Source organism: Acinetobacter sp. AHP123 (genome assembly GCF_023757925.1).
GTDB classification, from domain to species: Bacteria; Pseudomonadota; Gammaproteobacteria; order Pseudomonadales; family Moraxellaceae; genus Acinetobacter; species Acinetobacter oleivorans.
This window is the reverse complement of the sequence record NZ_CP092454.1, coordinates 57672-173014: the sequence shown is the minus strand read 5'-3', so window position 1 is coordinate 173014 and position 115343 is coordinate 57672. Positions and strand designations below refer to the sequence as shown.

Sequence of the window (115343 nt, the reverse complement as noted above, 5' to 3'; positions counted from 1 at the left end):
TCATCGGGACAATTTTTGGTATTGCAACGACCTGCGGGATTGGAGTAGTACAGCTGAATTATGGCCTACATGTGTTATTGGGGTTACCAGAAAATATCTGGATGCAATTTATCCTGATTGCTGTCGCAGTCGGTATTAGTGTTATTTCAGTGACATCTGGGGTCAATAAAGGCCTGCGGATTTTATCTGAAATCAATATTTATGTTTCGGTCGGGTTATTGCTGTTTATTTTATTCTTAGGAAATACTGAGTTTTTACTCAATGCCCTTGTTCAAAATATTGGTGACTATTTAACTCGTTTCCCTGCTTTAGCATTACAAAGTTTTGCTTTTGAACAGCCTAAAGAGTGGATGAGTAGTTGGACTTTCTTCTTCTGGGCATGGTGGATTGCGTGGTCTCCATTTGTAGGACTCTTTCTGGCACGTATTTCAAGAGGGCGTACCATTCGTGAGTTTGTATGCGGTACCTTAATTATTCCGCTTCTATTTACACTCACATGGTTATCCATTTTTGGTAATAGTGCACTGCACAGCGTTATTTTTGAAGGCAACCAAACCTTAGCAGCGACTGTGTTAGCAAATCCGGCTCATGGTTTTTATGACCTGTTAGCGCAATATCCGGGCTTTACCTTTATCGCTTCAATTGCCACCGTAACAGGACTTTTGTTCTACGTGACTTCTGCTGATTCGGGAGCGCTGGTTTTAGGTAACTTCACGACTAAACTTACGAATATCGATAATGATGCTCCGCGTTGGTTAAGCGTGTTTTGGGCAATTGCCATTGGGTTATTAACGCTTGCCATGCTCATGACCAACGGAATTACTGCTTTGCAAAACGCGACCATCATTATGGGACTACCTTTTAGTTTTGTAATGTTCCTTGTGATGGCGGGGCTTTATAAGTCGCTGAGGCTTGAAGATTACCGGCAAGCCAGTCGAAGTATGAATGCAGCGCCAGTGGTAGGTAATGTCGATATTCTGAATTGGAAACAGCGTTTAACTCGAGTCATGCATCATCCGGGAACCACTGAAACCCAACGCATGCTAGATGCAGTTTGTCTACCGGCTGTTCAGGCCGTTGCAGGTGAGCTTATTAAGCAGGGCATGAACGTAGATGTGCAGCAAACGCCGCTTGAAGATGAAGAAACGCTTTTCCATCTGGATTTCACTATTCATTTAGAAGAAGAACAAAACTTCGTTTACCAGATCTGGCCTGTACGCTATAGCGCACCAAACTTCAGTCAACGTGTGAAACGAGGTAAACAGTTCTATTACCGTCTTGAAACCTATCTTTATGATGGCTCTCAAGATAACGATCTGGTCGGTTATAGTAAAGAACAGGTTATTAATGACATTTTAGATAAATATGAAAGACATATGACGTTCTTACATATTAATCGTATTAGCCCAGGGAATCGTCCATTGTTCCCCGATCCACAAGCTTAAGAGGAAAATGCATGGCTTCTCCTTATCTACATTCTTTTGCTTTATTTTTCTCGTTGCTCAATCCATTTCTAATGAGCATCTACATGATTGGCCTGATCCGTCATTCAGAAGCCAAAGTGTTTAATAAAGCACTGATTCAGGGAAGTTTGATTGCTTTTGTCGTGTTCATGCTATTTGCATGGGGCGGCGAAACAATTTTTAGTAAATATCTGAATGTACGTTTTGAAGCCTTTCAGATATTTGGAGGCCTTATCTTTTTGGTGATTGGCTATCGCTATGTTTTTCAGGGTGCCGATACGATTGGTGAAATGCGCGGTGCACCAGAGCATCTGGCTGGTACCATTGCCATGCCGTTTATGATTGGTCCGGGCACCATTAGTGCTGCTGTGGTTACAGGTATTGAAATGTCAATTGGTGAGGCAGCCTTAGTGATTGCCTTCACCCTATTTTTAACCTGTAGTATTTTGATTTTGATGAAATTTTCACATGATCATTTACGCTATAAACATGCCAAGCATATTGACCGCTACTTTGATATTGTCGGGCGTTTATCTGCTTTATTAATCGGTACGATCGCCATTGATATGATCATTAATGGTGTGACTGGCGTTATTACTAAAGTATAGCGAGTGGCTTATAACATCCTGCTATGCCATTAAGTGTGGGAATAAAATGGCATAGCATCTTCTAAAAAAACTAAGATAAATAAAAAAAGCTTTAAAAATAACTTTAAAAATAATGCCTTAAAAATTTAAATTTTAAAAAACAATCAAAGATATTAAAAAATACAATGCTATGTTGTGGATTTAAGCATGTTTTTTTTGTGAATTATCAACCATAATGTTTACTGAGCTTGTTTTAAGACACAGAGTTTAGCTATGCCTACATTAGATGAAATAACCACAGCAACTGATGATCAGTCTGAATTGACGATGTCAGTTTTGATGACGCCTGATATGGCAAATTTTTCAGGTAATGTTCATGGTGGTACGATTCTAAAACTACTAGACCAAGTCGCTTACGCTTGCGCAAGTCGTTATTCGGGTGGCTACGTGGTGACTTTATCTGTAGATAAGGTAAATTTTAAAGAACCTATTTATGTGGGTGAGCTGGTAACCTTCTTGGCAAGTGTTAACCATGTAGGCCGTACTTCAATGGAAGTCGGAATACGTGTTGAAGCCCAAAATATTCAGAAGCGTACAGTGCGCCATACCAATAGCTGTTATTTCACTATGGTTGCTGTTGATGAGCAGGGCAAGCCATGTGAAGTGCCTCATTTGAAACTTGATACAGAGTGGAAGCGTTGCCGCTTTGAAGCTGCTGAGCACCGTAAAGTTTTACGTCTACAAGAAAACCATAACCCATCTTGTAGCATGTATAAAAAATCTTCTTAAAAAAAAGGATCGAACCGCAGCATGGTTCGATCCTTTTTCTTCTTTACTAAAATTCAGCGTCCATATTTCATTTCAGTAAAATTATCTCTGAGCTTGGAGGAGAGTGCTGAGAGAATTAACGAGTTGCAGGAGCAGCTTCAGAAGCAGAACCTACAGCATCAGATGCAGCATTTGCAGTGTTTGCTTGTTCTTGAGTTGAAACAACAACTTTTTCTTCACCAGCAGTGGTATGTGCTTGGTCATGCTTAGAAGCAGCGAAAGTTGAAGCAGCAGTTAAAGCAAGTGTAGTAGCGAGTAAAGTTTTAGCTAATTTCATTTTATGGCATCCTTAAATTTCATTTAAAAATAAATTAAACCTAATCTTTCCTACATACATGAAACCTGTATGGCTGAATGACTAAGCTAGGACACATGCTAAGCCGAGGTTTGGATTACATCAATTAACTTAACAATCTATTACGCCTATCTTAACAATATGAAATATACGGGCCGTTTATGTGCGGAATCTGTAAAATTAAAGGGCTTAATTACACCTTAAAATGTGTAAAAATATTTCTTATCGAATGAAAAAAGATCAATCGTGTTACGTAAAACTTACACTCTGGCATGAATTGTGAATGCGCATAAATAGAATATTCCGTTTGAATTTTAATTATCAAAAGTTAATTTAGATTTTGAGTGAGATGTATGTCACATATTAAGTGTTTTGGTCTGATAATTGAAAAGTATATCTTCAAAGTGAAAAATCATTTTCATGTGATTTAAACAGTGATATACCTTTCTTAGTTTTGAAACCTTGTTGATTTGAGTCGCTTGTGAAATTTATTGCCCAAAAAACTGTTCCTACCCATATTATTTCCGGTTTTTTAGGGGCAGGCAAAACCACATTATTACAGCATTTATTAAGTCAAAAGCCTAAAGATGAAGTCTGGGCTGTATTAATGAATGAATTTGGGCAAATTGGAGTAGACCAACAACTCTTACCTCAAGATGAAGGCTATGCAGTCAAAGAATTATTAGGTGGTTGCTTGTGTTGTAGCAGTCAATTGCCTATGCATATTGCTTTAGCTCGTCTATTGAGTGAACAAAAGCCAGATAGACTCTTTATTGAACCGACTGGACTTGGGCATCCTTCACAGTTATTTGACCAACTGACTGAGCCGCATTGGCAAAGTAGTTTAGCCATGCGAGCATTAATTACTGTTGTTGATGGTAGCCGTTTGCACGATACAAACTGGGTTAAACAAAACCTTTATGAAGATCAGTTAAAAGCTGCCCAGATTGTGGTGGTGTCACATACGGATGTGATGACTTTTGAAGATGATCAGGCGCTTGAGTTATTAAAAGGTGAATATCAGCCTTATCACCAAGAGTGGATTAAAACTGAAAATGGTCAGTTAGTGTTAAATAAAATTGATGTAGCTGCTCATTTAACTGAGCGATCTATACAACCTTTACTTAAACTTCAAAAACAAATGACTGAAACCGAGGTTAAGAAGGAAATTCAGCAATTACCTTATCATTATGTCGAGTCGGCACAAGGCTATATTGTGGCAGGTTGGAAATTACCTAAACGCTGGAAATTCGATTTTTATAATTTGCTAGATTTATTATGTGCGCAGCAAGACTGGCTTCGAATTAAGGGAATTTTTAATACAGATCAAGGTTGGAAAGTTTTTAACTTTAATCCTGATCAGTTTAATTATAAGTCTGGTGAAGAGGGGATTGATAACCGTATTGAAATCATTAGTGAACATCATCACGATTGGTTGGCTTTTGAAACGGCGTTACTTGCTTGTCAGCTTGAAGAATAGAGAACATTAAACCAAAGACGATTTAATGTTCTCATAATGGATTTAAGGTTTTGTATCTAATACTGCTTTGGCTTGAGCATGGTCAATATCTTTTTCCCAGTGTGCAATCACTACAGCAGCAACACAGTTACCGATTAAGTTGGTACAGGCACGAATAATGCCAATGAACCAATCGACTGAAAGTAGAAGCACTAGACCAATTGCAGGAAGGCTTGGAATAACTGACAGTGTTGCTGCAAGAATAACTAAAGCTGAGCCAGGAATACCATGGGCACCTTTAGAAGTAATGAGTGAAACCAGCAAAATAGCCAATAGGTCGTGAGTGGATAAATCAATATTGCAGGCTTGTGCAATAAAGATCACCCCTAAAGTTAAGTAAATTGAAAACCCATCTAAGTTAAAAGAGTAACCCGTAGGAATGACCAGACCTACCGTCGAATCTTTAATTCCCAGATTTCTGAGTTTTTTCATAATTTGAGGTAAGACAGAGTCAGAAGATGCTGTACCCAAAACAATTGCTAATTCATCTTTAAAATAAGCCACAAATTTGAAAATGTTGAGACCGGCAAGTTTTAAAATTGAACCTAAGACAACCACAACAAATAAAATGCAGGTTGCATAAAACAGTAGAACCAAATAGCCCAATTGTAGAAGGGAATCTAAACCAAATTTGGCGGTGGTATAGGCCACTGATCCGAATACACCAATCGGCGCTAAACGAATAATCAGACCCATAATTTTAAAGAAGACTTCTGAAAAAGCTTCAAGCGCCTGACGTACTAACTCTGCCAAATGTTTAGGAATTAAAAGTAGTGATACACCAAATAAAATAGCGATGAGTAAAACTTGTAAAATATCACCGTTTGCAAAAGCAGCAGTGAATGTTTTTGGAATAATATTGAGTAGAAATTCCGAACCTGTGTGCATTTCATGAGCGCGTTCGGTATAGGTGCTTAAATCTTTTGCATCTAAATGGCTAATATCGATATTCATACCGACGCCCGGTTTAAATACATAAGCCACAATAATGCCTAAAACTAAAGCAATACTGGTGACCACTTCAAAATAGAGAATCGTTTTTGCACCGACTTTGCCCATTTTTTTGATATCGTTTGCACCATAGATTCCCAGTACAACGACACAAAACACAATGGGTGCAATCAGCATTTTAATCAAAGAAATAAAACCATCGCCCAATGGCTTTAAGGATAGGGAGAAATCATGAAAACCAGCCCCAACTGCAACTCCTAGAAAGAGAGCACAAAGAACCTGTAAAAATAAACTACGTTTAAGCTTTTGCCACATAAGTCATCAATTTTAGCAAGAGGAGAATATTTCTCTTTCAAGCAAAAAGTCGGCCAACTCTAAAGCAAGCTGAGCGTTTTGGAAGAATATGCAAATTTCCAATTACTATGCGGTGGATTGCTTAGTTTTTTTATAATTTTTACCTAAAATCGAGTATCCTTAGCGCCAAATTTTGGAACATATTAATCATGGCGCTTAAAGCAACAATTTATAAGGCAGACTTGAATATTGCCAATATGGATGACCATATTTATGGTGATTATCAACTGACGCTTGCCTTGCATCCTTCGGAAACTTTAGAACGTTTAATGGTTCGTTTGATGGCTTTTGCCCGTTTCGCAAGTGATGAGCTTGAGTTTACTAAAGACCTTTTTGAAACTGACGAGCCAGCGTTATGGCAAAAAGATTTAACGGGTCAACTAGAAACTTGGATTGAAGTCGGTTTGCCGTCTGAAGATAAAGTTAAAAAAGCCAGTGCGCGTTGTAAAACGGTTGCGGTTGTTGTTTATGGCACACAAGTCGAAGACTGGTGGAAGCGAAACAGTAAAATTAAAACCTTAAGTAACGTTCAGGTGTGGCAAATTGCCCCTCAAAGTACAGCCGAGCTTGAACAGCTCTGTGAACGTACCATGCAACTACAATTAAATGTGATGGACAACGAGTGGACACTTTTAGGTGAAAAGGGTCAGGCAAATGTTGTTTGGACACAGTTACAGTAATTTAGAAAAGCGCAACAAATTCTACAGATTCAGTTGGTACACTAAGTACTAATTGCGATTTTAGAAATTCAGTTTAAGGGTTAAACCATGTCAAATGAATTAGAAATTATCGATTTAAAAGTAGGTGAAGGCAAAGAAGCGGTTAAAGGTGCTTTGATTACAACTCACTATACAGGTTGGTTAGAAGACGGTACTAAGTTCGACTCTTCAATTGACCGCGGTAATTATTTTGAATGCGTGATTGGAACAGGTCGTGTAATTAAAGGCTGGGACCAAGGCATTATGGGAATGAAAGTTGGCGGTAAGCGTAAGTTAATCGTGCCTGCTCATTTAGCTTATGGTGAGCGTAAAATGGGTAAAATTATTCCAGCGAATTCTAATTTAATTTTTGAAATTGAATTATTTGATGTCAAAACTCGTGACTAGTGAAAATTGAAAGCCCTTTAGGGGGCTTTCTTGTTTATATGAGCTTTAAATATAAATACATTATTAATTTATATTTTAGCTTTTTGAATATTTAAGATTATTTTCAGATTATTTGATTATAAATGCTGACTGAAAAACTGTTCATTTGTGAGCAGTGTGATATTAAGACCAACTTTCAAAAAGTTTGTGCCCTAACATCAAATTTCACATAAGTAATCTATATTGTTATTGAGACGCTATTTCATGATTATCCGCTTTGCATCTCCTTTGTTGAACATATCACTTGGCTTGGCTTTGGCAGGTTTGTCAGGCATGGCATTAGCCAAACCACCTAAACTGGACGCTTCAACACTCACGGTGATTGGTTATCATGAAATTACCGATACTAAAAATGCGTTAATTCCTCAATATGCAGTGACGACTCAACAATTTACACAGCACGTTGAGTGGCTACAAAAAAACGGGTTCCATTTTATTACGGTTGATCAGTTGATCCGTGCTCATCAGGGTAAATTTCAACTGCCTACAAAACCGGTTTTATTAACTGTAGATGACGGTTATCAATCTTTTTATCAAAACGCTTATCCAGTTCTAAAAGCTAAAAAGATTCCAGTTGTTTTGGCTGTAGTGGGTTCATGGTTAGAGCCAAAAGCTGGTCAAAAAGTGGATTTTTCAGGGGAAGAAATTCCACGTGATAAAATCTTAAGCTGGAATGAACTTAAAGAAATGCAAGATAGTGGTTTTGTAGAAATTGCGAACCATAGCTATCATTTGCATCGTGGTATTACAGGTAACCCGCAAGGTAACTCTGAACCTGCTGCGACCACACGTTTTTATGATGTTAAAACACAAACTTACGAGAACGATAAACAATATGAAGCACGAATCTATGGCGACCTGAAAAAGAATAATGACTTATTAAAAGCGCATGGCTTACGTTCGCCACGTGTTATGGTGTGGCCATACGGTCGCTATAATATGCAAACTGTCCAAATTGCAAAAAAATTGGGTATGCCTGTGACCATTACGCTTGATGATGGGGCAGACCATGCAAAACAATCTCTACAAAATATGAGCCGTATTTTGGTAGAAGGCGGAATGACAACTGATGATTTGGCTCAAGAAATTAAAAACCGTGAATTAAATTTAACGGATAATAATCGTCCGCAAAAAATCATGCATGTCGATCTGGACTATATTTATGATCCAGACCCGAAACAACAAGAGCGCAATTTAGGTCACTTGTTAGATCGAATTAATGGCATGGGTGTAAATACAGTTTATTTACAAGCATTTTCAGATCCAGATGCGAATGGTTCTGCGGATATGGTTTATTTCCCAAACCGCCATATTCCTATGCGTGCAGACTTGTTTAACCGTGTTGCATGGCAAATTCAAACACGCACTTCTGTAAGCCGTATTTATGCGTGGATGCCGTTATTGGCGTGGGAACTACCAAAAACCGATCCTGTTTCTAAGGACTTGGTGGTAACTCAGCAGGAAAAAGCGGGTGAGCACCTTAATATGGGTTATATCCGTTTAAGTCCCTTCTCAGCAGATGCGCGCCAAACTATTCGTGAAATTTATCAGGATTTAGCTAAATCAACGCCGTTTAACGGACTTTTATTCCATGACGACGTCACTTTATCTGATTATGAAGATGCAAGCGCTGATGCTTTAAAGGCTTATGCAAAACAAGGTTTACCAACAGATTTAGCAAAAATCCGTGATAACGATCAAGACTTGCAGAAATGGACTGCATATAAGACAAAATATTTAGATGATTTTGCAATGCAACTCGTTGATGACGTGAGACAATATGAGCCGTTCTTGGTGACTGCACGTAACTTATATGCGCAGGTGGCTTTAAAACCATATGCAGAAAACTGGTATTCACAATCGCTTGAAGAGTCATTAAAGCATTATGATTTTACAGCTATTATGGCAATGCCTTATATGGAGCAGGTCGATAATTCAGATCAGTTCTATAAAGACATGATTGATCGCGTGAAACAATATCCTAATGGCCTCAAGAAAACTGTTTTTGAATTACAGGCAACCGACTGGCGTAAAAATGAAAAGGTACCTTCAACTGAAATGGCAGCAACAATTCATTCACTGTATCAGCAAGGTGTAATGCATGTCGGATATTACCCTGATGACCCAATCAAAGATCACCCGGATGTTGACGTAATGCATAAAGCATTTGCTGAAAAATCATCTCGTCTTGTGCCGTAGTCGAGGCTGAAACATGACAATCTTTGCTGCAATATGGTCGCATGCCTTAAAATTCGTTTTTTACTATCCATTATTCATGTCGTATTTATGGATGATGGGTGCGATCATTTTCTATTGGAGAGAACGTCAGGCTCCGCCTTATGATCAACCCGCTCCATTGGAAAGTTATCCAAAAGTCGCTGTATTAGTTCCTTGTTTTAATGAAGGAGATAATGCAGAAGAAACCATTAGCCATGCATTAAAACTGGACTATCCTCATTTTGAAGTGATTGCGATTAATGATGGTAGCTCGGACAATACAGGTGAGGTACTCGACCGTTTAGCAGCACAACATGAAAAATTGCGTGTTGTTCATTTGGCGCAAAACCAAGGTAAAGCCATGGGGTTGCAAGCCGGAAGCTTAATGACCGATGCCGAGTTTTTAATTGGTATTGATGGTGATGCTTTACTTGATCCACATGCAGCAAAGTGGATGATTCGTCATTTCCTTGAAAATCCAACGGTTGCAGCTGTTACTGGAAACCCGCGTATCCGTACTCGTTCAACTTTGTTAGGGCGTATTCAGGTCGGTGAGTTTTCTTCGATTGTGGGCATGATTAAACGTGCACAGCGTACTTTTGGTCGCTTGTTTACTGTATCGGGTGTAATTACAGCTTTTCGTAAAAGTGCTGTTCACCAAGTCGATTATTGGTCACCAAATATGTTGACTGAAGATATCGATATTACTTGGAAGTTACAGCGTGCAGGTTGGGATATTGAGTTTGAACCGAATGCTTTGGTTTGGATTTTAATGCCTGAAACCCTCAATGGGTTGTGGAAACAACGTTTACGTTGGGCAATGGGTGGTGCACAGGTATTAATTAAAAATATTGATGTGTTCACTAAACCAAAATTGAATTTTTTATGGCCTTTAATGTTTGAGCTTTGCTTAACTTTAGTCTGGTCATATTTAATGCTAGCGATGGCTTTGTTGTGGTTGGTACATTTTATTTTACCAGTCCCTGCATTAGCTGTTGTGAGCTCCCCATTTTTACCGTATGGTACTGGTATTTTATTGGGGGCAACCTGTCTAATTCAGTTTGCTTTAAGCAAATGGATGGATAGTCGTTATGAACCGCATCTAGGAAAAAACTATTTCTGGATGATCTGGTATCCATTGGTCTTTTGGCTAATCACTATTTCAGCAACCATTGTGGCATTTCCAAAAGTCTTACGACGTGGAGATGAGAAACGAGCACGTTGGGTGAGCCCGGATCGGGGCATTCGCTAGAATGAAATGCAAGAGTCATGAGATTTTAAAGATCGTGCTGTATTGATGTCTGGGGAAAACCACAGCACTTCGTTAGGTAAAGAGAGAAATGAAGACAGATTCGTTGATTATTGATTTACGCCGTCAATTACCATGGCATAAACGCTATGCTTCTACAACAAGCACAGCCATGATGTGGGCGGTTTGGTTGTTGTTGTGGCGTCCGTTCGTGTTTGTATGGCTATTGGTTGAACTACAAAAAACTCATTTGGTACACCGTTTATTTAGTGCCTTTGGTGTAGGAATTGAACATGGTCTTACCGCATTAATTGCTTGTGCAATTTGCTTATTGTTATGGAGCCATTTGCTACCAGAGCGCCGTGTCGGTGGCAGTGCACTTAAAGCAAAACAGACTGATGATTATGCGCGCTACTTCGATTTACCTGAACATGAAATTGAGCAGGGACGTAGCCAAAAAATTACAGTCGTTCACCACGATGAATTAGGTAAAATCGTGAGAGTTGAATAACGATTAACCATAAAATAAAGCCCACTTTAAGTGGGCTTTATTTTTTTTAAGAATTAAGAAGTCCAAGAATACGTTGCTTAATTTGATCGATGTAAAACTCATCATGAGTGACACGGTACATCAAGATCGCTCCTTCATAATCAGCAATACTTTGTTTTGCTAAAATCTCAGCTCGATCTTGAGCAATGCAACAAGCAAAAATAGACTGAATAGCCAGTTGCCAGTCCTGAAAAATACTACGTATTTTGGCTAAAATTTCAGGTGAACCATATGCCGCCTCCATTGAAATTACCCCAATTAGACAACCATTCACGCCTTGGGTAAAAAACTGGACAGCACGTTTATGCATTTGCTCAAAACGTTCAATGGCTGAGAGTTCTGAACTTGCAGTCGTTCCAAATAAAGAATGGATTAAATATTGATGAGTACCATTTAACACTTCAAGCAAAAGCGCTTCTTTATTTGGATAATAATAATAAAAAGAAGCTTTGGTGAGGCCGCAAGCCTTTGCCAGCATATCCATGCTCGTTCCTGCATATCCATAAGTTTTGAACTGCAAAGCACAGTGCTTAAGCAGATCTTCTTTAGTCAGTTTTTGCGGTCTCATTTCACATTATCCAAAACATAAAGCAGTTTTATAAAAAAACATCAAAAGTGCTGCGGATTTTATCCCAGATGTGTTTAGCATCTTTTTTAAAATAGCCCATGTGGCCAATGGTTTTCATAGCAACATCTTGAGGTTGAAGACTGACGTAGGAGACTTGAGTTTGTCGATAATGTTGCATAAATGCGCGACAAGAAGCGGGTAAAGCCCAATCATCATCTAGGGCTGAGACTGCATAAATTGGGGTTTTGACAGAAGCATATTGTTCAATTAAGTGTTTTTGTTCTGGATCAGCAAAAAAATATTTAGGGTTTTTACACCATTTACGCCACTGTTTATAAACATTGAGGGGTAAATCAGAACCCATATTAAATTTGCTCCAAGGCAAATAACCTGTCACGGCAACGATAGGTGGAAACACGATGTTCCAGACCACTTGCACTTTAAAACGTTCTTTGAGTGGCATATAGCCGTGCCAACCTGCACCTGTACCAAAGGTGTAACAGGCCAATAATTTATCATGATTAGGTAGTAGACCTAGCGCATGGCCACCATAGGAATGACCAACCATGAAAAGAGGTAATGGTTCTTTTGATAAATATTCAATCGCACCTGCTAAATCGAGTTTCCCCCAATCTAAATAAGACATATCAAATCCTTTTAAAGATTTTGGACTCGATTTTCCAACCCCTCGATAGTCAAATGTGAATATCTGATAGCCAAATTGCGTCATATATTCAGCGAAGCGGCGGTAAAACTCATGTGGCACACCCGTTGCTCCTGCAACGACAATATTTGCTTTAGCTGGTGTCGTTGTAAAGTAACGTGTGCCCTTAAGTTGATAACCATCTAAAGCTGGGAATTGTACAGTTTGGCTAAGCTGTTCATTGATTTGAGTTGCTGATTGCATAGCTTTTCTCTTTATTTTTCTAGCGTGATGGAATTTTATTTACCTTTAAAAACAGGCGGTCTTTTTTGCAACATGGCAAACACACCTTCCTGAACATCTTGTGTGGTGAGTAAAGGCTGAAGATGGCCCTGTAATTGGCTAAAAGCAGTTTTATAACCTTCATTAATGGCTTCACGGGCAGAAGCGAGGGTCGCTTTTACAGCAAGTGGTGCAGCTTGAGCAATATGTTCAGCCAGTTCTATTGCACGGTTGATTTGAGTACCTTCTGGGCATATCTCTGTAATCAGGTTCATATCAAAGGCGGCTTTGGCATCGAAGCTGTCACCAGTGAGTAAATAGCGCATGGCTTTGGCCCAACCTGCGGCTTGAGTAAATCGTGCTGTAGCTCCACCAAAAGGTAAGATGCCGCGTTGAACTTCCATCTGTGCAAATTGAGTATTTTCACTTGCTAAAGCAATGTCTGCATTCAGAAATAGTTCGATACCAGCGGTGTAACAATAACCTTGTACTGCAACAATTAAAGGTTTACTCAGTTTTCGTCCAACTGTACCCCAAGGGTTCACTTCTTCATCACTAAAATCAAAAACACCTGTAGCGAGCTTGGGTTGTAACTCAACTAGATCTAATCCAGCCGTAAAATGGTCACCATGAGCAAAGATAATTGCACAGCGAAGAGCATCATTATTTTCATATTCAGTAAGCGCCCGTGATAAATCTTTAATCAGGTAGCTATCGAAGGCATTACGCTTTGCTGCTCGATCTAGACCAATTAAAAAAATATGTCCGCGAGTTTCACGGCTGACTTTTCCTTCTTGATTTGACATTTTTCGATGTCCTTTGTTTATTTTTAATAAGTTTTTAAACGATCGTTTAAAAAGTGTCAAATACAATTTGTTGACTATTCCGTAAACAAAAATAGAAGGGCGATTAAAAGAAAACTAAGTTCTTATTATTAAGCTTAATGTAAAGATGAGGGGGAAGAATAACCTGATGAGCGCTCTCAATCAGGTTATAAAACATTACGTTGGGCGCCGTGAGTACATCAATAACCCTAGGCATAACAAGGTTAAACCTAAAATAAGATGTGAGCTGAGCTGCTCATGGTTGAACCATGTTCCCCAAAATGTGGCTAACACTGGGGTGATAATGGTAATAAGTAGCACAGTCGTCGGTTGTAGTATCTTGATGAGTTGATAATAAAAAATCATGGCAAGTACAGATGAAAAAACCGCGCTATAGAGCACTGCTAGAGAAATTTTCAGACTTGGAAATTCAGTGGGAATATGCGACCAAAAGAAAGGTAACAAGCATACATAACCGACCCATGAGACAAGGGTAGCACCTGTCATTTGTGTAATGGGTGGAATATGCGCTCCGACAGATTTCACGGCAAACGTCGACAAGACATAAAACAGCATCGCAATCAGCTCAAACATAATACCGATGCGGTTGAGCTGAAAACCTGATGAAGACAGTCCTAAAGTAAAACTCATCCCGACAAGAGCAATACCGAGACCAAGCCATTGCCATACTGAAAATCGTTCGCGTCCTAATAAAAAGGAGCTAATCAGTCCAGATACTAACGGAGAGGTGCCGTAAATAATTGAAATAATGGCAGAGGGGACTTTATCTGCACCCATGTAGCAAAACGCCATAGAGCCAAATAAGCCAATGGCTCCAGCACAATAACTTAAAACAGCTTTTTTACTAAAGATGAGCTTTAAGCGAAAAAATCTTAGACACAGCAAGGCGATTGGAATCGCCAGACTGAACCGAATAAATAATCCCCATGCCCAGTGAATTTCTTGTACTGTCCAGACGGCCGCGAGTGGGGTAAGCGACCAAATAATGACGACAGCAATAAATTGGCCGGCTGTAGCAAGGCGAGTCGGAGATGAAGATAATGCTACAACCGGCTGAATCTGCGGGGTGGATATACTCTGTTGTTCAAATAATGGCTTCATATAAAGCTCCAGAAAGTTTGTTCTTTGGTGTTTAAAAAGGGCATAAAAAAAGCCGCGTTTTATGGCGGCTTGTGATGAAAATCAGAGGATATATTACAAATTAAATATCTCGATTTTCGTATCTAAAGCGCCAAATTGTCCAAAATAAGGACGTCGCCAATTGACCACATAGAACTTAATCTCTGCGGCGTATGATTGACGCGCTAGACAACATTGGGCTTTAGATGAAAACATGATAAGTATATTAAAATATAGATGATATTTTTATAACATATAAATGAAAAAGTACAAATTAGATTCAAGCATGAGACATGGTTTTTTTTGATAACTTTAAATTAGTAGTTTGCTTAGCTTCATATTTTTCTCATAATACCTCGTCAAATTGATCTCAATAAGCAGCTTATGTCACCTCTAGAAATCTTTGCGGTCTTAATTAGTCTCATTGGAGTTGGATTAACCGTCATCCGTAATATGTGGTGTTGGCTGTTTAATTTCTTTGCCTTTGTTTTATATGCCTATTTGTTTTACGAATTTAAGCTATATGGCGAAACAATTTTGCAGTTCTTTTTTATGGTCGTAAATTTTTATGGCTTTTACTATTGGTTTAAAGGAAAGCAGCAAGATCACGACATTCGAATTGAACCTATTGCAGTTCAAACCGCTATCATCCAAATGATTATTGCTGCGGTAGGTGGTTTACTGTTTGGTCTTGTTCTTAAAAACTTTACCGATGCAGCAGTACCGATGCTCGACTCACAGCTTGCAGCCTTTAGTTTACTTGCAACATATTGGACCAGCCGAAAGCATATTGCGACTTGGGTGCTTTGGGTATTTGTCGATATTATTTATGTGGGCATGTTTATCTATAAAGATTTATTTTTAACAGCTGCGTTATATGCCGCATTTGTTCTGATGGCCGCTTATGGTTGGTATCAATGGGAAAAAGTTAAAAAGAAACAGCTTTTAGCCTCTAACCAGCTTTAATTTGGAGAGTGATCATGTTGTTGAGCTTAGATGTCTATAGACAACAACAGTTTGATCTGATTGCTGCAAAAATAATGGCAGAGCCAAAACAGTATTGTGAATTTAGTTCAGTGTCAGATTTTTATAATGCCGCGTGGCTCAAAGATTTCCCACAAGGTAGCCAGATTTCTGCCACTGGCTTAGATGACGGTGCTGAAGAGTTTTATGCGGTTGTTCAATTTAAACAGCAGTATTTAAAACTTGATATTAAAGAAAGCCTTTCGGTACTGATTTTTCAAGATATGAATGGGGACATATCTAAGTGTAATTTTTAATTTAAGAAATAAAATCACAAAAAAAGCGACTTAACGTCGCTTTTTTTTAATAAATAAATTTGGAAATTTTGTTTGCTGTTTCAACGACTAGACTTGCGATATCTTCTTTAAATGTTTTTTCATCGTAAGTGGTAATTGGACAACTCACAGAGATAACAGCAACCATTTTCCCGTTTGATTGTTTAAAAATAGGTGCTGCACAGGCTGCCATATCATGATTGTAATGACCCCAGCTCACCATGGTTTTTTGGGTTTTTACATAGACTAATCTTTGTAATAGGGTTTTTAAATTGGTTGGAGTCAGTTCAGAAAAACTATCCCAATCATCAAAGTTACGATAACGCTGACGTACTTCAGTTTCAGGTAAATCAGATAATAACATTTGACCAATGACGGTTGCATGAGCAGGCCAGCGAGTCCCTAAGCTAATGTTGCTCGTGAAGGTTCCCATCGACTGAATATTATTTACAAAGACAATATGAGTGCCTTCTAAAATTGAAAGGTGTACCGCAAGTTTGGTTTGGTCACGTAGTTCTTTCATTAAAGGCGTCGATAAATCGAGCAATGAAAGTTTAGATAAACTGTTAAACCCAAGCTCCATGACTTTGGAATCGAGAGCATAAGTTTTTTGAGATGCTTTTCTTAAATAGCCACAAGATTCGAGTGTATAGATCAGACGAAATGCACTAGAACGGTTCACTTCTAAAATTTCAGCAATTTCTGTAATGGTCATTTCTTGCGCTTGTTGGTTAAATGCTTGCAAGATAGCTAAACCCCGTACAAGTCCGGGTACTAAATAACGATCATCATTTTTTGTTGTTTCTGATTCTTGCGAATCTTCTTCAATTGCTATGCTCATTCGTGTCATTTTCCTATAAATAAAACATGATTCAATTTGGGGCATGCTGCTTTATTTTATAACTATTGTAATTGTTAAAAATGCATAAAACAATTTTTATATTCAAAACTTTGTTTCTTGTTTGAAACGTAACAAAATATTTAAAATTAATTAAGTAAATGAATTTTATATTTATTTTTACTTTGACAAAAAATGATCAAGGGTATTATGCTTAGCCTGTGTTTTGAAAATCAAATTATGTTTTGTATATAAAACAAAATGAGGACGCAAGGTATGAGTTGGATCTCAGTTTGTCAGCAGGGTGACGTTAGCGAAGATGAGCCGAAAGCCATCGAAATTGAAGGGAAAAAAATAGGCGTATTTTTCGTCGACGAAAATTACTTTGCTATCGAAAATGTTTGCCCTCATGCGTATGCCTTATTAACCGAAGGATTTATCGAAGATCAAACTGTTGAATGTCCATTGCATGAAGCAATTTTTGACATTCAAACAGGTGAGCTAAAAAGTGGACCCGGGTGTAGAAACCTATGTACTTACCCAGTTCGTGTTGAAGGACAGGATATTCAAATTCAACTCTAGTCCTCACATGTACAAGGAAGCAGAACAATGAAGACATTTAATGAAAAGTTGGCAAGCTGGATTCATGCAACGCCGGCAACCGAAGCAGGTATCAACAATATTCAAATTCCTGGTCAATCTGAATTGTTGGTTTGGCAAACACGTTATAAAGAACCAACGCTCTACGAACAAGATTTTGTAAAGAACTTGATTCAGGCATTTTCTGCGGGCGCAACAGAGTTAGATGACGTTGTTTCTGCACTTAATCAACAGGGTTTCCGCTGTGAATCTGGTGATGAATGGACTTCTGCAAGCTTTACAGAAGAAATGCAACGTTTAGGTTATTGATTCAGGGACGAATAAAATGAACGCAATCGTATCAACTTCACAAAGCGCTGAAGAATATTTAGAACTTGGTTTACGTGACCAATGGCATCCTGTTTTAGCAAGTTGGGAAGTCGCTGCTAATCCAGTTGGAATTACTCGTTTAGGCGAAAACATTGTGGTTTGGCGTGATGCCGAAGGTCAGGTTCATGCACTTGAAGACCGCTGTCCACACCGCGGTGCTCGTCTTTCCCTTGGTTGGAACTTAGGCGACCGAGTGGCTTGCTGGTATCACGGTGTTGAAGTTCGTGCTGATGGTGTGGTTGCCGATGTGCCAGCCGTTCATGAATGTCCAATGACTGGAACGAAATGTTTAAAGAACTATCCGGTAATTGAGCAACATGGCGCAATCTTCATCTGGTTTGGTATCGATGCAAATGAACAGCCAAAACCGCTTGAGTTTCCAGAGCAACTTGCAAGCGAAGAGTGGAGTGCATTCCTTTGCCAAGCAGACTGGAAAGTAAACCATCAGTATGCAATTGATAACGTGATGGACCCAATGCATGGTAGTTATTTACATGCGACATCGCACTCGATGGCAGATGGTGATCGTACCGCAGAGATGAAACACCGCACGACCGATAATGGCTTTGTTTTTGAAAAAGAAGGTCAATTAGGCGTGAACTTCGACTGGGTCGAATACGGTTCAACAGGTGCGAGCTGGTTACGTCTTTCAATTCCTTACCGTAAACAATTTGGTCCAGGTGGTGAGTTCTGGATTGTGGGCTATGCAACGCCAATTGATGCCAACAATACCCGTGTATTTTTCTGGCGCTGCCGTAAGGTGAGTGGTTGGCAACGAAATGTATGGCGCTTCTTGTATCGCAATCATTTAGAACAATTGCATTGGGATGTATTGGAACAAGACCGAATTATTTTAGAAAACCTTGCGCCAAATGCGCGTGAAAAAGAGTTCCTATATCAACACGATGTTGGTCTTGCACGTTTACGCCGTTTAATGAAAAAAGAAGCTGAGAAGCAATTAAAGAAAATTGCTGCGCTAAATGCATCAAACCGTATCGAGATGCAGGAAGAAGCTCATGGCTAATGTAGCGTTGTTGCAAGGCAAAAAAGTTTTAGTAACTGGTGCTGCACGTGGTTTAGGCCGAGATTTCGCTCAAGCCATTGCCGAGGCAGGTGCTGAAGTTGTGATGGCAGATATTTTGTCTGACTTGGTGCAACAAGAAGCACAAGCGTTACAAAAACAAGGGCTAAACGTTCATGCTGTCACCGTTGACCTTGCCAATGCAGACTCTATTGAAAATGCGGTTGCAAAAAGCGTTGAAGTATTAAAAGGACTAGATGGCCTTGTGAATTGCGCGGCACTGGCGACCAATGTCGGTGGAAAAAATATGATTGATTACGATCCTGAACTTTGGGATCGGGTCATGAATATTAATGTGAAAGGTACATGGCTAATCAGTAAGGCATGCGTTCCCCATCTAAAGCAATCGGCGGCTGGCAAAATTATTAATGTTGCTTCTGATACAGCACTTTGGGGTGCACCGAACCTAATGGCTTATGTTGCGAGTAAAGGTGCAATTGTTGCCATGACGCGTTCAATGGCAAGAGAGTTGGGACAATCTAATATCTGTGTCAACACATTGTCACCGGGGCTTACTCTGGTTGAAGCAACCGAGTATGTGCCTCAAGAACGTCACGATTTATATGTGAACGGAAGAGCGATTCAACGTCAGCAACTTCCAGAAGATTTAAATGGAACAGCATTGTATCTACTGTCGGATTTGTCCTCTTTTGTGACAGGTCAAAATATTCCGGTCAATGGCGGTTTTGTCTTTAACTAAGGAGTAGTCAAATGATTACAGGGATCGAGATTTTAAAGTTTGGAGTTGAAGATAGAGCCGCTTCAAACAAGTTTTTGGCAGATTTTGGTTTAAGTCAAAGTAGTTCAGATATTGAAGGCACTGATCTTTACCAAACTCAAAATGGTAGCAAGATTTATCTATTTAATTGTGATGATGACCGTTTGCCAGTTGCTATTGAGCAAGGTTCAACTTTACGTGAAGTCACTTGGGGTGTTGATAGTGCTCAAGACCTTGAAGACTTGGCAGCTCGTTTGGCTGATGTAGAAGGTTTTAAACGTTCAGAAAATACAGTTCAGTGTCTTGACCCAAATGGTATGACTATCCGTTTTGAACAAAGTTTTGTGAAAGATGTTCAAGAACTTAAAACGGAAGGAATTAACCAATACGGCAACATTCAACGTGTGAATGCAGCAAGTCCTGTGTATGAAAAAGGTCAGCCTGTTGCGATTGGACACGTGGTGTTCTTTACACCAGATTTGGCAACTACTGAAAATTTCTATATTGAAAAAGTAGGCTTTCATTTGTCTGATGCCTACAAAAATCGTGGTGCATTTTTACGTTGCCGCGGTGAAGGTTATCACCATGATTTATTCTTGCTCAGTGTTCCAAATAAACCTGCTGGCTTAAATCACGTTGCGTTTGTAGTACGTGATATCCATGAGGTGATTGGGGGCGGTTTAAATATGAATCGTTCAGAGTGGTCAACCTTTATTGGACCGGGACGTCATCCAATTTCTTCTGCTTATTTCTGGTACGTCAACTCACCATTAGGTGGTGCGTTTGAATACTACACCAACGATGATTATTTGACCGAAGAATGGCAGCCACGTGTAGAAGAACATCGTCTAGAGCTTTTCACCGAATGGGCGATTGAAGGTGGTCTTGATGACACAACCCGCCGTCAGGTGAAGCCTGTTTAACAGGTATGGTTGAACAAGGAAGATGGCTATGGAAAAGATCGTAATTGTAGGTGCTGGACAGGCAGCGGGTTGGGCAGTAAGTACCTTACGTCAAAACGGTTATGTGGGCGAAATTCACGTGGTTTCAAATGAAGATCAAGTGTTTTATGAGCGTCCCCCACTGTCTAAGCAAGTACTTTCAAAAGAAGCAACTTATGAAAGTTTGAATCTGTTCTCTCCTGAGCAGGTTCAAGAGTTCAAGGTTCAATGGCATAAACCGGAAATTGCGACAAAAGTCGATCGTGAGCAAAAACAGGTTCATTTAGAAAGTGGCCAAGTTTTGCCGTATGACAAATTGTTGATTGCAACCGGAAGCCGTGCACGTGTACCGGTCAATACATGGCAGTTCATTCCAAATGTTGTGACTTTACGCAATGTACAAGACTGTGAACGTTTGGCTGAAATTTTAAAGAATGCAAAAAATGTCGCTGTGATTGGCGGTGGTTGGATTGGTCTTGAAATTGCGGCAACTGCACGTAAGCAAGGTAAAGAAGTTCATATTTTTGAATATGGCGACCGTTTATGTGCAAGAAGCGTGAGTCCTGAAGTCTCTGCATTTTTAAAAAATATGCATGAAACCCAAGGCACAAAAATTCATTTAGACAGCAAAAGCCTTCATTTGGTTGAAGCGCCGAATCAGAAAGTTGAAGTGGTGAACCATCCTCAAAATAGTCAGTTATTTGACTGTGTTGTGGTAGGTGCGGGTGCCGAGATTGCTAAAGAGTTAGGTGTACACGCTGGTCTCGATGTGAAAGATGGCATTGTGGTGAACTGCTTTGGACAAACTTCAGATCAAAACATTTATGCCGCAGGCGATGTCGCAATTCATCCGAGCTTGGGCTACTGCATTCAGTCTTGGGCAAATGCACAAAATCAGGCGATTGCCGCAGCAAAGTCGATGCTTGGAATTGAAACTGAATATAGCGATATTCCATGGCTTTGGTCTGATCAATATCACTTCAATATTCAGATTTTAGGAACCTATCAACCTGAAAAAACTAAAGAAGTGGTCATTCGCCAAGGCGGGGAATATCAGGTGAGCTATTTATATCTGGACCATGAAAATCGTTTGCTCAACATGATTGCCATTAATGACTCGAAGCTAGTCAAACTAGCAAAACGTTGGATGCAAGCCAACACCGTTTTAGATCCAAAACTATTAGCAGATGCTGAATTTAATGTCATGAAGTTAAAACCGTAAACATTAAATCTGGTTCTCATTACCAAATCGAAGGAATGACACATGAGTAATGAAGAAAAAAGTGGATTGAAGCATTGGGTACCTGCTTTTGTCCTTATGGTGTGTGTGGTACTGGCATTTTTCGACAAGATTAGTATTGCGGTTTTATTTTCAGATCCACATTTTCAAAGTGCAATGGGAATTGCTGAAGATAAGGCCAAGCTTGGATGGCTCATGACAAGTTTCTTGCTTGCTTATGGTTTTTCATCAGTCTTTCTAAGCTTTTTGGGTGACATTTTTAACCCAAAGAAAATGCTGTTCTGGAGTGTGACCTCTTGGGGTTTACTCATGTTTTGCATGGGCTTCACCACCAGTTATTCAGGCATGTTGATTTTACGTGTACTGCTCGGTTTGGCAGAAGGTCCGTTATTTGCCTTGGCATATACCATTGTTAAGCAGACTTACACAGATCATCAGCAAGCACGTGCTTCTACCATGTTCTTACTTGGAACGCCGATTGGTGCATTTCTTGGGTTCCCAATTACTGCAAATGTTTTAGCGCACCATGACTGGCACACCACTTTTTTTGTGATGGCCGGTTTAACACTCATTGCCATTTTCAGCATTGTTTTTGGTTTACGTAACTTGCAGCTCAAGAAAACTGTCGAAATTGATGGTGAGAGTAAACGTACCAATTTCAAAGGTCACATTGCCAATACTAAATTGCTCTTAAGTAACAGCGCGTTCTGGTTGGTGTGTCTCTTTAATATTGCATTGATGACGTATTTGTGGGGCTTAAACAGTTGGGTTCCTTCTTACTTAATGCAAGACAAAGGATTCAATCTCAAAGAGTTTGGGATGTATTCAAGCTTTCCATTCATTGCCATGTTAATTGGCGAAATTATCGGTGCGTTTTTATCTGACAAGTTAGGCCGCCGAGCAATTCAAGTATTTAGCGGTTTATTACTCGCGGGCATCTTCATGTATGTGATGGTCATTATGACTGAGCCATTATTGATTATTGCTGCCATGTCTTTAAGTGCTATGGCGTGGGGCTTTGGAGTAGCGGCGGTATTTGCTCTGCTTGCAAGAGTAACGACCTCAAATGTAGGGGCGACTGCGGGTGGAATATTTAACGGTTTAGGTAATTTTGCAAGTGCAATTGCACCTGTTCTTATCGGTTACATCGTGATGCAAACACATAGTTTTAATTTAGGAATTACCTTCTTGGCTGCTGTCGCTGTCATTGGATCGTTGTTCTTAGTTCCTCTTTTAAAACGTTATTAATTCACTGTATAGGAGTTTAAAAAATGACTACACAACAATTCGAATCGTGGGCACAACCAGAAAATGCTTCTTTAGAAGATTGGTTAAACACGCGTATTGCTCGCTTTGAGACACGTAAATATGACTTTGAGGCTTTGAAGTTTCAAGCCGATTACGACCCGAAATATCGCCGCGCACAAATGCGTTACATGGGTACGGGTGCAACAGGTGTTGCAAATGACGGTAACACCGTTCCAGCAGAAAACTTCACGTTTTCAACCATGGTTCTGCCACCACAGTGTGAAGGCCCTTTGCACATTCACCACGATGTTGAAGAAGTGTTCTTTATGCTCCGCGGCGAAATTGATTTGTTCATTGAGCACAACGGCGAAAAATTTGAGACCCGTTTAAAAGAGCGTGACCTGATTTCAATTCCACCGGGTATTTACCGTGGTCTGTTTAACCCAGGTCAAGAAGATGCCTTGATGTGTGTGATGTTGGGAACAGGTAAACCAACCATTCCGAACTATCCACCAGAGCATCCATTGTCTCAAATCAAACGTTAATTGTTTGATGAAGTGAATGAAAGGAAAGAATTGAAAATGATGACACTCATTGAAAAGTTAGCAGAATTTCCGGTGAAAACCGTCACTGTTCAAGGCCAGCAGCAAGCCTATCGGGAAGCCGGGCAGGGTGAGTACCTTGTGCTGTTACATGGCATTAGTTCAGGTTCTGCTTCATGGGTAAACCAACTTGAAGTGTTGTCTCATCATTTTCATGTTATTGCCTGGGATGCACCGGGCTATGGCAAATCAGATGAACTTTTAACTGATCAGCCCAATGCTACTGACTACGCAAAGCGTTTGGCAGCATTGTTCGATGTTTTAAAAATTGAAAAAGCGATTGTGGTCGGACACTCATTAGGTGCCTTACAGGCGAGTGCATTTGCTGCACTTTACCCAGAGCGAGTGGAACACTTGGTTGTTGCTAACTTAGCGCAAGGTTACCAACGCCACGATGAACAAACACAAATTCAGGTTTTTGAAAAAAGACCAAAAATGTTGAAAGAACTTGGTGCTAAAGGCATGGCCGAAAGCCGTGGACCTCATTTGATTTATAAACAAGAGCCACAAGCCTTAGCCTTAGTTTCAGAGGTGATGCAACAGTTGACCCTACAGGGTTTCACACATGCATCGTACTTACTCGCATATGACGAAATACGTAATTATTTAACCGATTTAAAAGTCCCATGCACAGTCATTGCAGGGCAGCAAGATCAAATCACTCCTGCGTTAGGTATACAAGAGCTTGCTCAGGAATTGCAGTTGGAACAGCGCTTCGTCATAGAAGATGCAGGACATTTAAGTTATGTCGACCAACCGCAAGCATTTAACCAAATTATGTTGACGATTCAGGAACAATCGTAAGAGAGATTAAGGATTATGAGCTTCCAAGTTGAAGGAAAAGTTGCAGTTGTTACCGGTGGCTCATCTGGGATTGGGCTGGCTGCTGTTGAAATACTGGTTGCAGAGGGAGCAAAAGTTGCTTGGTGTGGTCGCGATGAAGAACGTTTAAATGCTTCTAAGCGCTATATTTTAGAAAAATTTCCACATGCCAATATTTTTACCAAAGCATGTAATGTTTTGAAAAAAGAAGAAGTTCAGCAATTTGCTAAAGACGTCAAACTCAATTTGGGCAATGTGGACATGCTCATTAACAATGCTGGGCAAGGCCGTGTTTCAAATTTTGAAAACACACAAGATGAAGACTGGATGAAAGAAATCGAGCTGAAATATTTCAGTGTTTTACATCCAGTACGGGCTTTTCTCGACGACTTAAAACAGTCGGCAAATGCCTCAATTACCAATGTGAACTCGTTACTGGCATTGCAACCGGAACCGCACATGATTGCGACGTCATCTGCACGCGCTGCACTGTTGAACTTAACCCATTCTTTGGCACATGAGTTTACTCAATATGGCGTTCGCGTGAACTCGATTTTACTCGGAATGGTCGAATCTGCGCAGTGGAAACGCCGTTATGAAACCCGTTCAGATTTAAATCTGTCATGGGAAGAGTGGACCGGCAATATCGCAAAAAATCGTGGTATTCCTATGCAGCGTTTAGGCCGCCCAGAAGAGCCAGCACGTGCTTTAGTTTTCTTGGCATCACCATTGGCATCTTACACCACAGGTTCGGCAATAGATGTCTCAGGTGGTTTTAATAAACATTTATAAATATTAGGTGCTGTCATGAAAAAGTTGATGATGATTGGTTTTGGCGCAATGGCAGCAGAAGTGTATGCCCATTTGCCTCAAGATCTGCAACTCAAATGGATTGTAGTGCCATCTCGCAGTATTGAAAAAGTGCAGTCACAAGTCTCTTCCGAGATTCAGGTGATTTCCGATATTGAGCAATGTGATGGTGAGCCTGACTATGTTATTGAGGTGGCAGGTCAAGCAGCAGTGAAAGAGCATGCTCAAAAAGTTTTAGCGAAAGGCTGGACCATTGGTCTGATTTCGGTGGGTACTTTGGCTGATAGCGAATTTCTGGTTCAGCTTAAACAAACTGCCGAAAAAAATGATGCACATCTGCATTTACTGGCGGGGGCAATTGCAGGCATTGATGGTATTTCTGCGGCCAAAGAAGGTGGTTTGCAAAAAGTCACTTACAAGGGCTGTAAAAGTCCAAAAAGCTGGAAGGGCAGTTATGCAGAGCAATTGGTCGATCTAGACCATGTTGTTGAAGCTACAGTCTTTTTTACAGGAACTGCCCGTGAAGCTGCGACCAAATTTCCAGCCAATGCCAACGTTGCAGCAACCATTGCACTTGCAGGGCTTGGAATGGATGAAACCATGGTTGAGTTAACTGTTGATCCAACCATCAACAAAAACAAACACACCATTGTGGCAGAAGGTGGCTTTGGGCAAATGACCATTGAACTGGTGGGCGTGCCGTTACCAAGTAACCCGAAAACATCAACTTTGGCTGCGCTTAGCGTGATTCGTGCTTGTCGCAACAGTGTAGAAGCAATACAGATTTAAGAAGGATTTGATCATGGCAAAGGAAATTTATATTGCAGGTGAATGGCGATTAGGTCGTGGTGCAGTCATTCAAAGCCTGTTTCCGGCAGATCAGTCGGTAAACGCTGAGCTTTCAACAGCAACGCTTGAAGATGTAAATGAAGCAATTGAAAAAGCGGATCAGGCTTGGCGTCAACCGAGCTGGAGAAACAGCTTGCCGCATGAGCGCGCCCGTATTCTCTACAAAGTTGCAGACATTATTGAAGCGCGTGTAGACGAATTAGCAAAATTACAAACACGCGATAATGGGAAGCCTTTAACCGAAACTCGCGGTTTGGTGATGAGCGCTGCGGCGACTGCACGTTATGTTGCAGCAGCATGTGAAACAATGAATGACGAGCTCACCACTCAACGTGCTCCAGACTTTATGACCATGAGTGTGCATGAACCTGTCGGCGTTGTGGCAGCCATTACCCCTTGGAACTCTCCAATCGCGAGTGAAGTTCAAAAGCTTGCTCCAGCTTTGGCAGCAGGAAATGCCGTGGTGTTAAAACCAGCAGAAGCAACCTCACTGATTGCTTTAGAGCTTGCCAAAATTTTTGAAGAAGCTGGCTTACCAAAAGGCTTACTCAGCGTGCTAGTTGGTCGTGGTTCTATCATTGGTGATGCGATTGCTCAACATCCATTGGTTCGTAAAATCTCTTTTACGGGTGGAACAACCACGGGTCGTCATTTAGCACACATTGCCGCAGATAAGCTGATTACCACGTCGCTTGAGTTAGGTGGAAAGTCACCAACAATCGTTTTGCCAGATGCAGATGTCGAACTGGCTGCTAAAGGTGTCGCATACGGTATTTTTAGCTCAGCAGGCCAAGCGTGTATCGCAGGTTCTCGCTTGTTTATTCATAGCAGCCTTTACGATCAGTTTTTAACGCGTTTGGTTGAAATTACCAAAGGCTTACGTGTGGGCCATCCAGAACAGGCGGGTGTGCATTTAGGGCCATTGGTCAATGACAAACATTTGCAGTCCGTTGACCGCTATGTGCAGCTTGCTAAAAGCGAAGGTGGTCAAGTTCTGATTGGTGGTGAAGCACTTACAACTGGTGACTATGTCAAAGGAAGTTATTACTTACCTACCATTATCACGGGCTTAAATAACAGTGCTCAAACCTGTCAGGAAGAAATTTTTGGCCCTGTTTTAGTCGTTATGAAATATGACAACGAGCAAGATTTAATTGCCCAAGCCAATGACAGTTGTTTTGGTCTTGCCGCAGGCATCTGGACTGAAAGCTATCGCAAAGCTTGGCGTATTGCACGTGCCTTAGAAGTGGGAACGGTATGGATTAATACCTATAAAAAATTCTCGATTAGTGCACCGTTTGGTGGCTTTAAAGACAGTGGTATCGGGCGCGAAAAAGGCCGTTTAGGCATTTTATCGTACATGCAACAAAAGAGTATTTATATGGGGCTGAATGAACAGCCTAACCCTTGGTGCGATTAATAAATTCAAGGACTGAAAACAAATTTTGAGGAACAGACATGACTGAACGTGTAAATGTAGGCGAAGCAATCGCAAGAGTTTTAGAAGCGCACCAAGTTGATAGTATTTATGGTGTTATTTCCATCCACAATTTACCTATTGCAGATGCAGTAGGGCGCCGTGAAAAAATGCGCTTTGTTGCAGCACGCGGTGAGGCTGGCGCAGTCACCATGGCAGATGCACACTCACGCTTTAAAGGCTTAGGTGTAGCGTTGACCAGTACAGGTGCTGGTGCAGGTAACGCGGTAGGTTCACTGATTGAAGCAATGAATGCAGCAAGTCCTGTATTGCATTTAACAGGTCAAGTTGAGCGTGAATATCTCGACCGTGATGCAAGTTTCATTCATGAAACTAAAGACCAACTTACATTCTTGCGTGCATCAAGCAAAGCGGCGTTCCGTATTACCAGTCCAGACAATGCAGTTGGTGTGATTCGTGAAGCCATCCGTGTTGCAACCACAGTTCCAATGGGACCGGTTAGTGTTGAGCTACCAATTGATGTACAGGCAGCAGAAATTGATTTGCCACTTAATCTTGGGCCAGTCAAAGCGCTTGAGTTACCACAGGCAGAGCAAGCAGAAATTGATCTTCTTGTGAGTGAAATCAAAAAAGCAAAACGTCCAATTTTCTGGATTGGCGGTGGAACTTTAAATAGCGTTGCTGAAGTTAAAGCAATTGCAGATTTAGGTATTCCGGTTGTTTCATCTACACATGGCCGCGGTGTTTTGGCAGATGATCACCCACGTAGTTTAGGTGCTTTCCATAACTCGGCAGGAGTTGAGCAGTTATTAAAAGATGCCGACTTGATGGTTGTGGTGGGTTCTCGTTTACGTAGTAATGAAACAAAAACTTATTCGGTTGAGTTCCCTGAAAACATTATTCAGGTTGATGCAAATCCAGTGGCTCAGCAACGTAATTACAAAATCCGCAACTTCATTTGTGGCGATGCTAAAGATGTATTAACACGTGTGTTAGAACAGCTTCAAGGCACTTCAAAAGTTGATGCCGATTACGATGCTGCTGTAGTAGCTGCTAAGCAGGCTGCAATTGATGCGCTGCGTAAACAAATCGATCAGTACGCATTAATTTGTGACCACTTGCGTGCAGCTTTACCGCAAGACGGTATTTTTGTACGCGACATAACCATGTCGGGTAGTACATGGGGTAGTCGTTTATTCCCTGTACAAGCACCAAATCAAAACATTCACTCACTTGCAGGTGCAATTGGTTTAGGCCTTGCAACAGCAATTGGTGCTTCGGTTGCTAACCCTGACAAAAAAGTGATTGGTTTAGTCGGCGATGGCGGCTTAATGCTTGGTATTGGTGAAATTGCAACTATGGTGCAAGAAAACACCAACATGGTCTTAATGATTATGAATGACGGTGGTTATGGCGTAATGCGTGGCATTCAAAATAACTACTTTGGTGGTCGCCAGTATTTCAATGAATTGCATACACCTGACTACAAACTTCTTGGCGAATCAATGGGTGTGAAAAGCTGGAAAGTGGGTAGTGCAGATGAGTTTAAAACGGTTATTCAAGAGGCTGTTGCTTTTGAAGGACCAACCGTGATCGAGCTCGATATGAACTCGATTGGACCATTAAACTTCGCGGGTCCACCGCAAAAGAAACTGTATTAACCAGTTTGGATGGTTTAGTACATATGCGATGGGAGCTGCTAAGCCATCCTTTTTTTAGATAAATTTTTTTGTCTAAAAAACAATAAAAACGAAGTTTTACAGGTAAAACAAATAAAGTTCCAGCAGGACGCTGGAACTCAATCAAGGATGTAGAGATGAAAAAGACTTCATTGATCATGGCATTCATTGTGCAGCTTACGCTGGGGGTAAGCGTCAATGCATTTGCAAAAGATTCATTGCTTGAATGGAAAAGTGATGATGGCACCGACTCATTAAAGTTAGGTGGGGTGGTTCGGTTAAATCAACGCTATGAAGATTGGGAAGGACCGAACCGTGGTTTTGGTAAGCTCCATTTTGATATTTTCAGGGTTGATCTAAAAGGTAAATTTGATGATGCATACATCAATGCCAGTTATATGGTTCAAGACCAACAGAAAACATCCATTGAAAAAGCATATGTCGGCTATAACTTAGATGCCAATAACAGCATCGAAGCGGGCCTAGTTTATAAGCCTTTCACGATTTATCCATACCCACAAAATGGCTGGACCTATCACATTCCATTCTTTTTAGGTTATGGCAACAATATTGCACCGGGGATTAACTGGAATTATCACGACAAAGATTGGGATGTAAAACTCGGTTATTACCCGCAAATGTTAGAGACGAACTTGCGTTATTCACCTGAGAGTGCAACTTATGATGACTTGGCAGGAAATGCATTTCCATCTCAAAAAGCCTATCAAAATGAAAAGCGCAATCAGGTGAATACCCGCATTGTTCGCAAGTTAGAAACTGATTTCGGTAAGCAAGAGTTCGGTGTATCGGGTGCAATCGCCCAGCTACATAATGATATTACCGATAAAGACGGCAAATATTATGCAGTCGGTTTGCACACCGAAAACAACTACAAACGCTTTAATTTACAAAGCTCGGTCATTCACTATCAGTACGATGCTAAAAATCCGGATGGTGTAAATAGTGATATGACTTTGATGGGAGCGAATGGCCTTACGCCTGCTTATTTCATTGCTTCGGAAGGTACGATTGCCAGTCTAAACCTTGCCTATACATTGCCTGTCACTAATATGGGCAAGCTAAAATCCATTAAGTTTTATAATGACTATAGTTACCTTGATAAAAAACGTGATGATTGGTCAGACTCGCAAATGAATACTACAGGTATGATGTTTATTGCTTCACCATTTATGGTTTGGGCAGACTATACGTGGGGTAAAAACTCCAACATTATTGGTGGCTCTACAAACTCAACGGGTTATACCTCCGCAACCTCGCCAAACAGCGATAAATGGTTATATCGTATTAACTTTAATATCGGCTTTACTTTCTAAAGTAAGCAGCAATAAAAAACCACGCAATCGGCGTGGTTTTTTATTTAATAATTTAAAGCGTTTAATATCTGTTTTTTTCAAACTTATTCCAAAACACAAAGGCAGTCACAAAGGCCAAAATGGTTAGCGCGAAAATATAATACATCGCACCAATATCACTATATTGACTGAGCCAATGCACTAAAGGCAGGGTCATACCACCAACAATTGCATACGATAAATTATAAGAAAATGAAATGCCCGAGAAACGCACAGGCGCGGGGAACATTTTGACCATACTGCTCGACACCATGCCGACAGTACCAGAGCATAGACCCAACAACATATATAAACCAAAAATGGTTGAATGTGCGGTATGACCCAAACTGTTATAAAAAACTGCTGCTGTAAGTGCAACGGCAAGCGCACCGACCATCATGACTTTGCCACAGCCAAAACGGTCAGCAAAATAGCCAGCCAAAATACAGCCGACCATTTGCATGACAATGGCGGCACTTTGCATTTCAAAAGTCTGTGCGCGCTCAAAGCCAAATGAACCAATCAATAAATTTGGCATGGCTAAAATCACTACCACCACACAACCAGTTAAAAACCACGTAAATAACATGCCAATCGCAACGGCTGTTTTATGCGTTTTTAAAACTTGTTTTACAGGCATTTCTTTTGAAATTTCTTTACGTGCCTGCATAGCTTTAAACACGGGGGTTTCTTTTAAATAAGTCCGTAAATAAAGTGCAACCAGACCAAAAATACCACCTGCAATGAAAGGAATACGCCATGCCCAGTCATGGATTTGCCCTTCACTAAAATTCAGTGAAATCCATAGAGACATCAGTGCGCCTAGTAAAATTCCTAAAGACAGACCAGCGGTGAGTAAACCATTTGCCAGTCCAATTTTTCTTTCGGGAACATGTTCTGACACAAAGGTCCAGGCGGCTGGAATTTCACCCCCAATCGCAATCCCTTGCACCACACGCATAAGTAATAAAAGTAAGGGGGCCAAATACCCAATATTTTCAAAGGTAGGCAATATCCCAATAAACAGGGTAGGCAGCGCCATCAGCAAAATAGATAGCGAAAATAGTTTTTTACGCCCGACCAAGTCACCAAAATGGGCCATTACGACCCCGCCTAGAGGCCTAAAAAAGTAACCCGCTGCAAAAATACCGTAAGTATTAAGCATGGCCCAAAACGGACTAAGCGTGCTGGGGAAAAAGAGGTCGGAAATGATTTTGGCGTAAAACACATAAATCACGAAATCGTAAAATTCTAAAGCTCCACCCAATGAAGAAAGGGCAAGGGTTCGTTTATCTTCTTTATTAAGATAGTTCGCATCCTGCAAAGTTAAGTCCTGATCCATTTTTTACTTAATTGTTGTAATTGAAGTTTGGATATTAATGGAAAAGTGAAGTAAAAGTAAATGGATGAAATTTGTTCTATATGGAGGTTTAGATTTTGCAATCACTCAAATAAAAAAGCTTTAAAACAAAAAACGCATTAGATGAAATAAAAACAGATGTAGGAATGACTTTTCTTTTGAGCTGTTCAGCGACACAATAAAACTCGTCATAGCCAGTTTAATGAGAGATTCAAAGGATGAGTGTAGTTTTACCAGTCGCAAAGCGTGGTGAAGATATCTTAAAACTGATTGCGGCCCCTGTCTCGGCAAATGAGTTAAACAGTGATTGGCTTTATCAGTTGGCAGCCGCTATGCAAGCAACCATGCTTGAGCGTAATGGAGTGGGAATTGCCGCACCGCAAGTTTATATCTCTAAACGTGTCATTATTGTGGCATCTCGACCAAACCCACGCTATCCCGATGCACCTGAAATGGATGCTGTGGTGATGGTGAATCCTGAAATGTTAGAGTTCTCAAATGAAACGCTTTTGGGTGAAGAAGGCTGCTTAAGTGTGCCAGATGAGCGTGGACAAGTTGAACGTGCAGAAATGGTTAAGGTGAAATATTTAACACTTCAGGGTGAAGCCGTTGAAACAGTTTTCCATGGTTTTCCGGCTCGAATTGTTCAACATGAAGTCGATCATTTAAATGGAGTTCTATTTGTAGAAAGAATAATCTAATCTTCTATTTAAAGTTTTTAAAAACGTATAATGAGCTTGAAATAAATAAGCCATCGGAATTACAATACTTATATCGTGATTTTTATTTCACTAAAAAATTATAATTTTAATATTATCAGCAGGTTGTGCTGAAAAAATGATCGAAAGTGTAAATCTCCTCATTTAAGGTTACTGACCATGAAAACCCCTCTCCCAGATTATTTGGCAAATGTGATAGAAGCCTGTGAGGTAGATAATAGCGGACATCTAGCTGACTATATTCCAGAGTTAGCAAATGCAAATCCAGATCGATTAGCTTTAGCCATGTCTACGGTAGATGGCGAAATTTATTCGATTGGAGATGATGATGTTGAATTCACCATTCAATCGATTTCTAAACCGTTCGTATATGCCTATGTTTTACAACAGCTTGGCATTGATGCAGTACTTGCGAAAGTAGGGGTAGAGCCTTCGGGGGAAGCCTTCAATGAAATTTCATTGGGTAAAGACGGACGTCCGAAAAACCCGATGATTAACTCTGGCGCAATTACTGTACATTCCTTGATTCAGGTCAAGCATGGTTTACATAGTGCAGAAATTCTACGCCGTTTTATGAGCGAGCTTGCAGGACGTGAATTAAGTTTTGATGAGTCTGTTTACGATTCGGAAGTTAAAACGGCCTACCGTAATCTTTCGATCGGTTATATGTTGCGAACTGTCGGGATTTTGGAAACTGACCCTGTCGATATTGTGAATGGTTATATTCGTCAATGTGCGATCATGGTTACAGTTAAAGACTTGGTACGTATGGGCAGTGTACTTGCCAATGGTGGGGTTGACCCTAAAACTGGAAAGCGTTTGTTAAACCGATCTGTGGTTAGACAAGTGCTCAGTGTCATGATGAGCTGTGGTATGTATGATGCCGCGGGTGACTGGTTGTCGACTGTAGGTATTCCTGCTAAGAGTGGTGTAGCAGGCGGTATTTTAGGTGTACTGCCGGGTCAGGTCAGTATTGCTGCTTTTTCTCCTCGTTTAGATGAGCATGGTCATAGTATTCGAGGCATCGATATTTTAGAACGGTTATCCCGTGACATGGGATTACACCTCATGGAAGGTACACCTTCTGCACAAACGATTGTACAAAGCCATTACCGTACAGGAAAAGATGCTTCATTAAGTGTATATGTGCTTCGCGGTGTATTGAAATTTACCGAAGCTGAAATGTTGTTGCGCATTTTACAAGATGAGACAACTGACCAAAGCACAATCGTCATTGATTTAACCCAGATTTCACTTATCCACGATGTGGGTAAACGTATGTTCTTAGAAGGTGTAGATCGTCTGATTGATGATGGCCATACGCTTGTTTTAGTGGATCCTGAACAACGATTAGATCATGCGAGAACTGGTAAAGATCGTGAGCTTCATGTCTATCACGATTTTGATGATTTGCTCGAAAAGCATGACCTACCTGCAAAAAAAAAGACTTATAGCGACATCGCAGAACTTCTAAACTGCTGAGGTGTTTTTCCTAGATGTCGCTTAAACATCGCACTGAACGCGCTGGGGTTGTTGTACCCCAGTGATTCAGAAATTCGAGCAATAGATTCACCATTCGCAATTTTACTTAAGGCAAGTGCAATATGCATTTGCTGGACCCATGCCCGATAAGACAGTCCAGTTTCTTTTTGGAACATACGCATTAGGGTTCTAGAACTCGTACCAATCTCATCAGCCCAATCTGTTAAATCTTTTGAATGATCAGGAGTATGTAATAACTCTTGGCAAATTTTTAATAGTCGTTTGTCTTTCGGCCAAGGAATCTGGATGGGCAACAAATTGGCCCGATGGATTTCTTCAAAAATCAAAATTTGTAAAGAACGGGAAAGCTCTTGAGACGTCGCCGTATTTGGCGTGTCTTCTCGTTCAATTTCATTTAAACGAATCAAAAGCTCATGCAACAGGTTGCTTACCCGAATAATAAAGCAATGCTGACCCATTAGAGCGGCTGCATTTACTTCAACTAACGCCGTATTTAACTTCACGTGACTCAGTGAAATCACACTGTGCTCAACATGAGCAGGAATCCATAAGGCACACATGGGCGGTACAATCCAGACATTGTTCGGTGTAAACACCTGAATATTTCCTGTGGATGCATACAAAAACTGCGCACGTGTATGTGTATGAGTCGGCGTGATTTCTCGGTAAGAGTGCTCAGAAGATAGCCCAATCACAAGTTCAGACAAATCAGACTGAATAAGAGAATCGGACATAAACTATCCTAAAAATTGTCACTTATACAATGATTATTGGAAGATAACTTTATAAGCGACAATTTACAATAAGCATCTTACTTAGAATATTGGAGTTTTTCAGGTATGACGTCTTCAATACAATTGAAAGATGGTATTGCCAATACCGTTGCACATGATCAGCCTCAAGGAATGATTATTAAAATTGTAGGCGCCGTGGCGGTCGCACATTTACTGAATGATTTGATTCAAGCAGTGCTACCCGCTATTTATCCAATGCTAAAAGCAAACTTTTCGCTGAGTTTTGCTCAAGTTGGCCTGATCTCATTTGTATATCAAATTACAGGTTCACTGCTTCAGCCTTGGATTGGACTTTATACCGATAAACATCCAAAACCGTATCTTCTACCACTCGGAATGATGGTCACATTCTGTGGCATTATCTTGTTGGCATTTTCACCAAGCTTTGCAGTGTTGTTATGTGCATCTGCGCTTATTGGGGTAGGCTCGGCAACTTTTCACCCTGAAGCTTCACGGGTGGCACGAACGGCATCGGGTGGGCGCTTCGGTACGGCACAGTCGACTTTTCAGGTGGGCGGAAATACGGGTACTGCCATTGGTCCATTGTTAGCAGCATTATTGATTGTTCCTTTTGGGCAGCATGCAGTTGCGGGCTTAGTGATATTTGCACTTTTAGCGATTTGGGTTTTATTTGGCGTAAGCCGCTGGACGGTGAGTCATGCTAAAAATCAGGTGGCTGCGCGTGCAAATCAAGCACAAAGTAAATTGCATGGCCGTAAGCTGATCATTGCTTTGAGCACAATTAGTTTATTGATGTTTGCTAAATTTACCTACATTGCCAGCATTAGTAACTACTTTACTTTTTATCTTATTCAAAAGTTCCATATCAGCATCCAGACCGCTCAATTGCATTTGTTTGCATTCTTAGCTGCTGTTGCTTTAGGTACATTTGCTGGTGGCCCAATTGGTGACAAAATTGGTCGTAAAGCTGTTATTTGGGTTTCATTTGTTGGTATGGCGCCGTTTGCATTAATGATGCCGTATGCAAACTTATTTTGGACAACAGTTTTCTCAATCATTGCTGGTTTGGTGTTGTCGTCTGCTTTTGCTGCAATGGTGGTTTACGCACAAGAAGCTGTTCCGGGCCGTGTGGGTATGATTGCGGGCTTAATGTTTGGTCTTATGTTTGGGGTAAGTGGTATTGCCGCAGCTGGGTTAGGGCATTTAGCTGATATTAACGGCATTGAATGGGTATTTGGTTTATGTTCATTCTTGCCATTACTTGGATTTGCCACCGCATTTTTACCAAACACAAAAGTTAAATAAATGAAAAGACTCTCAGTCATATTCAGCTGAGAGTTTTTTTTAGATAAATATAGTTCCAATTAAAAAGACTATTTCTGAATACCAAATTTAAATACGGTGACACTGTTATAAGTTTGATTTGGATTCAAACGTGTAGAAGGGAAAGATGGTTGATTCGGGCTGTCTGGAAAATGTTGTGTTTCTAATGCTAGCGCATCTGCTTGTCGATAGAGTACGCCATTTGCACCAGCAACATTTCCGAGTAAATGATTGGCTGTATACATTTGAACGCTTGGTTCAGTGGTTAAGACTTGCAGTGTCCGTTTAGATTTTGGATCAAAAACATGAGCTGCAAGATTTAACTTTCCTTGAGACTTTTGATTAAGTACCCAAGTTTGGTCATAGCCATATCCATAGGCCAATTGCTGATTATTCGCTCGAATATCTTTCACAATTGCTTTAGGTGTCCGAAAATCAAAAGGTGTAACTGCAACCGAAGCTATTTCACCTGTGGGTAAAGAGTTTTGATCGGTTACCAATATACGGTCTGCATTGAGTTGTACAACATGATCTAGCACGCCATAAGGGTTATTGCCAGCGCCTGATAAGTTGAAATAACTGTGGTTGGTGAGATTGACGACTGTCGGTTGATCAGTTTTGGCTTTATATTCGATCTGGAATTCATTTTGATCTGAAAGACTGTAGATCACTTCTACATCTAATTTTCCGGGAAAACCTTGATCACCATTCGGACTGGTTAACTTAAGAGAAGCTTTAACGGTTTCACCTTTAGAAACGAGGGGCTTAACTTGCCAAACACGTTTATCAAAACCGGGATTACCGCTATGTAATGAATTCGGCCCATTATTTTTTTCAAGATTATACGTTTTTCCATCTAAGTTAAATTTAGCATTACCAATACGGTTCGCATAACGACCAATTAATCCGCCAAAATGAATGCCTTCCTTGGTATCAGTGACTTCATAGCCTTTTAGGTCATCGAAGCCCAAAACGATATTATTTTGTTTACCTTGTGCATCGGGAGTCAAAATTTGTGTAATTACACCACCAAAACTAATAAAAGATACAGAGACTCCTTTGTTATTGCTCATGGTGTATAGATCAACTTTTTGACCGTCTTGAGCCGTACCATAGGGTTTTACATTTAATGTGGCTGCATTTGTAAGTTGTGCAAAGCTATAAATCGCAACACCTAAAATTACTAATTTTTTCATGTTTATACTCTATTTTTTAATCGTAGGGTTGGATGAATATAAGATTGATTTTTCATCTTTTTAAAGAGTTTTTTATTATATATAGTGTTAATGAGGATTAGCGCTGTTAACTCTAAGCATTGAACAAACTGGCACTAATCCTATTAATAAAACTCAACGGTAAGCTATTTTTATGAATCATCCCGACTCGGTTTTAAAATTTTCACTTGGTCTTAATGGCTTATCATTTGACATAGATAATCAAAATATTCAACTCGAACAGGGCTTGGGGTTTGTTGATTCAAAAAGTAATGGCCATGGTGTTATTGATGAACTGGCTATCGAAAAGATGATTTATTTCATTGAAGAAATCATCGAGTCTCAGCTACTCAGAAATCTAAAGATAAGTGGCGTAGCTGTTACGTCTGATGCAGCCATGACGCAACTGAGTCGGTTATTTTTTAATGCTAAAAAGTACATCAGCCGTACTGAGCTTGAGCATGGATTCAATGATTTTATTGAGCGTTTGAGCTACTACACAAGCCAAGTGGCTCCAGATCAGCTTTATATTTTTACCTACTTTGTATTTGTTCGAGAGATGATGCATCACTTAAGAGTTGAGCAAATTCAAATCATTTAAGAAATGACTTCTCAATCTGCCAACTCATCATGAATCCAGTTTAAAAACAGCTCAATTTTAGGAATAAATTGGTGGGTTCGTGGATATACCAAATGATGAGCCGAGATAGGAATCGATAGCTCATCTGCAAAAACTCTAACCAACTTTCCAGATTCCAAATAATTTTGAGTAAGCAAATTACTTTCTAAAACAAAACCTAGCCCGTGTGTGGCCGCCTCAAGTGACATATAAGAGCGGTCAAAACTCAAAGTGTAGGGAAACTCAGGAATGCTTAAACCCTGATGGGCAAACCATTGGGGCCAAGTAACTAAGGTTGAGCGCGATAAAATCAGTTCTTTTTTTAATAAATCTTGAGGTTTATTTACTGGACTGCGTTCAAGTAGTTTGGGGGATGCAAGTACTTCTAGCTTTTCATTACGAATCGTTCTGATTTCTACCCCTGTCCAGTTGGGCAAACCATGACGGATATCAATGTCGATCTTGTCGCGAGTAAAGTGCAAATTTTCATAAGAACATGACAAGTTGACCTGAATCATTGGAAATTTTTCTTTAAATGATTCAAGGCGTGGTAATAACCAAAGCAAACCAAAACTTGGAGATGAATGAATATATAGACTGTCTTTAGGACTTTTATCAGCAGCTTTTTCAGTCGCTAACATCAGGTTATGCAAAATGGTGGTGACATCTTGAAAATAGCGTTCGCCAGAAGGGGTAAGCGTCACACCACGAGCACCACGAATAAATAAACTCTGCCCAATCATTTCTTCAAGCTTAGCAATTTGGTGACTTACTGCGGAAGGCGTGAGATTCAAATGCTCGGCTGCCTTGGCAACATTGCCAAAACGGGCGGTTTGTTCAAAAGCCTGTAATGTTTTAATTGAGGGCATCTGGTTGAAATTGTTTTCAGTGCTATCCATGAAATGATCCGTTTTTATCCCTAAAACTTATTTAAAAATAGCATAGGCATGAATTTTTTTCATGCCTTGTTGAATGCGAGATGATTGCTGGGCTTTGTGAAAAAAGAGATTCTAAGTCAGAACTCAGGAAATAAAGCGTAAAAGAGGATTGAACATGTTACTACAAGGAAAAGTGGCATTAATTACTGGTGCAGCATCAGAACGTGGAATTGGGCGAGCAACCGCAGAAATCTTTGCACAACAAGGTGCTAAGGTCATTATTGTTGATTTAGATCTTGCTCAAAGCCAAAACGCTGCAAAGGCACTTGGTGAAGGACATTTAGGTCTTGCTGCCAATGTTGCAAATGAAGAACAGGTCAAAGCAGCTGTTGAACAAGCACTACAGCACTATGGCAAGGTTGATATTTTAATTAACAATGCTGGCATTACTCAGCCAGTTAAAACACTCGATATTCAGCGCAATGACTATGATCGTATTTTAGACGTCAGCCTGCGTGGAACACTGATTATGTCTCAAGCTGTTATTCCATCCATGAAAGCAAACGGAGGTGGAAGCATTGTGTGCTTATCTTCAGTTTCAGCTCAACGCGGCGGTGGTATTTTTGGCGGGCCACACTATAGCGCTGCCAAAGCAGGGGTGTTAGGTCTAGCAAAAGCGATGGCTCGAGAGTTTGGTCCTGACCAAATTCGTGTAAATTCTCTTACTCCGGGTCTAATCCATACTGATATTACTGGCGGTTTAATGAATGATGATCGTCGTCACGACATTTTGGCAGGTATTCCACTCGGCCGCTTAGGTAAAGCGCAAGATGTTGCAAATGCAGCATTATTTTTGGCAAGTGATCTGTCAGCTTACTTAACTGGCGTAACACTCGATGTAAATGGTGGCATGCTGATTCATTAAGGCTTGTCATTTAAAAACTAAAAATAGAATGATGGTCACAAGAGGATACTGTGACCAAATGTAAAGGGATTCGCATGATGGATACAGTATTTTCATCTGAAGTAGATATGGCGATTCGTAAATCTGCCTATCGAAAAATTGCATTTCGGCTCATGCCATTTTTAATGCTTTGTTATTTTTGTGCCTATTTAGATCGAGTAAATGTGGGTTTTGCCAAACTCCAAATGATGAGCGATTTACAGTTTAGTGAAGCTGTATATGGGCTAGGCGCAGGGATTTTCTTTATTGGTTATTTTCTTTGTGAAGTACCAAGTAACATCGTACTTCACAAAGTAGGCGCAAGACGTTGGATTGCCCGTATCATGATTACATGGGGAATTTTGTCAGGCTGTTTTGCTTTTGTTCAAACTGAATGGCAATTTTACACCTTACGTTTTTTATTGGGTGTCGCCGAAGCTGGACTAGCTCCGGGTTTGTTGCTCTATCTCACTTATTGGTTCCCGTCTTACCGCCGTGCACGCATGACCGTACTTTGGTTTATCGCGATTCCAATTTCGGGAATGATTGGTGGACCACTTTCAGGCTTAATTATGGACCGAATGAGCGGTGTACATGGTTGGTTTGGCTGGCAGTGGATGTTCCTTATTGAAGCCATTCCTACTGTGCTCGTCGGCCTATTGGTACTCGCTGTTTTAAAAGATTCAGTTCAAGATGCCAACTGGTTAACTCAAGACGAAAAAAACTTGGTGAAGCAAGAGCTGGCTCAAGATAACCAGCACAAAGAAGGTCATGCTAGTGTTAAAGATTTCATCGCAGATAAACGCTTATGGTTACTCGCAGGCATCTATTTTTGCGTAGTGATGGGCCAATACGCCATTACCTTTTGGCTACCCACTCTCATTCGCAACTCAGGCATTAGTGATAATTGGCATATCGGTTTGCTCACCAGCCTGCCTTATATGTGCGCGATTGTAGTTATGATTTTGGCAGGACGTAGTGGTGACCATTTCCAAGAACGCCGTTGGCACTTAATTATTCCAATGTGTGCAGGTGCTATAGCACTCACATTTGCGACCTTATTCGCTTCAAATCTAACCCTCTCTTTAATTTGCCTTTGCATCGCAGCCTCAGGTGTGCTGACAGCATCCTCTTTATTTTGGATGTTACCGACCAACTTCTTGGGTGGTGTTTCGGCAGCGGCAGGTATTGCAGCCGTCAATAGCTTCGCCAACCTCGCAGGCTTTTGCTCACCTTATTTAATCGGTTGGGTCACCACCAACACAGGTTCAAATGCAATCGGCATGTTCTTAATCACAACAGTATTAATTTTTGGTGCCAGTCTGGTTCTGCGTGTTCCGGCAAAACTGGTCAATCGTTAATAAGGAATAGTAAATGACAATGTTAAATGTTGATAAAGCAGGCCAAATTGCCGAGTTGCAACAACGTGCCTACCACATTCGCCAACATGCTTTACGCATGGGGCAAGTACAAGGTCAAGGCTATGTTGGACAAGCTTTGGGCGCAGCTGATCTACTGGCAGTATCTTATTTCCATGCGATGAAATATCAGCCAGAAAACCCTGAATGGGAAGGTCGTGACCGTTTTTATCTCTCTATTGGACACTATGCAATTGCCCTCTATGCAGCCTTGATTGAAGCAAAAATTATCCCACTTGAAGAACTTGAAACCTACGGTGCAGATGATAGTCGTCTACCGATGTCGGGCATGGCTTCATATACACCGGGCATGGAAATTACAGGTGGTTCATTGGGGCATGGTCTTGGAATTGCAGTCGGTGCATGTCTAGGGCTGAAACAGAAAAAGTCGGATGCTTTTGTCTATAACTTACTGTCCGATGGTGAGTTAAATGAAGGCTCAACATGGGAAGCCGTGATGTCTGCTTCTCATTGGAAACTAGATAACTTGATTGCCATTATTGATGTGAATAATCAGCAGGCAGATGGGCACTCCAGCGAAATTTTAGCGTTTGAACCCATTGTAGACCGTTGGCAGTCATTTGGTTGGTACACCCAACGCGTAGATGGCAATGACGTGGAAGCTTTGCTTGAGGCATTCGACCAAGCACGAAACCATGAGGGAACATGCCCACGCGTCATTATTTGTGACACCAAAATGGGTAAGGGTGTGTCGTTCTTGGAAAGCCGCGAAAAAACACACTTTATTCGTGTTGATGAACATGAATGGGACGATGCTTTAAATATTTTGACCCACTACGGACAGTAAGGAATACACCATGAGCCAGTTAGCCAATCCTCCTAAGAAAAAACTAACCACTTCGGCAATGATTGCTTCTATTGCTGCCGAGGGCCAACCGACCAAACCAGCCCCATTTGGACATGCACTAAATGTCTTGGCAAAAGAGCGTGATGATATTGTGGGCTTATCAGCAGATTTATCAAAATATACAGACCTGCATATTTTTGCTAAAGAAAATCCAGACAAGTTTTTCCAAATGGGCATGGCAGAACAACTTTTGATGAGCGCAGCAGCAGGACTTGCTCGTGAAGGATTTGTTCCCTTTGCGACCACCTATGCTGTGTTTGCATCACGGCGTGCCTATGACTTTATTTGTATGGCGATTGCGGAAGATAATCTGAATGTCAAAATTGTGGCGGCACTTCCGGGCTTAACCACAGGCTACGGCCCAAGCCATCAGGCGACTGACGATATTGCGATTTTTCGTGCAATGCCAAACCTCATGATCATTGACCCATGTGATGCCTTAGAAATCGAACAAGCGATTCCTCAGATTGCTGCTCATAATGGCCCTGTATATATGCGTTTATTGCGTGGACAGGTTCCATTAGTGCTCGATAAATACAATTACCAGTTTAAATTAGGTAAGGCACAGGTGATTAAACCCGGTAAAGACTTACTCATTATTTCGACTGGTTTATTGACCATGCGTGCGCTTGAGGCAGCCGAAGAACTTGAAAAAGAGGGCATTGAGGTTTCAGTGTTGCATGTGCCTACGATTAAACCTTTAGATGAACAAACCATTCTGGATGAAGTTGCAAAAGGTGGCCGTCCTGTTTTAACTGCCGAAAATCATTCAGTCATTGGTGGACTAGGGGAAGCTGTGGGGTCATTACTTCTAAGAAATGGACAACATCCTCATTTTGACATGATTGGTTTGCCAGATGCATTTTTAGATGCAGGGGCATTACCAACCTTGCATGATCGATATGGTATTTCAACTAAAGCAGTTAAAGACAAAATTAAGTCACATTTGAAGTAAAAAGATTAAATTTTCAAATTGAAAAGGGCGTGATGGAATTTCTTTCACGCCCTATTTTTAATCAGGATGATTCAAAACTTAAACAATCGAATCATCTAAATTCGGCCCTAACCAACGCTTCGCCTCATCAAATGTCCAACCTTTACGTTTTGCATAATCTTCAAGTTGGTCTTGAGAGATTTTGCCTACGTTAAAGTATTCACTTTGTGGATGAGAATAATAGAAACCACTTACTGAAGATGGTGGCATCATTGCAAAGTGTTCAGTCAGTTTAGTACCGATCTTGTCGGTAGAACCTAACCAGTCAAACAACACTGCTTTTTCAGAGTGCTCTGGACAAGCTGGGTAACCCGGTGCAGGGCGAATACCGACATATTTTTCTTTAATCAGCTCTTCATTGCTAAGCTGTTCATCAGCTTTATAACCCCAGAACTCTTTACGAATACGTTCATGTAAATGTTCTGCAAAAGCTTCGGCAAAACGGTCAGCTAGTGATTGAACTAAAATTGCAGAGTAGTCATCACCTTTGGCTTTGTATTCATTTGCCAATTCTTCTGCACCAAAAATCGATACAGTGAATCCGCCTAAGTAATCCTGTTGCTCACGGTCAGCGCGAATGTAATCTGCCAAAGACAAGTTTGGTTTACCTGTTACTTTGTCAGATTGTTGACGTAAGTGCTCAAAAGTATGCGTAACATTTTGACCCGCTTCATCAAATACGCTGACGGTGTCAGCATCGGTGCGCTGAGCGGGGAACATACCAAATACAGCACGTGCATCAAAAAGGTTGTTGTCGATAATATCTTTCAACATTGCTTGAGCTTGGTTGTACAGATCTGTTGCAGCTTCACCAACCACTTCATCTTCTAAAATTTTCGGAAACTTACCTGCCAAGCTCCAAGAAATGAAGAATGGTGTCCAGTCAAAATATTCTACAAGTGTTGTAAGTGGGTAATTGGTTAAGACCTGTGTTCCCAAAAGATTTGGTTTTGCAGGAACATAACTCTCATCAATTTTAAAGCCATTCTCAACCGACTCTGCATAAGTTAGCTTGGCAGCTTTAGGCTGTTTGTTAGCTAAGCGCTCACGAATTTTGACATATTCAGCACGGTGCTCTGCAATAAAGTTTCCACGCATTTCTTTCGAAAGGAGAGTAGTTGCAACACCCACAGCACGTGAAGCATCGGCAACATAAATCACCGCATCGTTTTGGTACTGAGGATCAATTTTTACTGCTGTATGTGCTTTTGAAGTTGTTGCACCACCAATCAATAAAGGAATGTTAAAACCTTTACGTTGCATTTCTTTCGCAACAAATACCATTTCATCTAAAGATGGCGTAATCAGACCTGACAAACCGATGATGTCACATTTTTCATCAATTGCAGTTTGCAAGATTTTCTCGCAAGGCACCATCACGCCAAGGTCAACAATATCGTAACCATTACAGCCCAGTACCACGCCTACAATATTTTTACCAATATCGTGCACGTCGCCTTTAACAGTTGCCATCAGGACTTTACCTTTAGATTGGCTACCTGTTTTTTCAGCTTCAATGTACGGGTTGAGCCAAGCTACAGCTTGCTTCATAACACGTGCAGATTTCACAACCTGTGGTAAGAACATTTTGCCTGAACCGAACAAGTCACCAACAACGTTCATGCCGTCCATCAAAGCGCCTTCAATTACATCTAAAGGACGTTTGGCTTTTAGGCGAGCTTCTTCTGTGTCTTCGTCAATGTAGGTGGTAATACCTTTGACCAACGCATATTCAAGGCGTTTTTCTACAGGTTCGTTACGCCATTCAAGGTTTTCTGCTTCGCGCTGCGCACCACTATGACCACGGAACTTTTCAGCGACTTCAAGCAATTTTTCAGTAGCAAGTTGACCAGATTCACCTTGGTTCTGGTTTAAAACAACATCTTCAACTGCATCTTTGAGTTCTTTAGGAATATCGTCATAAATTGCCATTTGACCGGCATTTACAATACCCATAGTCATGCCTTGTTTAATGGCATGGTACAAGAACACAGAGTGAATCGCTTCACGAACAGGCTCATTTCCACGGAACGAGAATGAAACGTTCGATACACCGCCAGAAATCATGGCATGAGGTAAATTCTGTTTAATCCAACCTGTGGCTTCAATAAAATCGACACCATAGTTATTGTGTTCTTCAATACCTGTTGCTACTGCGAACACGTTCGGGTCAAAAATAATATCTTCAGCAGGGAAGCCCACATCGTTAACTAAAACGTCATAAGAACGTTTACAGATTTCGCGTTTACGCTCAGCAGTGTCTGCCTGACCAGTTTCATCAAAGGCCATCACAATAATTGCAGCACCATATTGGCGACACAGGCGAGCTTTTTCGACAAACTCGTCATAACCTTCTTTTAACGAAATCGAGTTAACAACAGGTTTACCTTGTACGCATTTTAAGCCTGCTTCAATGATTTCCCATTTTGATGAGTCAATCATGATCGGCACACGTGAAATATCTGGCTCCGATGCTACAAGGTTTAGGAAATGCACCATCGCATTTTGCGAATCGAGCATCCCTTCATCCATGTTAATGTCGATAATCTGTGCGCCAGCTTCCACTTGTTGCTGTGCAACTTCTAAAGCTTCGGCAAAGTTTTCTTCACGAATTAAGCGTAAGAATTTTTTTGAACCAGTAACGTTGGTACGTTCACCGACGTTAACGAACAATGAGTCATCATAAATATTAAATGGTTCTAAACCACTTAAGCGACAAGCTGGCTTAGTTTCAGGAATTTGACGTGGTGCAATGTCTTTTACAGCATTGGCAATCGCACGAATATGGTCTGGTGTCGTACCACAGCAACCACCGGTAATATTGATCAAACCGCTTTCTGCAAATTCTTTTAAGAAGGCAGCAGTTTGTTCTGGTGTTTCATCATATTCACCAAAAGCGTTTGGTAAGCCAGCATTTGGATGAGCAGAAATGAAAGTATCAGCAACATCAGACACGGTTTTAACGTGAGGACGCATGGCATCTGCACCAAGGGCACAGTTGAAACCAATTGAAAGTAAGTCACCATGGCGTACAGAGTTCCAGAACGCTTCAGCAGTTTGACCTGTTAAAGTACGGCCTGAGGCATCGGTAATGGTCCCTGAAATCATAAGTGGTAATTCATGACCAAGTTGCTTAAAGACTTCTTTCACCGCAAAAATTGCAGCTTTACAGTTTAATGTATCAAAAACGGTTTCAATCAAAATGATATCTGCACCGCCTTCAATCAGCGCATGAGTTGCCTCAATATAGTTTTCTTTTAGCTCATCAAACGTAATGTTACGAAAGGCAGGGTCATTTACATTAGGTGAAATTGAACAGGTACGCGATGTTGGACCGAGTACACCTGCTACAAAACGCGGTTTATCTGGAGTCGAATATTTTTCACAAGCTGCTTTAGCTAAACGTGCTGCTTCACGGTTAATCTCTGGAACAAGATCTTCCATGTGGTAGTCAGACATTGAAACACGCGTGCCGTTAAAGCTGTTGGTTTCAATAATGTCTGCGCCTGCATCAAGATAAGCTTCATGAATACCTTGAATGATTTCGGGTTGAGTTAGCACAAGAAGGTCATTGTTACCTTTTAGGTCATGTGCCCAATCGGCAAAACGCTCACCACGGTAGTCGGCTTCTTCCAATTTATGGCGCTGGATCATCGTTCCCATTGCACCATCAATAATCAGAATGCGTTTAGCAAGAAGCGCTTTTAGGGTGGCAAGCGTAGACATAGAAAACCCCGATCTTTTATATGAATTTAAAAATGCGGCGCTATTGTAACAGAATAGTTGCGCAATTGATGAGCTATAACGACCCACCATTCACTTGTAATAGATTCATTAGAAAAACGGCTTTTATGACAAATAAAGACTGTTTTTTCATCAAATATTCATAAAATGATCATGATATTGAAATATTTCATCTCCAATATTCCGTTTTATAACAATTATGCTGTTTAAAAAACAAGCATTCGGGTAATTTTTTATATATTTTTGCTTTAAAAATAGTCATAAATAAGGAAGATATAAATTGATTTAAATTATTGTATTTTAATAAAAAAATAAATTTAATAGAGGAAAGGTGCATCAAATGAGGTCAAAATATGAAAAATTGACTTCATCAGGCGCCGCTTTGTCATATAATTGTCATAATTTAATTTAAGAATACAGAGGATTTTTTTATCCTCTTACCGTCTGCATGAATTCTAATCTACCCCCTGTTTCGGATTCAAAACTTGCGGCAAACCTGCAAGTCAAATCGACGAATGTACATGTCCCGACACCTAAGTTTTTTATGCCGGTGTTTCTGACGATTATTGTTGCAACACTTATTTATATTGGATTTCAGGTGAGTGCTGATTTAGCACATGTACCGCCTTTGAGTCTTTATTCGGTTATCCTTTTATCTACTGCACTCTTGATTGCTTTAGGCTTTGAGTTTGTAAATGGCTTCCACGATACTGCAAATGCAGTAGCAACAGTGATTTACACCAATGCTTTACCTGCACCAGTTGCAGTCATGTGGGCAGGTTTTTGTAATTTTCTTGGGGTAATGGTTGCAAGCGGCGCAGTCGCTTACGGCATTATTGCATTGTTGCCTGTTGAACTGATTATGAACATGGGTAGCGGTGCCGGTTTCGCAATGGTTTTTGCGCTTCTAATTGCTGCGATTCTCTGGAACTTAGGTACTTGGTTCTTGGGTATTCCTGCTTCTAGTTCTCATACCTTGATTGGTTCAATCTTGGGTGTGGGCATTATGAACCATCTGTTGAGTGCATCGACTGGCGTAACGACCAGCGGTGTTGATATGGATCAGGTGATTAAAGTCGGTAAGGCATTATTATTTTCGCCTTTAATTGGTTTTGCTTTTGCAGCGATTGTATTCTTGTTGGTTAAAACTGTTTTTAAACGCCAATTAGAATTATTCCAGCCGCCAGAAGGTAATAAACCACCACCAGCAATCATTCGTGCAATTTTAATCTTTACCTGTACAGGTGTAAGTTTTGCACATGGTTCTAATGACGGTCAAAAAGGTATGGGTCTCATCATGCTGATTTTGGTTGGTCTGGTGCCGTTGGCTTATTCATTAAATAAAAACCTTGATACACAACAAGTTCAATCATTCCATCAGCTTTCTTCTCAAACTGCCGTATTTTTGAATCAAAATCAGCCAGAATTAACCGATGAAAAAGCACGTGTTATTTTGACTAAATACATTCAGACTAAACAGCAAACTCCAGAAGTAGTGCCTGCATTGGCAAGCATGACTGACCACTTGGGTGAGCGTGTTTCTAGCTATAGCAACTTAAAAGATATTCCAGAAGCTGCAATTAGCGAAATTCGTAATGACATGTATTTAAGCACCACTTCGTTTAAGCGTTTGGATAAAGCGAATGCATTACCAAAAATGGATCAGTCACAAGAAAAGCTTGTGAAAGAATACCGTAGTAGCTTAGATTCATTCTTACAGTACATTCCAACTTGGGTGAAAGTAGCAGTTGCTTTGGCACTTGGCTTAGGCACCATGGTGGGCTGGAAACGTATTGTTGTGACTGTAGGTGAGCGTATTGGTAAGCATCATATGACTTATGGTCAGGGGATGTCTGCTGAGCTTGTAGCAATGAGTACAATTGCAGCTGCTGACGGTTTAGGTATGCCTGTTTCAACAACACACGTTTTAAACAGTGCTGTTGCAGGTACCATGGTTGCGAATAAATCAGGCTTAAACTTCAATACAGTGAAAACAATTTTATCTGCATGGGTATTTACACTTCCTGCAACAATCTGTTTATCAGGCGGTTTGTACTGGTTATTCTTGCAGTTTGTATAAAAGCATTTAAAACATTAAAGCCACTGTAAACAGTGGCTTTTTTATTTGTTTCTTTTTAAAGTTCAGTCTATTTTCATGTACATTCAATTATAAATTAACAAGTCGTTATAGAGCATCAAGCAGCTTTAAAAGCTGAGCTTAAACTTTTTATATCAGGATAGATTATGGATGCGGTTCAAATAGATCAGCTAAAACAACAATTTCCACTTATTGAGACACTGCAAGCCTATCAAGAGACATTTTGGTTTACACCTCATCGCTATCCTTTAACTGAAGCTTTAGAAAAAGTTGGACTCACAGTAGACGATGTAAGTGACGCGGAAGCAAGGCTAGCGCGTTTCGCACCTTATTTAGCAAAGGTATTTCCTGAAACTCAAGCACAACATGGAAAAATTGAATCAGATATCGTTGAAATTCCGAAAATGCAGCAAGCACTTTCTTCAATAGAACAAGAGCAACTGAGTGGAACATTCTGGCTAAAAAAAGATAGTCATCTCCCTATTTCAGGTTCAATTAAAGCACGTGGTGGTATTTATGAAGTCTTGGCTCACGCTGAAAAATTGGCAATTGAGGCAGGACTTCTCAAGTTGGAAGACGATTACACTAAACTGGACCAAGACGTATTTCGCACGTTTTTTTCTAAGTATCAAATTGCAGTAGGTTCTACAGGCAACCTTGGGCTTTCGATTGGCATTATGAGCGCCAAACTGGGTTTTAGAGTCACAGTGCATATGTCTGCCGATGCGAGACAGTGGAAGAAAGACAAACTGCGTTCACTGGGCGTCAATGTTGTGGAATATGCCAGTGACTATGGTGTAGCGGTTGAAGAGGGACGAAAATCCGCAGAACAAGATCCACACTGCTTTTTTATTGATGATGAAAACTCGAAAACATTATTTTTAGGCTATGCCGTTGCAGGAATACGCTTAAAACAGCAATTTGAGCAAAAACAGATTAAAGTTGATGCTGAACACCCATTATTTGTTTATTTGCCGTGTGGCGTAGGTGGTGGCCCAGGTGGCGTGAGTTTTGGGTTGAAACTGGCTTTTGGTGAGCACGTACATTGTATTTTTGCTGAACCAACCCATTCGCCTTGCATGTTACTTGGTGTGCACACAGGCTTGCATGATCAGATTTCAGTAAATGACATTGGCATCGATAACGTTACAGCCGCAGATGGACTTGCAGTAGGACGTGCTTCAGGTTTTGTTGGGCGTGCTATGCAACAGTTAATTGATGGCTATTACACCATTCACGATGAACGTTTGTATGAACTAATAGCACTTCTAAATAAAACTGAAAATATTCAGCTTGAGCCTTCAGCAGTGGCAGGAATGATGGGTCCATATTATGTTCAGACGAGTCCTGATTATTTGGCTTTACATCAACTATCAGCTGAAAAGTTGCAGCAGGCAAATCATGTGGTATGGGCGACTGGAGGCGGTATGGTGCCACCTGATGAAATGCAAAAATATCTATCACACTTTCAAAATAAATAGAAAAACTCAGAAAAAGCCCAATTCTAGAATTGGGCTTTAATTAAACTATTTTTTAGATGATTTTCCAAAAGGTAGTTTTTCGGTTGCAAATCCATAGATTGCAGCAAAAGGTAGGGCAGTTCTTGCTAAATAAGCAACACGCCATAATCCGCCGTGGTTAGCACCTTCCATCATGAGTTCAAGCGGATGGTCCAGTTCAGTTTCAGGATTTGCCACAGAAGACTCATTTCTTAAGTCATGAATCCAGAGTGCCGCCATAATGGCATTGGTCGTTTCAGGACTAAACGCTTCTACATCAAAAAGCTCTGCACCATTAAAAGCTGCTTTCAATAATGGATTTTTAGTCACAGAGTGGGTAGTGGTAGATGGAGCAATATTAATACTTACGTGTTGTCCCTGATGGCGGGCCAAAATAGCACGCCATTGTTGAATGCGTTTTGCCAAAGCATAATTTGGCCCTTGTTCAACCACTAGACAGTCGGCAATACCATAAGTTTTTCCATTTTCACAATCAATCAGGTCTTGATAAGGCGCTTGGAAAAAACGATTTAATGAAAGTGTAGAAACACCTTTCACCGCCATTTTTTGTAGTTTTGTGCGTGATTTAAATTTTTGTTGAGCAGCTTTTGCTACTTCTTTAGGAACTGCATAAACATCGGTTGGCGTACACATAAACATAAGGCTCGTATCAGACTTATGCTCGCTCACAAATTGCATGATGCTATCCATTGCCATGGACACGCGAACATGCTTTTCACCATCTAAATAGGCGATTGCGGCCAAATCTAACTTTTGTGGAAACTGCACTAGCCACTGTGCAATTTCTGGTAATTGAGTCAATAAATTTGCACCCAATTTATCCTTTAGTTCAGAAGCTTTTGCTGAGGAAGCAATTTGTTCAACGCTTGGAGCAATGAGTGTTGCGTTTCCTTGTTGAATCGTATTTAAAATTTTGCCCCACACACGTGGGTTTGGTAAGTCGACAGCAATAATATTCGCTTTCCATTTGGCTAACCAAGGTAGAGGACCAGCTTCTGAAGCTGCACCAAACAGCACCATGGTACGGTCAGATAAATCAAACCATTCTGGATGAGCAGTAGCTTCACGCAAAGCTTTTGCATGACTTGGTTCAATAATACCAGCCTCTTCCCAACGTTGAATTTGGTCTAGTAAGCTTTGTCCACTAAGCTTTTGCCCTTTGTAAGGAACATACCACTCTGGAGCTGCATCACTTTCACCTTTAAGTTTTACTGTATGAAGGGGTGTAGATGAAGCAATATGAACCGCATCTTTTAAAAGGTAATGCTTACTATCACGATAGTAGTCAAAAAGGTGGTGAGCTTTATGCAAGCCCTGCTTAGCAATAGTAATTGGATTGCTACTATTTGAGATGCCTTGCTTAACAAGCGCTTTAAAATAAATAGGGTAGTTTTTTCGCCAGTTTTTTTCATTCAACACTTGTTGCGCGGTTTTATTATCTACAACAGATAAAGCCTCTGACAAAATCTCTTGGCCGGTAAGAGATGTGCTTTGTTTTTTTGTTGAGGCATGTACTGGAAATTGTAGACCTTCGACTTGACTTGTGCTGGACATAAAATATCTCGTTATAAGACTGGGTTAATATACAGATGTATACATTATCTATGCCAATGAAAGGAAACGAGTGGCAATAACTGACAAAATAATATTGAATATTTATGTGATGAAACTTGAAAGAGCAATTTATTATGATAAATTCATCTCATTTTAGTCTTAATTTTTTTCACATTTTTAGAACATTTTTATAGACTTACGTTACATAAATGATTATTTTGTATGAAGCAAATACATCAGTTTTAACCTGAAGGTAAAATGTTCAAAATGTATCAATAATACAGATGCAGAAATGATTAAAAACTAGACTTTTTTCTTAAAGGATAAGAGAAGTCAGACGGAATAAGAAAGAATTGGGGTGAAACTAGATAGAAGACAACGTAAGATTGTCTTTTAAAAATCTTGGGGATATGGTGATTTTTTTACACCATAATTTTCTAGTTTCATCCCATCTATTTTTGGGTTGGAACCCACTATTTTTGTACTCAGCTTATCATTTAATCAAACTCTATTTCTTTAATGTAACTTCAAAATTACTTTAAGAATGGAGTGGTTCTAACAGCGTCCTTTTTTAGCTTGCCCTGGTGGGCAAAAGTCTCCGGGATGATTGTGATAAGGTGAATCTGGATCAATCACAATACTACCTTCCCGTGTATGAACTGCACAGGCTGATAATGACATTGTGAAAATTGCTGCTACACAAAGAAATAATGCTTTCATCATGTTCTCACTTTTTTATCATTCTCCTTTGTACTATAGAAATATATTGATTATTTTTCGATCTACTTTTCGTTAAAAATATATTTACTAATTCCAATTAAAAGAAACTAATTAGATCTTAAAATTGTTCGAAAGCCAACATGGGTTGCTGCTAAATCAAAGTCTTGCGGATAACGACTACTGTTTCGATAACGCGAACAATAATTTTGAGCACACAGAAAAGATCCACCTTTAATTACATATTGTGTACTCGCAATTTGCTGTTGTCTTAAATCAGAATAATTTCCCATATGTTGGTCATGAGCACCTTGATAAGGAGAGGATGTCCATTCCCATACATTTCCAATCGTATCAAATAGTTTGAAATCGTTTGGTGTAAAACATCCAACGGGTGCTACATCTTTAAAGTGATCTTGATTTAGGTTTTGAAAAGGGAATTCACCTTGCCAGTAATTTGCTTGTGGATGTTGGTGTTCATCGGTAGGAGCTTGATGTAAGGGCGTATCAGTTTTTGAATTGGCTTTAGCTGCATATTCCCATTCTAGTTCCGTTGGTAAGTCATGTCCGAGCCAGACTGCATAATGTTCAGCATCATTTTTACTCACATATCGCACAGGCTCATTAGGATTGGCTATAGCACCATTACTGCCATTTGGCGTTTTCCATGTATAACCTGATTTTAGCTGCCACCATTGCTGTGGATGATGAGGATCTGGTGAAAAAACAGCGGCCTGCTTTTGTTTTTCAGCATCGGTAAGATAGCCCGTTGCTTTTACGAAGCTTGCAAATTGAGCAACGGTAACTTCAGTCTGATCAATCCAGAATCCTTTAACTTCTCTTTGTTTTTTTGCAAAATTAAGTTCATCGGGATAGGCTTTCTCAGAACCAAAATTAAAATGCCCATCGGCAATTAACACCATTCCAGCTGTAGGCTGTTTGAGCCAACCTTGAGGTAGTCCAGAGTAGTTTTTACACTTTTCAATAGAACCTAGGTCAGCTAAAGACGTTGGCTGTTGAGGTGAGGGTGCTGATTCAGAAACTTTTGAAGATTGGCTACAGCCTGTCATAAAAGACAGGCTGATTGCGGTAACTAAAAATAGTTTTAATCTCATTTGGCGTTATATTCCTGCACACCATTTTTCTCAGTATATTTTTGATAAACCGATAATAACTCTTGCACTTTTGCTGGGTAAAGTTGCGCAACATTGTGCTTTTCTCCACGATCAGTGGCAATGTTATACAACTCCCAAGTTCCCGTGCCTAACTCAGGGCGTCCTTGAACTGCAATTTTCCATTCACCTTGTTTGGCATATTTACTACCATGTAATTCATCGGCAAAACTAAAATTAGCAGGGCGAATGGTAGTGGTTTTATTTTCAAGTAAAGGCTTCCATGAAACTCCTGATGGCGTATTAATGGTACGACCATTGTATTGGCCTTGAGGTACTGGAATATGAGCATATTCTAATAGGGTTGGGAAAACATCGAGTACAGATGCAAAGCTATTATTGGTTTCTTCTGCTTTTTTCTGATTTGGTAATTTCACAATAGCAGGGGCAGTGGTTGCACCTTCACCAGCTGTATCTTTCCATAAATGAAATGGTGCCGCGCTGACCTCGGCCCAACGTGGTCCAATATAGTGATATGAAGTTGGTGTTCCCACATTTGCTACAGAGTTATCAAAACCAGATTCACTACCATATCCGCCACGTACAAAACCTTCAGCACCGTTATCGGAAACAAAGAAAATTAAAGTGTTGTCATAAAGATTATTTTGTTTGAGGTATTGAATAATGCGGCCGACGTTAGCATCGAGGTTTTCTACCATGCCTGCATAGATTTCCATTTTACGGGCTTCTAGTGCCTTTTGTTCAGTTGTTAACTCATCCCATTTTCCATATTTTTGTGGGGCATTTTGAGTTGCAATTGGTTCTGCTGCCTCAAAGTTTGCAGGGATAATTCCAAGCTGTTTTTGCTTAGCAATACGTGCGTTACGAATAACATCGTAACCAACATCATAAACACCGCGATATTTTTCACGGTATTCAGCAGGTGCTTGAATTGGCCAGTGAGGCGCCGTATAGGCAGCATAAGCAAAGAACGGTTTGCCACTATTTTTGCCTGAGTCTAAGTAGCTCAGTAATTTATCGGTAAAATAATTTGTCGAGAAAAAGTCATCTGGCAAAGCGGAAACAGGAATAACTTGACCATCTTCTGTATAAGTTGAATTTCGTTTAAATGCACTTGGCGCTTGCTTAAAGTGATGGTCTAGACCTTGTAATAATGTAAATGAATGATCAAAACCTTTTGCATGTGCATTGGTTTCAGGGGTTAACCCTAAATGCCATTTACCACTGATGTACGTGCGGTAACCATTATCTTTAAGTACTTGTGCAATCGATAGAGAACGTTCATTTAAATATCCCTCGTAGCCTGGTTGTCCTTTCAAATGTTCTGGTGTGAGTTCAGCCATTGCCCCAATACCAGCTAAATGGTGATCAGTACCAGAAATGAGTTGAGAGCGTGTTGGAGAACAAGTCGGAGCAGTATGATAATCCGTTAAAAGGCGGCCTTCTTGAGCCAAACTATCAATATTAGGGGTGTGAATTTCACCACCGAAAGCCCCTAAATCGGAATAGCCTAAGTCATCAGCCATAATAAATAAGATATTCGGCTGCTTAGGTGTGGTTGCTACATTTTCTTGATTATCGTTGTCATTACATCCAGCTAAAGATAAGCTAAATAAAGCAATGGAAAGGCTAGATAAAATTGCTTTGTACTTCATTGTATCATCTGAATTATTAAAAGAATTGGCACGAGTTTAATCAGATGGTTTTTGCAATCAAAACAAAGAAAAGATCAAAGATAATCAGAAAAAAGACTGAGAATTTATAGTGATAAATTAATGAGAAAAAAAGAAAAGCCCACAAGGGGCCTTCCTTTAATTTATTTTGTTTAGAAAGGAAGGCGAGTTAGTTGGTCTAAGAAATGCGGAATAACTTTTGGTTCAAGTAGAATTGTTACGATGATTCCGTAAGCCGCACCCCATAAATGAGCACTATGGTTAATATGGGTATTACCACGCTTACCAGCCCAAATACTGTAGGCCACATATAAAATTGCAAAAATAATAGCGGGTACAGGAATGAAAAATACGAAAATTAACTTCCACGGCTGAAATAGAATATAAGCAAATAACACTGCTGAAACAGCACCTGAGGCGCCTAGGCTGGCCCAATTCGCATCATTTTTATGTTGTAGGTAGCTTGGTAAAATCGCGAAGATTAAGCCACCTAAATAGAACAACACAAAACCCATGTCGTAGAAATATTGGCGATAAAAACTTTCAATAATACTGCCAAAGAAGAACAGGGTAATCATGTTGAAAAGTAGATGTGTTCCATCGGCATGGATAAAGCCATGAGTAATGAAGCGATCAATCTGTCCACGTTGCATTGCAGGTGGCCAAAAAATCAGCCGGTTCATCACGTTTTGGTTGCTAAAAGCAATTAAAGAGATAATGACCGTAATAATAATAAGAGTAACTGTATGGTTAAATGGCAAATGCAACATAAGAAATATTTAAAAAATGATCAATACTGGCTCAATAATGCCATTAAAAACTGAAGTTGAAACCCTGTTGTGTATAAATCCGACAAATTTAGTTGATTTTTTTTAAATCCACCTCATCTTCGGTTAATATAAAGGCATCAGCTTGAGGAATATTGTTATGTCGACTGAGAACACCAACACTGCTGTTGCAGAAGAAATTCCAAACCTTTTGATTACACCATCTGCACAAGAGTATTTGCACGATTTATTAACGAAGCAAAATACTCCGGGAATTGGCGTTCGAATTTTTGTTGAGCATCCAGGTACGCCACGTGCCGAATGTTGTATGGCATATAGTGCGCCAGAAGAAGTGATCCCAACAGATTATAAACAAGACTATCCTGATTTTCCTGCGTATATTGATGCACCATCTATTCCATATCTTTTAGATGCTGTAATTGATTACAACAAGGACCGTTTTGGTGGTCAGCTCACTTTCCGTGCACCAAACTCTAAGGTTCCACGTGTTGGTCCAGATGCATCAATTGAGGAACGTATTACTTACATTCTTCAAGCAGAAATTAACCCAGGTCTTGCAGGGCATGGTGGAAATTGTAGCTTGGTAGAAGTACAAGATGATCCAGAGCATGGTTTAACTGCTGTATTGAAATTTGGTGGTGGTTGCCAAGGTTGTTCTGCAATTGACGTTACCTTGAAACAGGGCGTTGAAACTACTTTAAAAGAGCAGATTCCTGAGCTCCAACGTGTGGTTGACCAAACTGACCATACGCAAGCAGAAGGTGCTTATTTCAAATAATTAAATTATTTGAAAAGTGACATAAAAAAGCCTCGCAATGAGGTTTTTTTATTATTCAATATAAATAATGATAATTATTATCAATATCATTTGTAATTTTATTTGGATTTGTTACAATGCCGAACTTAAAATGAGAGATGTTTAATAAATCAATATATTGGGAATACTTATGTCGAAGCGTATTATCCAGTCAGTGCTTTCTGTTTCAGTACTGGCAAGTATGATGTCTATGGCTTATGCTGCACAAAATGAGCAAGAACAAGCTGAACAAGCATTAGAAAAGCCTGCTGAACCTGTGAAATTGGAAACAATTTTCGTAACTGCTGAAGAGCAAGTAAAGCAATCGCTCGGTGTGTCGGTTATTACCAAAGAAGATTTAGAAAAACTACCAGTTCGTAATGATATTTCAGACTATGTACGCCGTATGCCGGGTGTTAATTTAACAGGCAATAGTGCAACGGGGCAGCGTGGTAATAATAGACAAATTGATATTCGTGGAATGGGTCCAGAAAATACGCTCATTTTAGTGGATGGAAAACCAATTAACTCTCGTAATTCAGTTCGTTATGGCTGGAAAGGAGAGCGTGATACACGAGGTGATTCAAACTGGGTTCCAGCAGAAGCAATCGAATCGATTGAGGTTTTACGTGGACCAGCAGCAGCTCGTTATGGTTCGGGTGCAGCAGGTGGTGTGGTTAACATCATTACTAAAAAAGTGACGAATGAAACTCATGGCTCAGTAGAGTTTTATACTTCACAACCTGAAGACTCTAAAGAAGGTGCATCAAATCGTGTTGGCTTTAACGTAAGTGGGCCATTGATTAAAGATGTCTTGTCTTATCGTTTATATGGTAATTACAATAAAACAGAAGCTGATGATGTTGATATTAATAAATCAATAGGCAGTACCGCAGCTGGTCGTGAAGGTGTTAAAAATAAAGATATTTCAGGCCGTTTAGCTTGGCAGGCAACAGATCAACAAACTGTCTTACTTGATGTCTCTTCTAGCAAACAGGGTAATATTTATTCTGGTGACTCTCAGTTAAATGCAAATGCTGAAGCGGATGCGATTCTTTCGGAACTTATTGGTAAAGAAACCAATACCATGTACCGCGATAGTTATGCATTAACGCATGAAGGGGATTGGTCTTGGGGTAAAAGCAAGTTAGTTGCCCAATATGATAAAACTCACAATAAACGTCTTCCTGAAGGTCTGGGCGGCAGCACAGAAGGAAAAATTAATAATCTGGATGACAAAGCCACTTCACGCTTAGAAACTCTTCGGTTAAATGGTGAAGCCAATATTCCTTTTGAATATTATGTACCACATGTATTAACACTTGGTACTGAATGGGTTGAAGACAGATTTAAAGATAATATTTCGACAAATCAGGGAGCAGACAGCAGCGGTTCAGGTTATGGCGATCAATTAGCTAAAGGCAATCGCAGTAAAATGGAATCACGTATTGCTTCTGCATATATCGAAGATAACTTAAAACTTACCGATAGTACCGATGCCGTATTAGGCTTGCGTTTCGATGATCACAGCAAATCTGGTTCTAACTGGAGCCCAAGCTTAAACATTACTCAAAGACTCAATGATTATTTCACTTTAAAAGGTGGGGTAGCAAAAGCGTATAAAGCACCAAACATGTATCAAAATGCCGAAGGATACTTACTCAGTACCAACGGCAATGGTTGCCCGGCCAATATTGAGTCACGGTGCTTGTTGCAAGGTAATGGTGATTTAAAACCAGAAACTTCGGTAAACAAAGAGCTTGGTATCCAGTTCCAAAAAGATATTGTAAATGCGAGCTTAACTTGGTTCCGCAATGACTATAAAGATAAGATTGTGGCCGGTACAAATGTTGTCGGAACAGTTGATGGTTCAAGCACCAATGCAAATACGGGCGCTGTGACCAACACCAAGTGGAATATCTTACGCTGGGAAAATACGCCTAAAGCATTAATTCAAGGTTTTGAAGGAAGTTTGGGGTTAGACTTTGGCGATATTCGTTGGACCAATAACTTTACTTACATGATGGACTCGAAAGATAAGCAAACGGGTAACCCATTATCTTTAGTTCCAAACTATACGATTAACTCAATTTTTGATTACGACATTACAGATCAGTTAGATGTGAATTTTGTATTCACTCAATATGGCCGTCAAAAATCTCGTCAGTTTGCTGAAAATAGACTCGAATCGGGCATTGGTTCAGGTGGAACAAATTCTGCGATTAAGCCAAGTACTGTAAAAAGCTATAGTACTGCTGGAATTAATGTTGGTTATAAAATTTCAGATAATATAAGTACGCGTGTTGGCGTAAGTAACTTGTTTGATAAACAAATTTTAAGAGACAGTAATTCGATCAGCCAAACCTACAATGAGCCAGGTCGAGCTTATTACGCTTCTTTAAAATATTCTTTCTAATTAAGACAGATAACAAAGGCGCTTTAAGCGCCTTTGTTATTGATAATATTTAATGCTTTTTCAGAATAATAAAATTTCTCTAGATACACGCGAGCACGACGTCTTAAATGTCCAGTTGTAACTAATTGCTGTAATACAGGCACAAGCAACTGAGTCAGTTCATGTTGAATTAAACTTTCATTAATATTGAGATCACGCAGTAGCAAGTCAAAATTACGTTCCTGATTTCGAACATACCACGTATAAATACCATCATGGACTTGTTGGTTCAGGTAATCAGTTTGACGAATGTGATCCCAAATCTCATGTCCTAAACCTACAGTCTTTGATAAATCTTGAACTTCTACATAGTTTTTTAAAACAGAAAGTGGCATAGATTTAACTTTATGCCAAACATTTGCCTGAAAATGATAGAGCTTGTCATTGTCAAAATGTTGGTTTAAAACGCGCTCACTCATTTGGCTCAGTTTTAAAATATTCTTTTGCAAATAATGATTAATCGTGTCGTCTAGATTTGAATCAGTCACTGTTTCTAGAACAGATTTCCCCATTTTCATAAAACGGCCTACACCCGGCACACGTTTTGACATTGATTCATCTAAGTAATCATGCATTGTTTGTTGAATCAATTGAGTCAAGAGTGCTGAAAATGCAGGATTATTCACAATCGTTTTAATGATTTTTTTACGATGCTCTTCTTTACTTGCAACGTATTGCGCAATTCCATCAATTGTTAAAACAGGAATAACATCTTCAATTGTTGTATTTTCATTGTCTGGATGAATAAGTGCAAAGCGAATATGTTCTGCAATTTGTTCAAGCAGAAAATCAGAAGTAGGAGTTTCTAAAATCTGCTTTTGAATCAGTTGCTGGATTTGTTCAAAGGTCCAGAGGTGCTGTAGTTGCCGACTACCCAACCAATGATAAAATTGCTCAAATTCTTGTTGAATGATTTGGGGCTGAGCAAATTCCTCATCTAAAAAATCAAGATGAGCTTCAATGAGTTTTTCTATAAGCGGTTGGGTAGACATAAGGTCTCACAAGTCCGAAGTTTTATTTAAGGTGTAGTCGTTTTTAAAGACTGATTTGTTTCTACTTTAAGTAAAAACGGTACATATTGTTGAATAACCAGCTGCTCGGCTTCCAATATTGGCATATGGCCGACATTCTCTAAAATAACCGGAGGTTGGGCATTCTTTAAAAGTCGTTTTAGTTCACTTGCTACTTCTACGTTAATAATCTTATCTTGCTTACCCCATAAAATCAGTGTTGGTGCATCGATTGTCTTGGTGAGCACTGCAAATGAATCTGGCGTGTAGACTTTATTGAGTGCAATAAGCTGATCAACCAGTTTTTGCGTTTGAGGCGCCTGATTAATCATGAGCTTTTCTTGAGCTTGAAGGAACTCTTTAGGAATAAATGGAGGATTAAACATGGTTTGCTTTAACAAATAATTAAAGTCACCTTTTTTAGATACTAAAAGTTGTTTTAAGTAAGCTGGATCTTTTAGGTAAATTGTATTTGCAGAACGGAAAATACCGCCACTATCAACCAAGAATAGACTTTTAGTTTCAAATGGATATTGTCCAGCATAGAGTAGGGCAATCGAACCACCAAGTGAGTGGCCGGCAATATGAATTGGGCCTTTTAAATTGGCAGCTTCAACAAATCGACGTAACTTTTCAGCAAGATTAGGTACTGAGTAATCGAAATCCTGTGCAACTAAGGTTTCACCACTACCCGGTAAGTCTGGAATAATAACGTGGTAATTTGCTGTGAGATAACGCGCAACTCGGTTCCAGTTATCACGACTCCCTCCTAATCCATGAATAAGGAGCAATGTCGGTTTAGCAGTAGAACCACCTTCACTATATGACCATGTCACCTCACCAACTTTTAAACTTTTACTTTGTAAACCTGCCCAACTGCGCTCTTGCTGTAAAATATTCTGAAAGTTTATATCTATGGTATCAGCTGCTTGCGTCTGAAAAACACCTGTTATTGTTGTAAGGCTACAAGCCAAGGCAAGTGCCATAGCTGTTTTCTTTATGGTTGTTTTGGTTGATACAAACAGCGTCGTCATAAGATTTCATCCTTGAGGCATAAGCGAGTTTGAAAATTATTGAAAAACTTTGCCAATGAGTCATTTGCCAAATGATCAAAAGGAGAAAAATTATAGTCAATCCGAGAACCAATGTATGTCTATTTTTTCGCTAAACAGTAAGGAATTTGCGATAAACATTACATTCAAATAGAGATCGTATTTTTAAATTTTTTCATGGAAAAGGATTTAATTTTTTGTCAGTGACATTCAAATTTTGACACATTAAAATGATTTCCAACCTTGAAAAAACAATGGAAATATAAAATGCCTACCGCGCAAGAAGTTTTAGATCGTCTGAAAGCTGGTAATCAACGATTTGTAAATGGAAATAGTTCCCTTGCAAAAACCTTATCGCATCATGAACGCGCTGAAATGGCAAAGGATCAAAATCCGTTTGCGATTGTATTAGGTTGTTCAGATTCACGTGTTCCAGCAGAAATGGTATTTGATCAAGGTCTTGGTGACTTATTCGTAATCCGTGTTGCTGGTAATGTGGTTGCTCCTTCACAAGTCGGTAGTGTTGAGTTCGCGGCAGAACGCTATGACTGTCCAGTTGTTGTTGTATTAGGACATAGTCATTGTGGCGCTATTCAGGCGACAATTGATACGTTAATGAATCCTGATCACCCGCCATCATCTAACTTAATGTCGATTGTGAACCGTGTTCGTCCATCAGTTGAAATTTTAATGCAGACTGATTTAAAAAATGATTTGAAAAAACTTTCATGTCATGCGGTACGTTCAAACGTTTTTGCTTCGGTAAATCAATTACGTCATGGTTCGGCTGTGTTAGAGAGCCTGATTGCGAAAGGTGAGTTGATTGTTGTTGGTGCAGAATATTCGCTAGAAACTGGTGAAGTAACCTTCTTTGATTTCTGATTATATTAATAATAATGCTTAAAACTAAAAGGTGCCTATAGGGCACCTTTTATATATGGATAAGCTAAATTAAGTAATTTTGACTGTGCTTGAGCATTTGGATGAATCAAGTCATTTTGCATAAGCTGTTTTTGACCTGCGACTCCATCAAGAAAAAACGGTAGTAATTTCACCTGATATTTTTGGCTGACAACTTTATAGTTATTTTCAAAAGCTTTGCTATATGCAGCCCCATAATTTGGCGGAATTTTCATGCCAAAAAGAATAACTTGGGCTTTTTGTTTTTGGCTTAATTGAATGAGTTGATCCAGATTTTTTTGAATCATTTGAGGTGGTTGACCACGTAAGCCATCATTTCCGCCTAATTCAATCACGACCACATTTGGTTTATAAGTCTGTAATAGCTTAGGTAATCGGGCTAAAGCGCCGCTGGTTGTTTCTCCACTAACACTTGCATTGACCACTTTGTGTTGTTTGGGATACTGTTGGTCTAAGCGTTTTTGCAGTAATTGCACCCAACCTTGTTTGGGATCAATTCCGTAACCGGCACTAATACTATCTCCTAAAATTAAAATAGTTTTCGCCGATACAAGCATAGGCAACATACTTAATGAGATGAGCATGATGCTTTTAGAACCAATCAAAAAAGATTTAGACATTTGTACTTCGACCCTGATTCTGAATACATAGGACTTTTTACATCATGCCACAACCCATCATTGCTGCCCATCAAGTTACACAAACTATTCAGATTAACCAAAATCAGTTTACGATTTTAAAAGATATCGATTTAGAGATTTTTGAAGGGGAACAGGTGGCAATTACTGGGCGTTCTGGTTCAGGTAAATCAACATTATTGGGAATTTTGGCAACTTTAGATCAACCCTCTGAAGGTGAAGTTTGGCTGTGTGGGCAAGCTGTTCATCAGCTAACAGAGGAACAACGTGCTCAAATTAGAATGCAGCACATTGGTTTCGTATTTCAGTCTTTTCAACTTTTACCTCAGTTGAGTGCACTTGAAAATGTGATGTTGCCCTTACGATTACGTAAAGATTTTGATTATAAAACCGCCGAGAAAAAAGCTTTAGATTGGTTGCATCGAGTAGGTCTTAGTCGTCAGGTTGAACAAACGCCTAAAGTCTTATCTGGAGGGGAGCAACAACGTGTGGCGATTGCACGAGCTCTTATTGCAGAACCACAGATTATTTTTGCGGATGAACCGACAGGAAACTTAGATGGTCAGACAGCACAAGAAATTGAAAGCTTGCTCTTTGATTTAAATCGAGAGTTAGGTACGACTCTGATCTTAGTGACTCATGATCGTAATTTAGCAGCCCTTTGTCAGCGTCATGTTGAGTTAGATGACGGCCGACTAAAGACAGTACAGGGTGGTTAAATTATGCGTAATCTTCTCAAACCACTTTTGCTACAAAGTTTTCGTACGGGTGGATTATATCTACTCATTATTGCTTTATCGCTTGCGATTAGTGCAACCACAGCCCTGAAATTTAGTAATGACCAAGTTAAAAATGCAGTCAGTCTGCAAGCTTCGCAAATGCTGGGTGCAGATTTAGTTCTGTCGAATAACGAGCCTATCGAACAGCCATGGAAACAAAGAGCAGAGCAGCTTGGTTTAAAGCAAACCAATGTCACTCTATTTAGTTCTATGGCTCATACACAAGATCAGTTTGTCATGGTCAATGTAAAAGCGATAGAACCTGCGTTTCCACTCAGAGGACAGCTTGAAATTGCGCCAAAAACTCAAGCGATTCAATCTGGTGAAGTCTGGCTAAGCCAAAGAGCAGCGGATTTATTAAAAGTAAAAAGAGGAGATATTGTTTCTATTGCTGACGGTACCTTCCGTTTTAGCGGCGTGATTGTGCGTGATTCAAATCAGGAACTGGGTTTTTCAGGTTTTTCTCCAACAGTTATTATTCATCGAGCCGATATTGCTAAAACACATGCAATTCAAACTGGCAGTAGAATCGATTATCGCCTGTTAATGTCTGGTAACCTTGAACAAGTTCAGGCATTTTCAAAGCAATTTAAGCAACAGCATCAACCTTCTAAAGAAGCAGATGAAGCGGCGGGTCTACGTTTACGTGATGCGAGTGAATCAAATAGTCGGTTATTACGCCCGCTTGAAAACCTAGATACCTTTTTGCAATTAGCCAATATTTTAACGATTTTGTTGTGTGGAATTGCCATCGCTTTAACGAGTCAAAGATATGTTCAGCAAAACCAAGATCATATTGGACTTCTTAGATGCTTAGGCGCTAGTAAGCTCCAAATTTTATGGGCCTATATTGGATTGCTTTGCATTGTCAGTGCGATTTCAATTGTGATGGGCAGCCTATTAGGTTTAGTCATGGGGTATGGACTGCTGCAACTTATGCTGCAATTGATTCCTCAATTAGAGTTAAGTTTTTCGCTAATACCACTTTTCCTTGGGCCTTTACCAATCGCTATTTTTACGAGTGTGATTGTGCTGCTCGGTTTTATTTTGCCAAGCATTTGGGAGCTTTTAAATACACCTCCAATTCGGGTGATTCGCGAAGAAGCCAAATCTCGTAAATCTTTATTCTTTATGTTTTTTGCTGGTATTAGCAGTCTGATTGTTTTTAGTTTGGTGTTGAGTGAAAACTTGATGCTCAGCATTATGGTTTTGGCTGCAATTATTGTTCTTTGTATTTTGCTGTATACCGTTGTTTGGCTCGTGCTTCATAGTTTAAAAAAGATGAAAAATCGTTTGTCTTTTTATATTCGTTCTCCTTCGCAAAGTGCCTTACAAATTACTGCACTGGCTTTAGGCTTAAGCCTTATTACAGTACTCAGTGTATTAAGAACAGATTTATTACAGCGTTGGCAGCAACAGCTTCCTGAAGGAACGCCTAATCAATTTGTATATGGTTTACCTCCATTCGATTTAAAACCTTTTGAGCAACAGTTAAAGGAACATGGTTGGCAAAGCACGCCGTTATATCCAAATATCCGAGGCAGACTGGTAGCAAAGAATAATGTACCCTTTTCAGAAGAAGCCATAAAACAAAATAACTCTTTGCGTCGTGAATTGAATTTAACGCAATCAAATCAATTGCCGAATGACAACGCAATTACAAAAGGACAAATCCAGTTTAATGGCGTGGGGCAAGTTTCAGTCGAAAGTAAAACTGCCGAAAGTTTAGGAATCCAAATTGGAGACAAGCTGACCTTTAGCCTGCCCGAAGGTACATTACAAGCCAAAGTTGTAAATTTCCGGAGTGTAGAGTGGGAAAGCTTTAGCCCTAACTTTTTCTTTATTTTTTCTCCTAAAACCTTAGATGAAAATGCTGGAAGTTATTTAGGGAGTTTTTATGTACCTAAGCAAGATCAACCTAAAATGATCAATATTATTCAGCAGTTCTCAAATACAGTATTTATTGATGTTGATCGAATTTTAGATGAAGTAAAACGCTTAATGAATGTCTTGGTCAAAATAGTGACTGTACTGGCAGCGTTGGTTGGTTTTTCAGGCGTATTAGTACTGATTGCATGTTTAAACCTATTAATGGATGAGCGACGCCGTGAGGTTGCTTTACTACGCTCATTTGGTTTATCTAAAAATAAAATGAAGCAAATGCTCAGTTTTGAGATTGGGTTTCTTGGTCTGTTAGCAGGCATAGTTGCCTGCTGTTTTGCGGAGGTGATTAGTGCGATTGCTAGTTATAAAATGAATATGGCAATACAGTGGCATTTTGAAATATGGCTGATTTTACCTTTTGGCATGATGCTCATTTGTGCATTGATTGGTCGTTATCGACTCGGTTATCTTTGCAACTTACCACCTTTACAAAGCTTGAGAGAATTAAATCAGCTTTAACTTAAGGAATAATGCCAGGATTTTGGATTATGATTTCATGCCATAGCGGAAGTAAAGGTGAGTTGAGTTGTACACAGTACATATAAAAACCACCCGTAATGATTACTGCGCCTAATAAGCCTAAAATCTTGAGCACATTTTTAAACTTACTGACGTAGCTTAAGTACCACATTAGTGCAAGGAATGCTCCAATAACCATGCCGCCAATATGTGCGGCATTATTAATACCAGTTGCGACAAAACCAAAAATAAGGTTGATTGCCATAATCATTAATAATGCTTTTTTATCGAGTATGTAGGCTTGATGCGGAAGTGGTGGAAATAAGGAAAGGACTGTTAACGCAGCACCTAATCCCATTACGGCACCTGAAGCACCTGCACTGACATGAGGAAGTAAGCTCTGGTCAAAATGTTGCAGTAATTCATGTCCATTTTGAATGGTCATATAACTACTTAAAAGGCTACCAAATAAGCCAGCAAGTAAATACATGCCTACAAAATAGAAGCGACCAAATAGTGACTCGGCAACATTACCGAAAATATATAAGGCCCACATGTTGAGCATGAGATGGACTAGACCAAAATGAAAAAACATGCTGGTAAATAGACGTTCAGGCTGCCCAGAAAAAGTAAGTGGTGTAAAATCAGCTCCCCAATGAATAGCATCTTTCATGGCTGGGTCACTAATATCGACTCCAGATAGAATTTGCCAGACAAACAAACCTACATTGATTGCGATGAGCAGGGCGGTCAGCCACCAAGTTTGTACATTGAGTTTACGTTTAATGTGCGGAGGCTGATATTGAGTCATGCTATGCTTTTGTTATATATGAACATGCTTTACAGCTTAACATGAAAAAAGTTGAATACAGGAGATCAGGACGAACATGAAAGCTTTTATTGTTCGCGTGTTGTTAATTTTTATTGGGGCGATTCTCCTTATTCAACTTTGGATTTTTTCGAGTTTGGTTTGGTGGCGGACACATGAAGTGGATACGACCATGTTCATGCGAATTGATTATTGGTCTGATACATCAGAGCCAATTGTCCATCAGTGGTTGGATTATGATGATATTAGCGATAATTTTAAACATGCGATTTTAGCAGGCGAAGATGCAAAATTTATCCATCATCATGGCTTTGATTGGCAAGGCATTCGTTTTGCCCTCGAGCGAAATAATGAAGAGGGTGAAGTAGTTGCGGGTGGTTCTACCGTGTCTCAACAGCTTGCAAAGAACTTGTTTTTATACAACAAACGTTCATTTATTCGTAAAGGCCAAGAAACGGTCGCGACTTGGATGATGGAGCGGATGTGGTCAAAACGCCGAATTCTTGAAGTGTATATGAACTCTGTTGAATTCGGTAAGAATTTGTACGGTGTTGAAGCAGCCGCTCATCATTATTATGGTAAAAGTGCTAAAAGCTTAACGCGTGAACAAGCTGCTTTCTTAGCTGCGTTATTGCCTGATCCGAAATATTATCAAGATCACCGTAACGATCATAAACTACAATATAGAAAACGCGTTATTTTACGTTATATGAATAGCACCCAGATTCCTGAATAAAGCTGTTTTAAAGATGTGTAAATTTTTTAGTTTTTACCAAATTGTCATATTTTTGCAGCATACTGGTTTACAGAGATTTTGGCTGGATAGAGAATAGAGTTAGACATGAATACAGCGATTACAGCAACAACGAACCCAATAGAATACAGTTATAATGACCGTTATATAAATCGTGAATTGTCTATTCTTGACTTCCATTTGCGTGTATTGGAGCAAGCGGTAGACCCTTTACATCCATTACTTGAGCGAATGAATTTCTTGCTCATTTTTTCGCGTAATCTCGATGAGTTCTTTGAAATTCGTGTTGCGGGAGTGATGGAACAATTTTCTCTAGGCAATGAAAGTCGTAGCCCTGATGGCCTTACCCCAAGACAGGTTTTACAAAAAATCTCTGAAACTGCTCATGCTGCGATTGAGCGTCAATATCGAATTTTAAATGAGGAAATCTTACCTAAGTTACGTGAAGAGGATATTTGCTTCCTACGTCGTGGTGAGTTAACTCCAGCGCAATCTGCTTGGGTGAAAAAATATTTTCAGGAACAAGTTGCACCTGTATTAACACCAATTAGCTTAGATCCAGCACATCCGTTTCCTCGACTTGTTAATAAAAGCTTGAACTTCATTATTACGCTTGAAGGTAAAGATGCTTTTGGTCGTCAAATTGATTTGGCTGTCGTACCTGCGCCACGTTCATTACCTCGCGTTGTACGCCTACCAGACGAATTAACAGGTGGAAAAGAACATCATGTGATGTTATCGGCAATTATCCATGAACATGTGTCTGATTTATTTCCTGGAATGACAGCAACTGGTTGTTACCAATTCCGTGTTACACGTAATGCAGATTTGGCACTGAATGAAGATGTTGAAGACTTAGCTAAAGCATTAAAAGGTGAATTAAGTTCTCGACGTTTTGGCCGTGCAGTTCGCTTGGAAGTAACCCATAACTGCCCACAGCATATTTATGAGTACTTACTGGAAGAGTTCGATTTAACTGATGAGCAATTATATAAAGTTGATGGTCCAGTAAACTTAGCTCGTCTAGTTTCAAACTTTAAACGTCCTCATTTGCGTTATGACTCGCATACGCCAGTTGTGCCTAAAGTGTTTAAAAAGACCGAGAGTATTTTCTCGGCAATGCAGAAGCAAGATATTTTACTGCATCATCCGTTTGAATCTTTTGCTCCTGTAATTCAGCTACTTCGTGAAGCTGCTCGCGATCCGCAAGTATTAGCAATTAAGCAGACGTTATATCGCAGTGGTGCTGATTCTGAGATTGTGCAAATTTTGGCAGAAGCGGCGCGTAATGGAAAAGAAGTTATTGCCGTTATTGAATTACGTGCTCGCTTTGATGAAGAATCAAATATTGAAGTAGCAAACGTTTTACAAGAAGCTGGAGCAGTCGTTGTTTACGGTATTGTAGGTTATAAAACCCACGCCAAAATGATTATGGTCGTGCGCCGTGAAAATAATAAATTGGTACGTTATGTTCATTTAGGAACGGGTAACTACCATGCGATGAATGCCCGAATTTATACCGATTATGGTCTCATGACCACAGATAAAGATCTGTGTGAAGACGTACATCGTATATTCCAAGAATTGACTGGTATGGGCAAAATGGCGAAATTGAAAAAGCTATTACATGCACCATTTACCTTACATGCTCAGCTCATTAACTTTATTGATGAAGAAATTGCCAATGCTAAAGCAGGCCGTAAAGCTCAGATCATTGTTAAAGTAAATGCATTAACAGAAGTCCAGTTAATCAATAAATTGTATGAAGCTTCTCAAGCGGGTGTTCAAATTGACCTGATTATCCGTTCGATTTGCTGCTTACGTCCAGGTTTGCCGAACCTGTCGGAGAATATCCGAGTACGTTCAATTGTAGGACGTTTCCTTGAGCATACTCGTGTTTATTACTTCAGTAATAATGGCGATGCACGTATTTACTGTTCAAGTGCAGACTGGATGGACCGTAATTTATTTAATCGTGTAGAAGCGTGTTTCCCTGTTGAAGACCCTGCATTGAAAAAACGTATTTATCAACAAGGTTTGGTAAATTACTTACAAGATAATCAACAGGCTTGGTTGCTTCAAGGGGATGGCACTTGGATTCGTGCTGAGCCAGCAGAGGGTGAAAAATTGCATAATGCTCAAAGGGCATTATTAGAAATTATTAAATAATGAACTTTTAAGACTAAATAAAAGCCGACATTTTGTCGGCTTTTTTAATTGACTGAAATTCAAAGTAATTTAGTTAGTTTTTCTAAATGGTTGCTGGATAAACGATAATAATTTGAAGCACTGCAATATGTTTTGAAAATATGTGATTTTTTACATAAAACATTGAATTTTAAAAATATACAAATCACGAGAAATCTACTTTAATAGGCCGCATTAAATATACTTAACTTTGGTAAATGAATAAGATGCAATGCTTTATTAGAAGTTTACTTATTAAAATACTTTTGGGGATAATACCAGTGACCGCTTACGCAGATCAGAAGTGTTATGGAGATATCATCGTCTTTCAAAGATTTGATGATCAAGCGATATATCCTTATTTTGTAAATCCTTCTAATGATAAAGCTAACAAAAGTGGAGAGAAAAATAAAAAAATAATCATCCAAAAAAGAAAACCAAAACAAGATGAGTTTTTAGCCCAAAAGAAAGTTGAAGATGTTCACACCAAGAAAATAGAAGAAAAGAAAAACTTTGACAGTAAAAAGCAACTTGATGCAGCTGTCGCTAAAGAAATCTTGGAAAATGGTGAAAAGAAATGGATGGTACAAGTTGCGCTAGCCTCTAATCAAAATAAGGCAAATATGGTTCAGTCGCAATTAGAAGCAAAAGGGTACAAGGTTGTAACCAGTGCAACGACTAAAGGCATACGGGTCATGGTCGACCCTGCAAATGACTATGCCATTGCACAAATTATTAGAGAAAAAATTATTGCTGATAATAGTTTGAATATGCCATCTGCTTGGGTGTTTAAGTGGGCATCTTTAACGCCGCAATAAAATAAAAAGGAGTCCGAAGACTCCTTTTTTTATTCATGTATTCTTGTCGTGATTTTCTGCATAATTTGCAGTAATACATCGAACTCACTTTGCAATGGTGTACTTTTACGAGTCACTAAAGCTAAAGTACGGCTCGGAGCATCTTCAATTGGTTTTGCAGTAATCTGATCATTAAACTTGATCATACTATTTTCAATTGCAATTTCTGGTAAAAGCGTAAAGCCTAAATCAGAAGAAACCATTTCAACTAACGTTGGTAAAGAACTTGCTTTTAAACGGTTGTCGTTTTTACGCTCACCGATCGGGCACGCACTTAAAACGTGGTCACGTAAACAGTGGCCTTCTTCAAGCAAAATTAATCTTGATAAATCAAGATCATCTAGAGAGTTTGCTTGAAGAGCATTTGTATCTTGCTTACTACATACAAGGTACAAGTTTTCTTTCGAAATTTCAGCGACTTTTAGGCCTCTAGTGTCAAACGGTAGAGCAAGAACGATCATGTCTAGATTACCGTGTTCTAAACGCTCTACAATTTTTTCACTTTGTGCTTCATGCAAATGCAGCTGAATTTTAGGCAACTGCTGATGCACTTCATCAAGTAACCGTGTCAGGATAAAAGGTGCAATTGTTGGAATAACACCCAAATGCAAATCACCCGTTAACGGCTCACTCATTTCACGGCTCAAACGCATTAAATCTTGAGCATCTGCTAGTAGTACACGGGCGCGAGCAACGACTTGTTCACCTAAAGGTGTTAAACGCACATTCTGGCGATCACGTTCTACCAAAACGCCACCTAATAACCGTTCAAGCTCCATAATGCCGCCTGATAAAGTCGATTGAGTGACAAAAGAGCGGCGTGCTGCTTCAGTAAAATGCAAAGTTTCCGACAACGTAACTAAATATGATAGCTGTCTTAATGAGGGTAATGCAGCCATAGTGTCCTAGTCTGATGATTTAAAATGATGCGCAAATAAACCGCTAAGCTGTGGAATAAAATGTGCAGGGATATCATGCCCCATTCCATCAATTAATTCAAACTTAGCACCGGAAATTGCTTTTGCTACAGCCTTACCGTGGCTAGGCGGAAGTAAGCGATCGCGAGAGCCATGTAGGACTAAAGCGGGTTGCTTAATTTCACGGTCGAGTTGTAGTAAAGAGCCTGTACATAATATTGCTAAAAACTGTTGAAGTACACCAGCAGGATAGTAGCTACGCTGATAAAGCTTACGCGCTGTTTGTATTGCTTCAATCTGGTTGATATAACCAGGTGAACCAATCAATTGAAATAGTTTTAAACTATGATTAACAATACCTTCTTCGTCACGTGACTCGGGTTTACCAATTAAACTCAAAAGTTGTTTCGGAAAAGGAGGTGGTAAAAAAGGCTGGTTGTTGCTTGTAAACATAAGCCCTAACTTCTCAACCTTTTCTGGATATTTTGCTGCAAGAATTTGAGCAATCATCCCACCCATTGATGCACCAATTACATGTGCTTTGTTGACGCCTAAGCGGTCAATCAGCATAGATACATCATCTGCCATATCATGCAGCGTATAAGGTGCACCCTGATTAGCGAGTCCAAGTGCAAAGCGGCCCATCAATTTGACAGTATTTAAGCGTTTACCTTCGTGACGTACTTTTGAAGAAAGGCCAATATCACGGTTATCAAAACGAATAACACGAAATCCTTGATCAATCAGCGATTTACAGAAAAAATCTGGCCAAAAAAGCATTTGGGCGCCAAGACCCATAATCAGCAAAATGGTTGGATGCTCTGGCTTTCCACCGACTTCTACATGTAACTCAATTCCATTGCCTAAGTTGACTTTGGTTTCTTGCATGAAAGATGTATACGGTGAAATGTTAAACTGTAAGGCGCTATTCATGTTATTCATTCCTTAAAGGAATACTCTCTAACTGAGTATTCCTGATACAAACCTTATGCTTGGGCTGGAATAAGATCTGGAACAAGCTTTGTTAAAGTTAAGCGTTGTTTACCTGCGGTTGCACCTAACAATACAAAACCACGCAATGTTCCGTCATTGTCAATTGCTTTGGCAAGCATACCATCGTCGAACTCTTCTGTTTCCCAGTTCACTTCTACATCAACTGGAGCTGGCAAAACTGTAAGTGGAGCGGCTGGCGTTTTTACTGCAACTGGCATAGCAGGGTAGTGCACAGCAGTTTGTTGTCCACTGAGTGTTTTAGCGAGAGCACGAGCCTGTTGCATAATCGGCATTACATATGGCAGTAAAGTACCGTTTACCTCCGCACAATCCCCAATTGCGTAGATGTCTGCTTGATTTGTTTCTAGTAAGCCATTGGTAATAATTCCCCGGCTTGTTTGAATATCTGCACTTTTAGCAAGTGAAATATTTGGCTGTAAACCAATCGCAGAAAGAACAAGGTCCGCAACCAATGTTTGTCCGTTTGCGAGTGTTATCGCATAGTCTTCGCCATTATTAATTTTGCTTACTTTTTCAACCGTGGTTCCAAGTGCAAATTTTACTCCAGCTTCCTCAAGATTTTGTTGGAAAGCAGAAGCAATATGCCCTGGAAGTAAACGGCCTAATGGTTGAGGAGCCAAATCAATCACAGTGATGTCATATTCACTATGCAGTAAGTCGTTGGCAAATTCACAACCAATTAAACCAGCACCTAAAATAACAACACGTTTATCTTTACGCTGAGCTAGATTTTCACGGAAAGCGCGGTAATCAATCAATGAGTTCACAACATGAATGTCATCGCTACCATCACCTGCAATTGCAAGGCGAATTGGGTTAGCACCCACGGCTAAAATCAGTTTTGAATAGGGTTGATTCGACGTTACACCATCTTTTTCTAGAACAAGTTCATGGCGTTCAGCTAAAATCTCTTTTACAAAAGTAAAAGGCTCAATACGCATATTGAGTTGAGTACCCATTTTAGCAGCATCACCTAAAGGAATTTGTTCTGGTGCTTTTTTACCTGCAAATGCATTTGATAATGTTGGCTTTGCATAGTTCACTGCATCATCCGCACAAATCATCACAAGTTCTTGCTCTGGGCTAAGCTTACGGAACTCACGTGCTAAGGTATAACCCGCCATGCCTGATCCGATAATGACGATAGGATGCATTTTTTTCTCCAGAGTTAGAATTATTTATTTAATACGGTGATTGGTAATATTCGTAAAAAAGACCATGTCAATCATGGCCTTTTACTTTACGCTCTTAGATTTCGATCATTTCGAAGTCAGCTTTTGAAACGCCGCAATCAGGGCAAGTCCAGTCATCAGGAATATCTTCCCATTTTGTTCCAGCTGCAATGCCGTCTTGTGGCCAACCTTCCGCTTCGTCATAAATCCATCCACAAACGATACATTGATATTTTTTCATGAGACTCTCCGCACTGATAAGTTTGCTCAAAGCTGCCTTTCAGTAAAACTATTCCATCTATTAATAATGTAACTACGATCCGGTCAATAATAACCAATGTGCCTTTGATCGGATATCAAATTTTTACGCAGTTCTACATTCAAAGTAAAGTAAATAACGGAGTTTAATCATTCGTAAGCAAAGATGAATGGCAGGTTAGGACAAATAAGTGGTTATTTAGGCAAAACTTCGCCATAAACTAATAATAATTAATGCATTCTTACAGTTAATTTTATTTGTGAAAATATCATGAAATAAAGAGTGCTAAATCATTTAAAAAATTCATCTCATATGAAAGCTAAATAACAACAAACTATGATGCTACAGAATGTCATTATTAAAATCGAAAATTAAAATTTGCTGTCATTAAGACGGTATAAATCAAGGAAGTAAAATATGGAAAATTTAGTATATGAAGTGGAAATTGATGCTCCTATAGAAAAAGTGTGGGACATACTTTGGAATAGTGAGACATATAACGCTTGGACGAAATTTTTTGCACCAGATTCCTCAATGCGTACTGACTGGCAAGTAGGTGGAAAAACTTATTTTCTTGATGGCGAAGGAAATGGGATGGTTTCTACAATTGAACAAATGCAAAAACCAGAAATATTGATTTTTAAACATTTAGGAATGATTAAGGAGGGTAAAGAAGATTTAGAAAGTGAAGAAGTTAAAGGTTGGAGTGGTTCTCAAGAAAAATATTTTCTAAACCAAAAAGATAATATAACCACTTTAAAGGTTGAATTGGCCACCTTGCCCGAATATATGGGCATGTTGAAAAGTGGCTTCGTTCAAGGTTTTGATGTGGTTAAAAAAATGGCTGAAGCGAAATAAAGCTTCTTTTAAACACGTATGAACCAGTTTTTTTATAATCAAACGATATAAATCTAGGACAAATATTTTTTATAAATTTTTATAATCAGATCATTAATTCGAGAAGGATAGGCCAAGCGATGATGTCCACCTTCAAACGTTTCAATATTCATGTAGGGTGCAAGTTTTTCTTGGACCTGATACATATCAAGTTGCTCATCTCCTAATTCTAAATAGGCCATTTTGGGATTAGAGAGCATGAGTTCATCTTCAGAAAGTTGAGGGTAGTCTGCCCGAAAATTAGGGGTAAGACTTGGATTTGCCACAATCACTGCTAATTTATGTTGAGCAGCAGTTTTTAGAGCCCAATAGCCTCCAATGCTATGACCCACCAATAAATCTGGTTTGATCGTCTGAATAGCCTGATGGTAAAAGTACTCAACAGATGCATAACTTAAGTTACGATAATCGACGTCAATACAAAATTTTTCAGGATGTAAAATGGCATGGAACTTTGTCGATTCCCGGGAAGAATCCAAGCCATGTAAAAATAGAATTTTCATTATTTACGACACAATCTCATTGATAAAATAAAAGGCAAATCGGGCCTTTTGAATATCGAGGTTATTTGGATTTTTTTATATTTTACTAAATGCTTTAAAAAATGATCTTAGCGATTGGTCTAAGTCACTTTGCCTTTAAAAAGTAGTGTTTTGTTCTATAAAATTGTCTTTTTTCATTTTTGTTTGATTGAAATCATTCGAAAAACTCCTGCAATCTGTTAGGATATAGCACTTAATTTTTACTTAATCGAGGCAGAGATGACGCAACAAAACGCTCAATCGACTTCTGAACCAACTATTTCCGAAAACGATTTAATTGCACAGCGTCATGCCAAATTAAAGCAAATCCAAGATGTTGCGAAGGAAACTGGAAAGAGTCCTTGGCCGAATACGTTTAAGCGTGAACACTACGCAGCTGATCTACAAGAACAATTTAAAGATCAGTCGAAAGAACAAATTGAAAGCGCTGAGCATGTCTATGTAAAAGTGGCTGGCCGTGTCATGTTAAACCGTGGTTCTTTCATGGTTATTCAAGATATGACAGGTCGTATTCAGCTATATGTTGACCGTAAAGGCTTACCAAAAGATATTCTTGAGACTATTAAAGGTTTAGACCTTGGTGACATTATTGCTGCCGAAGGTTATATCGGACGTTCAGGAAAAGGTGACTTATATGTTCATCTTGAAGGTTTTGAACTTCTTACAAAATCTCTTCGTCCGTTACCAGATAAATTCCATGGCTTAAATGACACAGAAGTTAAGTACCGTAAACGTTACCTTGACTTAATTGTGAATGAAGAAACACGTAAAACTTTTGAAATCCGTGCCAAAGTTGTTGCAGGTATTCGAGCATTCTTAAACAATGAACGTTTCATGGAAGTTGAAACGCCAATGATGCATGTGATTCCGGGTGGTGCGTCTGCGCGTCCGTTTGAAACACATCACAATGCTTTGGATATGCCTTTATTCTTACGTATTGCACCTGAGCTTTATTTAAAACGTTTGGTTGTTGGTGGTTTCGAACGTGTGTTTGAAATTAACCGTAACTTCCGTAATGAAGGGGTATCAACGCGTCATAACCCTGAATTTACGATGATCGAATTTTATCAAGCTTATGCTGATTATAAAGACTTGATGCAATTAACTGAAAACATGCTTGAAAAGTTGGCTTTGGATATTCTGGGTACAACTGATGTGCCTTACCAAGGTGAAGTGTTTAGCTTCAAAGGGCCATTCAAGAAAATCTCTATGTTTGATGCGATTTTAGAGAATAACCCACAATTTACGCCTGAAAATGTTGGTGACCGTGAGTTCCTTGCTCAATTTATTCGTGAAGAATTAAAAGAACAAGTTAAGCCTGGTTTTGGCTTAGGTAAGCTTCAAACGATTGTATTTGAAGAAACTGTTGAGACTAAACTTCGTCAGCCTACATTTATTACTGAATATCCAGCTGAAACTTCTCCGCTCGCTCGTCGTAATGATGACAATGCACATATTACTGATCGTTTTGAGTTTTTCATTGGTGGCCGTGAATTGGCAAATGGTTTCAGCGAGTTAAATGATCCAATTGATCAAGCTGAACGTTTCCAAGCTCAGGTTGCTGAAAAAGACGCTGGTGATGATGAAGCAATGCATTACGATGCAGAATTTGTTGAAGCGCTTGAGTATGGTTTACCACCTACCGCAGGTGAAGGTATCGGTATTGACCGTTTGGTGATGTTATTTGCCGATGCTCCAAGTATTCGTGATGTAATTTTATTCCCACATATGCGCCGTAAAGAAGGTTAATCTTCTAAAGGCAAAAAAGGCAGTATTTATACTGCCTTTTTTTATTACTTTTATATCTCAAAAACTTACCTATCTACACTAATCTTAAAATAGCGTTAAAAAATGTAATTGCACAGTTTAACAATTGCAAAGTTGTGATAAAAAATTTAAGGTGTTGCTCATAAATAACTTTGAGAATTGGCTGGCATGTTTCTAAGAAAAACACTTTCGATTGCAATATTGGCAACTGCTTCATCCGCTATTTTTGCACAAGGTTTAGTGCTAAATAATGAGGACTTACGTACAGACTTAAATTGGTTGAATCAACAAGGTGTTATCAAGATTAGCACCTCAACTTGGCCGTTAAGTGGTGATGAAATCCAGAGAGCACTCTCTCAAGCACAAGTGACGCATCCAGCTCAACAAAAAGTTATTAATTCAGTTCTTGATGCATTAAAAGCGGATAACGATACGGTTAAAGTGGGCGCTTTTGCTGAGACCGATAGCAAAAATATTCCGCAAGCATTCGGTGATAACCAAAAAGCTCAATATCAAGGTTCTTTAGAGTTTAATGCGGGCGGTGAAAACTGGGATGCAAAAATCCGAGTAAATGCAGAAAAAGATCCACAAATTGATAATGGGCAAGATGTGAATGTTGAAGGCTCATATGTTGCTGGTAAACTTTGGAATCAGTGGGTTGTAGCGGGTCAAATTCCAACATGGTGGGGTCCTGGCCATGATGGTAGCTTAATTCGTGGTGATGCTAGCCGCCCAGTTTATGGTGTAACAGCACAACGTGCGGTGCAAAATGCGTTTGATACAAAATGGTTATCTTGGATTGGGCCTTGGCAATACCAAGCTTTTGCTGGTCAATTAGATGATTATAAAATACATAATGCAAAATTAATTGGGATGCGTTTAACTGCACAACCATTTCCTGCTTTAGAACTTGGTGCTTCTAGAGCGATTCAAATTGGTGGAGATGGTCAGCCAAATAGTTTTAAAGCTTATTGGAATGCGATTATCGGTAAAGATAATGGTTGTACTGAAAATAGTTGTGTAGGCGAAGATAATGCATCTAATCAGTTAGCAGGTTTTGATGCTCGTTTGCAATTACAACCGTTGTTTAATATCCCAGTCAGTGTTTACGGACAATATGTAGGGGAAGATGAGGCGGGTGGTTTGCCATCTAAAAAAATGTATTTGGCTGGCGCTGATTATTCTTCAATAGTTAATAATATGCCTTATCAACTCTATGCTGAATGGGCTGATACACGTACCAATGGTGATGTAAGAGGAATTTCATATAATCACCACCAATATACAGATGGCTATTACCAACATGGTTACCCATTAGGCCACGCGATGGGTGGTGATGGACAAATGTACTCAGTGGGTGGTGATATCCGCTTTGATGTCATGAACCGTTTAAGTGGTCGTGCAATGGTGGTTAAAGTTAATCAATCTAACTTGGCAATCAATAAAGCATTCCCTAAAGACGATGAAATCAAAGCCCTTGATTTAACTTGGACGCATTACATCAAACCTGATCTTCCATTAAAAATTAATGGTTGGGTAAGTGATTCCGATCTAGAAGGTAATGACGCAGGTGCATCTATTGGAATTGAAATTCCATTAGAACGTAAAATGTTCGGTTTCTAAGAATAGATCATGTTTTAAAAAAGAGAAGCTATAAAAGCTTCTCTTTTTTTATGGTTTTTAGAGAAATCTAAAGACTAGAACATGATTTGCTTAAGTTGGCTACACAAGCTACGATTGTAAAGTTACGCAAGTGAATCAGCATATTACATGTATATGATGAAATCGAATATCAATATGAAAAAACAAGCAAAAGGAATCGGTTTTAAATCACTATAATGCATAACTAATGCTATAAGCCATATAAAGGCTTGTGGTTGGATTATCTATCACGAAAAATTGGAGTTGTTATGGCACTCGTTCCTCCACATGGTCTTCTAGGTGGTGGTTTAATACTACTTCTAGATTTTATGGGCAAAATGGATAGAGAAGGACGTGTTCATGACTGAATCAAGACTCACACATCTCAAGCAACTTGAAGCTGAAAGCATTCATATTATCCGTGAAGTTGCTGCTGAATTTGAAAATCCAGTCATGCTTTACTCAATTGGTAAAGACTCTGCGGTAATGCTTCACCTTGCATTAAAAGCATTTTATCCAGCGAAACTTCCATTTCCTTTATTGCATGTAGATACAGGTTGGAAGTTTAAAGACATGATCGCGTTTCGCGATAACATGGCAAAAACGCATGGCTTTGATTTAATCGTTCATCAGAACAAAGAAGGTCGTGAAGCTGGAATTAATCCATTCGATCATGGTAGTTCAAAATATACAGATATTATGAAAACCCAAGCTTTAAAACAGGCTTTGGATAAATATCAATTTGATGCTGCTTTTGGTGGTGCACGTCGTGATGAAGAAAAATCACGCGCGAAAGAACGTGTTTATTCATTCCGTGATAGTAAGCACCGTTGGGATCCTAAAAACCAGCGTCCTGAACTTTGGAATCTTTACAATGGTAAAGTGAACAAAGGTGAAAGTATTCGTGTATTCCCTTTATCTAACTGGACTGAGTTAGATATCTGGCAATATATCTATTTAGAAAATATTCAAATCGTTCCTCTTTATTTCTCTGCTGTTCGCCCAGTAGTAGAGCGTAGCGGTACATTAATCATGGTTGATGATGAACGTATGCGTTTAAAAGAAGGTGAAGTTCCACAGATGAAGTCTGTACGTTTCCGTACGCTTGGCTGTTATCCATTAACTGGTGCAGTTGAGTCTGAAGCAGATACGTTACCTGAAATTATCCAAGAGATGCTTTTAGCCACGAGTTCTGAGCGTCAAGGTCGTATGATTGACCATGATGAAGCGGGCTCAATGGAAAAGAAAAAGCAAGAAGGCTATTTCTAAGACAATTTCTAAATTTGTGGAGTTTGAGCAATGTCTCATCAATCAGAATTAATCAGTCAAGATATCTTGACCTATTTAAAGCAACATGAACAAAAAGACCTTCTGCGTTTTTTGACTTGCGGTAACGTAGATGATGGTAAAAGTACACTTATTGGGCGTCTACTCTACGATTCAAAATTGATTTACGAAGATCAATTGCAAGCTGTAACGCGCGATAGTAAAAAAGTAGGAACTACAGGTGATGCACCAGACCTGGCATTACTTGTAGATGGTTTACAAGCTGAGCGTGAGCAAGGTATTACCATTGATGTGGCTTACCGCTATTTCTCAACTGAAAAGCGTAAGTTTATTATTGCGGATACTCCAGGACATGAGCAATACACCCGTAACATGGCAACTGGTGCGTCAACTGCTGATCTTGCAATTATCTTGATTGATGCGCGTTATGGTGTGCAAACCCAAACTCGTCGCCATACGTTTATTGCTAGTTTACTTGGTATTAAAAATATCGTTGTTGCTATCAATAAAATGGACTTGGTTGAGTACTCTCCTGAACGCTTCACTGAAATTCAGATTGAATATGATGCTTTCGTAAGTCAGTTAGGTGACCGTCGTCCAGCCAATATTCAGTTTGTACCGATTTCTGCTTTAAATGGCGATAACGTAGTAAATGTTTCTGAGCATACAGCTTGGTACAAGGGTCAAACCTTGATGAGCATTCTTGAATCTGTGGAAATTAGTCGTGAATCAAACAAACACGAATTCCGTTTGCCTGTTCAATATGTGAACCGTCCAAACCTCGATTTCCGTGGTTTCGCTGGTACTGTCGCTTTAGGTGAAATCAATGTTGGTGATGAAATTGTTGCATTACCATCAGGTAAGCGCTCAACAGTTAAAGAAATCGTAACATTCGATGGAAATCTGGACCAAGCTGTTGCAGGTCAAGCTGTTACATTAACGTTGAATGATGAAATTGATATTAGCCGTGGAAACGTATTAGTACGTGCAGGTGAACAACCATTAATTTCTCGTAGTGTTCGTGCTTCAGTAGTATGGATGAATGAACATCCACTGGTGAAAGGCAAGTTGTACAACGTTAAAATTGGTACACAGACTGTTCCTGCTAAAGTAACTAACATTCACTATCGTGTGAATGTGAATACGCTTGAGCATACTCAGGTTGAAGAGCTTGAGTTAAATGCAATTGCCGACGTTGTTGTTGAGTTTGATGCACCAGTCGTATTTGATCAATATCAAGATTCACGATACACAGGTTCATTTATTTTCATTGATCGTTTAAGCAATGTAACGGTTGGTGCGGGTATGGTTGAGTCTGCGGTAGAGTGGACTGCCCATAGCAATCCTGTTACTGCTGAAGATCGTGCTGCACGTTTAGGTCAAAAACCTGCGGTGATTGGGATTTCTGCACAGTTAATCGAGAAAGCTCAAGTTTTAGAAAGCTTATTGATCCAACAAGGTGTAGTTGCGATTGCAAAAGCCAACTTAACTGCTGAGCAAATTACTTTATTGCGTGAGACAGGTGTTGTGGTTATCACTACGGCTGTGGACGGCACAGATACAGAAATTACTGCTGAAACCTTTGAAGAGGCAGCTGAAAAAGTTGTGGAATTAGTCCGTCTTTAATAGATTGAATTGATTTTGAAAAAACCCGCGTAAGCGGGTTTTTTGTATTGTGTATACTCTATATTTTTATATAACTACATCTCTAATATATGAAACTTGAAACCTTAATAAAAATGCTGAATTCTATATCGCTTCACTAGCTCTGGGAGTTTTAGAGGGAATGAAACAGGGAGTTCTTTCTCCTGAAGCTGGAATATGGTCTTTAGCAAGGTCGAGCTTTTCTAATGAACTCTTAAAATCTACAATAATTTCTAACGATCTAAAATATGTAATCGCATGTTTTGATGAGATTGATGCTTTATCTAGCTTTGATGGTGGAGAGGTAAAGCAACAGCAAATGATTGATGAATTGAAAGAGAGATGTCTAAGTTGTTTGCAGGGGGGTGATTATAAAAATCTTGATATGCAAATGACATCTTCAATAAATGATGAAGATGATTTATAGATTACTTCTGATTGTACCGCTTATCGCGAAGCTGGAATAATCAAAAAATTAAAAAATATTTTGGGTTTTTTGAATCAGATGCTCTTTTATATCTTTAGGATAATATTGAATTATCTTAAAAAAAACTTCTCGATCGCCTTGATATAAAGCGCGTGTTGCTTCTTCGTAATTTGGCATATTACCCAACATGGCAGACATAAAACGGTCAATGGCTTGTTTAGCGAGCATAATATTACCTTCAGAATTTGGGTTATTTAACTCTTTATCAATTAACTTACGAATTATTGCTGATGCACTCGCACTTTGTTGATCTAACCAATCCCAATGTTTTTTCTGTAAAGTGATTTCACGCGAAATTACTCCGAGTTTAGGTCGTCCAACTTTTTTAATTGCTTCTGGTTCAGCATAACGTTGTTGAAATTCTTGTTCCGAACCAGAAAGATCAAGATCAATTTGTTGACCTGTTTGATCATTAAAAATCAGAATATTTTCCGTTGTTTTCGGAAGACCTTTAAGTTTTTTTGCAAGTTCAATTAGGGAGTCACTCGCAATAAGCGTGCTTCCAGTGAAAGCAGTATAGGTGATTTTAGTATTCATTTTAGCCGTATATTTTTATCTGGGTAAAATAATATTATCAGGGTAAAATTAATTTGGCAAATAATTAATTTTATAACCAAAGAATTATTTGATTTTATGAGTGTTGTCTATGAAGTTAGGACTATAAAAATAGTCAAGATAATAGGCTATTTAAAATTTTACTCTGCTTTAGTAGTGCTTTTATGAGACAATGTTTTTTTTATTTTTGTGTATTAGGACTCCCATGATTGAGCAATCTCCTGAATCTTTAAGCGATATCGAAATTTTAGACATTTTACAGTCTATGAAAAAAGATAAGCTGGATACGGAAGCAAATGAGATTATCCGTAATGGGGGGAAAGCTGGGCGTCAAGAAGCACATAAACAGGCTTTAGTTGCGTTGAATGCAAACTTTGAAGAAAAGTTTGTAGAAGCTGCTACGCTGGCATTAGGCTTGAATTCAGGTCAGGCGAAAAAGATTCGTTATAAAAAAGACCGTATCCGTATTTTTAAAGCACGTGGTATTGATTATTTAGCTATTGATGGTGCAGAAACCGCTCAGGTTTTAGCTCAAGTTGCTCAAGCGATTAGTCGTGAAGATGCGATCGTGACTGAAGGTCTACACAATATTTTTCCATTTTGGAAAGAGGGTTGGCCAATGGTTCAGTTTGATAATGCTTATAAAATTTTAGAAGAAGACATTACATTGCATTTTCAGATTGTGTTAGATCACTTAATTGAATATGTACAGAAATAAAAAAAAGCCCCGATTGGGGCTTTTTTATTGCATATGAATAATTAAAGCGTGCTAAAGAGTGGGAAAACACCAATCACTAAAGCAGTACCCATTAATACCATGCAAGTTATGAATGCCCACTTTAAAGTGAACTTTTGATGGTCGGCAAAATCGACTTTAGCAAGACCACATAACAAATAGGTTGATGGGACAAGAGGCGATAGCAAGTGTACAGGTTGACCTACGATCGAAGCACGAGCAATCGCTTCTGCACTAATACCATAATGTGAAGCTGCTTCAGCAAGAATAGGTAAAACGCCATAGAAGAAAGCATCATTTGACATAAAGAATGTCAAAGGCATACTCACTAAAGCTGTGATCGGTGCAAGGTATGGACCCATGCTAGGAGGAATCATTGCGACGAATTCTTTAGACATCGCCTCAACCATACCTGTGCCAGATAAAATACCTGTAAAAATACCCGCTGCGAAAATTAAGCCCACAACAGCTAAGACACTGTCCGCATGCATTGCAATGCGTTTTTTCTGCATATCAACATCTGGGTAGTTAATGAGCATTGCAATACAGAACGCTATCATGAACAACACAGACATAGGCAGAATGCCTTTGATCAAAGCAATCATAAGAAGGATTGTGAGCACCATATTCACTTTGCGTAAATGTGGGCGAGTCGCTTCAGGATCTTTTGATACGGTAATATTGTCACCATGGTGAGTTTCAAGTTCAATAACGCCTAAACGTTTTTGCTCGTAACGACCATATAAGTATGCCAAGAAGAATAACCAACCAATACTAATGACCATAGGGATAATCATTGGTACGAAAATGTGGCTTGGGTCAATTTGCAGGGCGCTCGCAGCACGAGCTGTAGGGCCACCCCATGGTGTTAGATTCATTACACCACTACATAACAGCATAAGTGCAGTCATGATAAGTGTATTCATTCCTAAGCGTTGATAAAGTGGCAGCATTGCAGCTACGCAAATCATATAGGTTGTTGAACCATCACCATCTAAAGAAACCATTGTGGTTAAGAACACGGTTCCCATTGTGATTTTTAAAGGATCACCTTTAACCTTTTTCAAAATCCATTTAACCGGTGGATCGAAAAGACCTGCATCGATCATTAAGGCAAAATATAAAATTGCGAATAAAAGCATTACGCCAGTTGGCGCTAATTTTTTGATGCCATCCAGCATCATCTCACTGAGACCTTTGAGTTCAATGTGACTTAAACTTTCAAAGTAGTGACCTAGGCCCCAGGCAACAAGAGAAAAAATAAATGGGATGAGAATTAAAGCAATAATAGGGCTTAAACGTTTGGACATGATTAAGTACATGAAGCACAAAATCATGCCAACACCAAGTAATGTCAGCATACAATCAATCCTTTGCCTATAGTTTTACTGAACAAGTTTATTCAAAACTCTGACCTTGGTTATTCTTATTAATTTTTATTAAAAAGACAAATAATATATTTAGTTTATTTGGTTAATATATATTCATTTGGAGGGGTATATTTAGGCGAAATACTGAACATATATATTAAGATTATAGTAAGCTTATAATAAATGTGATTCATTATAATAGATTATAAAGGTTTTATAAAAATAAAAATTATATGATATTTTTTTAAATTATATATGGTTTGATGGAGGAAATGAGAAGAAGAACCATTTAACAACTTGCTTTGAGCTAAGTTCCATAAGTTCTGAGGCAATGTAAATTGGGACTTAACTATTTAGTGGTAATTGATATATATGGATTATTCTATTATTTTTCAGTATTTAAGATTTAATATAAATGATGATTTAAATAATATTGCTTTTAAATTAAAAGAGCAACTTGAATTTATGAATCTAAAATAATTATTACACATATTTGAAAAATTTATTTAGATTAAAAAAATACCCCACATAAAATTGTGAGGTATTTAAATTAATATAAATCAGTTGTCATCAATTGATGAATGTACTTCAGTTTGTTCTAAAATTCGAGTTACAAGAAGTTGGTCAATTTTAAAATGATCGACGTCGACTACTTCAAACTTGTATCCACCAAATTCTACAAAATCTGCCGGACGTGGAATTTTGCGCAGGCGGTACATCATGAAGCCTGCTAAAGTTTCATAATTTTCTTCATCAGGCATTTCATCAATTTCAAGCGCGTGTCTTAAGTCATCAATTGGTGTGCTGCCATCAATTAACCATGAGTTATTATCTCGTTTAATGATTTGTTGCTCTTCATCAATTGGAGTGACCCAGTCGCCCATAACCGTAATCATAATATCGCTTAAAGTAATAACACCTACGACAAGCGCATATTCGTTTATCACAACTGCAAATTTTTCTTTTGTAGAACGGAAACGATCAAGCAATTCCGAGAGGGTTAGGGTGTCAGGAATCATCAAGACAGTACGAATAGTTGATTCATTCAATTGAGTTGGGGATTGGTTGTTTAAAATGCGAACAAGAAAGTCTTTGGCATCGACGTAACCAATGACTTGATCAATATTTTCATTACATACCAAAAATTTTGAATATGGATACTCTGCTAATTTTTGGCGAATGCTATCTTCATGTTCATTTAAAGTGAAATAAACAACATTTTCACGTGTAGTCATGCTCGAAGGTACGTTACGTTCTTCTAATTCAAAAACATTCTCAATAAAGTGATGTTCTTGTTTCTGAAGTACGCCTGCTTGAGCACCTGCATCCATTACTGCTGAGATATCATCAAACGTAATGTTGTCTTCTCGCGTTGTATTCACTTTAAACAAACGGAATAGCAGGTTGGCAATTGCATTAATTCCCCAAGCTAAAGGTTTGCAAATTTTAATAAAAACCTGAATTGGGTTGATAACACTAATTGCAATTTTTTCAGGTGCAATCATAGCCAAACGTTTTGGCATTAGATCGGCAAATAAAATAAAGAGTGAGGTCACTAGGGTAAAGGAAAGGGCAAAACCGATCGTTTGTGTCCAAGGGCCTGTATAAAAGCGGTCCACTAAAGTGACGAAATAAGGACGAAAAGCAGCTTCACCCAAAATACCGCCTAAAATCGCAACTGCATTTAGGCCAATTTGAGAAGCTGCAAAAAAGTCAGCAGATTGTTCTTGTAAATCTAGTACTTGTTGGGCGCGTTCTTCACCCGCTTCGGCTAGAATTTTTAGCTTAACTTTTCTGGCACCCGCTAGTGCAATTTCAGTTAAAGATAAAAAGCCTGCTCCGATGATAAGCAGTACGATGATAATGATATTTTGAAAGAGACTCACAAATCACCTGAGGTTCATCATTATTATGACTAAGTTTTAACATAAAAAAGCGCTGAGGTAATCAGATTGATTGCTCAGCGCTTGAAGATAGGACAATTAAATTAAAATTTATTTAATAGTGAGAAAATTGTGAATTATTGGTTAGAAATTCACGGTTTTCTTCTTCAATCATTTGACGAGCAACAAATAAGATAAGTTGGCGCAGCCAGCGATGAGCAGGGTGATGATGTAATAACGGACACCAAGCCATTTTAAGTTCGAACTCTGGAATATAAAAAGGAGGATCCTTTATAACCAGTTTAGGGTTCTGTGTTTGTAGGCGTGCCATGCGTGTTGGTAAGGTAGCAATAAGATCTACATTTTGAGCAAGTAACGCAGGCATTTGGTAGTGGCGAGTAAATACAGAAATTTTACGACGTTGACCAATACGTTCTAATGCTTGATCAATCCAGCCTAAACCACCTTGTTTGTCGGGGTTTACACCAAAACCTACACCCATACCTGTTTTAGAAACCCAGATATGTTGTGCATCTAAATAGCTTTTTAAATTTAAATGAGTCACCGCAGGGTGTTTGTCGTTCAGAATACAACTGAAACTATCGCGCCAAACTAAAACCTGATGGAAACTTTGCGGTATTTCATTAAATCTATTAATTGCAAGATCAACTTTACCTTGCTCCATATCTCTATAAGACACGTCACTCGGTGTAAGAAAATCAAGGACAACGTTTGGAGCTTCAGAGCGGAGCGCTTTGACAAGACGAGGAACTAAAGTTGCCTCAGCATAGTCCGATGTCATAATGCGGAAAACGCGATTACTTGTATAAGGGCGGAATTCGGTACGGGGTTCCAAAATCATGGAGAGATCAGAAAGGGCATCACGAATACGAGGCTGTAATTCAAGTGCACGTTCTGTTGGAGTCATGCCTTCGGACGAGCGGATAAGAAGAGGGTCATTAAATAAATTACGCAAACGACGTAAAATATTACTCATTGCAGGCTGAGTTACCCCAAGCTGTTCGGCTGCGCGTGTAACATTTTTTTCACGAAGAAGTACATCAAGATATATTAATAGATTAAGATCTACTCGCTCCAGATTCATAAAAAAAATACCGAAAATAAAACCCTGAAATTGTTTCAAATTATGCCATATCTAATAACTATTGTGTGAAAAAATGATGAGAAAAACGACATTTTTTGTAGGAATTAAGTAGGGGTGAGAGGTACTTCAAAGGCTCGATTTTATTGTCTTTGCTACGTTTTTAAGTATGAAGGAGATAAATAGAATATATTTATATATAACTTACTACTTTCTAGCATGTAAATTGACTTTTTACATTGGCAAAAATAGCCTAATTTACAATTGACTTTTTAAATTAAAAATGGCTGGAAAAACTTCAAAAATTGTATAAAAATAAGACTTACTAGGTTTTTAGAATAAAACTCTATACTCCTTTAGAATAATTTTATTTTTATAAACAAAGTGTTAATGTTTTTAGTTTTATCTATAATATCGATTTATCGGTATATTTTTTAAATAAATACTGAAGATTAATAAAGGATATTGGATTAATTGATTGGCTAAGTCTAAGCTGTGTTCATGACGAAGCAGCTGGTGTCATAAGAAATTTAAGTACATGACTCTAGGCTTCAATCGATGAAATCCTAAAATGAATACAGGACAATATCATGACTACATATCAAACAGCGATTGATGCAATCCGCGAACTAAAAGCAAAATTCGGTAGCACTTGGCGCGATATTAGCCCAGAAGATGCTGCACGTATGCAAATGCAAAACCAATTCAAAACTGGTTTAGATATTGCTAAATATACAGCTGCGATTATGCGTCGTGATATGGCTGCTTATGATGCTGACTCTAGCAAATATACTCAATCATTAGGTTGCTGGCACGGTTTTATCGCACAACAAAAAATGATTGCGAACAAAAAATACTTCGGTACTACTGAACGTCGCTATATCTACCTTTCTGGTTGGATGGTTGCTGCTCTTCGTTCAGAATTTGGTCCACTTCCTGACCAATCTATGCACGAAAAAACTTCGGTACCTGCATTAATCGAAGAAATCTACACTTTCTTACGTCAAGCTGACGCAAAAGAATTAAACGATTTATTCCGTGCGCTTAAAAAAGCAAACGAAGCTGGTGATACTGCTAAAGCTGCTGAAATCACTGCTCAAATCGACGGCTTCCAAACTCACATTGTGCCAATTATTGCTGACATCGATGCTGGTTTCGGTAACGAAGAAGCGACTTACTTACTTGCTCGTAAAATGATCGAAGCTGGTGCTTGTGCGCTTCAAATCGAAAACCAAGTATCTGATGCTAAACAATGTGGTCACCAAGCTGGTAAAGTAACTGTTCCACACGAAGATTTCATCGCTAAAATCCATGCATTACGTTATGCATTCTTAGAAATGGGTCTTGATGACGGTATTATCGTTGCGCGTACTGACTCTGAAGGCGCTGACTTGACTCAAAAAATCCCAGTGGTTAAAGAGCCAGGTGATATCGCATCTCAATACATCAGCTACTTAGATACCGTTGAAATTGACATTGCTGATGCTCAAGAAGATGAAATCTTGATCAAACGTAATGGTAAATTACACCGTCCTAAGCGTTTAGCTTCTGGTTTATATCAGTTCCGTGCTGACACGCAAATTGACCGTGTTGTACTTGACTGTGTATCTAGCCTTCAAAACGGTGCTGACCTTCTTTGGATCGAAACTGCGACTCCAAACGTAGAAGAAATCGCACACATGGTTAACCGTGTTAAAGAAGTTGTTCCAAATGCTAAGCTTGTTTATAACAACAGCCCATCATTCAACTGGACTTTAAACTTCCGTCAACAGGCTTATGACCGTTGGGTTGCTGAAGGTAAAGACGTTTCTGCATATGACCGCGCTAAATTAATGAGCGCTGAATATGATAATACTGAATTAGCTGCTGATGCAGATGCTAAGATCCGTACATTCCAAGCAGATGCTTCTCGTGAAGCGGGTGTGTTCCATCACTTGATCACACTTCCGACTTACCATACTGCTGCTCTTTCTACGCATGAGCTTGCACAAGGTTACTTCGGTTCTGAAGGTATGTTGGCTTATGTTGCTGGCGTACAACGTAAAGAAATCCGTGGTGGTATCGCTTGTGTTAAACACCAAGCAATGGCGGGTTCTGACATCGGTGATGATCACAAAGAAATCTTCTCTGGTGACAACGCTCTTAAAGCACATGATGATGCTAAAAACACAATGAACCAATTCGCAGCTCACTAAGAATTGATTTCAAAAGAAAACCCGCTCACATGAGCGGGTTTTTTTATATTAAAAATAATTATTTTTTCAAAACATAATGCTCAGCTAAAGAGCCTTCAATTTTCTTACCTTCCATATCTAAAGCAGTTGCCGTATTTTCACCAATAAAGAATTTACGGTTTTGCCCTTTATCATCTAACGTAATGACTGAAGTATTATCTTTATCAAAAGTAAATGTACCATGGGTTTCAAACGGTTTCTTATCACCTTTACCAAGATAAGTTTCAGTCAATTCATAAGTTTTATCATCTTTTAGCTCTAAATCAGTTTTGATGCCTTCACAGTCTGCACATGGAAGAGTGCCTTTATATGTGCCATTCCAATCTAGTGAGTTTTCAGCCGTATGAGCAGTATCTACTGCATTGTTATTCGCTTCAGTAGTTTGAGCTGGAGCAGAAGCTTGTGTTGTTGTATCGGCTTTATTTTCGTTTTTGCTACAAGCAACAAGAAGGGCACTTACAAGTGCAACTGATAATAATGTTTTTTTCATGATGATCTAAACCTCGGAAAATAAATAAAAAAGCAAATAACAGGCTATGAAATATGAGAGCTTAATAAAAGTTTAAGTATGTAATTTAATTTTAACAAAAGGTAAAGTGAGTAAATTTTGGAATAATTATTAAAACAAAAATAAAAAGCAGGTATCCACTAAAACGATTTAATGAATACCTTATAAATTACGGTTGCGCTGAAACTCCACCTAGAGAGTCACATGCTGATTTATAGAGTTGGTACTGTTGCTTTAAAACTTCATCTAGCGGCATGTCGAATAATTCTTCACCATTTTTGTAGCTCTCTACGTATGAAGTTGCTTTTTCTTTGCTTACTGCTAAAGATTGCTGGTAATAAGAATTAATTGAGCTTGTTGCAAGCTGGCTTGTCTCAACATTTTTACATTCGAAATTGTGCAGGATCTTTTCTGCACGTTTGACCTCACTAGATTGGCCAAAAATACACCCAGTTAAAAAGACAAGTGGGGTTAACACGAAAAAAAGTTTCATGGAGAGCAAGTATGGAAGCAACGGTGGGCGCTATTGTATAAACAATTCCATAAGTTACTGTGGTTTTATGTTAGACATTGATGATTTTTTAACTCATTAAAGTCGAAAAATTGTATCTAATTTTATCAGTTGGCTTATTTTCATATTTGGTGCGTATTTTGCTTATAACTTTAAGCACTTATTTTGAACATATGAACCAGAATGAATCAGGTACAAACGTTTTCAAAAAACTCTTTAGCACCATTTTGGTATGCACAATTAGAACTTGGATTTTGTTTTGAAAATTCACGCACCATAATGAGTCATAGAAAGCATCATGGCCCTGTTAGGGTGCAAAAAATGCTCTGGCCTGAAAGAACGGGCGTATGTCATGCCATCATTGTTCATCCTCCAGCAGGAATTGCAGGAGGAGATCATCTTACTTTTGAAATTGAAACCAAAGATCAGGCCCATGCGGTAGTAACTACTCCAGGTGCTGGGAAATGGTACAAAACCAATGGCAAGCAAGCTTTTCAGCATATTCATTTGCACGTCAAAGATCAGTCCATTTTAGAGTGGGTTCCACAAGAAACGATGCTGTTTGATGGAGCTTTAGCACATTCAGAAACTCATATTCACCTTGATAATGCTGCGAGTTTTATTGGCTGGGATATGTTGGTACTTGGGCGGCAGGCACGTGCAGAGCGCTTTGTTCATGGGAGTTATCACAACCAATTTAAATTGTGGCGAGAACATAAGTTATTGGTTGCAGATACATTGTATTTTGAAGGAGAAGATCGTTGGCTGAGTTCATGTTTGGGGATGAATAATCAAGCCGTAATGGGAAGCTTTTGGGCAGTCGCTCCCGAAAAGTATCGTTCAGCTTTTTATTTAGAACAGCAGTTAGAACTCATTCGTGAATTGATGATGCGTATGCAAGCACCTGTCACATTAACATTATTGGATGATGTAGTTTCGGCTCGTTTTCTGGGAAATGATGTTCGACATTGTCATGATGCTTTTGCGGCTATACGAGCAAGATTAAGACGTTATTGGTTTGATTTAGATGAAGAATTTCCAAGAATTTGGAAAACTTAAGTTACGTTAAATTGCGTATTTAAAAAACAGTCAAAACAAGTATGCTACTTTTGAGCACGTATTTTGCTTAAACAATATAAATGCAATTTAGGAAAGAGAAATGGAACTCAATCCAACAGAAAAAGATAAGTTACTCATTTTTACTGCAGGTTTAGTGGCTGAGCGTCGTAAAGCGCGTGGATTGAAACTGAATTATCCAGAAGCTATTGCTTTTATTTCAGCAGCTTTACTTGAAGGTGCACGAGACGGTATGACGGTCAGTGACTTGATGCATTACGGCACTACCTTATTAAAGCGCGAAGATGTGATGGATGGTGTGCCAGAAATGATTGCTGAGGTTCAGGTCGAGGCAACTTTTCCAGATGGCTCGAAATTAGTCACAGTCCATCAGCCAATCGTATAAAAGGAACGCTTATGATCCCCGGTGAAATCATTACTCCAGATGCTGATATTGAACTGAACGTTGGACGGCAAACTTTAAAAGTTGTAGTTGCCAACATTGGTGATCGGCCTATTCAGGTGGGTTCTCATTTTCATTTTTATGAAGCAAATGATGCATTACAGTTTGATCGCGAAATGGCGAAGGGTTTTCGACTGAATATTGCAGCTGGAACAGCAATTCGTTTTGAACCGGGACAAACTCGAGAAGTGGAGCTTGTTGCTTTGGTTGGTAAACGAGAGGTTTATGGTTTCGCAGGCCGCGTCATGGGCAAGTTGGATTAAACATAACAACGATAATGAAAGAGATGAGTAATAAGTTATGAAAATGTCACGTCGTGCATATGCTGAGATGTTTGGTCCAACGGTTGGTGATCGTATTCGTTTGGCGGATACAGAGCTCTTTATTGAAGTTGAGCAAGACTTAACGACTTATGGTGAAGAAGTTAAATTTGGTGGCGGAAAAGTTATTCGTGACGGGATGGGGCAATCACAGCTTTTAGCTGATGAAGTTGCTGATACGGTCATTACCAATGCTTTAATTGTAGATTGGTGGGGAATTGTTAAAGCTGACGTGGGCTTAAAAAATGGCCGAATCTGGAAAATAGGAAAAGCTGGAAATCCAGATATTCAACCAGACATTACGATTCCTTTAGGGGCTGCAACAGAAGTGATTGCGGGTGAAGGACAAATTTTAACAGCAGGCGGTATTGATACCCACATTCACTGGATTTGCCCTCAACAAGTTGAAACTGCATTAATGTCTGGTACAACAACCATGGTCGGTGGCGGTACAGGACCAGCAGCCGGAACTTCGGCCACCACAGTGACTCCAGGGCCTTGGCATATTGCGACCATGTTACAGGCGATTGACGATTTGCCTATGAATATTGGTCTGTTAGGCAAAGGGAATTTAAGTTTACCTGATCCAATTCGTGAGCAAATTAAAGCTGGAGTAATTGGCTTAAAGCTGCATGAAGATTGGGGTTCAACACCGGCAGCTATTGATAACTGTTTGAGTGTGGCAGACGAGTTTGATGTGCAGGTGGCGATTCATACAGATACTTTAAATGAAAGCGGTTTTTTAGAAGAAACTTTAGCTGCATTTAAAAATCGTACGATTCATACATACCATACCGAAGGTGCGGGTGGGGGGCATGCACCTGACATTTTAAAAGCGATTGGGCAAAGTAACGTATTACCATCTTCAACTAATCCAACGCGACCTTATACGATTAATACCATTGATGAGCATTTAGATATGCTCATGGTTTGCCATCATTTAGACCCAGCAATTGCTGAAGATATTGCTTTTGCAGAAAGCCGTATTCGCCGTGAAACCATTGCCGCTGAAGATATTTTGCAAGATTTAGGTGCAATTGCCATGATGTCTTCTGACTCTCAGGCGATGGGGCGTGTAGGTGAAGTGATTTTACGTACTTGGCAAACTGCCCATAAAATGAAAATTCAACGTGGTCCTTTAGAGGGTGACAATGAATTTCATGATAACAATCGCGTTAAACGCTACATTGCTAAATATACTATTAACCCAGCAATTACCCATGGTCTAAGCCATGAAATCGGTTCGATTGAAGTCGGGAAACTTGCTGATTTAGTGTTATGGAAGCCAGCCTTTTTTGGTGTGAAACCTTCGATGATTATTAAAGGTGGCATGATTGCAGCAGCACCGATGGGTGATATTAATGCTTCAATTCCGACACCTCAACCAGTGCATTACCGTCCAATGTTTGGTGCCTATCCACGTGGTGTTCATAACACTTGCATTACCTTTTTATCTCAAGCAGCGATTGATGAAAAAGTTGCTGAAAAATTAAACCTCAAGAAGTTAATTAGTCCGTGTAAAAACACACGCGAAATTAGCAAAACTGACATGAAACACAACACATATTGCCCTGTTATGCATGTACATCCCGAAACTTACGAAGTACGAGCTGATGGTGAGTTATTAACGTGTGAACCTGCTGATGTATTACCCATGGCACAGCGTTATTTCTTATTCTGATGAGTTTTGTCGAGGTGAATTACCTCATTAATTTATACCACATGAATGAAATAAATAAGGAGAGAAGAGCTAAATGAAAATCTATACACAACGCCTTGAACATATTTCTCCTGATCAAGCATTTGAAACGGTTGAACTGACTTTTGATACACGCCAAAAATCCCGCTTTCGGGCGACTTTAGCGAGTGGTGTAGATATTGGCGCTGATTTACCACGTACTGGCATTTTGCGTAGTGGTTCATATATTTCAACTCAACAAGGTGATGTACTACGTGTAGATGCTAAGCCTGAACGTCTGATGCAAGTCAGTGCAACAAGCGATTTTGATTTGCTTAAAGCGGCTTATCACTTAGGTAACAGACATGTGCCATTAATGTTGACGCCTACAGCTTTATATTTTGAACCTGATCATGTGCTTGCAGAAATGGTAGAGGGGTTGGGGCTTACAGTTTCAGAAACTGATCATCCGTTTGAACCTGAAAGCGGCGCCTATGCACAGCATGGTCATGACCACCGCTTAAGCCCAATTAAAGCTTTGCATCATGTCCATTCATAACGCAGCACAATTACTTCAATTGCTGACATTGTCTTCTACGGCGCTGCCAGTTGGAGCATATTGTTATTCACAAGGTGTAGAAACAGCCATCGATATTGGCTTAATACACGATGAAACCTCAGCAATTGCTTATTTCGAAGAAGTGCTGGAAATGCTGTTAGTACGGTTTGAGCTACCCGTATTAAACCGTCTCATGCAACATCATGATGATCAAGATCAGTTTCTGGTTTGGGCAAATTTATATAAGGCAAGCCGTGAAACTAAAGAGCTTTTGGCAGAGTCTCAACAGCTGGCATTTTCTTTGAATGCGTGGATTAGAGATGTTTTAAAAAAACCTGTTGAGGTTAAAAAGCAGTTTGGTTTTGTGCCTGTCTATGCACAACTCTGTGGTCGACTTGGGCTTGCTGACATTGACGTGCTCACAGCTTATACCTTTACCGTTTTAGAAAATCAGGTTTTAGCAGCAGTAAAAACTGTTCCTTTAGGGCAAATGGCTGGACAAAGAATTTTATGGCACTTACATGGTTTAGTTCCCCAAGCTGTGGAAAAAGCCTTGCAACTTGTTGATGAGCAATTGAGTAGTGCTTTGCCCCGTTATGCAATGCTGAGCATGAAACACGAAACACAATATTCACGGTTATTCAGATCTTAAGTTTAGGAAAGAAGGATAAAAATCATGACAGAACGTAGTCCATTACGAGTTGGAATTGGCGGACCGGTAGGTTCGGGTAAAACTGCGCTTACACTTAATTTATGTTTAGCCTTGCGTAATAAATACAACATGGCTGTGGTGACAAATGATATTTACACCAAAGAAGATTCAAACTTTTTAACCCGTAACGAAGCGATGTCGCCAGATCGTATTGTGGGTGTAGAAACAGGTGGTTGCCCTCATACAGCAATTCGTGAAGATGCTTCAATTAACTTGGCCGCAATTGATGATTTGTGTGAAAAGTTTGAAGGCTTGGAGCTTATTATTATTGAAAGCGGTGGCGATAATTTAGCTGCAACATTTAGTCCGGAGCTTTCAGATTTAACTCTATATGTGATTGATGTGGCAGGTGGAGAAAAAATCCCTCGTAAAGGCGGGCCGGGTATTACCAAATCAGATTTACTGATTATTAATAAAACTGACCTTGCACCAATGGTCGGTGCAAATCTTGATGTGATGGATCAAGATGCGAAACGCATGCGCGGAGAAAAGCCATTTTTATTTTCAAATATGAAAACCCAAGATGGTCTTGAAGAAATCATTCAATTTATCGAGAAGCAAGGGCTGTTTAAAGCTTAAGGAGAGATTATGAACTTCATTAAAAAATGGGGCATAGGGCTCCTTGCATTATTGCCGGCACTTGCAATGGCACACCCAGGACATGACCATGAACATTCTGGTTTTATAGCAGGTTTTATTCATCCATTTACTGGTTTAGATCATTTAATCATGGCTTTGGCTTTTGGTGTTTTACTCTGGTCAGCAGCTAAGCAATGGAAAATTGCAGGTGTCATAACTTTAAGTGTAACCCTCATTATTGGCTTTTTAATCGGTGCTCAAGGCTTAGTCCCTGTAAATGTTGCTGAATATGGAATTGTTGCTTCTTTGGTCGTTACAGCAATTGCGCTATGGACAAAATCAAATCGGATTTTACCTATCGCTGCGGCATTGCTTGCAAGCTTTCATGGCGTAGCACATGGTGTTGAATTAGCACACTCAGGCCATGTCGTTGCATTAGTAGTCGGTATGGTTGCAGCTATGGCTTTAATTTATTGTGGTGGATTAGCATTAGGGGCTGCGCTTACACGATATGTGCCATATGGCAAAAAAATTGTTGGCGCCTGTGCAGCAGTTGTTGCAGTGATTGGATTAAGTTAGTCATAACTTTGAAAGTAAAAGGTAGCATTAGGCTACCTTTTTTATTCAGCTACTTTTTGATAAAGCCCTGCGTGAACAGTACCAGCTTTCGTTGTTTTAACTTGTTGCCATGTTGAAGGGAGGAGAAGTTGAGATAAATCTCGATCAGCTTCAACATAAATATACCCATTCTTTTTAATATGGGGGTCTGCCAAGTTCGAAAGCTCTTGCCATAAATCTAGACTATAAGGTGGGTCTAAAAACACAACATCAAACTGTTCTTTTAAACGGGGTAAAGCTTGCTGAGCAGTCGCATTGATTAAATGACAGTTTTTGGCTTTTAATAGCTCAACATTATCTTTTAAAAAACGTGCCTGAGTTTTGTCTGGTTCAAACATATAAACTGACGCAGCACCACGCGACAATGCTTCAAAACCTAATGCGCCAGAGCCTGTGCAAATATCAAGTACATGCGCATTTTGAATATCCCACATCAGCCAGTTAAACAGAGTTTCGCGTACTCTGTCTGGTGTTGGGCGTAAGCCCTCAATGCTAGCGAAGGGAAGTACTCGTCTTTTCCATTCACCACCAATAATGCGTAATTGATTCTTCATTATTCATCGACCTCATTGGTTGCAGGGCGAGCTGGTGTAGCCTGTGGTGTTGAGGCTGCGGGTGCAGTTGAAGTAGCTGATGCTGCTGGAGTAGAGCTAGCAACTTCGCCGCCGCTTGATAGCTCACCTGGCTTAATTCCAGCGGTCATTAGTCCACCATTGACTTGATGGTTTGCTGGTCGAACTGGATTTTTCTTACGAGTTAATAACCAGTAATCAAAAATAGGTCTTGCAAGTTGAGCAGCAGAACCACCATGACGACCATTTTCCCAAATCACGGCAATCGCAATTTCTGGCTTATCAGCAGGTGCAAATCCAACAAATAAACCATGGTCAAGTTGGCGTTCGCTCAGGGCTGCTTCATTGTAGCGTTTACCCTGAGCAATACTTTTAACCTGCGCAGTTCCTGTCTTTCCTGCAATTTGATAGAGAGGTGTACGAATGCCTCGACCAGTACCTGATTGAATTACATCAATCATGGCATCGCGCATTTGAATCCAGTCTTCATCTGTTCCGTTGAAGTTGATTTTGCCATCAGGTGCATTACGTACAGTAAATGGTTTTGCACCATGCGTTGCACGTAAAACATGAGGGGTGACATGAGAACCATGATTGGCTGTAATTGCAGTCGCCATAGCTAGTTGTAAAGGTGTAGCTGTAAATGCACCTTGACCAATACTCACAGAAATCGTTTCACCTTTCATCCATTTGGCTTTGCGAGTACGCATTTTCCATTCAGGATTTGGGTAAAGACCTTCACTTTCACTTGGTAGGTCGACACCTGTTTTTTGACCGAACCCAAATTGACGCATCCATTGGTTCATTTGATCAATACCCATTTGATGGGCAAGAATATAAAAATAGGTGTCACATGACATAATGATGGCTTTATGCATGTTTACGATACCATGACCGGTTTTTTTCCAGTCGCGGAACTTATGCGAATCGCCAGGTAAGTGGAAATAGCCTGGGTCAGAAATGGCTGTTGACCAGTTTACAATACCGTAGTGTAAGCCGCCCATCGCTTCCATTGGTTTAATGGTAGAGCCTGGAGGGTATGCACCTTGTACCGCACGGTTATAAAGCGGTTGATCTAAATTATCACGTAAAGAACTATAATCTTTATGGTTAATACCCGTCACAAATAAATTAGGGTTGAAACTTGGACTCGATACTAAAGCCAGAATTTCACCAGTACGAGGGTCGATAGCAACAATGGCGCCACGACGGCCTGCGAGTTGTTGAGATGCAACAACCTGTAAACCATAATCTAAAGATAAATAGAGGTCATTGCCGCGAGTAGGATCTTTACGGCCTAAATGGCGCAATATGTTACTGTGAGCATCTGCTTCAACAGATTCATAACCTGGTGTTCCGTGTAGCAAATCTTCATAGCTTTTCTCAACGCCAATCTTTCCAATCAGGTTGGTTCCAGCATATAAGTCTTTATCAATACTTTTTAATTCTTTATCGTTAATACGCCCGACATAACCAATCACATGAGCAAATAACTCACCGTGTGGATAATAACGGGTCATCTGTGTTTCGATTCTTACGCCGGGAAATTTATATTTAGCTTCACTGAACTTGGCAATATTGGCTTCAGTTAGATTAAGTTTAATTGCGACACGTTCAGTTTTTCGAGCAGTTTTTATACGACTTTTGAAGCGGTCAATATCTTCTTGTGTTAGATCTAAAATAGGCTGTAGCTGCTCAACAACACTATCCACATCTTCTACATCTGTTTTACTTAAAGTTGCTGTAAAAACAGGATAATTATCTGCCAGTAATACACCATTTCGGTCATAGATATAACCACGAGCAGGTGGAAGTGGCTGCAAGCGAATTCGGTTTTTATCAGATGCTGTAGAAAACTCGTCGTAGTGAAAAATTTGCAGATAAGCGTATCGGCTAATCAGAACTAATAAGCAAACGATAACAAGGCCTACGGCAAAAAAGATTCGTCCTCGATAAATGCGCTTTTCTTGCTGGATATCTTTTAAAGGAAAGTGCTGCTTCATAAGGATCGACTTAATGACATAGGGTAGAAAAATAGCTGCTTATTCTAACGCAAGAGCGCTTAAAATATTGCATAATTTTCAAAGTTTCCGTGCATTTCGATAAGATACGTTTTGACTTTGCAGACAACAAAATTGTAGATACTTGTATATAAGAAGCAAAATAATTCTGTTAAAGTCTCTCATTCAATAGAATAGGGTTGTTCTCACCATACGATTAGGGAAAATGGAGAAAATAATGAGAAAAATTTATCCCTTACTTGCAGTTCTGACGGTAAGTAGTTGGGCTCATGCTCAAGACTATTCGTTTCTTCCAGAAGCAAAATTAACAGGACATACTGCATCTACGTGGAATGTGGGTGCCGGTTTTACACAAAAACTATTACATTTAAACGGCGAATGGGTAAACCCTTATGGTATCGCCTATGCCAAAGTTGGCGCATTTTTGAATGGTGACAAAACTGCTGGTGGCCAAGTCGGGTTTCGATATCCTTACTATCTTACCGGCACAGATAAAAATGGTTACTATATTGGTTTTTATGCTGGGCATCTCGATAGTAAAGAGGTCGATGGTGATTATAAATCCCGTTTAGGCGCTGGCGTCGATTTGGCCTATGTATTGTTGAATTCAGAAAGAATTAGTACTTTTAGTGTGGGTATTGGCGCGGCGGAAAAACTAACTGACCAGAATGGGGCAGTTGCTGCGGATACTAAACCACAAATCCAATTTTCTTATTCTCTAAGTTTTGGTTTATAAAACAAAGCAGTTTATCTTTAACTCGCCATAAGCAGAGCACAAATAAATACGAGAGTCTTACATGTTAGAGTACGTCAGCGGATTGTGGCAGACCTTTTTACACAGACCTGATTTTTGGGCCGTTTTGAGTATCATTCCAGTCACTGCCTTTGTTACATGGGCACACGTTTGGATGGCTTTAAAAATGGTGTTTTACCCAATTAAATTTTGGGGATTCCATTTAGGTCCATTACCAGTAGGTTGGCAAGGTATTGTGCCACGTAAAGCTGGACGTATCTCGGGTATTATTACCGACAATACATTATCTAAGTTAGGTTCATTGCGTGAATTTCTAGAGGCAATGGACCCTGAAGATATGGCACGCATTATTGGTGAGCAGGTTGGATTTGAACTTGAACACCTGATTGATGAAGTCATGATCGATCGTAATGCCGTACTTTGGGAAAATTTACCTTATTCAATTAAACGCCGTATTTATGCACAGGCGCATAAACAATTACCAGGCGTGTTAAGAGAATTAGTGACTGAGCTGACCATGAACGTCGAGTCACTGGTTAATATGCGTGAAATGGTGGTTAGCCAGATGGAAGGTGACCGCCGTTTAATGGTACGTATGTTCTTAAAAGTTGGGCAAAAAGAAATCAACTTTATTTGGCATATTAGTGCTTTAATTGGAATGTTCTTTGGTATTTTCCAAATGATTGTTTGGTTTGTCGTACCTTGGCACTGGACTGTACCATTTTGGGCTTCAATTTGGGGCTTTTTAACGAACTGGATCGCGATCTGGATGGTATTTAATCCGATTGAGCCACATTATATTCGTTACCCACAGATTTTTAGATTAACAAAAGATCGTAAGTTCCCTTGGATTGTACCCGTTCTTCGAATTGGGACTTATAATTTCCAAGGTGCTTTCATGAAGCGTCAAGAGGAAGTCTCTGATGTGTTTTCAAGCGTAGTAACAGAAGATTTAATTACGTTAAAATCGATTATGACCGAAATGATGTATGGGCCGCGTAAAGATAAGACCCGCCGCATTGTGAAACGTCATATTAACGAAATTATGGAAACACCGTTAGTTCGTACATCTTTACAGCTTTCTTTAGGGCCAAGAGAGTACGCAAGATTAAAGACGGACTTGATTGATCGATCAATTGAAATTACGATGGGACCCGTATGTGACCCAGCGCTGAACGCAAGCCGGGCACAGAAGATTTTTCAAATGTTTAAAGAGCGTATTCGCGAACTGACACCAAAAGAGTTTCAGAATTTATTGCGTCCTGCATTTCAGGAGGATGAGTGGATTCTTATTGTACTAGGTGGGGTAACCGGATTTATTGCTGGTACAATACATTTGTTTGTGGCTTTCTTATAATTCGACGTCGGGCAGGATCTATTGAAGATTAACGAGACTTTTTCTGCCGGACTTCATATTCATTGTTTTAAATGAGGATGTTTTTTATGCGCATTATTTTACTCGGACCACCTGGAGCAGGCAAAGGGACTCAGGCTCAGTTGATCTGTAAGCGCTACAATGTCCCACAAATTTCAACCGGTGATATGCTCCGTGCTGCAATTCGTGAAGGTACTGAATTAGGTCTAAAAGCTAAAAGTGTAATGGAATCTGGTGGTTTGGTTTCAGATGAACTTATTATCGGTTTAGTAAAAGAACGTATTGCTCAGCCTGATTGTGTAAATGGCTGCATTTTCGATGGTTTCCCACGTACTATTCCACAAGCTGAAGCTTTGGAAAAAGAAGGGATTAACATTGATCACGTAATTGAAATTGATGTTCCTGACGAAGAAATCGTACAACGTCTTTCTGGTCGTCGTCAGCATCCAGCTTCTGGCCGTGTTTATCATACAGTTTACAATCCACCTAAAGTGGAAGGTAAAGATGATGAAACTGGAGAAGATCTTGTTCAACGTCCAGATGACCAAGAAGAAACAATCCGTAAACGTTTAGCTTCTTATCATACAGAAACTGAGCAATTGGTTGGATTCTATCAAAGCCGTGCTGCATCTGGTGAGAATGCACCAACTTATGACAAGCTTGATGGCTTGCGTACAATTGAAGATGTACAAAAAGATTTGTTCAACATCTTAGACAAATAATTTAATATTGTTTGTGATAATGAGCCCTCTTTGTGAGGGCTCTTTTCTTTCATTCAGTGCAGGAGAACAATATGAAAATCATATTGATTTTGGTGGTATTGCTAAGTCTGGCACTTTTATTATTTTTACTGTATCAAAGTCAAAAAATGCTGCGTCATGTACAGAAACAACAGGCTTTGGAAAATAAAAAAAATGGACGAGAACGTCAACTACATCCCAAATTACAGCAGCATAAAAAACCTCAGGATTAACTGAGGTTTTTTGTTGGAATTGTTTTTATAGCACCAAATTCAAAGCGATCAGGCCAGTTACAGACATCTGCAACTACACATTCTGCACATTTAGGTTTACGGGCAATACAACAATAACGACCATGCAATATGAGCCAGTGATGTGAATCTAAAATAAATTCTTTAGGAATGACCTTAATTAAGCGGTGCTCAACTTCAAGTACATTTTTCCCTACGGCTAAGCCAGTTCGATTTCCCACTCGGAAAATATGGGTATCAACAGCCATAGTCGGTTGCCCAAACGCTGTATTTAAAACAACATTTGCGGTTTTACGTCCGACGCCTGGTAAAGCTTCCAAATCTTTTCTATTGCTTGGAACTTCGCCGTTAAATTGTTCCATTAAAATCTTACAGGTCTTAATGACATTTTCTGCTTTAGCGTTGTAAAGGCCAATTGTTTTAATATATTCCTTTAACCCATCTACGCCCAAGTTATAGATTTTCTCGGCTGTATTAGCCACAGGGTAAAGTTTATCAGTTGCCTTATTCACACTCACGTCGGTCGCTTGAGCTGACAACATAACTGCAATGAGTAACTCAAAAGAAGATGAGTATTTTAACTCGGTTTGAGGAGACGGCCGTTGTTCACGAAGGCGTTCAAAGAAAATTTGAATCTGCTTTTTCGTCATATTTTTGACAGCCATTCAGACCTCCTGTAATTGCATGAGTTGCTGTTGTAGTTCTTCAAGTTGAAGTCGTTTTTTAGCATCTTCACGTATACTTAACTGTTTTTCTAGTTTCTTAATTTGTGTACGAATTTTAGCTAACTCAATTGTAGTTTTAGCATCAGTTGGCACAGTCTCTTTAGGTTTCTCAATGAGTTCAATTGAAGGTAATTCATCAAGTGCCTGAGAAAACTGCGCAAATAGTTGAGTATCAATTTCAGCACGTACCACTGGACCTTTACGGTGACTGCGACGCTTTTCTTCACGCTGAATATGAGCGTAATAACGTTGTCTTAAATCATTTTGTTCCGCAGTACGTTGTTGTTCATTTGGTAATGCTTGCGTGTCTTCGACCAAATCAATGCAATCTACCGGACAAGGTGGAATACATAGCTCACAACCCGTACATAAGTCAGTCAAAATGGTATGCATGAGCTTACCACTGCCAATAATAGCATCTACAGGACAAGCACTAATACATTTGGTGCAGCCAATGCATTCATCTTCACGAATAATTGCTTTCATTCGCTGTGGGCGGCCATCTGTTTGTACAGGCCATACGCTACTTTCTGCAGTTAATGGAGAGCGATTTAATAGATTTGCGAGTGCATCAGCAACAGGTTGTCCACCTGGAACACATTTATTTGCTTCTTCACCTTCAGCAATCGACTTTGCGTAGGGTAGACATCCATCACGATGTCCACATAGACCACATTGTGTTTGTGGTAATAACGCATCAATCTCGCGTATGAGAGAAATAGATGAATTCATAGTGGGCAAATAGCTTGGTTAAAACGATGCGATAATGAAGAAAAACCTAAGTAAGGTCAATGGATTTTAACGAATTTATCGGGTTTTTAATTGACCTAAAATGTCGCTAATTCTGCACAATAATAGATCAATAAAAGTGAAAAGTTAAATGACTATTTCTTATCTTTAAGTAGTTTTCCTAAAAATAAGTTTTTGATAATTAAGGTGAATAAAATAATTTAAAATAACTATTGTTAAAATTGATGGAAAGGGATTTAATATTTTGCTGCTAAATGATGCATTTAATAATGTATTGCACCAATTTAATTCATTACTATGCTGAGGACCGTGCATTGAAATATAACAACCTGAATGAATTCCTGAATTACGTGCAAGCGCGTGATCCGCATCAACCTGAGTTCTTACAAGCTGTCGAAGAAGTAATGACGAGTTTGTGGCCATTTATTGAAAAAAATCCGGAATATGCAGAGCAGGGTTTGTTAGAACGCTTAGTTGAACCTGAGCGTGTGATTCAATTTCGTGTTTCATGGATGGATGATCAAGGTCAGACTCAAGTTAACCGAGCTTTCCGTGTTCAATACAATTCAGCAATTGGTCCATTCAAAGGGGGAATGCGTTTCCACCCATCGGTCAATCTATCAATTTTAAAATTTTTAGGTTTTGAGCAGACTTTTAAAAACTCACTTACCACTTTACCAATGGGTGGGGGAAAAGGTGGTTCAGATTTCGATCCTAAAGGTAAATCTGATGCTGAAATTATGCGATTCTGTCAGGCATTAATCATTGAGCTTTATCGCCATTTAGGACCAAATACTGATATTCCTGCGGGAGATATTGGTGTGGGCGCGCGTGAAGTCGGTTATATGGCTGGCATGATGAAAAAACTCAGTAATGACACCGCTTGTGTCTTTACTGGTAAGGGAATTTCATTTGGTGGTAGCTTAATGCGCCCTGAAGCAACTGGCTATGGTACGGTTTATTTTGCAGAGGAAATGCTCAAAGCACGTGGACAATCTTTTGCTGGTAAAACTGTTTCAGTATCTGGCTCTGGTAACGTTGCACAATATGCAGCAGAGAAGGCCATGTTCTTAGGGGCAAAAGTTGTTACTTTGTCTGACTCTAACGGCACGGTTTATGTAAAAAATGGTTTTACAGATGAGTTACTTGTTGAAGTCATGAATCTTAAAAACGTTAAGCGTGGTCGTATTTCCGAGTTTGCTTCTACACATGGTTTTGAATATTTTGAAGGAAAAACGCCTTGGCATATTCCTGTCGATATTGCTTTACCATGTGCTACGCAAAATGAATTAACAGGTGAAGATGCTAAAACGCTTATTGCAAATGGTGTAATTTGCGTGGCTGAAGGCGCTAATATGCCATCTACACTTGAAGCAGTTGAACACTTCATCGAAGCTAAAATTTTGTATGCGCCAGGAAAAGCATCTAATGCGGGTGGGGTAGCAACATCTGGTTTAGAAATGTCTCAAAATGCAATTCGTTTAAGCTGGACACATGCTGAGGTCGATGAGCGTCTACATGCAATTATGAAAGACATTCATGCCAATTGCGTAAGATACGGTACTAAAGAAGATGGTACTGTTAACTATGTTGATGGTGCCAATATTGCAGGCTTCGTGAAAGTTGCCGATGCAATGCTTGCTCAAGGTATTTTCTAAAAATAGAAATAAAAAATCCGATGCAAAAGCATCGGATTTTTTTAGTCTAAAAACTTATTTTTTAGGTTTTTTAACTAACTCTTGCTCAACAACCATATCTAATACATCAGCTTGACTAGATTGGTCTGCTGCCGGGTTTTTCACTTCAAAACGTTTTACACGTAAAATTACACGTTGATCTGGATTGTGTTCAAAACCTTCAATTTGGCCATAATATAATGACCAGTTTTTGTCAGCGTAAGTTTTAACGCCTTTGTCATCATATTTAATTTCACGAACTTGCATACAAGTTTGTGGTGCAACACCAGTACATGATTTAGTTTGTGGAGCAACTTCTAGGAAAACAGTTTTTCCTTCAGATTGATATTTTGCTTCAGGTGTCATTTTACCAGTAAAGGTATATTTTTGACCTTGAGCATCAGATACCGTTAGTGTTGGTTGGTCAACATTTGTGGTGTTGAGTTCAAATGGAATCGCACGTTTTTGGAAAAGGCTGCTAGAAAATTGTTCCTGTTTCATTAAAGCAGGTTCACACGCCATCATTGTTGACATTACATCAGCAGTTACGATGGTATTGTTTTCAACTTTCCAAGTTGTTCCTTGGCGGTTACAACCCGTTGCGATTGATAAACGGTCGTTGGTAAAGTTAAGAACGATAGGTTTTTTTGTATTTTCAGGCTGATAAGACCAAGAGTAGTCTGTTAAAGCTTGAGTATTCACTGCTTTTTGACCTTGGAAAATATGCTTTTGACCAGTTTTGTCTGTCACGCTTAAAATCACCTGACCATTATTGTTGCTAATTTCGATTGGTAATTTTGCGTCACTAAAGATGCTATTCGACAATTGTTCTTGTTTCATTAAATCATCTTGGCAAGCCATCATTGTTGAAACAAGGTTAGATGTAACAAGTTGGTTACCTTCAACTTTCCAAGTACCGCCTTGGCCATTACAACCTGTATTGATTGCTAATTTGCCATCTGCATTAAAGTTAAGGATAAGTGGTTTAGAAGCTTTTACATTTTGATAAGTCCAAGCATATTCACCTAAAGTGGCTGCAAGGTTTTGTTGTTGCTCAGATACAATTGGAGCAGGAGTAGTGGTAACTGTTTGACACGCCATCAAAGAAAAAGGTAATAACGCAAGAATTAAATATTTAATTTTCATTTAAAAAAACTTCAAGTAAAAAAACAACAGCAATAAGCTTAAAACATTCTTAAAAAAAGAAAATGTAAACATTTGATTGTTTCGGTTTTTAAAATGTATAAGTTTGTAAGTTATTCTAATTTTCAACAAAAATAATGGTATACCCCGCGAAACGGGGTATCTGCTAATAATTAATCAAAACGATAGATATCCATGCCTAGTGAGCCCATTGTGAAGCTGCTGTGAACAATCGTAAAACGATTGCCTGTACCCATAGCAAAAAACAACGGGGCAAAATGTTCAAGGGTCGGATGATTACGTTTTACAAACGGCAACGATTGCCAGTCCAGTACGCCATCATAATCCTGATGAGTAAGTTTATTCACAACAGCATTTCTAAACGTTGAAGCCCATTCTGGAACTTTAGAGTTGTCTCCTTGCCAAGATAGCTCTGCAAGATTATGAGTGATACTGCCTGAACCAATGAGTAAAATCTGTTTGTCACGTAAAGGCGCGAGTGTTTGTCCTATGCGATAGATTTCTTGTGCGCTTAAATTGGTTGGCAAAGAAATCTCGACGACAGGAATGTCAGCATCAGGATACATATGCAATAGAGGCATCCATACGCCATGGTCACGAGGGCGCGTACTATTCGCATGTGCAACTAAATGAGCATCTGCCAGTAATTTTAAGATTTCTTCAGCAAGTTCTGGTTGCCCAGGTGCGCTGTAGCGAATTTCATATAACTCTTTAGGAAAGCCGCGGAAGTCATGCCATGTTTCAGGGCGAGTCGAAATACTCACTTCAAGTGCTTTACTTTCCCAATGCGCAGACATCACAATGATTGCCTTTGGTGCTGGAAGATTAGCACCTAAGCGGTGTAGAGCAGGGCCTACTTGTTCTGGATCAAGTGCAAGCATGGGTGAACCATGTGAAATAAACAGTCCGGGAAGGGTTTGTAGTTCCATTGCATTACACCTGAGTTAAAAAGCAGAATAATAGTTATTATGCCAAAATCAGGACATGTTAAAAGTATCCTGATTTCAACGGATTGTTCCTAAAATGAAACGGTTGTTGTTTTTATGCACGGTGATAAGGATGATTATGATTAATAGTCATTGCCCGATACAGTTGCTCAATGAGTAAAACACGTACTAAAGGATGGGGCATTGTGAGTTTTGAAAGTGACCAATGCCATGCGGCAGCTTTACGTACTTGATCTGACAAGCCATCTGGACCACCAATCGCGAGTACTACATCATTACCTTCAAGCATCCACTGTTTCATGGTGTCAGCCAGTTTCTCTGTGCTGAGTTCTCGGCCACCGACCTCTAGAGCAATTAAAGTTTCATTCGGTTTTAAAGCATTTAAAATACTTTCACCTTCAATTTGACAATATTTTAAAATATCCGCTTCTGAATCATTCTTACCACGTTTGGCCATAGGAAGTTCAATGACTTGAGTTTGCACAAAAGGTTGAATACGTTTGAAGTAATCTTCAAAACCAGTGAGAACCCAAGCAGGCATTTTTTGACCAATGGTCAGAATACGAATTTTCATATTATCTATTCATTTAAAACAGCTGGCGCATTATACCTGAGGAAGAGATAAGTTCGTGGTAGTAAAATAGGCATAAAAAACGCAGTCCAAAAAACGGTGTTGGACTGCGATCAAATGATCATCTGTCTGGAGTTCAGATGATCATAGAGAATAAAACAAAGCTATCTATAAAATAATAGATAGCGAAGAATACTTAATTTAATTAAATACTCTTAATACCTATTATGAGGATGGTTGGATATTTTTCAATCAAATTGTGTAACAAAAAAAAGAGAGCCGAAGCTCTCTTTTTTTCACACTTTAATTAGTGACGTGCTGCTTTTGAACCTTCCACCGGTTTTACAATCGGTGTTTTTGGTAAAGGCTTTGGCATCGAAACTAATGCTAAAGGCAAGATGTCATCAATACTTTTCACAGCTTTGATTTCTAAACCTTCTTTAACATTCGCAGGAATTTCTGCCAAATCACGAACGTTATCTTGTGGAATAAATACAAGTTTAATTCCACCACGGTGTGCTGCAAGAAGTTTTTCTTTTAAGCCACCAATACGCATTGCACGACCACCTAAGCTTGTTTCACCAGTCATTGCAATATCAGGACGAATTGCAATACCTGTAAATGCTGATACAAGCGCAGTTGTTAATGCTAAACCAGCAGATGGACCATCTTTTGGTGTTGCACCTTCTGGTAAGTGAACGTGTACATCAGTTTCTTCAAAACGAGAAGCTTCAATACCTAGCTCATCGGCACGTGTGCGTACTAAAGTCATTGCTGTGGTAATAGACTCTTTCATTACGTCGCCGAGTGAACCAGTTGTAATGAATTTACCTTTACCTTTGACGGCTGCAACTTCAATAGTAAGCAACTCACCACCTACAGATGTCCAAGCTAGACCATTTACGCGGCCTACTTGCGCTTCATCTTCTGCAATACCAAAGTCAAACTTGTGTGGACCTAAGTATTCTGGAAGATTGGCAGAAGTCACATCAAGTTGTAAGTTTTTAGACTTTTTACTTACTGCTTCTTTTACCACTTTACGCGCAATTTTAGACACTTCACGTTCTAAACTACGTACACCAGCTTCACGTGTATAGCGCTGAACAATATCACGAATCGCTTCTTCATGAATTGTTAACTCTTTTGCACGCAGACCATTGTTCTTAATCGCTTTTGGAACAAGGTAACGTTCAGCAATGTTAACTTTTTCATCTTCGGTATAACCCGGTAGACGAATAACTTCCATACGGTCAAGCAATGCCTCAGGAATATTCATGCTGTTTGCAGTACAGATGAACATCACTTCAGATAGATCAAGATCAAGATCTAAATAGTGATCGTTGAACTTACTGTTTTGTGATGGATCTAATACTTCAAGCAATGCAGAAGCAGGATCACCACGGTAGTCTTGTGCCATCTTGTCAATTTCGTCGAGTAAGAACAGTGGGTTCTTCACGCCAACTTTTGTTAAAGACTGCACGATTTTACCTGGCATCGCACCAATATAAGTACGACGGTGACCACGAATTTCAGCTTCGTCACGTACGCCACCGAGTGCCATACGAACAAACTCACGACCTGTTGCTTTCGCAACTGATTCACCAAGCGAAGTTTTACCTACACCAGGAGGGCCTACTAAACATAGGATAGGACCTTTGAGTTTTTTAACACGAGACTGAACAGCTAAGTATTCAACAATACGATCTTTAACGTCATCTAAGCCGTAATGATCTGTATCAAGAATTTCTTGAGCTTTCGCAAGGTTAATGCTGACTTTACTCGCTTTATTCCACGGCGTATCTAAAATTACTTCTAGATAGTTACGTACAACAGCAGCTTCACTAGATGCAGGTTGCATTGCTTTAAGCTTACGGAACTCAGCTTCAGCTTTTTTACGTACGTGTTCAGGTAAATCAGCTTCAGTAAGACGTTTTTCTATTTCAGCAACGTCATCTTCAGCGCCACCATTCATGTCAGAAAGTTCACGTTGAATGACTTTCATTTTTTCATTTAGAAAGTATTCACGTTGGTTTTTTTCCATTTGGCGTTTTACGCTGTCATGCAAAGTTTGTTCAATTTGCTGTTCGGCAGATTGATTTACCAAGTAGCTCATAAGCTCTTGCAAATGTGCTTCAAATTCATCGTGCTCTAAAAACTTCTGTTTAATTTCAATATTTAGAGGTACACGTGTTGCCACGAAGAACATAAGCTGTAGCAAGTCTTCAATTTTATTAGCAGCTGCAACGAGTTCACGTGCATTACGTAATTTTGCTTCAGCATATTGAGCAAATAAATTACGCAACTCTTGTAAACGAGTCTCTTGAGTAGCTTTATCTACGTTAATTGTCATTGGACTTAAGCTATGCTCAGCAGTCAAATGGCTATCTTCATCGATAATTTTTTCAAGCTTAGAGCGCTGTAACCCTTCAATCAGTACTTTGATACAGTTTTCATCATTCTCATGATTTACAACCTGAACAATCTTAGCGACAGTTCCGTACTGATAAAGGTTATCGTGATCAATATCTTCTGTAAGCGAATCTTTTTGCGCAACTACAAATACTAAATTGTCACTGTTACGAGCCACATCAACTGCATTGATCGATTTTTCACGACCCACGAATAACGCAATTTGCATGTGTGGGTAGACCACTACATCACGTAACGCTAAAAGTGGTAATACACTTGGAACCTGAGGCTCTAAGTCAGTTTTTTCATTCATAATAAGTTCAGACATGGGCACTCCTAATGAGTGACAACGAGGTTGCCATGTTTTTTATAGTGATGTGTATTTCAAAAATTACAAGGGCCTCTCTATAGAAAATGTGGAAAAAATGACTAATTTAGTCAACTTTTTTATTAAAATATTATGAATCAACGGATTAATTCTTAAGAAGAATAAAATTTTGTAGAAAGGATAGGTAATTTAGCTTAATAATTATGAAATATTCATATAGTAGAAAAGACGTTTGGATGAAAAATAACCATTTTCTTATGTCATTTATCGGCATCGTATAATTAACAATAATGCAAAACTTATTTAATGTTGAACATTAAATAGCCGTGTTACTATAAGTTGGTAAATCGGTCTGTCACGTAGAAGTAACCATCCTTAGGGTGGTTACTTTTTCGTTTTAAGGGACTAAAAAATAAAAGGATATATTTTAAGTTTTATAAATTTTCATATAAATATTATCTTTTAAAATAATAAATATGTTGAGGGGTGAGTAAAGCATCTAAGGGTTGATCCCAACTTTGACGTTTTAAAGTATGTTCAATAAATTGAAATTGATGAGCTATTCCCAAACGATAAGGTTTATGTTTTGCACTAGCTAATGTACGGTCATAATAGCCGCCTCCCATACCAATACGTGTTCCGTAGTGATCACAAGCTAAAAGTGGCATTAATAGTAAATCAAGTTTTGATACATGTTTTCCTCTTGTTGCCATGGGTTCTTTCATACCCAATGGATGATGAGAAAAACGTCGATTTAAATATTGGTTTCTAGATATTTTTACCCAAACTAAACGTTGATTCATAGAACAAATCATAGGTAAATAAACTTGCTTATTTTTTTGAAAACATAACTTTATGATCAGATCTGTATGAACTTCTCCAAAGGCATGCAGATATAAACCAATTTTTTTTGATGAATGAAAAATAGCAAGACTGTTTAAATGATGCAGAACATTAAGTTGAGCTTTTTTTTGCTCTAAGGGGCACAAAGAGCGTCTTTTAGATCTTAAATTTTTTCTAATAAAACTAAGTTCATTCATGCGTAAATCTAACAAAGATTTGAGATCAGTCGAGCAAAATTATACCTTTTTTTCTTAAGATTTATGGAAATAGAGAACTAATTAAGAAATAACTTTAAATTTACTTGATGTGAGGTATCTTCTTTAGCGATAAAAAATTCTATTTCTTTACGTATTACCAGTATTTATTTACATTTAATCAGATAAGAATATTTAAAAGGATGAATGTGAAATTGTTAAGCCTATGAAGTTAAAAATTTTAACCATTACAATAAGCGCCGTATTGATGCTAGGCGGGTGTACAAAACAAACAGAACCTGAAGCTGCTGAAGTTGACTATAAAGCTCAATTTGAAGAGTCTGACCGTAAAATTGGAGAGTTTTTAGATCAACTGGATAATCCGAATACCCCACAAGAAGTTAAAGTCAAAATCTTGTGCCATGATTATCCTGAGGTTTATAAGACCCAATATATGCCTGCATTAATTAAAATTTCACCTAAACCTTATACCGAAGAAAAATTATTGTCAGATTTGAAGAGTGCAACTGATTACTACAAAGATGCCTTTGCGATTCGGTGTAACCAATAATTAATTGATGTTTTAATTCTCAAAAAATCCGATAAGTGTGAATTGATTGGCATTATTAAGTTGTGGTAAATTTCATTTTGTCTTTATAGTTGCTAATTTAGGGGGTTCTAGATATGGAAATCTTGAAATTCTTACAGAGTTTTAATACGGTTGGTACATACTTAACGATTGCTTCAACTGTTTTAGCTGGGCTTATTATTTATTTTTACGTGATTAATCCAGCGTGATCTTTTAAAAAGAAATAGTAAGAAATCTTCTATTTCTTTTTTTATAATTAAATTTTGTTATAAATTTCAAACTATAAAAATAAGGTAGGGTCATGAAGTTTAAATTATTTTTTCTTAGTTTTTTAGCTTTAGGATGTCATGCCGACAACAATGTAAGTGATCCTGATATTTGTAATGTAGTAAAAAAAGTCGCTTATACTGTCATGGAAGCACGTCAAAAAAAAGTTCCATCTCAAGACTTGCAACAGATAGCGAATGGTCTTGAAGACCCAAAAGCCAAACAACTTTACCAAGATTTAATTAATTCAGCTTACTCTGCTAAAGTATTTAGAACCAGTTTCTTTAAAAGAAAGGCAATAGAGGATTTTCAAACAGGCTGGTATGAAGAGTGTCTGAGTAGAAATAAGAAATAATATTAGAGAAGGGGGAGTAGATTAATCAGCTAAGCTGCAATTTAATGTTTAAAAAGAAAATTTTAGACTGAAAGGTCTGTATGGAGAGCTAAATTAAAATAAATATTTTGAATTTTTCTTAAAAGTTAAAACTAAATGCTCCGAAGATGCCGCTGCATGTGTCGTTACCCTGAACCCGATGAGTTCAAGGTGGACGCGACGTATACTTGCTGGGTTTCCTACACGAAGGTAGGCATACACTCTAAATATACAGAACACATCCATAAGTTTAAGTATCGGCAGGGGAATAGACCCGCTGGCGAACATCCCAGAGACAGTTTAAGTATAACCGATCTGACCATGTTGGCAATCACCTAAACCTCTGGAACTGTAAACTTAGTTTGCGTTTGATGAAGCTTTGTACATTAACAGGCATAAAGTAATTTCAATTATGCTTAATAGTGCCAATAAAAAACGCCTTGCATCTATTATTCATAGAGCAAGGCATTTTTGTATAGATAATTTATTTAAACAATTTGTTCAACATCATCCAATATCGTTTGCAGTAAACGTTCACAGTGAGTGTATTCTTGCAAAGACTTATTGAGGCTCAGTACTTCTTGAGTCAATTGTAGAGCAACCATAATGACCAGTTTGTTGTGCTCAACACGTGGAGCACTACGACGCATCTCATTAAATTTCTCATTGAGAAGTTCTGCTGCACGTTCAAGTTCATCTTTTTTGTCTAAAGTAGTCGCGAGTCTAAAGGTCTGCTCAATCAGCCTAAGCTCTACCATGACTTGTTCACTCATGATTGTGTCTCCTCACCAGTTTCAGCATTAGGATGGGCAAGCTGCTGAATTTCTTGAGCATGCTGATCTTGAGCAGTGCCTAAAATTCCTAAACGTTGAATGATGGCTTCAACTTTTGATTTAGCAAGCTCATTTTTTTGTAACAAACGATCACGATCTTGTTGTAAATCATGAAGCTCTTGTTGGGTTTGACGCTGGTGGGCTTGTAACTTTTCTTTTGCAACACGTAATTCATTGCGCTCGGCAAGAATTTCTTGAAAACGATTTTTTAAATCAGTCGTACTTTTTTCTAATCGGCTATAACGTTCAGCAAGTGTGTTAGCATCCTGATTCAACTGTTGAAATTGACCTTTTAACTGAGATAGTTGCTCAGTTACCGACTCAATTTCCTCTTGTTTTTTAGTGATAATACTATTTTTTTGCACAACTTGTGCGTGATGCTCTGTTTCAGCCAGTTCTTTAGCTTCTGAGAGTGCCGCATGTTCACTCTCTAAATGATGTAAGCGTG

111 protein-coding genes, 1 other RNA gene and 1 pseudogene (2 of these 113 cut by a window edge) are annotated in these 115343 nt (G+C 39.2%); 68 read left to right on the top strand and 45 right to left on the bottom strand.

The window, feature by feature from the left end; all coding sequences use genetic code 11:
• The 3 genes from MJX77_RS00820 to MJX77_RS00810 all read left to right on the top strand — a co-directional run.
• Positions 1-1445, top strand: the 3' portion of a protein-coding gene (locus tag MJX77_RS00820; RefSeq protein ID WP_252060337.1) for a choline transporter. It extends 622 nt beyond the left edge of the window; only the last 1445 of its 2067 coding nucleotides appear in the window; the start codon falls outside the window, past its left edge; it ends in the stop codon at positions 1443-1445.
• Between the two features lie 11 nt (positions 1446-1456).
• Positions 1457-2071, top strand: coding sequence for a MarC family protein (locus tag MJX77_RS00815; protein WP_004794054.1), 615 nt, complete (start codon positions 1457-1459; stop codon positions 2069-2071).
• 252 nt (positions 2072-2323) lie between these two features.
• A complete protein-coding gene (locus MJX77_RS00810; RefSeq protein WP_005303245.1) occupies positions 2324-2839 on the top strand; it encodes an acyl-CoA thioesterase in 516 nt (171 codons plus the stop codon).
• Positions 2840-2954: 115 nt separating this feature from the next.
• Here MJX77_RS00810 and MJX77_RS00805 read toward each other — a convergent pair whose 3' ends face one another.
• Entirely contained in the window at positions 2955-3155 is a 201-nt protein-coding gene (locus tag MJX77_RS00805) for a hypothetical protein (RefSeq protein ID WP_005303247.1), read from the bottom strand.
• Between the two features lie 499 nt (positions 3156-3654).
• Here MJX77_RS00805 and MJX77_RS00800 point away from each other — a divergent pair, with 499 nt between their 5' ends.
• Positions 3655-4653, top strand: coding sequence for a CobW family GTP-binding protein (locus MJX77_RS00800; RefSeq protein WP_252060336.1), 999 nt, complete (start codon positions 3655-3657; stop codon positions 4651-4653).
• Between the two features lie 42 nt (positions 4654-4695).
• On the opposite strand, the gene dctA is transcribed toward MJX77_RS00800, so the two are convergent.
• Entirely contained in the window at positions 4696-5958 is a 1263-nt protein-coding gene (gene dctA, locus MJX77_RS00795; protein ID WP_004794051.1) for a C4-dicarboxylate transporter DctA, read from the bottom strand.
• A 188-nt stretch (positions 5959-6146) separates the two neighbouring features.
• Between dctA and MJX77_RS00790 the strand changes: the two genes are divergently transcribed.
• The 5 genes from MJX77_RS00790 to pgaD all read left to right on the top strand — a co-directional run bounded on the left by MJX77_RS00790 (position 6147) and on the right by pgaD (position 11119).
• Positions 6147-6677: a YaeQ family protein gene (locus MJX77_RS00790; RefSeq protein WP_005303252.1), complete on the top strand. Its 531-nt coding sequence runs from the start codon at positions 6147-6149 to the stop codon at positions 6675-6677.
• 87 nt (positions 6678-6764) lie between these two features.
• Positions 6765-7103 carry an FKBP-type peptidyl-prolyl cis-trans isomerase gene (locus tag MJX77_RS00785; RefSeq protein WP_002117532.1) on the top strand — a complete coding sequence of 113 codons (339 nt, stop codon included), beginning with the start codon at positions 6765-6767 and terminating at the stop codon, positions 7101-7103.
• 243 nt (positions 7104-7346) lie between these two features.
• Entirely contained in the window at positions 7347-9341 is a 1995-nt protein-coding gene (gene pgaB / locus MJX77_RS00780) for a poly-beta-1,6-N-acetyl-D-glucosamine N-deacetylase PgaB (RefSeq protein ID WP_252060335.1), read from the top strand.
• 13 nt (positions 9342-9354) lie between these two features.
• Positions 9355-10611 carry a poly-beta-1,6-N-acetyl-D-glucosamine synthase gene (gene pgaC, locus MJX77_RS00775; protein WP_250374670.1) on the top strand — a complete coding sequence of 419 codons (1257 nt, stop codon included), beginning with the start codon at positions 9355-9357 and terminating at the stop codon, positions 10609-10611.
• 88 nt (positions 10612-10699) lie between these two features.
• Positions 10700-11119: a poly-beta-1,6-N-acetyl-D-glucosamine biosynthesis protein PgaD gene (gene pgaD, locus MJX77_RS00770; protein WP_005303256.1), complete on the top strand. Its 420-nt coding sequence runs from the start codon at positions 10700-10702 to the stop codon at positions 11117-11119.
• Between the two features lie 46 nt (positions 11120-11165).
• On the opposite strand, the gene MJX77_RS00765 is transcribed toward pgaD, so the two are convergent.
• The 4 genes from MJX77_RS00765 to MJX77_RS00750 all read right to left on the bottom strand — a co-directional run bounded on the left by MJX77_RS00765 (position 11166) and on the right by MJX77_RS00750 (position 14597).
• Positions 11166-11726 (bottom strand): TetR/AcrR family transcriptional regulator, encoded by a 561-nt coding sequence (locus MJX77_RS00765; RefSeq protein ID WP_252060334.1) that lies wholly within the window; start codon positions 11724-11726, stop codon positions 11166-11168.
• Positions 11727-11754: 28 nt separating this feature from the next.
• Positions 11755-12633 carry an alpha/beta hydrolase family protein gene (locus tag MJX77_RS00760; RefSeq protein WP_252060332.1) on the bottom strand — a complete coding sequence of 293 codons (879 nt, stop codon included), beginning with the start codon at positions 12631-12633 and terminating at the stop codon, positions 11755-11757.
• Positions 12634-12668: 35 nt separating this feature from the next.
• Positions 12669-13457, bottom strand: coding sequence for a crotonase/enoyl-CoA hydratase family protein (locus MJX77_RS00755; protein WP_252060331.1), 789 nt, complete (start codon positions 13455-13457; stop codon positions 12669-12671).
• A gap of 195 nt (positions 13458-13652) precedes the next feature.
• The gene (locus MJX77_RS00750) at positions 13653-14597 is read right to left on the bottom strand and encodes a DMT family transporter (protein ID WP_252060329.1); all 945 of its coding nucleotides are present in this window, start codon (positions 14595-14597) and stop codon (positions 13653-13655) included.
• 402 nt (positions 14598-14999) lie between these two features.
• Here MJX77_RS00750 and pnuC point away from each other — a divergent pair, with 402 nt between their 5' ends.
• Positions 15000-15581, top strand: coding sequence for a nicotinamide riboside transporter PnuC (pnuC, locus tag MJX77_RS00745; RefSeq protein WP_107881090.1), 582 nt, complete (start codon positions 15000-15002; stop codon positions 15579-15581).
• Positions 15582-15595: 14 nt separating this feature from the next.
• Positions 15596-15895: a hypothetical protein gene (locus MJX77_RS00740; RefSeq protein ID WP_252060327.1), complete on the top strand. Its 300-nt coding sequence runs from the start codon at positions 15596-15598 to the stop codon at positions 15893-15895.
• 46 nt (positions 15896-15941) lie between these two features.
• On the opposite strand, the gene MJX77_RS00735 is transcribed toward MJX77_RS00740, so the two are convergent.
• Entirely contained in the window at positions 15942-16754 is an 813-nt protein-coding gene (locus MJX77_RS00735) for an IclR family transcriptional regulator (RefSeq protein WP_013198655.1), read from the bottom strand.
• A gap of 273 nt (positions 16755-17027) precedes the next feature.
• Here MJX77_RS00735 and MJX77_RS00730 point away from each other — a divergent pair, with 273 nt between their 5' ends.
• From MJX77_RS00730 to MJX77_RS00665, 14 genes are all read left to right on the top strand, one after another.
• On the top strand, positions 17028-17333 hold the full coding sequence (locus MJX77_RS00730) for a non-heme iron oxygenase ferredoxin subunit (protein ID WP_002117586.1): 306 nt from the start codon (positions 17028-17030) through the stop codon (positions 17331-17333).
• A 27-nt stretch (positions 17334-17360) separates the two neighbouring features.
• A complete protein-coding gene (locus MJX77_RS00725; protein ID WP_005070730.1) occupies positions 17361-17660 on the top strand; it encodes a recombinase-like helix-turn-helix domain-containing protein in 300 nt (99 codons plus the stop codon).
• A gap of 16 nt (positions 17661-17676) precedes the next feature.
• Positions 17677-18744: a Rieske 2Fe-2S domain-containing protein gene (locus MJX77_RS00720; RefSeq protein ID WP_005303271.1), complete on the top strand. Its 1068-nt coding sequence runs from the start codon at positions 17677-17679 to the stop codon at positions 18742-18744.
• The gene (locus MJX77_RS00715) at positions 18737-19501 is read left to right on the top strand and encodes an SDR family oxidoreductase (RefSeq protein WP_252060325.1); all 765 of its coding nucleotides are present in this window, start codon (positions 18737-18739) and stop codon (positions 19499-19501) included. The genes MJX77_RS00720 and MJX77_RS00715 overlap by 8 nt, the downstream gene beginning before the upstream one ends.
• Before the next feature lie 11 nt (positions 19502-19512).
• Positions 19513-20442, top strand: coding sequence for a VOC family protein (locus tag MJX77_RS00710; protein ID WP_252060322.1), 930 nt, complete (start codon positions 19513-19515; stop codon positions 20440-20442).
• Between the two features lie 28 nt (positions 20443-20470).
• Positions 20471-21682, top strand: a complete 1212-nt coding sequence (locus tag MJX77_RS00705; RefSeq protein WP_252060321.1) for an NAD(P)/FAD-dependent oxidoreductase — start codon at positions 20471-20473, stop codon at positions 21680-21682.
• A 42-nt stretch (positions 21683-21724) separates the two neighbouring features.
• The gene (locus MJX77_RS00700; protein WP_144733237.1) at positions 21725-22948 is read left to right on the top strand and encodes an MFS transporter; all 1224 of its coding nucleotides are present in this window, start codon (positions 21725-21727) and stop codon (positions 22946-22948) included.
• Positions 22949-22971: 23 nt separating this feature from the next.
• Entirely contained in the window at positions 22972-23493 is a 522-nt protein-coding gene (locus MJX77_RS00695) for a cupin domain-containing protein (RefSeq protein WP_013198649.1), read from the top strand.
• A 36-nt stretch (positions 23494-23529) separates the two neighbouring features.
• Positions 23530-24354 (top strand): alpha/beta fold hydrolase, encoded by an 825-nt coding sequence (locus tag MJX77_RS00690; protein ID WP_016141931.1) that lies wholly within the window; start codon positions 23530-23532, stop codon positions 24352-24354.
• A gap of 15 nt (positions 24355-24369) precedes the next feature.
• Positions 24370-25164: an SDR family oxidoreductase gene (locus tag MJX77_RS00685; RefSeq protein WP_111856064.1), complete on the top strand. Its 795-nt coding sequence runs from the start codon at positions 24370-24372 to the stop codon at positions 25162-25164.
• A gap of 15 nt (positions 25165-25179) precedes the next feature.
• The gene (locus tag MJX77_RS00680) at positions 25180-25971 is read left to right on the top strand and encodes an aspartate dehydrogenase (RefSeq protein ID WP_252060320.1); all 792 of its coding nucleotides are present in this window, start codon (positions 25180-25182) and stop codon (positions 25969-25971) included.
• A gap of 13 nt (positions 25972-25984) precedes the next feature.
• On the top strand, positions 25985-27451 hold the full coding sequence (locus tag MJX77_RS00675) for an aldehyde dehydrogenase (RefSeq protein ID WP_252060319.1): 1467 nt from the start codon (positions 25985-25987) through the stop codon (positions 27449-27451).
• A 38-nt stretch (positions 27452-27489) separates the two neighbouring features.
• Positions 27490-29130, top strand: a complete 1641-nt coding sequence (locus MJX77_RS00670; RefSeq protein ID WP_252060317.1) for a thiamine pyrophosphate-binding protein — start codon at positions 27490-27492, stop codon at positions 29128-29130.
• A 155-nt stretch (positions 29131-29285) separates the two neighbouring features.
• Entirely contained in the window at positions 29286-30482 is a 1197-nt protein-coding gene (locus MJX77_RS00665) for a putative porin (protein ID WP_252060315.1), read from the top strand.
• 61 nt (positions 30483-30543) lie between these two features.
• On the opposite strand, the gene MJX77_RS00660 is transcribed toward MJX77_RS00665, so the two are convergent.
• Positions 30544-31842 (bottom strand): MFS transporter, encoded by a 1299-nt coding sequence (locus MJX77_RS00660; protein WP_252060314.1) that lies wholly within the window; start codon positions 31840-31842, stop codon positions 30544-30546.
• A gap of 236 nt (positions 31843-32078) precedes the next feature.
• Between MJX77_RS00660 and def the strand changes: the two genes are divergently transcribed.
• Both def and MJX77_RS00650 read left to right on the top strand, forming a co-directional pair.
• Positions 32079-32561 (top strand): peptide deformylase, encoded by a 483-nt coding sequence (gene def, locus MJX77_RS00655; RefSeq protein WP_252060312.1) that lies wholly within the window; start codon positions 32079-32081, stop codon positions 32559-32561.
• A 177-nt stretch (positions 32562-32738) separates the two neighbouring features.
• A complete protein-coding gene (locus tag MJX77_RS00650; protein ID WP_004703144.1) occupies positions 32739-34061 on the top strand; it encodes a glutaminase in 1323 nt (440 codons plus the stop codon).
• Here the strand turns inward: MJX77_RS00650 and MJX77_RS00645 are convergent.
• Positions 34028-34816, bottom strand: a complete 789-nt coding sequence (locus tag MJX77_RS00645) for an AraC family transcriptional regulator (RefSeq protein WP_151766841.1) — start codon at positions 34814-34816, stop codon at positions 34028-34030. The two genes, MJX77_RS00650 and MJX77_RS00645, sit on opposite strands and share 34 nt — an antisense overlap.
• A 105-nt stretch (positions 34817-34921) precedes the next feature.
• Between MJX77_RS00645 and MJX77_RS00640 the strand changes: the two genes are divergently transcribed.
• The gene (locus MJX77_RS00640; RefSeq protein WP_252060311.1) at positions 34922-36142 is read left to right on the top strand and encodes an MFS transporter; all 1221 of its coding nucleotides are present in this window, start codon (positions 34922-34924) and stop codon (positions 36140-36142) included.
• Between the two features lie 68 nt (positions 36143-36210).
• Here the strand turns inward: MJX77_RS00640 and MJX77_RS00635 are convergent, their stop codons facing one another.
• Complete coding sequence (locus MJX77_RS00635) at positions 36211-37356, bottom strand: aldose epimerase family protein (protein ID WP_252060310.1); 1146 nt, start codon at positions 37354-37356, stop codon at positions 36211-36213.
• Between the two features lie 172 nt (positions 37357-37528).
• On the opposite strand from MJX77_RS00635, the gene MJX77_RS00630 reads away from it, so the two are divergent.
• On the top strand, positions 37529-37975 hold the full coding sequence (locus tag MJX77_RS00630; protein ID WP_252060308.1) for a hypothetical protein: 447 nt from the start codon (positions 37529-37531) through the stop codon (positions 37973-37975).
• A gap of 11 nt (positions 37976-37986) precedes the next feature.
• Here the strand turns inward: MJX77_RS00630 and MJX77_RS00625 are convergent, their stop codons facing one another.
• Positions 37987-38862, bottom strand: a complete 876-nt coding sequence (locus MJX77_RS00625; protein ID WP_081037658.1) for a LysR substrate-binding domain-containing protein — start codon at positions 38860-38862, stop codon at positions 37987-37989.
• A 184-nt stretch (positions 38863-39046) separates the two neighbouring features.
• On the opposite strand from MJX77_RS00625, the gene MJX77_RS00620 reads away from it, so the two are divergent.
• The 4 genes from MJX77_RS00620 (at position 39047) to MJX77_RS00605 (ending at position 43055) form a co-directional block, all read left to right on the top strand.
• Positions 39047-39796 carry an SDR family NAD(P)-dependent oxidoreductase gene (locus tag MJX77_RS00620; protein ID WP_252060306.1) on the top strand — a complete coding sequence of 250 codons (750 nt, stop codon included), beginning with the start codon at positions 39047-39049 and terminating at the stop codon, positions 39794-39796.
• A 77-nt stretch (positions 39797-39873) separates the two neighbouring features.
• Positions 39874-41175: an MFS transporter gene (locus MJX77_RS00615; RefSeq protein WP_252061292.1), complete on the top strand. Its 1302-nt coding sequence runs from the start codon at positions 39874-39876 to the stop codon at positions 41173-41175.
• A 19-nt stretch (positions 41176-41194) separates the two neighbouring features.
• Positions 41195-42040, top strand: a complete 846-nt coding sequence (locus MJX77_RS00610; protein WP_252061291.1) for a transketolase — start codon at positions 41195-41197, stop codon at positions 42038-42040.
• 10 nt (positions 42041-42050) lie between these two features.
• Entirely contained in the window at positions 42051-43055 is a 1005-nt protein-coding gene (locus tag MJX77_RS00605) for a transketolase family protein (protein WP_252060304.1), read from the top strand.
• 78 nt (positions 43056-43133) lie between these two features.
• Here MJX77_RS00605 and metH read toward each other — a convergent pair whose 3' ends face one another.
• Entirely contained in the window at positions 43134-46820 is a 3687-nt protein-coding gene (gene metH / locus MJX77_RS00600) for a methionine synthase (RefSeq protein ID WP_252060302.1), read from the bottom strand.
• A 466-nt stretch (positions 46821-47286) separates the two neighbouring features.
• On the opposite strand from metH, the gene MJX77_RS00595 reads away from it, so the two are divergent.
• Both MJX77_RS00595 and dsdA read left to right on the top strand, forming a co-directional pair.
• Positions 47287-48918 carry an inorganic phosphate transporter gene (locus MJX77_RS00595; protein ID WP_151822240.1) on the top strand — a complete coding sequence of 544 codons (1632 nt, stop codon included), beginning with the start codon at positions 47287-47289 and terminating at the stop codon, positions 48916-48918.
• 164 nt (positions 48919-49082) lie between these two features.
• Positions 49083-50417: a D-serine ammonia-lyase gene (gene dsdA, locus MJX77_RS00590; protein WP_252060300.1), complete on the top strand. Its 1335-nt coding sequence runs from the start codon at positions 49083-49085 to the stop codon at positions 50415-50417.
• A gap of 45 nt (positions 50418-50462) precedes the next feature.
• Here dsdA and MJX77_RS00585 read toward each other — a convergent pair whose 3' ends face one another.
• From MJX77_RS00585 to MJX77_RS00565, 5 genes are all read right to left on the bottom strand, one after another.
• Positions 50463-52010, bottom strand: a complete 1548-nt coding sequence (locus tag MJX77_RS00585; RefSeq protein ID WP_151827420.1) for a hypothetical protein — start codon at positions 52008-52010, stop codon at positions 50463-50465.
• A 555-nt stretch (positions 52011-52565) separates the two neighbouring features.
• On the bottom strand, positions 52566-52730 hold the full coding sequence (locus MJX77_RS00580; protein WP_016138934.1) for a hypothetical protein: 165 nt from the start codon (positions 52728-52730) through the stop codon (positions 52566-52568).
• A 107-nt stretch (positions 52731-52837) separates the two neighbouring features.
• Positions 52838-53842: an SUMF1/EgtB/PvdO family nonheme iron enzyme gene (locus MJX77_RS00575; protein ID WP_252060298.1), complete on the bottom strand. Its 1005-nt coding sequence runs from the start codon at positions 53840-53842 to the stop codon at positions 52838-52840.
• Positions 53839-55515, bottom strand: a complete 1677-nt coding sequence (locus MJX77_RS00570) for an arylsulfatase (protein ID WP_252060297.1) — start codon at positions 55513-55515, stop codon at positions 53839-53841. Before MJX77_RS00570 ends, MJX77_RS00575 begins: the two co-directional genes overlap by 4 nt.
• A 170-nt stretch (positions 55516-55685) precedes the next feature.
• The gene (locus MJX77_RS00565; protein ID WP_004793994.1) at positions 55686-56303 is read right to left on the bottom strand and encodes a rhomboid family intramembrane serine protease; all 618 of its coding nucleotides are present in this window, start codon (positions 56301-56303) and stop codon (positions 55686-55688) included.
• A gap of 157 nt (positions 56304-56460) precedes the next feature.
• Here MJX77_RS00565 and nfuA point away from each other — a divergent pair, with 157 nt between their 5' ends.
• Positions 56461-57099 (top strand): Fe-S biogenesis protein NfuA, encoded by a 639-nt coding sequence (gene nfuA / locus MJX77_RS00560; protein WP_005303330.1) that lies wholly within the window; start codon positions 56461-56463, stop codon positions 57097-57099.
• 169 nt (positions 57100-57268) lie between these two features.
• A complete protein-coding gene (locus MJX77_RS00555) occupies positions 57269-59533 on the top strand; it encodes a TonB-dependent siderophore receptor (RefSeq protein WP_005303331.1) in 2265 nt (754 codons plus the stop codon).
• 23 nt (positions 59534-59556) lie between these two features.
• Here the strand turns inward: MJX77_RS00555 and MJX77_RS00550 are convergent, their stop codons facing one another.
• Positions 59557-60564 (bottom strand): hypothetical protein, encoded by a 1008-nt coding sequence (locus MJX77_RS00550; protein ID WP_252060295.1) that lies wholly within the window; start codon positions 60562-60564, stop codon positions 59557-59559.
• 26 nt (positions 60565-60590) lie between these two features.
• Entirely contained in the window at positions 60591-61616 is a 1026-nt protein-coding gene (locus MJX77_RS00545; protein ID WP_151828185.1) for an alpha/beta fold hydrolase, read from the bottom strand.
• Positions 61617-61901: 285 nt separating this feature from the next.
• On the opposite strand from MJX77_RS00545, the gene MJX77_RS00540 reads away from it, so the two are divergent.
• Positions 61902-62516, top strand: a complete 615-nt coding sequence (locus tag MJX77_RS00540; RefSeq protein ID WP_004793989.1) for a carbonic anhydrase — start codon at positions 61902-61904, stop codon at positions 62514-62516.
• A gap of 35 nt (positions 62517-62551) precedes the next feature.
• Here the strand turns inward: MJX77_RS00540 and MJX77_RS00535 are convergent, their stop codons facing one another.
• Positions 62552-63175, bottom strand: a complete 624-nt coding sequence (locus MJX77_RS00535; protein ID WP_151827993.1) for an arylesterase — start codon at positions 63173-63175, stop codon at positions 62552-62554.
• 44 nt (positions 63176-63219) lie between these two features.
• On the opposite strand from MJX77_RS00535, the gene MJX77_RS00530 reads away from it, so the two are divergent.
• Together MJX77_RS00530 and MJX77_RS00525 are read left to right on the top strand one after the other, a co-directional pair.
• On the top strand, positions 63220-63912 hold the full coding sequence (locus MJX77_RS00530; protein ID WP_005303339.1) for an ABC transporter ATP-binding protein: 693 nt from the start codon (positions 63220-63222) through the stop codon (positions 63910-63912).
• 3 nt (positions 63913-63915) lie between these two features.
• Positions 63916-66375: an ABC transporter permease gene (locus MJX77_RS00525; protein ID WP_252060294.1), complete on the top strand. Its 2460-nt coding sequence runs from the start codon at positions 63916-63918 to the stop codon at positions 66373-66375.
• 1 nt (position 66376) lies between these two features.
• Here MJX77_RS00525 and MJX77_RS00520 read toward each other — a convergent pair whose 3' ends face one another.
• A complete protein-coding gene (locus MJX77_RS00520) occupies positions 66377-67186 on the bottom strand; it encodes a rhomboid family intramembrane serine protease (RefSeq protein WP_252060293.1) in 810 nt (269 codons plus the stop codon).
• Between the two features lie 76 nt (positions 67187-67262).
• Between MJX77_RS00520 and mtgA the strand changes: the two genes are divergently transcribed.
• Together mtgA and ppk1 are read left to right on the top strand one after the other, a co-directional pair.
• Positions 67263-67940, top strand: a complete 678-nt coding sequence (mtgA, locus tag MJX77_RS00515) for a monofunctional biosynthetic peptidoglycan transglycosylase (RefSeq protein ID WP_004793982.1) — start codon at positions 67263-67265, stop codon at positions 67938-67940.
• A 105-nt stretch (positions 67941-68045) separates the two neighbouring features.
• Positions 68046-70127, top strand: a complete 2082-nt coding sequence (gene ppk1, locus MJX77_RS00510; protein WP_005303345.1) for a polyphosphate kinase 1 — start codon at positions 68046-68048, stop codon at positions 70125-70127.
• A gap of 59 nt (positions 70128-70186) precedes the next feature.
• On the opposite strand, the gene MJX77_RS00505 is transcribed toward ppk1, so the two are convergent.
• Positions 70187-70315 (bottom strand): hypothetical protein, encoded by a 129-nt coding sequence (locus MJX77_RS00505; protein ID WP_081399186.1) that lies wholly within the window; start codon positions 70313-70315, stop codon positions 70187-70189.
• Between the two features lie 57 nt (positions 70316-70372).
• Between MJX77_RS00505 and MJX77_RS00500 the strand changes: the two genes are divergently transcribed.
• Complete coding sequence (locus MJX77_RS00500; protein ID WP_051080043.1) at positions 70373-70963, top strand: SPOR domain-containing protein; 591 nt, start codon at positions 70373-70375, stop codon at positions 70961-70963.
• A 29-nt stretch (positions 70964-70992) separates the two neighbouring features.
• Here the strand turns inward: MJX77_RS00500 and oxyR are convergent, their stop codons facing one another.
• The 4 genes from oxyR to rubA form a co-directional block, all read right to left on the bottom strand.
• Complete coding sequence (oxyR, locus tag MJX77_RS00495) at positions 70993-71901, bottom strand: LysR family transcriptional regulator OxyR (RefSeq protein ID WP_004793979.1); 909 nt, start codon at positions 71899-71901, stop codon at positions 70993-70995.
• A 6-nt stretch (positions 71902-71907) separates the two neighbouring features.
• The gene (gene estB / locus MJX77_RS00490) at positions 71908-72852 is read right to left on the bottom strand and encodes an esterase EstB (RefSeq protein ID WP_252060292.1); all 945 of its coding nucleotides are present in this window, start codon (positions 72850-72852) and stop codon (positions 71908-71910) included.
• Positions 72853-72905: 53 nt separating this feature from the next.
• Positions 72906-74087: a rubredoxin reductase RubB gene (gene rubB / locus MJX77_RS00485; protein WP_252060291.1), complete on the bottom strand. Its 1182-nt coding sequence runs from the start codon at positions 74085-74087 to the stop codon at positions 72906-72908.
• 94 nt (positions 74088-74181) lie between these two features.
• Entirely contained in the window at positions 74182-74346 is a 165-nt protein-coding gene (gene rubA / locus MJX77_RS00480; protein ID WP_000760495.1) for a rubredoxin RubA, read from the bottom strand.
• Between the two features lie 435 nt (positions 74347-74781).
• Between rubA and MJX77_RS00475 the strand changes: the two genes are divergently transcribed.
• A complete protein-coding gene (locus MJX77_RS00475; RefSeq protein WP_005303353.1) occupies positions 74782-75222 on the top strand; it encodes an SRPBCC family protein in 441 nt (146 codons plus the stop codon).
• A gap of 53 nt (positions 75223-75275) precedes the next feature.
• Here the strand turns inward: MJX77_RS00475 and MJX77_RS00470 are convergent, their stop codons facing one another.
• Entirely contained in the window at positions 75276-75764 is a 489-nt protein-coding gene (locus tag MJX77_RS00470) for a YqiA/YcfP family alpha/beta fold hydrolase (RefSeq protein WP_107881118.1), read from the bottom strand.
• 258 nt (positions 75765-76022) lie between these two features.
• Here MJX77_RS00470 and lysS point away from each other — a divergent pair, with 258 nt between their 5' ends.
• The 6 genes and pseudogenes from lysS to MJX77_RS00440 all read left to right on the top strand — a co-directional run bounded on the left by lysS (position 76023) and on the right by MJX77_RS00440 (position 82569).
• On the top strand, positions 76023-77552 hold the full coding sequence (gene lysS, locus MJX77_RS00465; RefSeq protein ID WP_004793971.1) for a lysine--tRNA ligase: 1530 nt from the start codon (positions 76023-76025) through the stop codon (positions 77550-77552).
• 186 nt (positions 77553-77738) lie between these two features.
• On the top strand, positions 77739-79193 hold the full coding sequence (locus MJX77_RS00460; protein ID WP_252060290.1) for a capsule assembly Wzi family protein: 1455 nt from the start codon (positions 77739-77741) through the stop codon (positions 79191-79193).
• Positions 79194-79447: 254 nt separating this feature from the next.
• Positions 79448-79579 carry a hypothetical protein gene (locus tag MJX77_RS00455; protein WP_002117520.1) on the top strand — a complete coding sequence of 44 codons (132 nt, stop codon included), beginning with the start codon at positions 79448-79450 and terminating at the stop codon, positions 79577-79579.
• Entirely contained in the window at positions 79572-80480 is a 909-nt protein-coding gene (gene cysD, locus MJX77_RS00450; protein ID WP_000140408.1) for a sulfate adenylyltransferase subunit CysD, read from the top strand. Before MJX77_RS00455 ends, cysD begins: the two co-directional genes overlap by 8 nt.
• Before the next feature lie 30 nt (positions 80481-80510).
• Positions 80511-82124 (top strand): sulfate adenylyltransferase subunit CysN, encoded by a 1614-nt coding sequence (gene cysN / locus MJX77_RS00445; RefSeq protein WP_252060288.1) that lies wholly within the window; start codon positions 80511-80513, stop codon positions 82122-82124.
• Positions 82125-82213: 89 nt separating this feature from the next.
• A pseudogene (locus tag MJX77_RS00440) lies at positions 82214-82569 on the top strand (hypothetical protein).
• A gap of 48 nt (positions 82570-82617) precedes the next feature.
• Here the strand turns inward: MJX77_RS00440 and MJX77_RS00435 are convergent.
• Positions 82618-83166 (bottom strand): DUF2239 family protein, encoded by a 549-nt coding sequence (locus MJX77_RS00435; RefSeq protein ID WP_252060285.1) that lies wholly within the window; start codon positions 83164-83166, stop codon positions 82618-82620.
• 223 nt (positions 83167-83389) lie between these two features.
• On the opposite strand from MJX77_RS00435, the gene MJX77_RS00430 reads away from it, so the two are divergent.
• Entirely contained in the window at positions 83390-83902 is a 513-nt protein-coding gene (locus MJX77_RS00430; protein WP_004793963.1) for a hypothetical protein, read from the top strand.
• A gap of 41 nt (positions 83903-83943) precedes the next feature.
• On the opposite strand, the gene MJX77_RS00425 is transcribed toward MJX77_RS00430, so the two are convergent.
• From MJX77_RS00425 to MJX77_RS00415, 3 genes are all read right to left on the bottom strand, one after another.
• Entirely contained in the window at positions 83944-85281 is a 1338-nt protein-coding gene (locus MJX77_RS00425; protein ID WP_107881123.1) for a CitMHS family transporter, read from the bottom strand.
• Positions 85282-85850: 569 nt separating this feature from the next.
• A complete protein-coding gene (paeA, locus tag MJX77_RS00420) occupies positions 85851-87176 on the bottom strand; it encodes a polyamine export protein PaeA (RefSeq protein ID WP_004793961.1) in 1326 nt (441 codons plus the stop codon).
• 112 nt (positions 87177-87288) lie between these two features.
• Positions 87289-88278 (bottom strand): LysR family transcriptional regulator, encoded by a 990-nt coding sequence (locus MJX77_RS00415; protein WP_004703082.1) that lies wholly within the window; start codon positions 88276-88278, stop codon positions 87289-87291.
• A gap of 587 nt (positions 88279-88865) precedes the next feature.
• On the opposite strand from MJX77_RS00415, the gene MJX77_RS00410 reads away from it, so the two are divergent.
• Positions 88866-90470 carry an isocitrate lyase gene (locus tag MJX77_RS00410; RefSeq protein ID WP_005303365.1) on the top strand — a complete coding sequence of 535 codons (1605 nt, stop codon included), beginning with the start codon at positions 88866-88868 and terminating at the stop codon, positions 90468-90470.
• A 58-nt stretch (positions 90471-90528) separates the two neighbouring features.
• On the opposite strand, the gene MJX77_RS00405 is transcribed toward MJX77_RS00410, so the two are convergent.
• Complete coding sequence (locus tag MJX77_RS00405; RefSeq protein WP_005303368.1) at positions 90529-90999, bottom strand: copper resistance protein NlpE; 471 nt, start codon at positions 90997-90999, stop codon at positions 90529-90531.
• 187 nt (positions 91000-91186) lie between these two features.
• Entirely contained in the window at positions 91187-91510 is a 324-nt protein-coding gene (locus MJX77_RS00400; protein ID WP_005042208.1) for a hypothetical protein, read from the bottom strand.
• Between the two features lie 201 nt (positions 91511-91711).
• Between MJX77_RS00400 and MJX77_RS00395 the strand changes: the two genes are divergently transcribed.
• The 8 genes from MJX77_RS00395 to MJX77_RS00360 all read left to right on the top strand — a co-directional run bounded on the left by MJX77_RS00395 (position 91712) and on the right by MJX77_RS00360 (position 97474).
• Positions 91712-92587, top strand: a complete 876-nt coding sequence (locus tag MJX77_RS00395; protein ID WP_252060283.1) for an urease accessory protein UreD — start codon at positions 91712-91714, stop codon at positions 92585-92587.
• A 100-nt stretch (positions 92588-92687) separates the two neighbouring features.
• The gene (gene ureA / locus MJX77_RS00390) at positions 92688-92990 is read left to right on the top strand and encodes an urease subunit gamma (protein ID WP_002117495.1); all 303 of its coding nucleotides are present in this window, start codon (positions 92688-92690) and stop codon (positions 92988-92990) included.
• Between the two features lie 11 nt (positions 92991-93001).
• A complete protein-coding gene (locus MJX77_RS00385; protein WP_013198608.1) occupies positions 93002-93310 on the top strand; it encodes an urease subunit beta in 309 nt (102 codons plus the stop codon).
• Between the two features lie 37 nt (positions 93311-93347).
• Positions 93348-95048: an urease subunit alpha gene (ureC, locus tag MJX77_RS00380; RefSeq protein ID WP_005303373.1), complete on the top strand. Its 1701-nt coding sequence runs from the start codon at positions 93348-93350 to the stop codon at positions 95046-95048.
• A gap of 73 nt (positions 95049-95121) precedes the next feature.
• On the top strand, positions 95122-95604 hold the full coding sequence (gene ureE, locus MJX77_RS00375) for an urease accessory protein UreE (RefSeq protein ID WP_252060281.1): 483 nt from the start codon (positions 95122-95124) through the stop codon (positions 95602-95604).
• Positions 95591-96256: an urease accessory protein UreF gene (locus MJX77_RS00370; protein ID WP_252060279.1), complete on the top strand. Its 666-nt coding sequence runs from the start codon at positions 95591-95593 to the stop codon at positions 96254-96256. The genes ureE and MJX77_RS00370 overlap by 14 nt, the downstream gene beginning before the upstream one ends.
• A gap of 24 nt (positions 96257-96280) precedes the next feature.
• Positions 96281-96895, top strand: a complete 615-nt coding sequence (gene ureG, locus MJX77_RS00365) for an urease accessory protein UreG (RefSeq protein ID WP_002117800.1) — start codon at positions 96281-96283, stop codon at positions 96893-96895.
• Positions 96896-96904: 9 nt separating this feature from the next.
• The gene (locus tag MJX77_RS00360) at positions 96905-97474 is read left to right on the top strand and encodes a HupE/UreJ family protein (RefSeq protein ID WP_192836513.1); all 570 of its coding nucleotides are present in this window, start codon (positions 96905-96907) and stop codon (positions 97472-97474) included.
• A gap of 41 nt (positions 97475-97515) precedes the next feature.
• Here the strand turns inward: MJX77_RS00360 and rsmD are convergent, their stop codons facing one another.
• Positions 97516-98067 carry a 16S rRNA (guanine(966)-N(2))-methyltransferase RsmD gene (gene rsmD / locus MJX77_RS00355; protein WP_252060276.1) on the bottom strand — a complete coding sequence of 184 codons (552 nt, stop codon included), beginning with the start codon at positions 98065-98067 and terminating at the stop codon, positions 97516-97518.
• Positions 98067-100088, bottom strand: coding sequence for a penicillin-binding protein 2 (gene mrdA / locus MJX77_RS00350; protein WP_252060274.1), 2022 nt, complete (start codon positions 100086-100088; stop codon positions 98067-98069). Before mrdA ends, rsmD begins: the two co-directional genes overlap by 1 nt.
• A gap of 235 nt (positions 100089-100323) precedes the next feature.
• Here mrdA and MJX77_RS00345 point away from each other — a divergent pair, with 235 nt between their 5' ends.
• The 4 genes from MJX77_RS00345 to MJX77_RS00330 all read left to right on the top strand — a co-directional run bounded on the left by MJX77_RS00345 (position 100324) and on the right by MJX77_RS00330 (position 103208).
• Complete coding sequence (locus MJX77_RS00345) at positions 100324-100842, top strand: hypothetical protein (protein ID WP_005303385.1); 519 nt, start codon at positions 100324-100326, stop codon at positions 100840-100842.
• A gap of 61 nt (positions 100843-100903) precedes the next feature.
• Positions 100904-102217 carry a DUF445 domain-containing protein gene (locus MJX77_RS00340; RefSeq protein ID WP_004793941.1) on the top strand — a complete coding sequence of 438 codons (1314 nt, stop codon included), beginning with the start codon at positions 100904-100906 and terminating at the stop codon, positions 102215-102217.
• Between the two features lie 86 nt (positions 102218-102303).
• Positions 102304-102957 carry an adenylate kinase gene (gene adk, locus MJX77_RS00335; RefSeq protein WP_005303386.1) on the top strand — a complete coding sequence of 218 codons (654 nt, stop codon included), beginning with the start codon at positions 102304-102306 and terminating at the stop codon, positions 102955-102957.
• Positions 102958-103028: 71 nt separating this feature from the next.
• Entirely contained in the window at positions 103029-103208 is a 180-nt protein-coding gene (locus MJX77_RS00330) for a hypothetical protein (protein ID WP_252060273.1), read from the top strand.
• Here the strand turns inward: MJX77_RS00330 and nth are convergent.
• Together nth and MJX77_RS00320 are read right to left on the bottom strand one after the other, a co-directional pair.
• Positions 103205-103891: an endonuclease III gene (gene nth, locus MJX77_RS00325; protein ID WP_252060271.1), complete on the bottom strand. Its 687-nt coding sequence runs from the start codon at positions 103889-103891 to the stop codon at positions 103205-103207. The genes MJX77_RS00330 and nth overlap by 4 nt on opposite strands.
• Positions 103892-104683, bottom strand: a complete 792-nt coding sequence (locus MJX77_RS00320; protein ID WP_252060269.1) for an RnfABCDGE type electron transport complex subunit B — start codon at positions 104681-104683, stop codon at positions 103892-103894.
• Between the two features lie 272 nt (positions 104684-104955).
• Between MJX77_RS00320 and gdhA the strand changes: the two genes are divergently transcribed.
• Positions 104956-106359: an NADP-specific glutamate dehydrogenase gene (gdhA, locus tag MJX77_RS00315; protein WP_252060267.1), complete on the top strand. Its 1404-nt coding sequence runs from the start codon at positions 104956-104958 to the stop codon at positions 106357-106359.
• A 54-nt stretch (positions 106360-106413) separates the two neighbouring features.
• Here gdhA and MJX77_RS00310 read toward each other — a convergent pair whose 3' ends face one another.
• The 5 genes from MJX77_RS00310 to MJX77_RS00290 form a co-directional block, all read right to left on the bottom strand.
• On the bottom strand, positions 106414-107523 hold the full coding sequence (locus MJX77_RS00310) for an META and DUF4377 domain-containing protein (RefSeq protein WP_023274298.1): 1110 nt from the start codon (positions 107521-107523) through the stop codon (positions 106414-106416).
• A gap of 170 nt (positions 107524-107693) precedes the next feature.
• The gene (locus MJX77_RS00305) at positions 107694-108470 is read right to left on the bottom strand and encodes a DODA-type extradiol aromatic ring-opening family dioxygenase (protein WP_192455459.1); all 777 of its coding nucleotides are present in this window, start codon (positions 108468-108470) and stop codon (positions 107694-107696) included.
• Positions 108471-108582: 112 nt separating this feature from the next.
• Complete coding sequence (gene rlmH, locus MJX77_RS00300) at positions 108583-109062, bottom strand: 23S rRNA (pseudouridine(1915)-N(3))-methyltransferase RlmH (protein WP_003652981.1); 480 nt, start codon at positions 109060-109062, stop codon at positions 108583-108585.
• Positions 109063-109366: 304 nt separating this feature from the next.
• Positions 109367-111796: an endopeptidase La gene (gene lon / locus MJX77_RS00295; protein WP_005303397.1), complete on the bottom strand. Its 2430-nt coding sequence runs from the start codon at positions 111794-111796 to the stop codon at positions 109367-109369.
• Between the two features lie 455 nt (positions 111797-112251).
• Entirely contained in the window at positions 112252-112836 is a 585-nt protein-coding gene (locus MJX77_RS00290; RefSeq protein ID WP_252060265.1) for a 5-formyltetrahydrofolate cyclo-ligase, read from the bottom strand.
• A 223-nt stretch (positions 112837-113059) separates the two neighbouring features.
• On the opposite strand from MJX77_RS00290, the gene MJX77_RS00285 reads away from it, so the two are divergent.
• From MJX77_RS00285 to MJX77_RS00275, 3 genes are all read left to right on the top strand, one after another.
• Positions 113060-113404, top strand: a complete 345-nt coding sequence (locus MJX77_RS00285; protein WP_005303401.1) for a hypothetical protein — start codon at positions 113060-113062, stop codon at positions 113402-113404.
• A gap of 113 nt (positions 113405-113517) precedes the next feature.
• Positions 113518-113631, top strand: a complete 114-nt coding sequence (locus MJX77_RS00280; protein ID WP_004793930.1) for a hypothetical protein — start codon at positions 113518-113520, stop codon at positions 113629-113631.
• 92 nt (positions 113632-113723) lie between these two features.
• Positions 113724-114044, top strand: coding sequence for a hypothetical protein (locus tag MJX77_RS00275; protein WP_252060263.1), 321 nt, complete (start codon positions 113724-113726; stop codon positions 114042-114044).
• Between the two features lie 133 nt (positions 114045-114177).
• Here MJX77_RS00275 and ssrS read toward each other — a convergent pair.
• The 3 genes from ssrS to MJX77_RS00260 all read right to left on the bottom strand — a co-directional run.
• A non-coding RNA gene (gene ssrS, locus MJX77_RS00270) (6S RNA) lies at positions 114178-114361 on the bottom strand.
• 189 nt (positions 114362-114550) lie between these two features.
• Positions 114551-114835, bottom strand: a complete 285-nt coding sequence (locus MJX77_RS00265; protein WP_003652859.1) for a cell division protein ZapA — start codon at positions 114833-114835, stop codon at positions 114551-114553.
• A protein-coding gene (locus MJX77_RS00260; RefSeq protein ID WP_003652857.1) for a hypothetical protein crosses the window boundary here: on the bottom strand, positions 114832-115343 show its 3' portion. The gene runs 49 nt beyond the window's last position; 512 of the gene's 561 nt are visible here — the last part of the coding sequence; the start codon falls outside the window, past its right edge; it ends in the stop codon at positions 114832-114834. Before MJX77_RS00260 ends, MJX77_RS00265 begins: the two co-directional genes overlap by 4 nt.

Bases quoted from the DNA above. Each gene is read 5' to 3' on its own strand.
- MJX77_RS00410 (WP_005303365.1), top strand. From the start codon at position 88,866: ATGACTACATATCAAACAGCGATTGATGCAATCCGCGAACTAAAAGCA.
- MJX77_RS00705 (WP_252060321.1), top strand. From the start codon at position 20,471: ATGGAAAAGATCGTAATTGTAGGTGCTGGACAGGCAGCGGGTTGGGCA.
- mtgA (WP_004793982.1), top strand. From the start codon at position 67,263: ATGAAAGCTTTTATTGTTCGCGTGTTGTTAATTTTTATTGGGGCGATT.
- MJX77_RS00310 (WP_023274298.1), bottom strand. From the start codon at position 107,523: ATGAAAATTAAATATTTAATTCTTGCGTTATTACCTTTTTCTTTGATG.
- cysN (WP_252060288.1), top strand. From the start codon at position 80,511: ATGTCTCATCAATCAGAATTAATCAGTCAAGATATCTTGACCTATTTA.
- ppk1 (WP_005303345.1), top strand. From the start codon at position 68,046: ATGAATACAGCGATTACAGCAACAACGAACCCAATAGAATACAGTTAT.
- MJX77_RS00430 (WP_004793963.1), top strand. From the start codon at position 83,390: ATGATTGAGCAATCTCCTGAATCTTTAAGCGATATCGAAATTTTAGAC.
- pgaB (WP_252060335.1), top strand. From the start codon at position 7,347: ATGATTATCCGCTTTGCATCTCCTTTGTTGAACATATCACTTGGCTTG.
- MJX77_RS00530 (WP_005303339.1), top strand. From the start codon at position 63,220: ATGCCACAACCCATCATTGCTGCCCATCAAGTTACACAAACTATTCAG.
- MJX77_RS00610 (WP_252061291.1), top strand. From the start codon at position 41,195: ATGTTAAATGTTGATAAAGCAGGCCAAATTGCCGAGTTGCAACAACGT.
- metH (WP_252060302.1), bottom strand. From the start codon at position 46,820: ATGTCTACGCTTGCCACCCTAAAAGCGCTTCTTGCTAAACGCATTCTG.
- MJX77_RS00710 (WP_252060322.1), top strand. From the start codon at position 19,513: ATGATTACAGGGATCGAGATTTTAAAGTTTGGAGTTGAAGATAGAGCC.
- MJX77_RS00340 (WP_004793941.1), top strand. From the start codon at position 100,904: ATGTTAGAGTACGTCAGCGGATTGTGGCAGACCTTTTTACACAGACCT.
- MJX77_RS00425 (WP_107881123.1), bottom strand. From the start codon at position 85,281: ATGCTGACATTACTTGGTGTTGGCATGATTTTGTGCTTCATGTACTTA.
- MJX77_RS00280 (WP_004793930.1), top strand. From the start codon at position 113,518: ATGGAAATCTTGAAATTCTTACAGAGTTTTAATACGGTTGGTACATAC.
- rlmH (WP_003652981.1), bottom strand. From the start codon at position 109,062: ATGAAAATTCGTATTCTGACCATTGGTCAAAAAATGCCTGCTTGGGTT.
- MJX77_RS00470 (WP_107881118.1), bottom strand. From the start codon at position 75,764: ATGAAAATTCTATTTTTACATGGCTTGGATTCTTCCCGGGAATCGACA.
- rubB (WP_252060291.1), bottom strand. From the start codon at position 74,087: ATGCATCCTATCGTCATTATCGGATCAGGCATGGCGGGTTATACCTTA.
- MJX77_RS00755 (WP_252060331.1), bottom strand. From the start codon at position 13,457: ATGTCAAATCAAGAAGGAAAAGTCAGCCGTGAAACTCGCGGACATATT.
- MJX77_RS00540 (WP_004793989.1), top strand. From the start codon at position 61,902: ATGCCTACCGCGCAAGAAGTTTTAGATCGTCTGAAAGCTGGTAATCAA.
- MJX77_RS00500 (WP_051080043.1), top strand. From the start codon at position 70,373: ATGCAATGCTTTATTAGAAGTTTACTTATTAAAATACTTTTGGGGATA.
- MJX77_RS00660 (WP_252060314.1), bottom strand. From the start codon at position 31,842: ATGGATCAGGACTTAACTTTGCAGGATGCGAACTATCTTAATAAAGAA.
- ureA (WP_002117495.1), top strand. From the start codon at position 92,688: ATGGAACTCAATCCAACAGAAAAAGATAAGTTACTCATTTTTACTGCA.
- MJX77_RS00435 (WP_252060285.1), bottom strand. From the start codon at position 83,166: ATGAATACTAAAATCACCTATACTGCTTTCACTGGAAGCACGCTTATT.
- oxyR (WP_004793979.1), bottom strand. From the start codon at position 71,901: ATGGCTGCATTACCCTCATTAAGACAGCTATCATATTTAGTTACGTTG.
- MJX77_RS00370 (WP_252060279.1), top strand. From the start codon at position 95,591: ATGTCCATTCATAACGCAGCACAATTACTTCAATTGCTGACATTGTCT.
- MJX77_RS00650 (WP_004703144.1), top strand. From the start codon at position 32,739: ATGAAAACCCCTCTCCCAGATTATTTGGCAAATGTGATAGAAGCCTGT.
- MJX77_RS00630 (WP_252060308.1), top strand. From the start codon at position 37,529: ATGAATCATCCCGACTCGGTTTTAAAATTTTCACTTGGTCTTAATGGC.
- MJX77_RS00615 (WP_252061292.1), top strand. From the start codon at position 39,874: ATGGATACAGTATTTTCATCTGAAGTAGATATGGCGATTCGTAAATCT.
- nth (WP_252060271.1), bottom strand. From the start codon at position 103,891: ATGGCTGTCAAAAATATGACGAAAAAGCAGATTCAAATTTTCTTTGAA.
- MJX77_RS00565 (WP_004793994.1), bottom strand. From the start codon at position 56,303: ATGTTGCATTTGCCATTTAACCATACAGTTACTCTTATTATTATTACG.
- MJX77_RS00730 (WP_002117586.1), top strand. From the start codon at position 17,028: ATGAGTTGGATCTCAGTTTGTCAGCAGGGTGACGTTAGCGAAGATGAG.
- MJX77_RS00735 (WP_013198655.1), bottom strand. From the start codon at position 16,754: ATGAGCATAGCAATTGAAGAAGATTCGCAAGAATCAGAAACAACAAAA.
- MJX77_RS00760 (WP_252060332.1), bottom strand. From the start codon at position 12,633: ATGCAATCAGCAACTCAAATCAATGAACAGCTTAGCCAAACTGTACAA.
- lon (WP_005303397.1), bottom strand. From the start codon at position 111,796: ATGTCTGAACTTATTATGAATGAAAAAACTGACTTAGAGCCTCAGGTT.
- MJX77_RS00320 (WP_252060269.1), bottom strand. From the start codon at position 104,683: ATGAATTCATCTATTTCTCTCATACGCGAGATTGATGCGTTATTACCA.
- MJX77_RS00275 (WP_252060263.1), top strand. From the start codon at position 113,724: ATGAAGTTTAAATTATTTTTTCTTAGTTTTTTAGCTTTAGGATGTCAT.
- rsmD (WP_252060276.1), bottom strand. From the start codon at position 98,067: ATGAAGAATCAATTACGCATTATTGGTGGTGAATGGAAAAGACGAGTA.
- pgaD (WP_005303256.1), top strand. From the start codon at position 10,700: ATGAAGACAGATTCGTTGATTATTGATTTACGCCGTCAATTACCATGG.
- cysD (WP_000140408.1), top strand. From the start codon at position 79,572: ATGACTGAATCAAGACTCACACATCTCAAGCAACTTGAAGCTGAAAGC.
- MJX77_RS00595 (WP_151822240.1), top strand. From the start codon at position 47,287: ATGAATTCTAATCTACCCCCTGTTTCGGATTCAAAACTTGCGGCAAAC.
- MJX77_RS00400 (WP_005042208.1), bottom strand. From the start codon at position 91,510: ATGAAACTTTTTTTCGTGTTAACCCCACTTGTCTTTTTAACTGGGTGT.
- MJX77_RS00625 (WP_081037658.1), bottom strand. From the start codon at position 38,862: ATGCCCTCAATTAAAACATTACAGGCTTTTGAACAAACCGCCCGTTTT.
- pnuC (WP_107881090.1), top strand. From the start codon at position 15,000: ATGTCACCTCTAGAAATCTTTGCGGTCTTAATTAGTCTCATTGGAGTT.
- lysS (WP_004793971.1), top strand. From the start codon at position 76,023: ATGACGCAACAAAACGCTCAATCGACTTCTGAACCAACTATTTCCGAA.
- pgaC (WP_250374670.1), top strand. From the start codon at position 9,355: ATGACAATCTTTGCTGCAATATGGTCGCATGCCTTAAAATTCGTTTTT.
- MJX77_RS00690 (WP_016141931.1), top strand. From the start codon at position 23,530: ATGATGACACTCATTGAAAAGTTAGCAGAATTTCCGGTGAAAACCGTC.
- MJX77_RS00810 (WP_005303245.1), top strand. From the start codon at position 2,324: ATGCCTACATTAGATGAAATAACCACAGCAACTGATGATCAGTCTGAA.
- dctA (WP_004794051.1), bottom strand. From the start codon at position 5,958: ATGTGGCAAAAGCTTAAACGTAGTTTATTTTTACAGGTTCTTTGTGCT.
- MJX77_RS00305 (WP_192455459.1), bottom strand. From the start codon at position 108,470: ATGGAACTACAAACCCTTCCCGGACTGTTTATTTCACATGGTTCACCC.
- MJX77_RS00765 (WP_252060334.1), bottom strand. From the start codon at position 11,726: ATGAGACCGCAAAAACTGACTAAAGAAGATCTGCTTAAGCACTGTGCT.
- MJX77_RS00750 (WP_252060329.1), bottom strand. From the start codon at position 14,597: ATGAAGCCATTATTTGAACAACAGAGTATATCCACCCCGCAGATTCAG.
- gdhA (WP_252060267.1), top strand. From the start codon at position 104,956: ATGATGCATTTAATAATGTATTGCACCAATTTAATTCATTACTATGCT.
- MJX77_RS00570 (WP_252060297.1), bottom strand. From the start codon at position 55,515: ATGAAGTACAAAGCAATTTTATCTAGCCTTTCCATTGCTTTATTTAGC.
- MJX77_RS00715 (WP_252060325.1), top strand. From the start codon at position 18,737: ATGGCTAATGTAGCGTTGTTGCAAGGCAAAAAAGTTTTAGTAACTGGT.
- MJX77_RS00815 (WP_004794054.1), top strand. From the start codon at position 1,457: ATGGCTTCTCCTTATCTACATTCTTTTGCTTTATTTTTCTCGTTGCTC.
- def (WP_252060312.1), top strand. From the start codon at position 32,079: ATGAGTGTAGTTTTACCAGTCGCAAAGCGTGGTGAAGATATCTTAAAA.
- MJX77_RS00665 (WP_252060315.1), top strand. From the start codon at position 29,286: ATGAAAAAGACTTCATTGATCATGGCATTCATTGTGCAGCTTACGCTG.
- MJX77_RS00640 (WP_252060311.1), top strand. From the start codon at position 34,922: ATGACGTCTTCAATACAATTGAAAGATGGTATTGCCAATACCGTTGCA.
- MJX77_RS00740 (WP_252060327.1), top strand. From the start codon at position 15,596: ATGTTGTTGAGCTTAGATGTCTATAGACAACAACAGTTTGATCTGATT.
- MJX77_RS00360 (WP_192836513.1), top strand. From the start codon at position 96,905: ATGAACTTCATTAAAAAATGGGGCATAGGGCTCCTTGCATTATTGCCG.
- MJX77_RS00720 (WP_005303271.1), top strand. From the start codon at position 17,677: ATGAACGCAATCGTATCAACTTCACAAAGCGCTGAAGAATATTTAGAA.
- MJX77_RS00670 (WP_252060317.1), top strand. From the start codon at position 27,490: ATGACTGAACGTGTAAATGTAGGCGAAGCAATCGCAAGAGTTTTAGAA.
- MJX77_RS00580 (WP_016138934.1), bottom strand. From the start codon at position 52,730: ATGAAAGCATTATTTCTTTGTGTAGCAGCAATTTTCACAATGTCATTA.
- ureG (WP_002117800.1), top strand. From the start codon at position 96,281: ATGACAGAACGTAGTCCATTACGAGTTGGAATTGGCGGACCGGTAGGT.
- MJX77_RS00520 (WP_252060293.1), bottom strand. From the start codon at position 67,186: ATGACTCAATATCAGCCTCCGCACATTAAACGTAAACTCAATGTACAA.
- MJX77_RS00685 (WP_111856064.1), top strand. From the start codon at position 24,370: ATGAGCTTCCAAGTTGAAGGAAAAGTTGCAGTTGTTACCGGTGGCTCA.
- MJX77_RS00805 (WP_005303247.1), bottom strand. From the start codon at position 3,155: ATGAAATTAGCTAAAACTTTACTCGCTACTACACTTGCTTTAACTGCT.
- MJX77_RS00575 (WP_252060298.1), bottom strand. From the start codon at position 53,842: ATGAGATTAAAACTATTTTTAGTTACCGCAATCAGCCTGTCTTTTATG.
- MJX77_RS00265 (WP_003652859.1), bottom strand. From the start codon at position 114,835: ATGAGTGAACAAGTCATGGTAGAGCTTAGGCTGATTGAGCAGACCTTT.
- MJX77_RS00545 (WP_151828185.1), bottom strand. From the start codon at position 61,616: ATGACGACGCTGTTTGTATCAACCAAAACAACCATAAAGAAAACAGCT.
- MJX77_RS00345 (WP_005303385.1), top strand. From the start codon at position 100,324: ATGAGAAAAATTTATCCCTTACTTGCAGTTCTGACGGTAAGTAGTTGG.
- MJX77_RS00405 (WP_005303368.1), bottom strand. From the start codon at position 90,999: ATGAAAAAAACATTATTATCAGTTGCACTTGTAAGTGCCCTTCTTGTT.
- nfuA (WP_005303330.1), top strand. From the start codon at position 56,461: ATGTCGACTGAGAACACCAACACTGCTGTTGCAGAAGAAATTCCAAAC.
- dsdA (WP_252060300.1), top strand. From the start codon at position 49,083: ATGGATGCGGTTCAAATAGATCAGCTAAAACAACAATTTCCACTTATT.
- MJX77_RS00695 (WP_013198649.1), top strand. From the start codon at position 22,972: ATGACTACACAACAATTCGAATCGTGGGCACAACCAGAAAATGCTTCT.
- MJX77_RS00525 (WP_252060294.1), top strand. From the start codon at position 63,916: ATGCGTAATCTTCTCAAACCACTTTTGCTACAAAGTTTTCGTACGGGT.
- MJX77_RS00725 (WP_005070730.1), top strand. From the start codon at position 17,361: ATGAAGACATTTAATGAAAAGTTGGCAAGCTGGATTCATGCAACGCCG.
- MJX77_RS00605 (WP_252060304.1), top strand. From the start codon at position 42,051: ATGAGCCAGTTAGCCAATCCTCCTAAGAAAAAACTAACCACTTCGGCA.
- MJX77_RS00680 (WP_252060320.1), top strand. From the start codon at position 25,180: ATGAAAAAGTTGATGATGATTGGTTTTGGCGCAATGGCAGCAGAAGTG.
- MJX77_RS00415 (WP_004703082.1), bottom strand. From the start codon at position 88,278: ATGAATCTGGAGCGAGTAGATCTTAATCTATTAATATATCTTGATGTA.
- MJX77_RS00785 (WP_002117532.1), top strand. From the start codon at position 6,765: ATGTCAAATGAATTAGAAATTATCGATTTAAAAGTAGGTGAAGGCAAA.
- MJX77_RS00385 (WP_013198608.1), top strand. From the start codon at position 93,002: ATGATCCCCGGTGAAATCATTACTCCAGATGCTGATATTGAACTGAAC.
- MJX77_RS00285 (WP_005303401.1), top strand. From the start codon at position 113,060: ATGAAGTTAAAAATTTTAACCATTACAATAAGCGCCGTATTGATGCTA.
- MJX77_RS00620 (WP_252060306.1), top strand. From the start codon at position 39,047: ATGTTACTACAAGGAAAAGTGGCATTAATTACTGGTGCAGCATCAGAA.
- MJX77_RS00475 (WP_005303353.1), top strand. From the start codon at position 74,782: ATGGAAAATTTAGTATATGAAGTGGAAATTGATGCTCCTATAGAAAAA.
- rubA (WP_000760495.1), bottom strand. From the start codon at position 74,346: ATGAAAAAATATCAATGTATCGTTTGTGGATGGATTTATGACGAAGCG.
- MJX77_RS00585 (WP_151827420.1), bottom strand. From the start codon at position 52,010: ATGTCCAGCACAAGTCAAGTCGAAGGTCTACAATTTCCAGTACATGCC.
- MJX77_RS00395 (WP_252060283.1), top strand. From the start codon at position 91,712: ATGAATCAGGTACAAACGTTTTCAAAAAACTCTTTAGCACCATTTTGG.
- MJX77_RS00290 (WP_252060265.1), bottom strand. From the start codon at position 112,836: ATGAATGAACTTAGTTTTATTAGAAAAAATTTAAGATCTAAAAGACGC.
- mrdA (WP_252060274.1), bottom strand. From the start codon at position 100,088: ATGAAGCAGCACTTTCCTTTAAAAGATATCCAGCAAGAAAAGCGCATT.
- estB (WP_252060292.1), bottom strand. From the start codon at position 72,852: ATGAATAGCGCCTTACAGTTTAACATTTCACCGTATACATCTTTCATG.
- MJX77_RS00555 (WP_005303331.1), top strand. From the start codon at position 57,269: ATGTCGAAGCGTATTATCCAGTCAGTGCTTTCTGTTTCAGTACTGGCA.
- MJX77_RS00700 (WP_144733237.1), top strand. From the start codon at position 21,725: ATGAGTAATGAAGAAAAAAGTGGATTGAAGCATTGGGTACCTGCTTTT.
- MJX77_RS00675 (WP_252060319.1), top strand. From the start codon at position 25,985: ATGGCAAAGGAAATTTATATTGCAGGTGAATGGCGATTAGGTCGTGGT.
- MJX77_RS00330 (WP_252060273.1), top strand. From the start codon at position 103,029: ATGAAAATCATATTGATTTTGGTGGTATTGCTAAGTCTGGCACTTTTA.
- MJX77_RS00635 (WP_252060310.1), bottom strand. From the start codon at position 37,356: ATGAAAAAATTAGTAATTTTAGGTGTTGCGATTTATAGCTTTGCACAA.
- MJX77_RS00645 (WP_151766841.1), bottom strand. From the start codon at position 34,816: ATGTCCGATTCTCTTATTCAGTCTGATTTGTCTGAACTTGTGATTGGG.
- MJX77_RS00550 (WP_252060295.1), bottom strand. From the start codon at position 60,564: ATGTCTACCCAACCGCTTATAGAAAAACTCATTGAAGCTCATCTTGAT.
- adk (WP_005303386.1), top strand. From the start codon at position 102,304: ATGCGCATTATTTTACTCGGACCACCTGGAGCAGGCAAAGGGACTCAG.
- MJX77_RS00460 (WP_252060290.1), top strand. From the start codon at position 77,739: ATGTTTCTAAGAAAAACACTTTCGATTGCAATATTGGCAACTGCTTCA.
- MJX77_RS00790 (WP_005303252.1), top strand. From the start codon at position 6,147: ATGGCGCTTAAAGCAACAATTTATAAGGCAGACTTGAATATTGCCAAT.
- ureE (WP_252060281.1), top strand. From the start codon at position 95,122: ATGAAAATCTATACACAACGCCTTGAACATATTTCTCCTGATCAAGCA.
- ureC (WP_005303373.1), top strand. From the start codon at position 93,348: ATGAAAATGTCACGTCGTGCATATGCTGAGATGTTTGGTCCAACGGTT.
- MJX77_RS00535 (WP_151827993.1), bottom strand. From the start codon at position 63,175: ATGTCTAAATCTTTTTTGATTGGTTCTAAAAGCATCATGCTCATCTCA.